This window comes from Stenotrophomonas sp. GW821-FHT02D01 (assembly GCF_059421765.1).
Window position 1 is genome coordinate 1 of the sequence record NZ_JBWKVP010000003.1, and the last position, 111265, is coordinate 111265.

At 67.1% G+C, this 111265-nt stretch carries 106 protein-coding genes and 1 pseudogene (1 of these 107 cut by a window edge); 59 read left to right on the forward strand and 48 right to left on the reverse strand.

The window, feature by feature from the left end; all coding sequences use genetic code 11:
* Positions 1-455: 455 nt before the first annotated feature.
* Positions 456-1109 (reverse strand): response regulator, encoded by a 654-nt coding sequence (locus AC07UW_RS07485; protein WP_025878524.1) that lies wholly within the window; start codon positions 1107-1109, stop codon positions 456-458.
* Entirely contained in the window at positions 1102-4125 is a 3024-nt protein-coding gene (locus AC07UW_RS07490; protein WP_495211752.1) for a sensor histidine kinase, read from the reverse strand. Before AC07UW_RS07490 ends, AC07UW_RS07485 begins: the two co-directional genes overlap by 8 nt.
* Positions 4126-4229: 104 nt before the next feature.
* Between AC07UW_RS07490 and AC07UW_RS07495 the strand changes: the two genes are divergently transcribed.
* The 7 genes from AC07UW_RS07495 to AC07UW_RS07525 all read left to right on the forward strand — a co-directional run bounded on the left by AC07UW_RS07495 (position 4230) and on the right by AC07UW_RS07525 (position 11007).
* Complete coding sequence (locus AC07UW_RS07495) at positions 4230-4562, forward strand: hypothetical protein (RefSeq protein ID WP_495211753.1); 333 nt, start codon at positions 4230-4232, stop codon at positions 4560-4562.
* Between the two features lie 78 nt (positions 4563-4640).
* Positions 4641-5057 carry a helix-turn-helix domain-containing protein gene (locus tag AC07UW_RS07500; RefSeq protein WP_222389166.1) on the forward strand — a complete coding sequence of 139 codons (417 nt, stop codon included), beginning with the start codon at positions 4641-4643 and terminating at the stop codon, positions 5055-5057.
* Entirely contained in the window at positions 5054-5710 is a 657-nt protein-coding gene (locus AC07UW_RS07505; protein WP_428704973.1) for a hydrolase, read from the forward strand. The genes AC07UW_RS07500 and AC07UW_RS07505 overlap by 4 nt, the downstream gene beginning before the upstream one ends.
* Positions 5711-5712: 2 nt before the next feature.
* The gene (locus AC07UW_RS07510) at positions 5713-6138 is read left to right on the forward strand and encodes a DoxX family protein (RefSeq protein WP_495211754.1); all 426 of its coding nucleotides are present in this window, start codon (positions 5713-5715) and stop codon (positions 6136-6138) included.
* Positions 6139-6257: 119 nt separating this feature from the next.
* Positions 6258-8105 (forward strand): amidohydrolase, encoded by a 1848-nt coding sequence (locus AC07UW_RS07515; protein WP_495211930.1) that lies wholly within the window; start codon positions 6258-6260, stop codon positions 8103-8105.
* Positions 8084-9367 (forward strand): alginate export family protein, encoded by a 1284-nt coding sequence (locus AC07UW_RS07520; protein ID WP_495211755.1) that lies wholly within the window; start codon positions 8084-8086, stop codon positions 9365-9367. The genes AC07UW_RS07515 and AC07UW_RS07520 overlap by 22 nt, the downstream gene beginning before the upstream one ends.
* On the forward strand, positions 9361-11007 hold the full coding sequence (locus tag AC07UW_RS07525) for an MFS transporter (protein ID WP_223495346.1): 1647 nt from the start codon (positions 9361-9363) through the stop codon (positions 11005-11007). Before AC07UW_RS07520 ends, AC07UW_RS07525 begins: the two co-directional genes overlap by 7 nt.
* Before the next feature lie 74 nt (positions 11008-11081).
* Here the strand turns inward: AC07UW_RS07525 and AC07UW_RS07530 are convergent, their stop codons facing one another.
* Positions 11082-11906 carry an alpha/beta fold hydrolase gene (locus AC07UW_RS07530; RefSeq protein WP_223495343.1) on the reverse strand — a complete coding sequence of 275 codons (825 nt, stop codon included), beginning with the start codon at positions 11904-11906 and terminating at the stop codon, positions 11082-11084.
* Between the two features lie 192 nt (positions 11907-12098).
* Here AC07UW_RS07530 and AC07UW_RS07535 point away from each other — a divergent pair, with 192 nt between their 5' ends.
* The gene (locus AC07UW_RS07535; protein ID WP_223495341.1) at positions 12099-12488 is read left to right on the forward strand and encodes a DUF4124 domain-containing protein; all 390 of its coding nucleotides are present in this window, start codon (positions 12099-12101) and stop codon (positions 12486-12488) included.
* Between the two features lie 56 nt (positions 12489-12544).
* Here AC07UW_RS07535 and AC07UW_RS07540 read toward each other — a convergent pair whose 3' ends face one another.
* From AC07UW_RS07540 to AC07UW_RS07600, 13 genes are all read right to left on the reverse strand, one after another.
* Entirely contained in the window at positions 12545-13249 is a 705-nt protein-coding gene (locus AC07UW_RS07540) for a DUF2968 domain-containing protein (RefSeq protein ID WP_025878535.1), read from the reverse strand.
* Positions 13250-13349: 100 nt separating this feature from the next.
* Positions 13350-15500: a TadG family pilus assembly protein gene (locus tag AC07UW_RS07545; protein WP_223495339.1), complete on the reverse strand. Its 2151-nt coding sequence runs from the start codon at positions 15498-15500 to the stop codon at positions 13350-13352.
* Positions 15501-15508: 8 nt separating this feature from the next.
* Positions 15509-15973: a DUF3613 domain-containing protein gene (locus AC07UW_RS07550; RefSeq protein WP_495211756.1), complete on the reverse strand. Its 465-nt coding sequence runs from the start codon at positions 15971-15973 to the stop codon at positions 15509-15511.
* A complete protein-coding gene (locus tag AC07UW_RS07555; RefSeq protein WP_223495335.1) occupies positions 15970-16845 on the reverse strand; it encodes a tetratricopeptide repeat protein in 876 nt (291 codons plus the stop codon). Before AC07UW_RS07555 ends, AC07UW_RS07550 begins: the two co-directional genes overlap by 4 nt.
* A gap of 5 nt (positions 16846-16850) precedes the next feature.
* The gene (locus tag AC07UW_RS07560) at positions 16851-17780 is read right to left on the reverse strand and encodes a type II secretion system F family protein (RefSeq protein WP_363733568.1); all 930 of its coding nucleotides are present in this window, start codon (positions 17778-17780) and stop codon (positions 16851-16853) included.
* Between the two features lie 28 nt (positions 17781-17808).
* Positions 17809-18750 (reverse strand): type II secretion system F family protein, encoded by a 942-nt coding sequence (locus AC07UW_RS07565; RefSeq protein ID WP_442244835.1) that lies wholly within the window; start codon positions 18748-18750, stop codon positions 17809-17811.
* 2 nt (positions 18751-18752) lie between these two features.
* Positions 18753-20102 carry a TadA family conjugal transfer-associated ATPase gene (locus AC07UW_RS07570; RefSeq protein ID WP_025878541.1) on the reverse strand — a complete coding sequence of 450 codons (1350 nt, stop codon included), beginning with the start codon at positions 20100-20102 and terminating at the stop codon, positions 18753-18755.
* Positions 20087-21343: a CpaE/TadZ family protein gene (locus AC07UW_RS07575; protein ID WP_059064412.1), complete on the reverse strand. Its 1257-nt coding sequence runs from the start codon at positions 21341-21343 to the stop codon at positions 20087-20089. Before AC07UW_RS07575 ends, AC07UW_RS07570 begins: the two co-directional genes overlap by 16 nt.
* A gap of 28 nt (positions 21344-21371) precedes the next feature.
* Positions 21372-22730, reverse strand: coding sequence for a type II and III secretion system protein family protein (locus AC07UW_RS07580; protein WP_025878543.1), 1359 nt, complete (start codon positions 22728-22730; stop codon positions 21372-21374).
* 18 nt (positions 22731-22748) lie between these two features.
* Complete coding sequence (cpaB, locus tag AC07UW_RS07585; RefSeq protein WP_495211757.1) at positions 22749-23798, reverse strand: Flp pilus assembly protein CpaB; 1050 nt, start codon at positions 23796-23798, stop codon at positions 22749-22751.
* A gap of 24 nt (positions 23799-23822) precedes the next feature.
* Entirely contained in the window at positions 23823-24296 is a 474-nt protein-coding gene (locus AC07UW_RS07590) for a TadE/TadG family type IV pilus assembly protein (protein ID WP_025878545.1), read from the reverse strand.
* Positions 24293-24838, reverse strand: a complete 546-nt coding sequence (locus AC07UW_RS07595) for an A24 family peptidase (protein ID WP_495211758.1) — start codon at positions 24836-24838, stop codon at positions 24293-24295. Before AC07UW_RS07595 ends, AC07UW_RS07590 begins: the two co-directional genes overlap by 4 nt.
* 100 nt (positions 24839-24938) lie before the next feature.
* Positions 24939-25121 carry a Flp family type IVb pilin gene (locus AC07UW_RS07600; protein ID WP_025878547.1) on the reverse strand — a complete coding sequence of 61 codons (183 nt, stop codon included), beginning with the start codon at positions 25119-25121 and terminating at the stop codon, positions 24939-24941.
* Positions 25122-25812: 691 nt separating this feature from the next.
* Here AC07UW_RS07600 and AC07UW_RS07605 point away from each other — a divergent pair.
* The 4 genes from AC07UW_RS07605 to AC07UW_RS07620 all read left to right on the forward strand — a co-directional run bounded on the left by AC07UW_RS07605 (position 25813) and on the right by AC07UW_RS07620 (position 33401).
* The gene (locus AC07UW_RS07605) at positions 25813-26793 is read left to right on the forward strand and encodes an AraC family transcriptional regulator (protein WP_223495325.1); all 981 of its coding nucleotides are present in this window, start codon (positions 25813-25815) and stop codon (positions 26791-26793) included.
* Positions 26794-27518: 725 nt separating this feature from the next.
* On the forward strand, positions 27519-32090 hold the full coding sequence (locus AC07UW_RS07610; protein WP_495211759.1) for a YadA-like family protein: 4572 nt from the start codon (positions 27519-27521) through the stop codon (positions 32088-32090).
* Between the two features lie 62 nt (positions 32091-32152).
* Positions 32153-32989, forward strand: a complete 837-nt coding sequence (locus AC07UW_RS07615) for an outer membrane protein assembly factor BamE (protein WP_495211760.1) — start codon at positions 32153-32155, stop codon at positions 32987-32989.
* Positions 32990-33110: 121 nt separating this feature from the next.
* Positions 33111-33401: a DUF6959 family protein gene (locus AC07UW_RS07620; protein ID WP_313251423.1), complete on the forward strand. Its 291-nt coding sequence runs from the start codon at positions 33111-33113 to the stop codon at positions 33399-33401.
* Positions 33402-33486: 85 nt separating this feature from the next.
* Here AC07UW_RS07620 and AC07UW_RS07625 read toward each other — a convergent pair whose 3' ends face one another.
* Positions 33487-34314, reverse strand: a complete 828-nt coding sequence (locus AC07UW_RS07625; protein ID WP_495211761.1) for a class I SAM-dependent methyltransferase — start codon at positions 34312-34314, stop codon at positions 33487-33489.
* Between the two features lie 64 nt (positions 34315-34378).
* Between AC07UW_RS07625 and AC07UW_RS07630 the strand changes: the two genes are divergently transcribed.
* Positions 34379-34783 carry a MerR family transcriptional regulator gene (locus AC07UW_RS07630; protein WP_312787580.1) on the forward strand — a complete coding sequence of 135 codons (405 nt, stop codon included), beginning with the start codon at positions 34379-34381 and terminating at the stop codon, positions 34781-34783.
* A gap of 15 nt (positions 34784-34798) precedes the next feature.
* Here the strand turns inward: AC07UW_RS07630 and AC07UW_RS07635 are convergent, their stop codons facing one another.
* From AC07UW_RS07635 to AC07UW_RS07645, 3 genes are all read right to left on the reverse strand, one after another.
* Complete coding sequence (locus tag AC07UW_RS07635; protein ID WP_495211762.1) at positions 34799-35515, reverse strand: MgtC/SapB family protein; 717 nt, start codon at positions 35513-35515, stop codon at positions 34799-34801.
* An 84-nt stretch (positions 35516-35599) separates the two neighbouring features.
* A complete protein-coding gene (locus AC07UW_RS07640; RefSeq protein ID WP_354275233.1) occupies positions 35600-37366 on the reverse strand; it encodes a chloride channel protein in 1767 nt (588 codons plus the stop codon).
* 63 nt (positions 37367-37429) lie between these two features.
* Positions 37430-39511, reverse strand: coding sequence for a TonB-dependent receptor family protein (locus AC07UW_RS07645; protein ID WP_495211763.1), 2082 nt, complete (start codon positions 39509-39511; stop codon positions 37430-37432).
* Positions 39512-39642: 131 nt separating this feature from the next.
* Here AC07UW_RS07645 and AC07UW_RS07650 point away from each other — a divergent pair, with 131 nt between their 5' ends.
* Positions 39643-40563 (forward strand): M14 family metallopeptidase, encoded by a 921-nt coding sequence (locus AC07UW_RS07650; RefSeq protein ID WP_495211764.1) that lies wholly within the window; start codon positions 39643-39645, stop codon positions 40561-40563.
* A 67-nt stretch (positions 40564-40630) separates the two neighbouring features.
* Here AC07UW_RS07650 and AC07UW_RS07655 read toward each other — a convergent pair whose 3' ends face one another.
* Positions 40631-41482 (reverse strand): LysR family transcriptional regulator, encoded by an 852-nt coding sequence (locus AC07UW_RS07655; RefSeq protein ID WP_394197579.1) that lies wholly within the window; start codon positions 41480-41482, stop codon positions 40631-40633.
* Positions 41483-41642: 160 nt separating this feature from the next.
* Between AC07UW_RS07655 and AC07UW_RS07660 the strand changes: the two genes are divergently transcribed.
* From AC07UW_RS07660 to betT, 4 genes are all read left to right on the forward strand, one after another.
* Complete coding sequence (locus AC07UW_RS07660) at positions 41643-41996, forward strand: SMR family transporter (protein ID WP_059064403.1); 354 nt, start codon at positions 41643-41645, stop codon at positions 41994-41996.
* Positions 41996-42316: a DMT family transporter gene (locus AC07UW_RS07665; protein ID WP_336029015.1), complete on the forward strand. Its 321-nt coding sequence runs from the start codon at positions 41996-41998 to the stop codon at positions 42314-42316. Before AC07UW_RS07660 ends, AC07UW_RS07665 begins: the two co-directional genes overlap by 1 nt.
* A 67-nt stretch (positions 42317-42383) precedes the next feature.
* Positions 42384-42764: a VOC family protein gene (locus tag AC07UW_RS07670; protein ID WP_025878561.1), complete on the forward strand. Its 381-nt coding sequence runs from the start codon at positions 42384-42386 to the stop codon at positions 42762-42764.
* A 201-nt stretch (positions 42765-42965) separates the two neighbouring features.
* The gene (gene betT / locus AC07UW_RS07675) at positions 42966-44945 is read left to right on the forward strand and encodes a choline BCCT transporter BetT (RefSeq protein WP_495211765.1); all 1980 of its coding nucleotides are present in this window, start codon (positions 42966-42968) and stop codon (positions 44943-44945) included.
* 70 nt (positions 44946-45015) lie between these two features.
* On the opposite strand, the gene AC07UW_RS07680 is transcribed toward betT, so the two are convergent.
* From AC07UW_RS07680 to AC07UW_RS07690, 3 genes are all read right to left on the reverse strand, one after another.
* Positions 45016-47637, reverse strand: coding sequence for a TonB-dependent receptor (locus AC07UW_RS07680; protein WP_495211766.1), 2622 nt, complete (start codon positions 47635-47637; stop codon positions 45016-45018).
* 167 nt (positions 47638-47804) lie between these two features.
* The gene (locus AC07UW_RS07685) at positions 47805-48089 is read right to left on the reverse strand and encodes a hypothetical protein (protein WP_495211767.1); all 285 of its coding nucleotides are present in this window, start codon (positions 48087-48089) and stop codon (positions 47805-47807) included.
* An 87-nt stretch (positions 48090-48176) separates the two neighbouring features.
* Positions 48177-49154, reverse strand: coding sequence for a zinc-binding dehydrogenase (locus AC07UW_RS07690; protein WP_336029000.1), 978 nt, complete (start codon positions 49152-49154; stop codon positions 48177-48179).
* A 482-nt stretch (positions 49155-49636) separates the two neighbouring features.
* On the opposite strand from AC07UW_RS07690, the gene AC07UW_RS07695 reads away from it, so the two are divergent.
* From AC07UW_RS07695 to AC07UW_RS07710, 4 genes are all read left to right on the forward strand, one after another.
* On the forward strand, positions 49637-51964 hold the full coding sequence (locus AC07UW_RS07695) for a ribonucleoside-diphosphate reductase subunit alpha (protein ID WP_495211931.1): 2328 nt from the start codon (positions 49637-49639) through the stop codon (positions 51962-51964).
* A gap of 74 nt (positions 51965-52038) precedes the next feature.
* A complete protein-coding gene (locus AC07UW_RS07700) occupies positions 52039-53079 on the forward strand; it encodes a ribonucleotide-diphosphate reductase subunit beta (RefSeq protein ID WP_025878567.1) in 1041 nt (346 codons plus the stop codon).
* Positions 53080-53092: 13 nt separating this feature from the next.
* Positions 53093-53572 (forward strand): flavodoxin, encoded by a 480-nt coding sequence (locus AC07UW_RS07705; protein WP_046987068.1) that lies wholly within the window; start codon positions 53093-53095, stop codon positions 53570-53572.
* Complete coding sequence (locus tag AC07UW_RS07710) at positions 53544-53870, forward strand: thioredoxin family protein (RefSeq protein ID WP_336028996.1); 327 nt, start codon at positions 53544-53546, stop codon at positions 53868-53870. Before AC07UW_RS07705 ends, AC07UW_RS07710 begins: the two co-directional genes overlap by 29 nt.
* Before the next feature lie 93 nt (positions 53871-53963).
* Here the strand turns inward: AC07UW_RS07710 and AC07UW_RS07715 are convergent, their stop codons facing one another.
* Positions 53964-55295, reverse strand: coding sequence for an Nramp family divalent metal transporter (locus tag AC07UW_RS07715; RefSeq protein ID WP_495211768.1), 1332 nt, complete (start codon positions 55293-55295; stop codon positions 53964-53966).
* Positions 55296-55412: 117 nt separating this feature from the next.
* Between AC07UW_RS07715 and mntR the strand changes: the two genes are divergently transcribed.
* Entirely contained in the window at positions 55413-55889 is a 477-nt protein-coding gene (gene mntR / locus AC07UW_RS07720) for a manganese-binding transcriptional regulator MntR (protein WP_025878571.1), read from the forward strand.
* Positions 55890-56171: 282 nt separating this feature from the next.
* On the opposite strand, the gene fabR is transcribed toward mntR, so the two are convergent.
* Positions 56172-56828, reverse strand: coding sequence for an HTH-type transcriptional repressor FabR (gene fabR, locus AC07UW_RS07725; RefSeq protein ID WP_025878574.1), 657 nt, complete (start codon positions 56826-56828; stop codon positions 56172-56174).
* 92 nt (positions 56829-56920) lie between these two features.
* Here fabR and AC07UW_RS07730 point away from each other — a divergent pair, with 92 nt between their 5' ends.
* Entirely contained in the window at positions 56921-57991 is a 1071-nt protein-coding gene (locus tag AC07UW_RS07730) for a ferredoxin reductase (protein WP_051584920.1), read from the forward strand.
* A 13-nt stretch (positions 57992-58004) separates the two neighbouring features.
* A complete protein-coding gene (locus AC07UW_RS07735) occupies positions 58005-59153 on the forward strand; it encodes a fatty acid desaturase family protein (protein ID WP_025878576.1) in 1149 nt (382 codons plus the stop codon).
* A 4-nt stretch (positions 59154-59157) separates the two neighbouring features.
* On the opposite strand, the gene AC07UW_RS07740 is transcribed toward AC07UW_RS07735, so the two are convergent.
* The 5 genes from AC07UW_RS07740 to AC07UW_RS07760 form a co-directional block, all read right to left on the reverse strand.
* On the reverse strand, positions 59158-59496 hold the full coding sequence (locus AC07UW_RS07740; protein ID WP_495211769.1) for a tetratricopeptide repeat protein: 339 nt from the start codon (positions 59494-59496) through the stop codon (positions 59158-59160).
* Positions 59496-60071 (reverse strand): flavin reductase family protein, encoded by a 576-nt coding sequence (locus AC07UW_RS07745; protein WP_093818533.1) that lies wholly within the window; start codon positions 60069-60071, stop codon positions 59496-59498. The genes AC07UW_RS07740 and AC07UW_RS07745 overlap by 1 nt, the downstream gene beginning before the upstream one ends.
* Positions 60068-60697 (reverse strand): superoxide dismutase, encoded by a 630-nt coding sequence (locus tag AC07UW_RS07750; protein WP_495211770.1) that lies wholly within the window; start codon positions 60695-60697, stop codon positions 60068-60070. The genes AC07UW_RS07745 and AC07UW_RS07750 overlap by 4 nt, the downstream gene beginning before the upstream one ends.
* Positions 60698-60919: 222 nt before the next feature.
* Positions 60920-62443, reverse strand: a complete 1524-nt coding sequence (locus AC07UW_RS07755) for a thioredoxin fold domain-containing protein (protein ID WP_495211771.1) — start codon at positions 62441-62443, stop codon at positions 60920-60922.
* Between the two features lie 100 nt (positions 62444-62543).
* Complete coding sequence (locus tag AC07UW_RS07760) at positions 62544-63023, reverse strand: GNAT family N-acetyltransferase (protein WP_495211772.1); 480 nt, start codon at positions 63021-63023, stop codon at positions 62544-62546.
* 54 nt (positions 63024-63077) lie between these two features.
* On the opposite strand from AC07UW_RS07760, the gene AC07UW_RS07765 reads away from it, so the two are divergent.
* The 10 genes and pseudogenes from AC07UW_RS07765 to AC07UW_RS07810 all read left to right on the forward strand — a co-directional run bounded on the left by AC07UW_RS07765 (position 63078) and on the right by AC07UW_RS07810 (position 74779).
* Positions 63078-64013 (forward strand): TIGR03571 family LLM class oxidoreductase, encoded by a 936-nt coding sequence (locus AC07UW_RS07765; protein ID WP_495211773.1) that lies wholly within the window; start codon positions 63078-63080, stop codon positions 64011-64013.
* 88 nt (positions 64014-64101) lie between these two features.
* A complete protein-coding gene (locus tag AC07UW_RS07770; RefSeq protein WP_495211774.1) occupies positions 64102-64431 on the forward strand; it encodes a DUF3817 domain-containing protein in 330 nt (109 codons plus the stop codon).
* Positions 64432-64583: 152 nt separating this feature from the next.
* A complete protein-coding gene (locus tag AC07UW_RS07775; protein WP_140226851.1) occupies positions 64584-65780 on the forward strand; it encodes an MFS transporter in 1197 nt (398 codons plus the stop codon).
* Positions 65777-66970 (forward strand): isochorismate synthase, encoded by a 1194-nt coding sequence (locus AC07UW_RS07780; RefSeq protein WP_032975325.1) that lies wholly within the window; start codon positions 65777-65779, stop codon positions 66968-66970. The genes AC07UW_RS07775 and AC07UW_RS07780 overlap by 4 nt, the downstream gene beginning before the upstream one ends.
* The gene (locus tag AC07UW_RS07785; RefSeq protein WP_495211775.1) at positions 66967-68619 is read left to right on the forward strand and encodes a (2,3-dihydroxybenzoyl)adenylate synthase; all 1653 of its coding nucleotides are present in this window, start codon (positions 66967-66969) and stop codon (positions 68617-68619) included. The genes AC07UW_RS07780 and AC07UW_RS07785 overlap by 4 nt, the downstream gene beginning before the upstream one ends.
* Positions 68619-69251, forward strand: a complete 633-nt coding sequence (locus tag AC07UW_RS07790; RefSeq protein ID WP_025878587.1) for an isochorismatase family protein — start codon at positions 68619-68621, stop codon at positions 69249-69251. The genes AC07UW_RS07785 and AC07UW_RS07790 overlap by 1 nt, the downstream gene beginning before the upstream one ends.
* Positions 69251-69508, forward strand: coding sequence for a phosphopantetheine-binding protein (locus tag AC07UW_RS07795; protein ID WP_336028965.1), 258 nt, complete (start codon positions 69251-69253; stop codon positions 69506-69508). Before AC07UW_RS07790 ends, AC07UW_RS07795 begins: the two co-directional genes overlap by 1 nt.
* Positions 69505-73383, forward strand: coding sequence for an amino acid adenylation domain-containing protein (locus AC07UW_RS07800; protein WP_495211776.1), 3879 nt, complete (start codon positions 69505-69507; stop codon positions 73381-73383). The genes AC07UW_RS07795 and AC07UW_RS07800 overlap by 4 nt, the downstream gene beginning before the upstream one ends.
* The gene (locus tag AC07UW_RS07805; RefSeq protein WP_223495293.1) at positions 73374-74138 is read left to right on the forward strand and encodes a 2,3-dihydro-2,3-dihydroxybenzoate dehydrogenase; all 765 of its coding nucleotides are present in this window, start codon (positions 73374-73376) and stop codon (positions 74136-74138) included. Before AC07UW_RS07800 ends, AC07UW_RS07805 begins: the two co-directional genes overlap by 10 nt.
* A gap of 198 nt (positions 74139-74336) precedes the next feature.
* Positions 74337-74779 (forward strand): annotated as a pseudogene (locus AC07UW_RS07810) (REP-associated tyrosine transposase).
* Between the two features lie 114 nt (positions 74780-74893).
* Here AC07UW_RS07810 and AC07UW_RS07815 read toward each other — a convergent pair.
* From AC07UW_RS07815 to AC07UW_RS07840, 6 genes are all read right to left on the reverse strand, one after another.
* A complete protein-coding gene (locus tag AC07UW_RS07815; protein WP_495211777.1) occupies positions 74894-76354 on the reverse strand; it encodes an esterase-like activity of phytase family protein in 1461 nt (486 codons plus the stop codon).
* Between the two features lie 22 nt (positions 76355-76376).
* Positions 76377-78677 carry a TonB-dependent receptor gene (locus tag AC07UW_RS07820; protein WP_495211778.1) on the reverse strand — a complete coding sequence of 767 codons (2301 nt, stop codon included), beginning with the start codon at positions 78675-78677 and terminating at the stop codon, positions 76377-76379.
* A gap of 261 nt (positions 78678-78938) precedes the next feature.
* Entirely contained in the window at positions 78939-79316 is a 378-nt protein-coding gene (locus tag AC07UW_RS07825) for a DUF2894 domain-containing protein (protein ID WP_033831301.1), read from the reverse strand.
* The gene (locus AC07UW_RS07830; protein ID WP_025874313.1) at positions 79306-79965 is read right to left on the reverse strand and encodes an OmpA family protein; all 660 of its coding nucleotides are present in this window, start codon (positions 79963-79965) and stop codon (positions 79306-79308) included. Before AC07UW_RS07830 ends, AC07UW_RS07825 begins: the two co-directional genes overlap by 11 nt.
* Positions 79962-82226, reverse strand: coding sequence for a DUF802 domain-containing protein (locus AC07UW_RS07835; RefSeq protein ID WP_312308982.1), 2265 nt, complete (start codon positions 82224-82226; stop codon positions 79962-79964). Before AC07UW_RS07835 ends, AC07UW_RS07830 begins: the two co-directional genes overlap by 4 nt.
* Positions 82227-82236: 10 nt before the next feature.
* Positions 82237-82890: a DUF3348 family protein gene (locus tag AC07UW_RS07840; protein ID WP_032975341.1), complete on the reverse strand. Its 654-nt coding sequence runs from the start codon at positions 82888-82890 to the stop codon at positions 82237-82239.
* 144 nt (positions 82891-83034) lie between these two features.
* On the opposite strand from AC07UW_RS07840, the gene AC07UW_RS07845 reads away from it, so the two are divergent.
* From AC07UW_RS07845 to AC07UW_RS07855, 3 genes are all read left to right on the forward strand, one after another.
* A complete protein-coding gene (locus tag AC07UW_RS07845; RefSeq protein WP_025874316.1) occupies positions 83035-83952 on the forward strand; it encodes a M14 family metallopeptidase in 918 nt (305 codons plus the stop codon).
* Positions 83953-84043: 91 nt separating this feature from the next.
* Positions 84044-84838, forward strand: coding sequence for a hypothetical protein (locus AC07UW_RS07850; protein ID WP_157804391.1), 795 nt, complete (start codon positions 84044-84046; stop codon positions 84836-84838).
* A 292-nt stretch (positions 84839-85130) separates the two neighbouring features.
* Complete coding sequence (locus tag AC07UW_RS07855) at positions 85131-85694, forward strand: fasciclin domain-containing protein (protein WP_025874323.1); 564 nt, start codon at positions 85131-85133, stop codon at positions 85692-85694.
* 75 nt (positions 85695-85769) lie between these two features.
* Here the strand turns inward: AC07UW_RS07855 and AC07UW_RS07860 are convergent, their stop codons facing one another.
* Genes AC07UW_RS07860 through AC07UW_RS07875 form a run of 4 tightly spaced genes read right to left on the reverse strand, consistent with a single transcriptional unit; the run spans position 85770 to position 90262 of the window.
* On the reverse strand, positions 85770-87206 hold the full coding sequence (locus tag AC07UW_RS07860) for an efflux transporter outer membrane subunit (RefSeq protein ID WP_495211779.1): 1437 nt from the start codon (positions 87204-87206) through the stop codon (positions 85770-85772).
* A complete protein-coding gene (locus AC07UW_RS07865) occupies positions 87203-88087 on the reverse strand; it encodes an HlyD family secretion protein (RefSeq protein ID WP_495211780.1) in 885 nt (294 codons plus the stop codon). Before AC07UW_RS07865 ends, AC07UW_RS07860 begins: the two co-directional genes overlap by 4 nt.
* The gene (locus tag AC07UW_RS07870) at positions 88084-88299 is read right to left on the reverse strand and encodes a DUF1656 domain-containing protein (RefSeq protein WP_025874327.1); all 216 of its coding nucleotides are present in this window, start codon (positions 88297-88299) and stop codon (positions 88084-88086) included. The genes AC07UW_RS07865 and AC07UW_RS07870 overlap by 4 nt, the downstream gene beginning before the upstream one ends.
* A 4-nt stretch (positions 88300-88303) precedes the next feature.
* Positions 88304-90262 (reverse strand): FUSC family protein, encoded by a 1959-nt coding sequence (locus AC07UW_RS07875; protein ID WP_495211781.1) that lies wholly within the window; start codon positions 90260-90262, stop codon positions 88304-88306.
* 77 nt (positions 90263-90339) lie between these two features.
* Between AC07UW_RS07875 and AC07UW_RS07880 the strand changes: the two genes are divergently transcribed.
* On the forward strand, positions 90340-91155 hold the full coding sequence (locus AC07UW_RS07880) for an AraC family transcriptional regulator (protein ID WP_336028929.1): 816 nt from the start codon (positions 90340-90342) through the stop codon (positions 91153-91155).
* Between the two features lie 102 nt (positions 91156-91257).
* Here the strand turns inward: AC07UW_RS07880 and AC07UW_RS07885 are convergent, their stop codons facing one another.
* The 3 genes from AC07UW_RS07885 to AC07UW_RS07895 form a co-directional block, all read right to left on the reverse strand.
* On the reverse strand, positions 91258-92067 hold the full coding sequence (locus tag AC07UW_RS07885; RefSeq protein WP_495211782.1) for a hypothetical protein: 810 nt from the start codon (positions 92065-92067) through the stop codon (positions 91258-91260).
* The gene (locus tag AC07UW_RS07890; RefSeq protein WP_495211783.1) at positions 92046-92546 is read right to left on the reverse strand and encodes a hypothetical protein; all 501 of its coding nucleotides are present in this window, start codon (positions 92544-92546) and stop codon (positions 92046-92048) included. The genes AC07UW_RS07885 and AC07UW_RS07890 overlap by 22 nt, the downstream gene beginning before the upstream one ends.
* A 214-nt stretch (positions 92547-92760) precedes the next feature.
* Positions 92761-93135 (reverse strand): hypothetical protein, encoded by a 375-nt coding sequence (locus AC07UW_RS07895; RefSeq protein ID WP_495211784.1) that lies wholly within the window; start codon positions 93133-93135, stop codon positions 92761-92763.
* A gap of 582 nt (positions 93136-93717) precedes the next feature.
* Here AC07UW_RS07895 and moaA point away from each other — a divergent pair.
* The 11 genes from moaA (at position 93718) to AC07UW_RS07950 (ending at position 101650) form a co-directional block, all read left to right on the forward strand.
* The gene (gene moaA / locus AC07UW_RS07900; protein WP_495211785.1) at positions 93718-94698 is read left to right on the forward strand and encodes a GTP 3',8-cyclase MoaA; all 981 of its coding nucleotides are present in this window, start codon (positions 93718-93720) and stop codon (positions 94696-94698) included.
* Positions 94699-94706: 8 nt separating this feature from the next.
* Positions 94707-95705, forward strand: a complete 999-nt coding sequence (gene moaCB, locus AC07UW_RS07905) for a bifunctional molybdenum cofactor biosynthesis protein MoaC/MoaB (RefSeq protein WP_495211786.1) — start codon at positions 94707-94709, stop codon at positions 95703-95705.
* Positions 95702-96955 (forward strand): molybdopterin molybdotransferase MoeA, encoded by a 1254-nt coding sequence (locus AC07UW_RS07910; RefSeq protein ID WP_495211787.1) that lies wholly within the window; start codon positions 95702-95704, stop codon positions 96953-96955. The genes moaCB and AC07UW_RS07910 overlap by 4 nt, the downstream gene beginning before the upstream one ends.
* Positions 96955-97215 (forward strand): MoaD/ThiS family protein, encoded by a 261-nt coding sequence (locus AC07UW_RS07915; protein WP_049463966.1) that lies wholly within the window; start codon positions 96955-96957, stop codon positions 97213-97215. The genes AC07UW_RS07910 and AC07UW_RS07915 overlap by 1 nt, the downstream gene beginning before the upstream one ends.
* 3 nt (positions 97216-97218) lie before the next feature.
* Complete coding sequence (locus AC07UW_RS07920; protein WP_313250919.1) at positions 97219-97698, forward strand: molybdenum cofactor biosynthesis protein MoaE; 480 nt, start codon at positions 97219-97221, stop codon at positions 97696-97698.
* 138 nt (positions 97699-97836) lie between these two features.
* The gene (mobA, locus tag AC07UW_RS07925; protein WP_495211932.1) at positions 97837-98334 is read left to right on the forward strand and encodes a molybdenum cofactor guanylyltransferase; all 498 of its coding nucleotides are present in this window, start codon (positions 97837-97839) and stop codon (positions 98332-98334) included.
* Positions 98331-98696 (forward strand): hypothetical protein, encoded by a 366-nt coding sequence (locus AC07UW_RS07930; RefSeq protein WP_495211788.1) that lies wholly within the window; start codon positions 98331-98333, stop codon positions 98694-98696. The genes mobA and AC07UW_RS07930 overlap by 4 nt, the downstream gene beginning before the upstream one ends.
* A 69-nt stretch (positions 98697-98765) precedes the next feature.
* Positions 98766-99542, forward strand: a complete 777-nt coding sequence (locus AC07UW_RS07935) for a helix-turn-helix domain-containing protein (RefSeq protein WP_495211789.1) — start codon at positions 98766-98768, stop codon at positions 99540-99542.
* 19 nt (positions 99543-99561) lie between these two features.
* Positions 99562-100305, forward strand: coding sequence for a molybdate ABC transporter substrate-binding protein (gene modA / locus AC07UW_RS07940; RefSeq protein ID WP_495211790.1), 744 nt, complete (start codon positions 99562-99564; stop codon positions 100303-100305).
* Between the two features lie 3 nt (positions 100306-100308).
* Positions 100309-100992, forward strand: coding sequence for a molybdate ABC transporter permease subunit (modB, locus tag AC07UW_RS07945; protein ID WP_025874355.1), 684 nt, complete (start codon positions 100309-100311; stop codon positions 100990-100992).
* The gene (locus AC07UW_RS07950; RefSeq protein WP_263934907.1) at positions 100982-101650 is read left to right on the forward strand and encodes an ATP-binding cassette domain-containing protein; all 669 of its coding nucleotides are present in this window, start codon (positions 100982-100984) and stop codon (positions 101648-101650) included. The genes modB and AC07UW_RS07950 overlap by 11 nt, the downstream gene beginning before the upstream one ends.
* 128 nt (positions 101651-101778) lie before the next feature.
* Here AC07UW_RS07950 and AC07UW_RS07955 read toward each other — a convergent pair whose 3' ends face one another.
* The 4 genes from AC07UW_RS07955 to AC07UW_RS07970 form a co-directional block, all read right to left on the reverse strand.
* Positions 101779-103314: a diflavin oxidoreductase gene (locus tag AC07UW_RS07955; RefSeq protein ID WP_495211791.1), complete on the reverse strand. Its 1536-nt coding sequence runs from the start codon at positions 103312-103314 to the stop codon at positions 101779-101781.
* Positions 103311-103739, reverse strand: a complete 429-nt coding sequence (locus AC07UW_RS07960) for a PAS domain-containing protein (protein WP_495211792.1) — start codon at positions 103737-103739, stop codon at positions 103311-103313. The genes AC07UW_RS07955 and AC07UW_RS07960 overlap by 4 nt, the downstream gene beginning before the upstream one ends.
* Before the next feature lie 151 nt (positions 103740-103890).
* Entirely contained in the window at positions 103891-104205 is a 315-nt protein-coding gene (locus AC07UW_RS07965) for an AzlD family protein (RefSeq protein ID WP_033831264.1), read from the reverse strand.
* On the reverse strand, positions 104202-104936 hold the full coding sequence (locus AC07UW_RS07970; protein WP_033831262.1) for an AzlC family ABC transporter permease: 735 nt from the start codon (positions 104934-104936) through the stop codon (positions 104202-104204). The genes AC07UW_RS07965 and AC07UW_RS07970 overlap by 4 nt, the downstream gene beginning before the upstream one ends.
* 124 nt (positions 104937-105060) lie before the next feature.
* Between AC07UW_RS07970 and AC07UW_RS07975 the strand changes: the two genes are divergently transcribed.
* The 9 genes from AC07UW_RS07975 to gspL form a co-directional block, all read left to right on the forward strand.
* The gene (locus AC07UW_RS07975; protein ID WP_025874361.1) at positions 105061-105525 is read left to right on the forward strand and encodes an Lrp/AsnC family transcriptional regulator; all 465 of its coding nucleotides are present in this window, start codon (positions 105061-105063) and stop codon (positions 105523-105525) included.
* Positions 105526-105673: 148 nt separating this feature from the next.
* A complete protein-coding gene (locus AC07UW_RS07980) occupies positions 105674-106354 on the forward strand; it encodes a TonB-dependent receptor (RefSeq protein WP_495211933.1) in 681 nt (226 codons plus the stop codon).
* Between the two features lie 16 nt (positions 106355-106370).
* Entirely contained in the window at positions 106371-106901 is a 531-nt protein-coding gene (locus tag AC07UW_RS07985) for an RNA polymerase sigma factor (RefSeq protein ID WP_025874363.1), read from the forward strand.
* A gap of 69 nt (positions 106902-106970) precedes the next feature.
* The gene (locus AC07UW_RS07990; protein WP_025874364.1) at positions 106971-107951 is read left to right on the forward strand and encodes a FecR family protein; all 981 of its coding nucleotides are present in this window, start codon (positions 106971-106973) and stop codon (positions 107949-107951) included.
* A gap of 53 nt (positions 107952-108004) precedes the next feature.
* Entirely contained in the window at positions 108005-108556 is a 552-nt protein-coding gene (locus tag AC07UW_RS07995) for a hypothetical protein (RefSeq protein WP_495211793.1), read from the forward strand.
* A gap of 119 nt (positions 108557-108675) precedes the next feature.
* Positions 108676-109260 (forward strand): hypothetical protein, encoded by a 585-nt coding sequence (locus AC07UW_RS08000; RefSeq protein ID WP_495211794.1) that lies wholly within the window; start codon positions 108676-108678, stop codon positions 109258-109260.
* Between the two features lie 57 nt (positions 109261-109317).
* On the forward strand, positions 109318-109755 hold the full coding sequence (gene gspG / locus AC07UW_RS08005; protein ID WP_313248187.1) for a type II secretion system major pseudopilin GspG: 438 nt from the start codon (positions 109318-109320) through the stop codon (positions 109753-109755).
* A 9-nt stretch (positions 109756-109764) separates the two neighbouring features.
* The gene (gene gspK / locus AC07UW_RS08010) at positions 109765-110670 is read left to right on the forward strand and encodes a type II secretion system minor pseudopilin GspK (RefSeq protein ID WP_495211795.1); all 906 of its coding nucleotides are present in this window, start codon (positions 109765-109767) and stop codon (positions 110668-110670) included.
* Positions 110667-111265, forward strand: partial view of a type II secretion system protein GspL gene (gspL, locus tag AC07UW_RS08015; protein WP_495211796.1) — the 5' portion only. It continues 568 nt past the right edge of the window; 599 of the gene's 1167 nt are visible here — the first part of the coding sequence; the start codon lies at positions 110667-110669; its stop codon lies off the right edge, out of view. The genes gspK and gspL overlap by 4 nt, the downstream gene beginning before the upstream one ends.

The following is a 111265-nucleotide window of genomic DNA, read 5'->3' on the forward strand; positions in this document are numbered from 1 at the left end:
CGCCGCAAGTACGTCCTTGTAGGCTTGGCAGCCGCATCCATGCGGCTGACACCCCGCAATCCGACACCGCCCCACCTTCGACAGTTTTCCGGTGTCTGATGGATCCATCCCAAGCTGGATGAATCTCCATCAAAATCCAATATTTCGATAATTGAACGAAGAGCATCCACGCATGGCGTGGATCTACGTGTCGACCAAGGTCGACACCTACCAAAAGCAGGCCATGTCATCCAGACAGATTGCGGAGATCTGTCGAAGGCGGGGTGGTCCGGTGGCAGGGGCGTGAGCCGCATGGATGCGGCGACCGAGCTTACATGGACGTACTTGTAGCGGCCCCTGCCACCGGACCCACCCCGCCATCCCGCAGAAAACCCGCTGTTGCTGTTGCTGTTGCAGTTGCCGTTGCTTCGGCCGTTGATTCGGCAGGTGCCGGGCGCAGCCCGGCCGAAACACCTTCACTCCTGACCGGTGTCATCCAGGCTGATGATTCCGCGACGCAGTGCTTGCGTTACCGCGTGCGTCCGGTCGCCAACGCCCAGTTTTTCCATCAGGCTCTTCATGTGTGCCTTCACAGTCTGCTCGGAAATCTGCATGCGTTCGCCGATGCGCTTGTTCGACAGGCCGCCGGCCACGTGGCGCAGCACTTCGGTTTCGCGTGGCGACAGCCGGTCTTCCACCACGTGCGCGGCGATGCTGGCCGCCACTTCCGCCGGTATCGGTGCGCGGCGGCCACTGGCCACGGTGCGGATGGTGGCCACCAGTTCGTGGCGCAGCATGTCCTTCAGCAGGTAGGCGCTGGCACCGGCCTGCAGCGCACGCACGGCGCGCACGTCGCCGCGGTAGGTTGTCAGCACGATGATGCGTGCGCGGGGATCGATCGCACGGATCCGCACGATCGCTTCCACGCCATCCATGCGTGGCATCTGCAGGTCCATCAGCACCACATCCGGGCGCAGCTGCTGGTAGCAGGCAAGAGCCTCCTCGCCGTCGGCTGCTTCGCCGAGCAGGCGCAGGTCGGCATGTGCGCCGAGCAGTGCGGCCAGGCCATCGCGCAACAGCGGATGGTCATCAACCACCAGCACGCCGATGGGAGGAAGGGATTCAGTCATGGGAGGTTCTGCTCCAGGGCCAACGCCAGCGCGATGGATGTCGGTGATACAAGCGGCGGGCCGGCACGGACAGCGCGACTTCAGTACCCAGGCCGGGGCGTGTCCACAACTGCAGCTCCGCACCCAGCCGTTGTGCGCGCTCGCGCATGCCCTGCATGCCCCAGTGTCCGCCGCCGGCGTTGTCATTGGCGATGCCGACGCCATCGTCGCGCACATGCAGCAGGAAGCAGCGGGCGCCGTAGGACAGTTCCACTTCGATGGCACTGGCCTGCGCATGCCGCAGCGCGTTGCGGATGGCCTCGCGCCCGATCAGGAACACTTCCTCGGCGGCTTCGGCCTGCAGCGGCGGCGGTGTGCCTTCCATGGTCAAACGCAGTGGATTGGTGCCTTGGCCTGCATATTCCGCATGCACGTCGGCCAGCGCAGAGGCGAGATCGCGGCCGGCAAACGGTGCGTCGCGCAGCGCGTTGACCCGTTCCCGGCCTTCGGCCAGATTGCGCTCGGCCAGCAGCATCGCCGACTCCAGCTGGGTGCGTACCGGCTCTGGTGTCTGTGCCGACTGGCTGATGGCGTGCAGGCGCAGGATGAGTCCCTGGCTGCCCTGCAGCAGGGTGTCGTGCAGATCGCGCGCAATGCGCTCGCGCTCGCCGTTGCGTTCCTGCAGGCGGGCGCGGAACAATGCCGCCAGCTGCCGGCTGCGGACCCGCACGGCCAGCGCCAGCGCAGCCATCACCACGCAGACGCACAACAGTTTGAACCAGGCGGTCTGCAGGAACGTCGGTGCGATGTGGAAGCTGCGGCTGGCTGGCGTGCTGCTCCAGATGCCATCTTCGTTGGCTGCTTCCACCTCGAAGCGGTAATGGCCCGGTGCGAGGTTGGTGTAATAGGAGCGCGTGCTCGCGCCGGCCTCCTGCCAAGCGTCGTCCACGCCGGACAGTCGATAGCGGTAGCGGTTGCGCTCCGGCCGCGCCAGCGACAGCGCGACATAGTCGATCTGCAGCTGGGTAGTGCCGGCCGGAAGGCGCAGTCCCTCCTGCAACGGGGCCTGGCTACTGCCATAAAGCACGTCACCGATGCGCACGCCAGGCGCCATGGTGTTGATGTGCGACTGCCGCGTGTCCAGCCACGCCAGGCCTTGATTGGTGGCAAGCCACAGCAGGCCATCAGCCGCCAGTACCGCAGTGGGGATGGGGCCGCTCTGCAGGGCGATGCCCGGCATGCCGTCAACCGCGTCGAACAGGCGGGGGGCTATCGCCTGGTCGTTGCGCAGTGCGCTGCGCAGGGTGGCAACCTGCAATCGCACCAGGCCGCGGCTGCCGTTGAGCCAGAGCAGCCCGTTCGCATCGGCGACCATGCCGGTGATGCCTTCCAGCACGCCGGCCATGTCGGTGCGCACCGGCAGGAAGCGGCCGTTGCCGAAACGCGCGGCCAGGCCGGCCTCGCCAGCGACCAGCAGCAGATCCTTGTGCTGCAGCAACGCGGTTACCGGGCCTACCGACAGTCCTTCGGTGGCGCCGTAGGAGTTGACCGTAGCGCCGTGCAGGCGGCGCAGGGTGCCATCGGCGTAGCCCAGCAGCAGCGCACCGTCATCGGTACGCGCCAGCGACGAACAGGCCTGCTCGGGAAGCCGGGTTTCGCGACGCCAGCGGTTGTCCGTGTAGTGCAGCACCGCGCGCTCGCCGGCGCAGGCCCAGGCCTGGTCCGCATCGGCAAACAGCAGGGCGTGCAGTGGCTGCCCGGTGAACGGTGCCGGCAGCGGTATGAGGGTGGTGTGGCCGCTGACGGTGCGCGCCAGATTGATCCAGTCGAACTGCCACACCGGAGTGGGTGCCTGTCGTGCCGCGGCCTGCAGCTGCGCAGCACTGCCGCCCAGCAGCGGACGCCGCAGGTCGAACAGCTTCAGGTCTTCGCCATAGCCATACACTCGGCCATCACTGGCGCGTACCAATGACCGGTAGGGATCGGTAGGGCCCACGGACAAGGTCTGCACGCTGTGCGCACGGAAGCGGTTGAGGCCGAGGTTGGTGCCTACCCAGATGTTGCCTTCGCGATCGGCAAGGACCGGCACTGCCGACGTCGCGGTAAGGCCCTGCGCGGCATCGAAGCGCTCCATGCGCACAGCCTCTTGGCCGTCGAAGGTGACCCGGGCCACGCCACCGTGCGGGCTGAGCGTGGCCCACAGGGCCCCGTCGGCCGTGAACTGCAGGCGCGAGGCGACCAGCCCGGGCAGCCGCCGTGCTTCACGTTCCTCGGCGGGCAAGAGGCCATGCGCGTTGGCCAGCGGCGACGTGCCGCGCACGCGGTCGGCCAGCCAGATTTCGCCGCGCGGGCTCTCAACCAGCGAGGCCATCTGCGAGACCGCGATGCCGGTGGCTTCGAAGCGGGCCGCGCCAGGAGGGCGACGCCATATCTGCAGGTCCGCCAGCACCCAGAATGTGCCGTGGCGGTCCTGCAGCACCCATTGCACGCGTCTCTGCGGCAGGCCGAAGGAAGCCGGCGGCTCCTGCCAGCGACGTCCATCGAACCAGCGCAGGCCGCCATTGACGGCAGCCCACAGGCGGCCGTTGCGGTCATGCGCGAAGCGGGGGACCACACCCACCGGCACGCCCTGCGGGCGGCCGAAGCTGCGCAGGCGTTCCTGCGTGAACTGGCTGATGCCTGCCTGGAAGTAGCCGATCCACAGGCCACCATCGCCGCCATCGAGGCCGAGGGTAACCATGTTGGTGGAGGGAAAACGGGTGCCTGTCGGTGCGGCCTGCCGCTCGAAACGGCGGCCGTCGAAGCGGTACAGGCCCGAACCCGTCGCCAGCCACAACATGCCCTGGCGGTCCTGGACGATATCCCAGATATCCCCCGGGGCGCCCTGGCCGACGCGCCAGGCGGTGTGCTGATAGCCGGGCATGCCATCGCTCACTGCGGGTTGCTGCACGGCGAAGACGGGCAGGGCAGTCAGCAACAGCAGGCACGACAGCAGCGCCGGCAGGCGACGCAGGAAGGGGAAGGGGCGGCCACGCATGCGGTCATTCTGGCAGGTGCGGGGCAGGCGGGGGTGACCCGTTCGGGGTAGGCGTAACGCTTCGGTGTCCGCTATCACGCCGTGATGGATGACGGAGCCCGGCGATGCAGCGCTTGTATGTGATGTTCCCTGACCGCGGCCCCGGACTGGGATTGCTGTGGCTGCGCCTGTGCGTGGCGGGGGGGCTGTTGGCGGGCGGAAGCCCGGCCGGTGCGCCGGGACTGGTGTGCCTGGCGGCGATCGGCCTGCTGCTGCCCGGGCTGCTGACCCCGCTGGCGGTGCTGCTGGCGGTGCCGGGGTTGTACGGGCAGGGCGCGGCGCTGCCCTGGCTGCTGCTGCCGTTGGCCCTGCTCATGCTGGGGCCGGGCGCGTATTCGCTGGATGCGCGGTTGTTCGGCCGCCGCCTGCTGCAGCGCCGGCCTCCCCCGAATGGGTGAGTGCCGGCCTCGACCGACGGGGGTAGGGCGATCGCAGCCGGCGGCACACCATGGGTATTCCCGTCGAGGCGCTCCTTCATGGCTACCGTCCAGCCTCCTGCCCTGTCCGCAACCACGTTGGCACCGCACCAGTCGGCTGCCCTGCAGCGTGCGCTGCGCTACATCGACGAGCACCTGTCGCAGCCGCTGCGGGTGACCGAGCTGGCTGCCGTTGCCTGCGTAAGCCGATTCCATCTGGTGCGGTTGTTCCGCATGGGTACCGGCGCCAGTCCGCTGCGCTACGTGCGCCGTCGGCGCATCGAACGCGCCACGCAGCTGCTGCCGATGGCCGCGCAGTCGATGACCTGCCTGGCCCAGCATCTTGGCTTCTTCGACCAGAGCCACTTCGTCCGCAGCTTCCGCGCCGAGACCGGCTGCAGTCCCGGCCAGTATCTGGCCGATGGCGCGGCCCGTTCCCAGCCCCCTGTTGTTTCCTCCACCGGAGTCCACCCATGAGCCTCGCCACCGCCACCCCCGCCAAAGCACTGCTGTCACCGGGCGACCACGCCCTGATACTGATCGACTACCAGTCGCAGATGGCATTCGCCACCCACACCATCGACATCTCCGCGCTGCGCAACAACGTGTCGTTGATCAGCAAGGGCGCCAAGGGATTCAACGTGCCGGTGCTGCTGACCACGGTGGCCGAGAAGTCGTTCTCCGGCCCGATGTTCCCGGAGCTGCCGGCGATCTTCCCCGGCCAGGCGGTGTTCGATCGCACGTCGATGAACACTTGGGAAGACCAGCCGGTGATCGATGAGGTGAACCGCATCGGCAAGCGTCGGCTGGTGCTCGCCGGCTTGTGGACCAGTGTATGCATCGTCGGCCCGGCGCTGTCGGCGCTGGAGCAGGGGTTTGAGGTCTACGTGATCACCGATGCCTGCGGCGATGTGAGCGAAGAGGCGCACGAACGTGCGATCGCCCGCATGGTGCAGGCCGGTGCCGTGCCAATCACCAGCGTGCAGTACCTGCTGGAACTGCAGCGCGACTGGGCGCGTGCTGAAACCTACGACCTGACCACCGGCATCGCCCGTGACCATGCGGGTGGCTATGGCGTCGGCATCCAGTACGCCAAGACCATGTTCGGCGCGCAGGAAGGCGGGCACTGAGCGTGCGCGATGGCCATGGCCTCGACCTGGCCTTGTTGATCCTGCGGGTGGCGGCGGGAGGATTCCTGCTGCCGCATGCGCTGGGCAAGTTGTTCGGCTGGTTCAACGGACCGGGCCTGGCAGGTTTTGCCGGCGAACTGCGTGGCTTCGGTCTGCCGTCGTCGGCGCCGCTGCCACTGCTGCTGGCGCTGCTGCAGGTGGTGGCCGGGAGCGCTGTGATGCTGGGCTGGCAGGCCCGGATCGCCGCGCTTGTCGCTGCCGCCTTCATCGCCTTCACCGCCCTGCTGGCGCTGCGCAACGGGTGGTTCTGGATGCGCGGCGGGGCCGAGTATCCGTTGTTGTGGACGCTGGCACTGCTGGCCACCGCCCTGGCCGGGCCGGGTGCATGGGCGGTGGATGGTCTGCTTCTTTCTGGAGACATCGCGTGAACAACGAACCTCTCGATCCTGGCCGCCGCGATGTGGTGCTGGCCACCAGTGCCGCGCTGGCGCTGGGCCTGGCTGGCGGTACTGCCGCGGCCATCCAATCCCCTTCCAAGGAGCGTCGCATGAGCACACTGGTCATCCGCAACGCACGCATCACCACGCTTGATCCGCAACAGCCGCATGCGCAGGCACTGGCCGTGCAGAACGGCCGCATCGTTGCCGTGGGAAGCGATGAGGACATCATGCGCGGTTGGGGCGGCGAAGCCACGATCGTCGATGCGCAGGGGCGGCGCATCGTGCCCGGCCTCAATGACAGCCACACCCACCTGATCCGCGGTGGCCTGAACTACAACCTGGAGCTGCGCTGGGATGGCCTGCGTTCACTGGCCGATGCGATGGCCATGCTGAAGGCGCAGGTTGACCGCACGCCCGCGCCGCAGTGGGTGCGCGTGGTCGGTGGATTCACCGCGACCCAGTTCACCGAAAAGCGCCTGCCGAGCCTGCAGGAGCTGAACGACATCGCTCCGGATACGCCGGTGTTCCTGCTGCACCTGTACGACCGCGCGCTGCTCAATCGCGCCGCGTTGCGTGCCTGCGGCTATACCAAGGAAACGCCGGACCCGCCCGGTGGACAGATCGTGCGCGATTCGCTGGGCAACCCGACCGGCCTGCTGCTGGCCAAGCCGAATGCACTGATCCTGTATGCGACCCTGGCCAAGGGGCCGAAGCTGCCGGTCGAGTACCAGGCCAATTCAACCCGCCATTTCATGCGCGAGCTGAACCGCCTGGGCATCACCTCGGTGATCGACGCCGGAGGCGGTTTCCAGAATTACCCCGAGGACTACCAGGTCATCGAGCAGCTGCATCGCGATGATCAGCTGACCGTGCGCATCGCCTACAACCTGTTCACCCAGAACAAGGGCAGCGAGGTCAGCGATTTCCGTGGCTGGAGCGAGATGCTGCAACCGCGCCAGGGCGATGACCTGCTGCGCCACAATGGTGCCGGCGAGATGCTGGTGTTCTCTGCAGCCGACTTTGAACTGTTCAACGAGCCGCGCCCGGAACTGCCACCGGAACTTGAGCCGGAGCTGCACGATGTGGTGAAGCTGCTGGTGGAGAAGCGCTGGCCGTTCCGCATCCATGCGACCTACGACGAAAGCATCAGCCGCATCCTCGACGTCTACGAGCAGGTCAACCGTGAGGTGCCGTTCGATGGCCTGCACTGGTTCATCGACCATGCCGAGACCATCACCCCGCGCAACATCGAGCGTATCCGCGCACTCAACGGCGGCATCGCCGTGCAGCACCGCATGGCCTACCAGGGCGAGGCATTCGTGCAGCGCTATGGCGTGCAGGCGGCGCGGCACACGCCACCGGTGAAGCGGATGCTGGCCGAGGGCGTGCCGGTCGGCGCCGGCACCGATGCTACCCGCGTGGCCAGCTACAACCCATGGGTGGCGCTGTCGTGGCTGGTGACGGGACGCACCGTCGGCGGCCTGGCCCTGTACGGTGATGAGAACCTGCTGGAGCGCGAGCAGGCCCTGCGCCTGTGGACACAGGGCAGCGCCTGGTTCTCCGGCGACGAAGCGGTGAAGGGCACGCTGAAGGTGGGCCAGCTGGCCGACTTCATCCTGCTGTCGGCCGACTTCTTCCGCGTCGATGAGCAGCAGATCGCCGACATCACCAGCCTGCTGACCGTGGTGGGTGGCCGCATCGTGCATGGCGACGGCGACTACGCCGGGTTGGCGCCGCAGCTGCCTCCGGCGATGCCGGACTGGTCGCCGGTGAACCGCTTCGGTGGCTACCACGTCGGTGGCGGGGCGACCGGGTTGGCTGCGGCGCACCGTCATCACCATGGTGTGGCCTGCGGCACCCACGGTGCGCATGGCCACGCGGTTCGTCATCCGGCGCCAACCAACGACCTGACCGCGTTCTGGGGCGCGATGGGGTGTTCGTGCTTCGCGTTCTGACCTTGGCATCGCTGGTGTTGCCGTCGTTGGCGCTGGCCTGCGAAGGTGGCGCCTGTACCACGGTGGGCGACGGCCAGTTGCAGTGGGATGCATCGCTGCGCCTGCGTGGCATGTACTACGCCCCGACCCGGTTTGGCGTCGGTGCTGGCGACGATGGCTACGGCCTGCTGCGTGCGCTGGCTTCTGCCTCCTTCGCGCAGGGTGATTGGCAGGCGAAGCTGCAGCTGGGTACGCATGCCGAGCGCGGCAAGGCCGGTGGCCCAGTTCGTACCGATCGCGGCGCGCTGGACGTGCAGCAGGCGTACTGGCGCTGGTCCGGCGCTGGCATGCACGTGCAGCTGGGCCGGCAGGAAGCGGGCTATGGCAGCTCGCGCCTGTTGTCGGTGCGCGACGGGCCGAACATCCGCCTGGCCTTCGATGGTGCGCGGGTGGGGTGGCAGGGCAGGCTGGGCGCACTGGACCTGATGGCGCTGCGCCCGGTCGAGAACCGCCCGGGTGCTTTCGATGACCGCGGTGAGGGCGGTGCACACCTGCTCGGTGCGTATGCGACCACGGCCAAGGGCGCTGGCATCAGCCAGTGGGACCTTTACCTGCTCGACTATCGTCGCGAGGGCGCGCGCTTCGCCCCGGGCAGCGGTACCGAGCGCCGGCAGACCCTGGGCGCGCGCTGGTTCGGACAGTCGGGTGCGCTGGACTGGAATACCGAACTGGTGGCGCAGGGCGGTGAACTGCGGGCGGTGACCGGCGATCTGGACATCCGCGCCTGGACCCTCGCCACCGATACCGGTTGGCGCTGGAGTGCGCTGCCGCTGCAACCGCGGCTTGGCCTGAAGGCCGACATTGCCAGCGGCGACGCAGACCCGGGTGATGGTCGGCTGGGTACGTTCAATGCGTTGTTTCCCAAGTCCGCCTATTTCAGCGAAGCCAGCCTGTTGGCACCGGCCAATCTGATGGATCTGCAACCGACGCTGGCACTGCGCCTGCATGAGGCGGTGACCACCGAGCTGGGTGTGCAACTGGCGTGGAAGCATCGGCGCGCCGATGCGGTCTATACCACGCCGGCACCGTTGGCAGCGTTGCCCGGCAGTGCCGGAGGCGCACGCCGCATCGGTACCCAGTACAAATCCGAAACCCGCTGGCAGGTCAATGACCGCTGGCAATGGCAGCTGCAGCTGGCCTGGGTCGACGCGGGCCCTGCACTGACGCAGGCCGGTGGCCGGGACACGCTGTTCGCCTCAATCGTTGGAGCTTGGCAATGGTGAACGCATCGGCGTCACAACACTCCCCGCAGGTCGATGGCGCATGGTCGCCGTTGAAGATCCGCATGTTCCGCTCGATCTGGCTGGCGATCCTGGCCAGCAACATCGGTACCTGGGTCAACGACGTGGCTGCGGCCTGGGTGATGGCCGAACGCACCGGTTCGGCGCTGATGGTCGCGCTGGTGCAGTCGGCCACCACCGTGCCAATCGTGCTGTTGGCGCTGGCGGCCGGGACCCTGGCCGACATCGTCGACCGCCGCAAGTACCTGCTGTTCACCCAGGGCTGGATGCTGCTGGTGGCGGCAGCGACCGCCGTGCTCACGGCATTGGACCTGCTGACGCCGCAGCTGCTGGTACTGCTGACCTTCTGCATGGGCTGCGGTGCGGCGATGGCCATGCCGGCACAGGCCGCGATCGTCTCCGAGCTGGTTCCGCAGCCGATGCTGGCCTCGGCCGTGGCACTCAACTCCATCGGCATCAACATCGCCCGTTCCATCGGGCCGGCCATCGGCGGGGTGATCGTGGCCCAGCTGGGTGCGGTGTGGGCCTTCGGGTTCAACGCCATCACCTTTGCCGCCATGCTGTTCGTGGTGTGGGGCTGGAAGCGTGATCCGAAGGCGTCCAGCCTGCCGCCTGAAGGGTTTGGCGCTGGCCTGAAGGCGGGCCTGCGCTATGCCAGCCGTGCCGGTCGCCTGCAGGCGGTACTGATCAAATCGGCCGGCTTCTTCTTCTTTGCCGCGGCGATGAACGCGATGCTGCCGGTGGTGGTGCGCGGGCAGATGCAGGGCGGAGCGGGGCAGTACGGCGTGCTGCTGGGTTGCATCGGTATCGGTGCGGTGGGCGGTGCATTGCTGCTCCCGAAGCTGCGGGCCAGGCTTGACCGCGACCTGCTGGTGCTGCTGGCCACCTTGTCGCTGGCAGCAAGCCTGGCCGGCCTGGCGCTGACCCGCAACTGGTACGTGTTGCCGCTGGTGATGCTGGTCAATGGCTTTGCCTGGATCACCGTACTGTCTTCGTTGCAGATCGCAGCACAGACGGCGGTGCCGGCCTGGGTGAGGGCGCGTGCGCTTGCCCTGTACATCATGGTGTTCTCGGCCGGCATGGCGGCCGGTGGCCTGAGCTGGGGCGCACTGGCGCAGCGCACATCGCCCGAGCTGGCACTGCTGGTGGCTGCTGCAGGTGCGGTCATCGGCGGCCTGCTGGTGTGGCGGGTACGCATTGCAGGCGCCGAAGATCTGAACCTGAGCCCGGCCGGGCACTGGCCAGCTCCGGAACTGTCGGTGCCGGTGTCGAATGATCGGGGACCGGTGCTGGTGACCATCGAATATCGCGTCGATGCCGCCGACCGCGCCGCGTTCCAGGCGCAGATGCGCACGCTGGGAACGATCCGTCGGCGCGATGGCGCCGTGGTCTGGGGCGTGGTCGAGGATGTGGCGACCCCGGGCATCCATCTGGAGTATTTCGTCGCAGCGTCGTGGTTGGAGCACCTGCGCCAGCATGAACGCATCACCGCCGACGACAAGGCGATCCAGGAGGCGCTGCGCGCGCTGCATCGCGGCGAGCGCGCGCCGGTGGTGCGTCACTTCGTTGGCGGCCATGATCCATTGCCGGCGGCGGCGCCGCATCTCCACAGCGATATCTGATGGACCCGTGATGGAGCTGGCCGCTGGCCGGCTCCAGGGCAGGAGCGGCGGCGCACGGGCGCCGCCGCGATACGTCATCTGCGTGCGAATGCCAGCAGGTCGGCGTTGAACTGATCGGCATGGGTCAGGGTGAGGCCGTGCGGTGCACCGGCGTACACCTTCAGTTCTGCGTTGCGGATGATCTGCGAGGAAAGCTTGGCCGAAGCATCGAAGGGCACGATCTGGTCGTCATCGCCATGCACCACCAGAGCCGGTACGTCGATCTTCTTCAGGTCGTCGGTGTAGTCCACCTCCGAGAATTCGTGGATGCAGTCGTACTGGCCTTTCACACCGCCCAGCATGCCCTGCAGCCAGAACGAATCACGCATGCCTTCGGTGACGCTGTTGCCATCACGATTGGCGCCGAAGAACGGCGTGGCCAGATCCTTGAAGAACTGCGAACGATCGCCACCGGTGCCCTTGCGGATGCCGTCGAACACTTCCAGCGGGGTACCGGCCGGATTGCTGGCGGTCTTCAGCATCAACGGCGGCACCGCACCTACCAGCACCACCTTGGCCACGCGCGTGCTGCCGTGGCGGCCGATGTAGTGAGCCACTTCGCCACCGCCGGTGGAATGGCCGACCAAGATCGCGTCCTTCACGTCCAGCGCATCCAGAACGGCAGCGAGGTCATCGGCGTAGGTGTCCATGTTGTTGCCGTCCCAGGTCTGGCTGGAGCGGCCATGGCCGCGGCGATCGTGGGCGATCACGCGATAGCCGTTCTGGCCCATGAACAGCATCTGCGGATCCCAGGCATCGGACGACAGCGGCCAGCCATGGGCGAATACGACAGGCTGGCCGGTGCCCCAGTCCTTGTAGAAGATGCGGGCGCCATCGTTGACGGTCACGAAATTGCTCATTGCAGGTTCCTTGGCGGAAGGGAGGAAAGACGCCTGCGGGTTCGCCGGCGCCTGCGGCAGTACAGCGCAGGATTGGCGGCGTGCATTGCACGGCTGTGGCGGATTGACGTGTTTGCTGTGATGACGCGACTCGCTCTGGCGGCAGGTCGGTGCTGATGGCAACCATGGCCATCTGACGCGCGAGGGCCAGCCATGAAGATGCCGATGTGGGGAGTGTTGCCTGGACTGCTGTGGGCGGCTGTCGCGGCGGCGCAGACCAACGTCTACAAGTGCACCGATGCTGAGCATCCGGTCTATCAGCAGACGCCCTGCCAGGGGCGGGCGGAGTGGCGCTGGGAAGTGCCCAGTGCCGAGTCGAAGGCGCGTGGGCCGCTACCTTCGGCCGTGCCGCCTGCCCGCAGCGGTAGCAGGCGGACGCCACGGCGCGGCCGCGCGCAGGGCGCGCTGATATCGATCACGGCCGACCCGCAAGCCTGCGATCGGGCGCGCCAGCAGCAGGTGAAGACGCTGGCGAAGCCGCGCAGGCTCGACTACCTGCAGCGCAGGCAGCTGGATGATGCGGTACGCGAGGCCTGTCGTTGAGCACAACGAAAAACGGCACCCGAAGGTGCCGTTCTGGTCTACAGGCCCGGAAGACCTCAGCGGCCATCGCTGGCGGCGGCCGGTGCCGTCGCCGCATCCGGCTTGGGCAGGCTCAGCTCCGGGTTGCCCTGTTCGGCCTGCAGGATCTGGATCCGGCGCTGCAGCGCATCGAGCTGGCTGTTGGTGCTCTGCACGTCGGTGCTCAGGCTGACCGCCTGCTGCTGGGCCTGCTGCAGTGCTGCGCTGACCTGCGCCGACTGCGCCTGCTGCTGTTCCATTTCCTGCTGCAGGGTGCGCAGGCGTTCTTCGTTGTAGGCCACCAGGCGCTCGGTGTAGCGCTTGCCGGCTTCCAGCCGGGTGGTGTCGATATAGACCTGCGCCAGCTGTTCGGACTGCTGCGCGAAGGTGCGGTAGACACGCTCGGCGTTGTCGACGGCATCGGTCTTGATCACCCGCCAGAAATTCTTCTCCTGGAACAGGGCCACGTAGTAGGTCAGGGTATTGGCGTTGAACAGCAGGCTGGCGCCGTAGTTGCCGTTGTAGGTGGTACGCAGCTCGGTGAGCTGCTGCGCATCCATCAACTGCTTGAGTTCGTCGACGGTGTTGCGTACCACCGGTGCGGCCTTGGCCGGCTCCACCGTGGCAGTGCGATCGCCACGTGCGGCCAGCGCCGACGGCGCCACCACCATCATGGCCACGGCCAGCAGTGCTGCGCCGCGCCGATACCGGGCGAAGACGGTGCCCCCTGAAGTTTCTCGCATGTCTAGACCATCCACGGATGTAGTGTGGGTTGAGTTGAATGTGGTTCCCCGCCGCGAGTCTAGCATGGGCGCGGACGCCGCCAACCGGTGCCCGCGCGGGTCAGAAGACCAGCTGCGCCGAGCTGCACTGGATCGACTGCATGCTGACATCGGTGCGGCCCAGTTCCAGCCCGAGCAGGCTGGCCAGGGTGTTGGTCAGCAGGGTGCCGACGCTGTTGAGCACGGGCTTGAGCGCCGCCAGTACCGGCCTCAGTAGCGCACACAGCAATCCGCTGCAGGTGACGTTGTTGCCTGGGGTGGTTACCCCACCTCCGTTCTGACCGTCGAGGAATCCAGCGGGTGCGGTCTGGATGTAGGACGCCAGGTTGGTGCGCACGCAGCCGTTGTAGTCGATCAGGTTGCCCAGCAGGCTGTCGCAGCGGTTGATCAGCAGGCCGCCGACCAGCGAGCCGAGCAGGCCATCGAGCAGGCCCAGGCCCTGGCCGGTCACGGTGGTGCGATAGCCCGTCCACACCGAGCCATCTTCCCAGCAGGTGGTCAGGCCAAGCAGGCAGGGCTTGGGTACACCTTTGGTGACTGTCCAGTTGCCCAGCGGTGCGAGGTTGCGTGACGGATCGCCATCGCGCAGCAATGGAATCACCTGGTCCACGTTGTAACGCCCGCCGCTGGGGAAGGCCGCCTGCAGGTAACGGTCGGCCAATGCCTTGGCCGTGTCATTGGCGCTCATGCCCTGCTTGGGTGAACTGAGCATGCCTGACAGCACCCGCAGCAGTTCGTTGACCAGGTCTGACACGGCGGTGCCGACGGCCAATGGATTGATCCGGGTCGAGCCGGTCTCGCCTGCGGCTAGGGTCAGGCTCTGCGTGCTGGTCAGCGCCGGCAGGGTGACCTTGTCGTTGATCAGGGGCTGCCCCAGCAGCTTCAACAGCTGCTCGTTCTGCAGGGTCGCGTCACAGACGTTGCTCTTGGAGAAGCGATCGGCCGCGTTGACCTTGCCGACGCAGGCGCGCAGTACCGAGGAATCGACCTGGACGGTGGCCGTCGGCGGCGCCGCACCGCACTGGATGCTGGTCAGTGTCCCCATCGCATTGGCCACATCCACGTGCAGTGGCAGATGCAGGCGGGTGCCGAGCAGGTTCAGCAGCGGACCAATCGCGAACAGGCGGTCGCTGTCGACGTCCACCATCAGCCGCACCTGCGCGTTGTACGCGCGTGCGCCGACGCCACCGATGGCGATCGACGGCGGCTCCACCACGCCGGCCTTGACGTCGATGCCCAGCAGGTTCAGGCCCTGCACCTGCACGCCATTGCCATCGTTGGCGATGGAGATCGCGGCGGTGACCAGATCCAGCACGTTGACCCTCGATTCCAGTGCGCTGCCGATGGTGCCGTCCGGTGAGATCACCTGCGCGAACAGGCCGCCGCCGCCGTTCTGGCTGCCCAGCAGAATGTTCAGCTGGTTGATGTCCAGCCGCGTGCCGACCAGGTTGGACAGCGCCTGCAGCTGTACGCCGACGGCGGTCTCGCGGCCCACCACCGTGGCAGTGGCATTGACCAGCTGTGCCAGTGATATGCGGTTGACCGACAGCAGCCGGTTGAAGTCGGCCACGCTGAGGTCGGCGGTGACCGGGATGCCCAGTGCAGCCAGCAGCCCCGACGGGGTGACGGTGGCCTGTGCCAGGCCGTCGTAGGACAGAATTGTTGCGTTGGTGACGTCCAGGCCGACCAGCCGAAGGGTCGCCATCAAGGGGGAGTTGCCATTGGTGCGCAGCAGCTGCGAACCCACTGCAAACACGGCGGTGGGTTCCGAACGCTTGGCCACCGCCTGCACGCGCAACGTGGGCAGCGTGCTGTTCTGGCCGAAGAACGGCAGCACGCCGCGTTCGGCAATGACCCGCACCGCGTTGCGTGGATTGCCTGCGTCCACGCTTGGGCTGAAGTGGTCAGCCGTTCCGCGGGTGGCATTCCAGTTGCCACACTGGATCTGCACCTGCCCAGGGAAGGTGTTCTGTGCGAGCGCATTCTGCCGGGCCGCGCTGTTGTCGGCGTTGTCGGGCCGGCACAGGTCCAGCCGTTGTGCGCCTGCCAGCGCAGCCAGATCGACCACCTTCTGCGCATCGCGCTTGGCCCAGAACAGGAAGCCGATCTCGATCAGGCCGAGCATGGCCAGCAGCGCGATCATCACCAGCATCATGGTGACCGACATACCGCCGCGCGGGCGACTGAAGCTGATGTGGCGTGCTCGGTTCATGGCGGGCCTCAGCGTCCGGATCGGGAGGATCCTGCGGACTTGGCGACGTCGGTTTCGAAGAATTGCGGAATGTCGTACTGGAAGCTCTTCAGGTAACGCGCGTAGCTGGATGTGGCCTGGTCGCCGAGGATCGGCAGGCGGGCACCGGCCACCTCGCCGGAGGCCTGCAGGCGGAACAGGCTGCGGGTGGTGTCACCGATCCGCGAGGTGTTTGGCGGTAACCGCGTGCCGCCGAAATCAGGCCTGGGTTCATGGGCTGCGGGGGCTGCGATGGGCGCTGCGGCTGGTGGCGGCGATGCGTCCACGGTAGCCAACGGCTCGCTGTGCAGGGGAGCGGCTGCCGGCGCGGGCGCGGCACCACCCAGCATCTGCCCGGTCAACGGTTGCTGCGGCGTCTGCGCCTGCACAACCGCAGCGAAAGAGAAGCCGGCAAGCATCGGCAGCAGGCAGCGGATCAGCGGCGTCGAGGTCATGGCGTGTTCCCGGTGGGATGATCGGTGGAGCCGAAGCGTTCCAGCATCGAGGGCGGCAGTCGTGGTGGGTCGCGTTCGTCGCGGCGCGGTTCGGCGGCCAGCCGTGTGCTTGCGTTGGCGGGGGTGGCAGCTACCGAAGCAACTGGCCGTGCCGCTGGCGCCGCTGCAGCAGTGGCAGCGGCCTGGCGTTGCTGCAGCCGCGCGCGGATCTGCTGCGCCTGCTGCTCGACGCTGCTGCGGGTCTCCTCGCTGAAGCTGGCCTGTTGGGCCAGCCGTTCGACGGTGGCAGTGTCGCCACGCAGTAGCGCCCACAGGGCAAGATTGGCGGTGGCCTTGGCATTGCCTGGCGACAGTTCAAGCGCCTTGGCCAGTGGCTCGCGTGCCTGTTCGAAGCGGCCGGCACGAAGCCGTGCATAGCCCAGGTCGCCGAGGTAATCGGTGTTCAGCGGGCTCAGCTGGGTGGCACGTGCCAGCGCCTGTTCGCCACCCTGGTCGTCGTCGCGGAGGGCAGCGATCAGGCCCATGCCGTGTGCAGCGGCGGCGGCCTGCGGGCCGTTGCCGAGTTCGCGGTACAGCGCCAGCGCCGCATCGATCTGGCCGGTCTGGCGCAGTGCATCGGCCTGCAGCAGGCGCAGTGCTGGGGTATCGCCGTAACGCTGGCGGAACGCATCCACGTGCGCCAGCGAGGCGTACCAGGCGCCCTGCTGCTGCATCCGCTGGATCAGTTCCAGATAGGCGTTGCGGCTGTCCTGCGGGGCCGGGGTCGGCTCGGCCAGGCTCGGCGCACGCAGGTACTTCGGCGTGGTGGAGCTGCAGCCGGCAACGGCGGCAACCAGGGCAAGCAACAGGCAGGCAGGGCGCAGGACAGGCATGAAGGTCATCCCATTTTCGACAAGGTAGTGGCCAGCGCGACCAGCGCCGGTCCGGCCAGCACCAGCATCAGTGCCGGCAGCAGGGTCAGCATCATCACCACGGTCATCTTCACCGAGAGCTTGCCGACCTTTTCCTTCAGCGCGTTGCGGCGCTGCTCGCGCAGGCGGACGCTGAACTGGCGCAGCGGTTCCTGCACGGCACCACCGTGGGCGTGCACCTGCAGGATCAGCTGCACAAGGCTGGACAGATCGTCATCGCCGTACACATCGCTCAGCCGCCGCAGCGACTGCGCGCGCGTGCGCCCATGGGTGTAGGACACATTCGCTTCCTGGATTTCCCCACCCAGCACCGGCAGTGCGTCACGCAGCTTGTCGCCCAGTGTCTGCAGGCTCTGATCCATGCTGTAGCCCACGCCCTGCAGCAGGCGCAGCAGGTCGATCAACAGCGGCAGTTCATTGTTCACGGCACGCCGCCGCCGCTTGACCCACGCACTGAGCGCGAACTTCGGCAGCAGCAGGCCAGCAGCGAGCGCACCGATCACCACCATGATCCTCGACAACCCCGTGGCGTCACTCATCGTCAGCGCAATACCCAGTACCAGCACCGCCAGCAGCAGCCGCAGGCCGAGGTAGATGGCGGTGCCGCGGCGGGTGTTCCAGCCGGCCAGGTCCAGCAGCAGGCGATCCTCACCGGCCAGCAGCGCCGCTTCCAGGCGTCCGCCGCTCAGCCCGCGGCCGAACTGCTCCAGCCAGCCGAGTGAATCCTTGCGTGCGTCGGCCGCTGCGTCTTCGCTTTCGCGCGGACGCAACGCTGTTTTCAACGTTGCCTCGCTGCGGTCCTCGCGATGGCTGCGCACCCAGCTGCCAAGCCCCAGCAGGGCCACGCCGGCGGCCAACACCAGCAGGGCCGCCACGAACCAGGTGCTGGCGCTCATTGGATGCCTCCTGCGTGGACGGGGATGTTCATAGTGATTTGGCCAGGCGGTACAGCAGGAAGGCGCCGGTCAACTCCAGCGCCAGCGCGATCAGCAGGATCTTGTGGCCCAGTGGGTCATGCAGCACCGGCTGGAAGAATTCGGGGCTGGAGATCGCCATCAGCACCGCGCTGGCCGGCGGCAGAAGGCCCAGTACCCACGCCGACATGCGGGTTTCAGAAGTGGTTGCGGCCAGTTCCTGCTGCGCCTGTTCCAAGTCACGCATGAAGTCGCCCATGCGCTGCAGGATCTGGTCGGCACGGCCGCCGATGCGCACGCTCACGCCCATCACCACCGCCAGCACCTTCAGTACGTCCATGCGGTAGGGCTGTGCGGCCAGGTTGAGCGCACGGTCAAGGTCCATGCCGCCACGTGCATAGCGCACCGTGGTGTCGAGCAGGCCGCGCAGCGGCGCGTTGGTCTGCATCGACGCGACCTGGAAGGCAGCCTGCAGGCTGTTGCCGAGCGCGGTAAGGCGCACCAGGTTGTCGAGGAAGTCCGGCAGCTGGTGCAGCAGCTGCGCCTGCAGCTTGCCGATACGGCGCATCAGCCACAGCCAGCAGCCCAGCACGTACAGCAGCAGGGTCAACGGGAACATCCAGAAGGTGCCCAGGCGCAACACCGCGAACGCGGACAGGGCGATGCCCGGCAGCAGCATCAGCAGCGGCAGCTTCCAGCCCGGTGCCAGGCCGGCACGCTGCAGCAGCCCGTTCCAGGGCAGGGCGCGGCGACCCGGCGCAGGCAGCGACGCCTGCCGTGTTGCATCTGCCGGCGCGGCGGCAGCGCCGGTGCCGCGCGCCAGCTGCTGCTCGGCATGCTGCAGCGAGGCCTGGCGCTGCTCGCGGCTGCTGGCCGTCCCCCACAGCCACACCGCCAGCGCCAGCAGCACCGACACGATGCTCAGCACACCCAGCAGCAGGCCGGTACCCATGCTCAGAAGTCTCCGTAAAGGGATTCGCGCAGCAACTGCCGGAACGGCTCCAGCTTGTGCGAATGTGGCTGGAACCCGAGGCCGATCCAACGGTCGATTTCCTTGCCGCTGCCATCGATCTGCACTTCGTGGCGGAACATCTCCTGGGTGGTGATCAGGTTGTCGCTGACGCCGGTGATTTCAGTGATGGACACCAGCACCCGGCGGCCGCTGCCCAGGCGCGAGATCTGCACGATGAAGTCGATGGCACTGGCGATCTGCCGGCGCAGGCTGTCTTCGCTGCCCTGGAAACCGGCGAAGCCGGCCAGCATCTCGATGCGGTACAGGCAGTCGCGCGGCGAATTGGCGTGGATGGTGGCCATCGATCCGTCATGGCCGGTGTTCATCGCCTGCAGCATCTCCAGCACCTCGGCGCCACGCACCTCGCCGACCACGATGCGGTCCGGGCGCATGCGCAGGCTGTTGCGCACCAGGTCGCGGATGCTGACCGCGCCCTGGCCTTCGGCGCCACCGATGCGGCTCTCCAGGCGCACCACATGCGGGTGGTTGAGCGAGAGCTCGGCGGTGTCTTCCACGGTGATGACGCGTTCGTTGGCCGGCACATAGCTGGCCAGCGCATTGAGCAGCGAGGTCTTGCCCGAGCTGGTGCCACCTGACACCAGGATGTTGCAGCGGCCCAGCACCATCGCCTTCAGCAGCGCCTGCATCGGCGCATCGAAGGTGCCCTTGGCCAGCAGCTCGTCGGGGGTGAACGGATCCTTGCGGAACTTGCGGATGGACACCATCGGCCCGTCCACCGCCAATGGCGAGATGATCGCGTTGAGGCGGCCACCATTGGGCAGGCGTGCATCGACCATCGGATTGGAATCATCCAGGCGGCGGCCGAGCGGGGCGATGATGCGGCGCAGGATGCGTAGCAGGTGGGTGTCATCGGTGAAGCGCTGAGGTGCGCGTTTGAGCTGCCCACCCTGGGAGACATGCACATCCTTGAAGCCATTGATCAGGATGTCTTCGATGGTGGGGTCATGCAGCAGGTCATCGAGCGGGCCGAACCCGGTCAGCTCCTTGACCAGGCCTTCGGCCACCACCTGCATTTCTTCTTCGTTGATGGGGATGCGCCATTCCTGGATGAAACTGACCGTCTGCACTTCCACCCAGCGGGCGATGGTGTCGGGGGCCCAGGAATCGATGTCGATGCGCTCGTCTTCGATGCTGTTGAGCAGATGCTCGTGCGCGGCCGACAGCACCTTCTGGTACTGCTCGGTCTGTGCGAACGGCAGGCTGCCCGGTGCATGCTCCGGCACCGTGCTGCGGGCGACAACGTGCGGGAACGGGGTCACTTTGTCTTCCATTGCGATCCACCCAGGGCAAGGGCAAGTCTTTCCCGCAGGCCGTGCGCCTGGACCGGGCAGGCAGCCGGATCCAGGCGTTGCACCAGCGGGGCGAGGGCACGCAGGTACGGGTCGCGCGGCGCATCCTGCAGCAGAAGATGGCCATGGCTGGCGGAGGCGCGTACCCGCGACCGCTCGGGCAGGGTGGCCAGCAGCGGCAGCTCGAAGCGGCGCGCGATCTGTTCGGGGCTCATGCCACTGTTGTCGTCGTGGCGGTTGATCACCAGCTGCAGTCGCTTCTCGCGGTCGCGCTGGCCGGAAAGGTGCTTCAGGGCGTGGTCCAGCGACACCAGGGTGGCGATCGATGCGTCGGCCACCAGCCAGATTTCATCGGCCTGGTCCAGCAGCAGCGGCGGCAGCTGCCGCAGCGGGCAGCCGCCGGCATCGCACAGTACGCTGGAGAACACGCCGCGCAGTCGTTGCAGCAGCGCACCAGGATCGGACGGCGGCAGTGCGTCGCTGCCACTGGCACGGTCGAGCAGGACCAGTCCGCTGGTGTGCCGGGCCATCGCCGTGCGGGCCAGGGTGGCATCGATGCGGCTGGCATTGCGCAGCGCGTCTTCGTAGTGGAAGCGGCTGTCCAGGTTGAGGTACAGGGCGAGGTCGCCGGCCGGCTGCGCCAGCTCCATCAGCAGCCCGTCCTGCACGGCGGCATCGCCCTGGGCCAGGGTGCGGGTCTGCTGTGCGAGCACCGACAGGTGTGCGGCCAACGTGCTGGTGCCGACGCCGGCGCGCACGCCCAGCAGCACGATCAGGCGCGCCTTGTGCGCCTGCTGTGCGCTTGCGGCGGGGCGCGGTGACAAAGCGCGACGCAGGGCGGCTTCGATGCCGGTGTTGTCACTGTCCAGGTCCAGTACATCGCGCAGGCCCGCGCGCAGCGCCATCACCACGCCTTCCACCTGGCCGGCGCTGGTAGCGCCCACCGCCACCAGGGTCAATTCGGGTTGGGTCTGCTGCAGCTGCTGCGCCAGTACCGTCGATGCCGAGGCATGCTCCGGGCGGAAGTCCAGCAGTACCAGGTTCTGCGGGCCACGCTGCAGGTCCTGGGCCGAGGTCGGCTCGCTGCTGTCCTGCCAGTGCAGTGCCGTGGTCGGCGGCAGCTTGGCAGCCAGGCGTGGCAGCAGTTCACGGTCGATCCCGTACAGGACCAGGTTCATCGGTGGTCCTTGCGGGTGCAGCGGCAGGGCAGTGGCGTAGGGCATGGGCGTAGTACCGGAGACGTCATGCAGGTCAGCGCGAGAAACCGGGAACCGGATCGCGGCTGATCGGGCCAAGCAGCCACGCGCCCCATTCGGGCATGTTCGGCTTGGCTTCGCGATCGCCGGGCAGCGGCAGTTCGGTATTGCGGGCAATCGGCTGTACCAACCGCGGGGTGACGATGATCACCAGTTCCTTGTCCTGGCGCTTGTAGTCGAAGTTGCGGAAGAACGTACCGATGATCGGCAGGTCGCCGAGCAGCGGAATCTTGTTGACCGTCGAGGCCACGGTGGAGCTGACCAGACCGCCGATGACGAAACTCTCACCATCGCCTAGCTCGACGGTGGTGTCGGCGCGGCGGGTGGTGATCGAAGGGATCTGCACGCCGTTGAGCGCGATCGCATTGGTGTAGTCCAGGTCGCTGGCTTCCGGGGCAACCTTCAACGCAATGCGGTTCGGTGAGAGCACCGTGGGAGTAACGGTGAGGCCGATGCCGAAGGGCTTGTAGGTAACCGTGGTCGTGCCGAGCCCCTGCGGCTCCAGGATCGGCAGTTCGCCACCGGCCAGGAAGCTGGCGCTCTGCCCGGACAGCGCGACGAGAGTGGGCTCGGCCAGCACGCGCGCCATGCCGTTGGCCTGCAGCAGGTCGACATCGGCGTTCCACAGGCCCTTGGTCGAACCGAACACCAGCCTGAACGCCGAGGAGATCGGTGACTCGCTTTCGTTGCTCGACTCACCTTCCTTCATGCCAGGCAGGATGCCGGTGTTGCCTGGCAGCTGCCCGCCCGGCCGCGCGAATCCATAGGCGAAGCCACCGTTGCGGTTCTGGAAGTTGATGCCGATCTGCTTCAGCGCGGTCTTGTTGAACTCGACCACCTTCACCTCGACCTGCACTACGCCGCCGCTGCTGATGGTGGAGGCATCGGCCAGGCTGCCGTCCTTGCCGAGCGCCATCACCGCGGTCTTCTGCTCCTGCATGTGCGCCAGCACGCTGTCGCTGCTTCCCTGCAGCAGCCCCTGCTGGTCCTGCTGGGTGAACACCAGTCCGCTGGAGCCGGCATCGGCGGCCCCCTGCACGGCACTCTGCACCCGCACCTGCACGCGCTGCGGTTCGCTCTGCTTGCGATGCCAGAGCAGCAGGGTGGTGGTGCCGGGGGCCTTGCCTACCAGCAGCGCCTGGCGTGCGCCGCGCAGCATCACGATGTCAGCTACGCCGGGGTCGGCGATGGCAACCCGTTCCAGGTCGGCCGGCAGCGTCCATGGCCGCTGTTCGCGGGTCTGCAGCAACAGATCGTCGGCAGCCACGCTCGCACCCGGTGCCAGCAGCACCAGCAGCAGGGCCAGCCAGCGCTGGCGGACAGTGGGGCGTAGGCGGTGGCGACGTTCAGTCATGTGCGCTCTCGGCAAGGGTCAAAGGGAGCCACGGGGGGCAGCAGTGTCGCCGCGGATGATTTCGATGCCCGCCGGTCGCGGCGTCGAGCGACGCTGCACCGGTGCACGCGCCGGCGTTTCGTGGACGCTGCGCTGCACGCTGCTGCCGCGGCCAGCCAGCGCATCGCCATCCAGGCCGGCGTAGGCGTTGTTCTCCGGTCGCTGCAGGGCCTGCTGCTGCTCGTTGTCCAGGCCGCGCACCGGGTCCAGCACGCCGCGCGCCTGTGGGAACAGCGCCACATCCGGCAGGCCGGTATCGGCGGGATTGCGCAGGGCGAGGAACAGCTTGCCCTGCTGTGCGCCGAGCAGCAGGCGGTTGGCGTCGGCCACCGGCACCGCCAGCACCGCGGTGCGCGCCGGCTGCGTGGCATCGCTACCGTTTGCGTTGCTGGGGGCGCTGCTGGAACCGCTGGTGATATCGGCTGCACGTGAGTCGTTGCCTGCCGTGGCCGGGGCCTGGCCGTGGCTGCTCGTCGGGGCTGCCGCGATGTCCTGCTGTCCGTAGCTGAGCACGCGCAGGCGTGACAGCAGCAACCGCGTCTGTGCGATGTCCTGCTGGCCGTTGTAGCTGGTAGCGGCGCTGCGCAGGTTGAGGAAGACGTCGACGAAATCACCGGGCAGGATGCGGTTGCCTGCCGCGACCAGCTCATCGACCGGCACCGCCAATGCCCGTTCACCCGGCCGCAGCTGCAGCGAGAAGCCCTGTGCGAGCAGGCTGGCAGCAATCGCGCTGCCTTCGCTGATGTCCTGCACCGGCACCTTGCCGACCACCGCTGCCAGGTCGGCAACGGCCCCCGGCACTTCTGCGGTGCGTTGTGTCAGCCGCACGCCATTGGCGCTGATCGGCTCGCCGGCGGGTAGCCGCGCGGTGGCTTCAACGACACTGAAGGTCTGCGCATCGGCCTTCACGATCGTGCTCGGGTTGTCCGCCGAGGCCGCAGGCTTGCGCCCGATCACGAAGGCGACCACGGCCAGCAGCACGGCGAGCGCGATCAGTGCGATGGCGGCGATGCGGGTCAACTTGAGCATGAAAATCGTCTCCTGTACCGATCGTCAGTTGCTGCCGAGGTCCAGCTGGGCGACCGCGACGCTGCGGATGGGGGCCTGCATCACCCAGCCATAGAGCGTGGCGGTGCCGGGCAGGAAGGGGTGGGACGCATAGTCGTAGCTCACCGTCACGGTCATGCATTGCACCGTCGCCAGGCCGGCGCAGGGCGCCTGCGGCGAGACCACGATGGCGCCGGTGCCGCCGCCGCTGCAGTCCGGGTTCTGCCCGGAAAACTGCAACAGCCATTGCATGGAGCGGCGGGCCGCCAGGCAGGCGGCGGTGCGCCGCTCGCCGGCGTTGCCAAAGCGCAGCGAAGCACGCGCGCCCTCGGCCGAGGCCGTCGCCAGCGTCTGCTGCGCGGCCATGATCAGCACGCCGGAAAAGGTGAGCAGCAGCAGCGGCACCAGGCCGAGCAGCAGCATCAACGCGAATTCGATGCTGGCCACGCCGCGTTGGCGTTGGCGCGCGAACGCTTTCATGCGACGCCTCCATAGGTGGTTGCCAACACCCAGCCAATCGCCGCGAAGGCCAGGTAGGCCGCATAGGGGATGCCCTGCCGACCCTGCCGCGCGGCATGCAGTTCGCGCAGGGCAGGGTGGCCATTCCAGTGCGTGCTGGCGCGGTTTACCTGCATCTGCAGGCGCAGCGGCAGGTGACCGGCCAACTGCCGACCGGCCAGCACCAGCACGGCGTGGGCGCCTGCGGCCAGGCTGGCCAGCACCCACACCGGCAGCAATGCCTTCCAGCCCAGCAGCAGGCCGAGCACGGCGAAGAACTTCACATCGCCGGCGCCCATCCAGCGCACCGCATAGAACGGCAGCAACGCCAGCAGGCCAACGACTGCGCCCAGCAGGTGTGGCGCCCAGGCCGTGCGCGTGGCATTGAACTGGCCGGCGATGATCAGGGGCACGGCGATCGCGCACGCGGCCAGCAGCCAGGTGTTGGGCACGCGGCGGGCGTACAGATCGCTGATCGCAATCCGCAGGCACACTCCCATGGCCAGCAATCCCAGCAGTGTCATCGCACACCCTCGTTGTCCGTCACTGGACAGTTGCAGAACCCTTCATCGGCCACCGCGGCCGCCATCGAAGCGACCGCAGGTGCTGCACCCTGCGCGCTGGCTAGGTGGTGGTGGCGTCGGTGGCAATGGCCTGCAGGCGGGTGAACAACGTGGTGAAGAACGCGGTGATCTGGGTTCTGCCCACCACGATCAGGATGCCGGCGATCACGGCGGCCAGCAGCCCGTATTCGAGCGCGGTCACGCCATCTTCTTCTTTCAGGAACTTGCGGATCGATGCGTTCATGACGGTTGTCTCCCTCTACCTGTCAGTTGCTGCAGGACACCTGCATGGGCGGTGGCCCGGCTCCGCCGGGACCGTCCGTAGGCCTCTGCCATCCTGGCGGAGGAGGCACGGCGGGCAATCCCGCTGTGCTCAAGCAGGGTGATCATTCCCGGGCAGGGCAGCGGCCGCGCAACCACGACCACCCAGCTCCAGGCCGGTGGTCGAAACGGTATCTCGTACGTGCATGGTCATGCTGTCCCCCTGGGTGTGGCCGCTGTCTGCGTGCCCGATCACCGTGTATTCGACTTTGCCTGAATGGCGGTTCCCTGCAACCGGAACCTATATGCAAATTCGGCAGATTCGCTGGATGCCTGAATATTGCGGCGCGGATCTGTGACGTAAATCCGTTCCTGCGCAAAACGATTCATGGTCGTGCAGATAATGTGATGCCCATCCGCGCGCATGCGAAAACCATGCCATCGGCGCGCACATTTTCTTCACGCAGTTGATAATTCCGCAGCGTCGAAACATCCTGTTTACGACTGCCGATTATCGGGCATACTCGCATTCAAGGTTTTGCATTTTCAGGGAGGGACGCGCGTGCATCGCAGCGTCCATCTCGGCAACGGACGATGCTCTTGGAAACGGCGTGCGCCCTGTCAGGCAGTGGGGGCGGGGTCGTGCGGCAGACCAAACGGGGGACGACACTGTCATGGTCGATGGTGGGGTGGAAGACAACGACGACGGCGATCTCAGGTCAATCGACCTGGCCACGCTGAGCGGCGTGCTCCGCGTGTGCGATGTGGAACTGTTGCTGCTGGATGGCAATGGTCCGCGCGCGGCATTCGTTTCGCGCGTTCACGAGGAAGCCCTGTTCTGCAGCATCACCTGTGGCTTCCACTGCCGCGGCCGTTTCATGCTGCCGCCGGATTGGGCAATGCTCGGCTACCTGCACACCACCGATGATGCATTGAGCTGGTGCCATGGCGTGCCGCTGACGCCGGGCATGGCCTTGACCGTGATGCCCGAAGGCATCAGTGAATTCACTCTCAGCCCTGGTACCCAGATGACGCTGATGCTGGTGCCGGTCGCGCGCGTGCAGCGCAAGTTGACCGAGCTGAGCCTGCGCAGCACGCCACCGGCGGGGCAGGCGCTTTCACTGTTCAACCTTGGCGATGATGCGATGCCGCTGGTACGCCATTACCAGCAACTGCACGCGCAGCTGGGGCAGGGCGGTGGGCTGCAGCCGGAAGAAACCGAGCGCCTGCTGCACGAGCATGTCCAGGCGCTGCTCGGTGCCGGCCCAGCCGATCGGCCCAGTTGCAGCCGCGCCCGCCGCACGCATTACCTGATCGCGCAGCGGGCGGAGAACTTCATGCGCCTCAATCTTCGCCGCAATATCTACATGAATGAAATCTGCGACGCCGCCGGCGTCAGCGAGCGTGGCCTGCGCTATGCGTTCGAGGATCTGTTCGGCACCTCGCCCAATCGCTACCTGTCGATGCTGCGGCTGTGCGCGGCCTGCCGCAGCCTGTCGATGGCCGATTCCAACCGGCGCTCGGTCAAGGCCATCGCCCTCAGTTGCGGGCTGTGGGATCTTTCCCGCTTTGCCGACAACTACCGGAAAGTGTTCGGCGAACTGCCGCGTGACACGCTGATGCGCGCGCCGGCACAGCTCGGTCAGCCAGCCTGAGGGGTATCGGCCGGGCTGCCGCCCGGCACCCGCAGAGGCAAGGGCAACGGCAACTGCTGAAAGCAAAAGCAGGTTTCCTGTGGAATGGCGGGGTGGGTCCGGTTGCGGGGGACGCCGTAAACCCATCCATGGGGGCTTGGCCGCGGCATCCATGCCGCGGACACCCCCGCAACCGGACCCACCCCGCCTTCGACAGTTTCCCGCGCGCTTTGGATTTAGCGCCGGGCCATGCCCGGCCGAGGGAAAGTCGGATCATCAATTTCGATTTAGATCGAAATAATCACTGAAAATCAAAGATCGATCATGTCGACAGTGAATGCACGACGGCAGATCCAACCGTCGTGGGGAAACTGTCACAGGTGGGGCGGTGTGGGCTTGCAGGACCGTTGGCGCCATGGATGGCGCCATCGAGCCCCCATGGACGGGTTTACGGCGTGTCCTGCAAGCCCACACCGCCCCGCCAACCCGCAGAAAACCCAGAGCCGGCTGTTGCTTTGGCTTTGGCTTTGGTTTTCGCCTCTGCGGGTGCCGGGCGGCAGCCCGGCCAGCCCTCCCTGCCGGATTTGCATATGTGGCTGCCGAATCCGGCCGTGGATTTGCCGGAATGCGCGATTGCCCTGCCGGAATGAAGTGCTCAGCCCTCGCTGAAAGGCGCGAAATGTCAGTCACCTGCCTAACGGCAAGTCCACTGACATTCAAGTTGTCCGCCTACGGGGGAAATGCTCATGAACCGCATCTACCGGCGTGTATGGAACCGCCAGCTCAATGCTCTGGTTGTGGCCTCGGAACTGGCCACCGGCGATAGCGGTGGTACTGCACCGCGCGACCGTCGTGCCAGCCTTCTGGTGCCCAGCACCCTGGCCATGGCACTGCTGTGCGTGCTGGCCAGCGGACCTGCGGCGGCGACAGAGGCCAATCAATCGTTGCGCGACCTGCAGGCGCTGGCGGCCAAGTACACCCAGCCGATGCCGGTGAAGGTCGATGCCGAAGTGGCGCTGGCCGCGGCTGCACGACAGGCCCAGGCCAACCCGGCGATCAGTGCCAACGCGCGCGTCGGCCTGCAGCTGAGCACAACGTCATTGCCGATCGTGCGCGACGTCCTGCCGGCCACCGTGCAGGTCAAGCTGGGTGCCGGCGCCACGCCGAATCACGTGCCGGCACCGGCCCTGGCTGCCGACGTACGCGCCAACATCGGTGTCGGCACTGTTGCCGCCACCCGAGTCGATGCCGCGCTTGCCGCGAACGTCGCACCGGCCGCACAGGCGCCGTTGGGTCTGGCCGCCAACGCGGCAGCAAAGGCCGATGTCGGCATCGCCGGCAAGCCGGTTGCCAGCATTGACGCCGGCACCCAGGTTGCCGCGGCAGCGGGTGTAACGCCGTCCGGCCTGAAGGCGGCCGTGGATGGCAAGGTCGATTCGCAGTTGGTCGTGGCCGGCAATCACATCGAAGGCCAAGGCCAGATCGGTGCCACCGCAGCGGTCACGCTGCCTGCCAAGGAAGAGCTGCCGGGTGACACCGATGACCGCGCGATCACCGCAGCGTTCGATACCGGCGTGGCAGGCAAGGTACGGGTGCAGGGCAAGGACGGCGAGGAAATCGTCGCCGATCGCAATCTCAAGCTGGCCGGCACTGCAACCGTCGCCGCGCAGAACAGCGCGCTGGGCCTGGGCGGCCTGCTCAACGGCGTCGGCACTGCGCTGAACGGCGTTGGCAGCGCGGTCGGCAGCCTGCTCAATGGTGACCTCAACGGCACCGTCGGCAACCTGACCGGCGCCGTCGGCGGCCTGGTCGGCAACACCTTGGGCAGCCTCGGCCTGACCTCGCCGTCGGCCATCCCGCCGACCAGCCCGAAGGCGCCGGCCGCTGCCGACCCGAACGCGGGCCTGGTGATCGGCACCGGTGGCCTGGTGGGCGGTGTCACCGAACTGCTCGGCCCGACCACCGCCAGCCTGTTCGGCGGCACCGGCTATCTGTCCAACGGCAATCTCAAGCTCAGCACCGCCAACGTCATGCAGACCTATTCCACGGTCAGCGTGCTCGGCCTGCCAGTGGTCAACGCCACGCCGGTCGGCACCACGCTCAACGGACTGGGTGGCGCGGTCACCGGTGGCAGCTCGCACCTGACCCTGATCGGTGGCGTCACCTCCGACAGCTACATCTACAACATCAACAACGGCAATCCCGGTGGCCTGCTCGGCCTGCTGCTGCCGACGGACTCGCCGGCCTGGGCGGCCAAGTGCCTGGACATCGCGCTGGCGGACATCTCCTGCTGGGCGGTCAACGCAGCTCAGGACTACCAGGTGCTGATGGGCGATGGCGCCTATGCCAACGGCTCCAAGGAAGTGGTGATCGGTGCCAACGCCCGCCATGAGCTGCCCAAGGTCGATGCCAACGTCGCCTTCCCCGGCGCGGGCGCCAATGATCCGAGCGATCCGACCGGCGTTCCCACCGCCGACTATGCAGCACGCATGGGGCACTCAGTGGTGGTCGGCGACAGTGCCAGCGGCACTGCCAACGGGCAGACCCTGCTCGGCGCAGAGAGTACCTCCAACCAGGCCAACTCGGTGGCGCTGGGCTACCGCTCGGCCGCACTGCGCGGCGCGCAGGCCAGCTACAGCGCTTACGGCCTGACCACCGCACAGGTGTCGGCGGGCGAAGTGTCGGTGGGCACCGCCGGCGGTGGCGAGCGGCAGATCACCAACCTGGCGGCCGGCAGCGCCAACACCGATGCAGTGAACGTGGCCCAGCTGAAGGGTGCGATCAGCCAGATCGATGCGGTTGGCGCGGCAGCGGTCACCTACGACCTGGATGGTGCAGGCGACCCCGACTACCGCCGTGTCACCCTCGGTAATGGCACCGGCACCACCACCATCGGCAACCTGGCCGCCGGCGCGGTCAACGCCACCAGCAGCGAGGCGGTCAATGGTGCGCAGCTGTTCGCCAGCAACGACACGATGGCAAAGTTCTTCGGCGGACGCGCAGCGTTCGATCCGCTCACCAGCACTTTCACCGCACCGCTGTTCGAGATCAGCACCATCTCCACCGGTGGCGCCGTGGCCCCGGGGCTGTATGACAACGTCACCGACGCCTTCGATGCGGTGGATGGTTCGCTGGTCAACCTCAACACGCAGATCAACGACATCCGCAACACCGGCACCCGGTACCTGCGGGTGAATTCGACCGGTGCCGACGCCGTGGCCAGCGGCGCCGAAGCGATCGCCGTCGGTGCCGGTGCCAGCGCAACCGCCGCCAACAGCATCGCGGTCGGTGCCGGCAGCCTGGCCGACCGTGCCAACAGCGTGTCGATCGGTGCCGCGGGCGCCGAACGCCAGGTCACCAACGTCGCCGCCGGCACCGCCAGCACCGATGCGGTCAACCTGGGTCAGTTGCAGGCTTCCGAAGAGGGCGCGCTGCGCTACGACCTCAACGGCGACGGCAGCGTCAACTACGCAAGTGCGACGCTCGGCCAGTCCGGCACCGCCACCACGCTGCGCAACCTCGGCCCAGGCCAGATCAGCGCAGCCAGCAGCGAAGCGATCAACGGTGCGCAGTTGTTCGCGGCCAACCAGACGGTGGCCACCCACCTCGGCGGCGGCGCTGCAGTGGATGCCAATGGCGTGGTCACCGCGCCGACCTACACGCTCAACAACGTCGCCGCCAATGGCACGGTCAGCCAGGGCAGCTACAACGACGTCGGCACGGCCTTCGACGCGGTCAGCAATTCGCTGGCCAATGTGGCCGAGCAGACCGATGACCTGGACGCGCGCGCCGTGAAGTACGACGTGGACGGGAGTGGCAACGTGGTCGACACCGTGACCCTCAGCGGTACCGGCGGTGCACCGGTGAAAGTCACCAACGTGGCCGCCGGCAGCATCCTGGCGGGGAGCAGCGATGCCATCACCGGCGACCAGCTGTTCAGCACGCACCAGACGGTGGCCAGCTACTTCGGTGGCAGCACCGTGTACAACGGCAGCACCGGGCTGTGGACCGCGCCGACCTTCAACATCTCCACCATCGCCACCGATGGCACCATCACCGGCAACGACTACAGCAACGTCACCGCTGCGTTCTCTGCAGTGGACGGCTCGCTGCGGGTGCTCAACCAGCGCATCAGCAGCGGCGGCGGCAGCCCGTATCTGGCGGTCAACTCCACGGCTGCCGCAGCCACGGCCACCGGTGCCGAAGCACTGGCGGTCGGCCCGCAGGCCAGCGCAGCCGGTGCGGGCAGCGTAGCAGTCGGCAACGGTGCCAATGCCAGCGCGGGCAACAGTGTTGCGCTGGGTGCCGGTTCGGTGGCCAGCGTCGGTGCGCAGACCGGCTATACCGGTGCCTATGGCCAGGCCGGCGCCAGCAACTCGTCCGGTGAGGTGGCGGTGGGCGCCAGTGGCAGCGAGCGCAAGATCACCCACGTGGCCGATGGCTCCGACGACCATGATGCGACCAACGTCGGCCAGCTGAAGAACGGCGTGAACTACGCCATCGACCAGTCCAAGGCCTACACCGACCAGAAGATCCAGAACATCACCAACGTTGCCGGCAGCTTCCGCGCCAACAACAGCAACAACCTGGCCGATCCGGCCGCCACCGGCGCCAACTCCGCCGCGGGCGGTGCCGGCTCCACTGCGGCCGGGGCCAACTCGACCGCATTGGGCAACGGCTCGCAGGCGCAGGCAGACAACTCGGTGGCGCTGGGTGCGGGCTCGGTCGCCAACCGCGCCAATACGGTGTCGGTGGGTGCAGCCGGTGCCGAACGCCAGGTGGTCAACGTGGCCGATGGTTCGCAGGCGACCGATGCGGTCAACGTGCGCCAGCTGCAGGCTTCGCAGCAGGGCACGATCCGCTATGACACCACCACCAACGGCACCACCAACTACAACAGCGTGACCCTAGGCAGCACCAGCAGCGGCCCGACCACGGTGCGCAACGTCGCTGCCGGCACCGCCGGTACCGACGCGGTCAACGTCGACCAGCTGAAGTCGGGCATGGCGCAGACCCTGGACTGGTCCAAGGCCTACACCGATGAGCGCATGGGCGGCTTCGAACGCGACCTGCGCAAGACCGACAACCGCGCCTCGGCCGGTATCGCCTCGGCGATGGCAACCGCATCGCTGCCGCAGCCCAGCGAAGCCGGCCGCAACATGGCCTCGATCGCCGCCGGCAGCTACAACGGCGAATCCGGCGTGGCCCTGGGCATCTCCGGTGTCTCCGAGGGCGGTCGCTGGATCTACAAGTTCAGTGGTTCCACCAACAGCCGCGGCGAGGCCGGTGTGGCCGTCGGTGCCGGCATCCAGTGGTGATCGCCTGCGCCGGGTCACATTCGCGGCCCGGCGCAGCGGGCAACGTCTACAGGGGGAATGACATGAAACCGCATCGCATCGCTCGCAGTGGCCGCGTCGCCGCCACGCTGGGCCTGATCCTGACCGCGGGGCTGCTGGTTGCCTGCCGCAGCCACGCACCGGCCGCCGACGGCCCCGCCGACAGCACCGCCGTCACCTTCCCGGAGGCCAGCAAGGCATCGCTGAAGGAAGGCATCTATCCGGATATCGCCGACCTGCGCCGGTTCGCACCGGGCATGAGCAAGCGCCAGCTGTACACGCTGCTCGGTACCCCGCACTTCAACGAAGGCATGTGGGGCGTGCGCGAGTGGAACTACCTGTTCAACTTCCGCACCGCACAGGGCGCGGAGTACTTCACCTGCCAGTTCCAGGTGCGCTTCGACAACAAGGGCATCGCCCAGGGCGGTTACTGGAAGCCTGAATCGTGCGCAGCGGTCCTCGACCCGCCGCGTCCGCCGCCACCGCCGGCGCCGGCGCCCTTGCCGGAGCAGCCGCTGCGACTGGCCGCCGATGCGCTGTTCGGCTTTGACAGTGCTGTGCTCAGTGCCAGCGGCCAGCAGGCAGTGCAGGGCGTGTTGGCGCAGGTGCGTGAGGCCAGCCAGGTGCAGTCGATCCAGGTGGTCGGCTACACCGACCGCATCGGCAGCGCTGCCTACAACCAGACGCTGTCGCAGCGACGTGCCGAGGCGGTGCGCATGGCGCTGGTACAGGGCGGCGTATCCGCGGCGAGCATCAGCGCTGAAGGGCGGGGCGCGGCCGAACCGCTGGTGCAGTGCGACCAGCGCAACCGGCGCGAGCTGATCGCCTGCCTGGCGCCCAATCGCCGGGTGCAGATCGCGGGCGTGGCCCGATCGCACTGAATCCCCGCGCCGGGGCGTGCCCCGGCATCCCGAGTCCCCCCTGTTCTGCCGGCAGGACGTGGAAACGTCTCCCCCGTTTTCCACGCCTGCCGGTGGGCAGGTTTCTTCCCTGGTGCACCTGATGAATGCCCAATTCCTGCCCTTGTCCATGAAGACGGAAGCCACTCTCAGCGTGTACGGCCAGCTCGGCAACCATGCGGTCGTGCGCATTCCCGGGCGCCGGCTGCCGGGCCTCATCCTGCAGGCCGACACCGTTGCCGGCTTCCTCGCCCAGCTGCAGGAAGCACAGGCGTGCCTGCGCAGCGGCCGCGCGCAGCGTGCCGACGCCGAGCTAGACATGCTGGTCGACATGCTCGAGCAGTGGTACGCGCTGATCGAATCGCGCCTGGCCGATGCCGGCGAGGCCTTGTAGAGAAACAGGGGAAGGAGGGGATCAAGTCGTTTCCCGCACAACCGGGGCATGAACGACTTGATCCCCTCAGTCCCCTTTTCTGTTGCTATGCGCGGGCGCGGATCATCCAGCAGGCGGTTTCCACCCGCACACGGTCACCGTCGATGAACGGTGCGAACGCGGTCAGTGCCTGTTGCAGCAGTGCATCGGCGCGTTCGGCCGGCAGCGCACGCAGGGCCAGACCCACAGGTCCGAGCTGGCCGACGTAGCTGGCCAGCGCATCAGGGCTGAGGAAACAGGTCAGGTCCAGCGGCGCGATGTCCACGTCCTGCCATCCGGCACGCTGCAGCAGCTGGCGCACCCGTTCGCCATCGGCGAAAGCGAACTGCCCCGGTGCACCCGGTACCCGCGCCGGCAGCACCAGCTGGTCTGCAAGGGCGCGCTCGGCGGTGGTCATGAACGGATTTTCCTGCGCGCTGCGCCAGGCGATGCAGCGCAGGCCCGCGCCTGTTCGGGCGGCATGGTGCAGGTTGGCGAAGGCGGCCTGCGTGTCCTCGAAGAACATCACCCCGAAGCGCGACTGGATCCAATCGTAGCGCGCCGTTGCGAAGGGATGGCGCTGGGCATCGGCAACGATGAAGTCGATCCCGCGCCCGATCGCGGCGGCGCGCTGGCGGGCCAGGTCAAGCATCGGTGCGGAGATGTCCACGCCCGTGCAATGGGCGTCAGGGCGTGCTGCGGCGGCGCTGAGCGTACTGGCGCCGGTGCCGCAGCCCACGTCCAGCAGTTCCGTGACGGTAACCGGCAGCTCGTCGCGCAGGGCATCGGCCATCGGTTGGAACAGGTCGTCCAGCAGGGTCTGCTGCGCGACCCAGTTCTCGCCGGCGGCGCCGTTCCAGAGCGTGTTCTGATCGAGCGGGAGTGAATCGTCCATGGGCTTGCCTTGCGCGGGGAGTGCGACCATGGTGGCGCTTGAAGCCCACTTGAGGTCAAGCACGATGCAGGAACTGGATATCGGTGAGGTGGTCCGCCGCAGTGGCGTGCCGGCCTCGACGCTGCGCTACTACGAGCAGCTCGGCCTGTTGCAGGTGCTGGGGCGTCGCGGCCTGCGCCGGCAGTACCACGAACAGGTGCTGGATCGGCTGGCACTGATCGGCCTGGGGCAATCGGCAGGCCTGTCGCTGCAGCAGATCGGCGCAGCGATGCCGCAGGGGGCAGGGCTTGCACTGGATCGCACGGCATTGCTGGCCCGGGCCGATGCGCTGCAGCTGCAGATCCGCAGATTGCAGCGGGCGCAGGATCGGCTGCGGCGGGCCGCCGCCTGTCCACACGCCGAGGATGCTCGGCGCTGCGCCTCGTTCCGCAGGTTGCTGCGAGCGCAGCAGCGCGTAGCGCGCGGATGAACTGCCGACACCCGCTCAATCGCGGGTGCTGACTTCCCAGGTGGCATGCAGCACGCCCGGCACCTGTTCCATCCGCGCCAGCACCACGTCCAGTTCGTCGGCGCTGACCGCGGTGCTGACCAGCACTGCGATCACATCAGTGGGCGCATCGGCGTGCTCCACCAGTTGCACGTCGCCAACGGGGTACTGCGCGGCTTCCAGCGCATCGACCAGGCGCTCGCGCACGCGCGGCACCGCGTCGGCATCCACGCTCAGGCGCACTTCGTAGGTCGCTTCGCTGGCGGCTTCGTTGATCGGGATGCGGTTGATCGCGTTCACCAGTGGCCGCAGCAGGGTATTGCCGGCGATGATCAGTACGGTCAGCAGCACGCCTTCGGCCAGCATGTCCGCGCCGGTGCAGCTGCCCACGGCAGCCGAGCACCACAGCGTCGCGGCGGTGTTCAGGCCGCGCACATTCATGCCTTCCTTCATGATCACGCCGGCGCCGAGGAAGCCGACGCCCGAGACGACGTAGGAGATGACCCGCACGGCCTCGGCGCTGCCGGCGATGCGCATGCCCAGGTCAACGAAGGCGGCAGCGCCGACAGCCACCAGCACGTTGGTGCGCAGGCCAGCGGTGCGTTGCCGGTACTGGCGTTCGGCGCCGATCAGGGTGCCAAGCACGAACGCCGCCAGCAGGCTGACCAAGGTGTCGGCGAACGGGCCGGGCTGGAAGGTTTCAATGAAGCGCATGGCCGCAGTCTACCTCCCGCAGGTGACAGTAGAACCACGCCACGCGTGGAGGGGCAGGGGGCATCATCCACGCATGGCGTGGATCTACTCGTCGACGCGCTCGCCCATCATTTCGCGCTGGCGCTTGTCCAGTTCCTCCGCATAGCGCTTGCGCACGAATGCTTCAGACACCACGCCCAGCACCTGGCCATCGTCGGCCACCACCGCCAGCTCGTCGGCCTGGGTCTGGTCGAACCGCTGCATCACGGTCACCACGTCGGCGCTGGTGGCAAGGGCCACGTCGCGGTTCTCGGCGAACGTACCTACGACGTCCTCGGGCTTCACGCCGTCGCCGAACAGGCGCGGAATCTGCACGATGCCAGCGTAGTGGCCTTCACTGTCGATCAGGATCACCCGGCTGCCCGAGCCCAGCGGGAAGCGCTGGCGGAAGGCGGCGGCATCGAGGTCGGCCGGGGCGGTGGCCACACCCTTGCGCATCATCCGCCCGGCATTGAGGTTGTGCACCCAGCCGATGTCACGCGCGCTCTTGATGGTTTCCCCGCGCAGGTGCATGCGCCAGGTCGAGAAGGAATAGCCGAACCACTGCCGCACCAGGGTGCTGGACACCAGCACGGCGCTCATCACCACGCTGGTCAGCAGGAAGTCGTGGGTGCCTTCCAGCACCAGCATGGCCATGGTCATCGGCGCGCCAACCACCGCCGCGGCCAGTGCAGCCATGCCTGCCAGCGCTGCCGACGTGGCGTCGACCACCGGGACGCCGGTGGCCATCGCCAGCAGCCCGGCAAACAGCGTGCCGACCAGGGTGCCCATGAACAGCGAGGCGAAGAACAGGCCGCCGCGGAAACCGAAGCCCAGCGAAATGCCGGAGGCCAGGCATTTCAGCGTCAGCAGTCCGCCGATCCAGATCAGCGGCAGATGGGTGGTCAGGTCCAGGTGCAGCGCTCCGTGGCCGGACGACAGTACCTGCGGGCTGGCCAGGGCCAGCGGAATCAGCAGCAGGCCGCCCACCACCGGGCGCCCCCACAACGGCAACGGGCTGCGCTTGACCGTGCCCTCGATGGAGGCGATCAGGCGCATCACCACGATGCCGACCATCGCACAGCAGCAGCCGAGCAGGCCGTAGATCGCATAGTCGGCTGCGCGCACGTCGATGGTCGATGCCGCCGGCAGCAGATAGGCGTCCACGCCGGCCTGGTCGGCAACGAAGGCACCGGCCAGCGCGGCCACCGCAACCGGCGCCAGTGCCGCCGGCGTATAGGCACCGATGACGATCTCGAAGGCGTAGAAGGCCCCGGCCAGCGGTGCACCGAAGGCCGCGGCGATCGCACCGGCCGCGCCAGCACCGACCAGGATGCGCACGTCGTTGCGGCGCAGGCGCATCACCCGCCCCAGTTGCGAACCGCTGCCGGCGCCCATCTGCGTATACGACGCCTCCAGGCCGACCGAAGCACCGCAGCCATTGGAGACCAGGGTCTGGGTCAACACGATCAGGTTGTCGCGCATCGACATGCGGCCGCCATGCAGTGCATTGGCTTCCACGGCATCCAGCAGGGGGCGTTTCAGGCGCGTGGCAGCCAGGCTGACCAGGCCCACCACCAGGCCACCCAGCGGCAGCACCAGCAGGGCAGTCCAGGTCAAAGCGGGCAACGAGCTCAGGCGCATGCCCTCGTCCAGCCCATACAACGCCGTCTGCAGGGTGCGTGCCAGCCCAGCCTGCAACAGGGTCAGGCCGCCGGCGATCAGCCCGACCACCAGCGCCAGGGCGATGAACCACAGGTCGCTGCCGCGCAGGCGCAGGCGCAGGCCCTGGAAGGCCAGATGCAGGCGCGATGGCGAAGCGGTGGAGGACATGGTGGCGGCATGATACGCCGCCACCGTGAGCGCTACCGTCACCGCATCAGGCGGTTGCCATGCTCAGAAGCGGTAGCGGCCCTGCACGTAGAATGTGCGCGGCGCGGCCACCATGCGCCCGGCGTTGCCATCCACGTTGCGGGTGTACCAGCGCTTGTCGGCCAGGTTGTTCACGCCCACCGCGACCTCGCTGTCGGCCAGCCAGGGCAGCTGCCAGGCGGCCTGCGCATTCCACAGGCGTACGCCGGGTACACGGCCGACGCGCGCGTCGGCGGCTTCTTCCCAGGTGTTGGCGGCATCGGAGAACTGGCCGCTCTGGTGGGTGCTGGACACGTTGAAGGTCCAGCCGGCCAGCGCATAACGGGCACCGACGCTGTCGGTATCGCGCGCGTAGAACGGCACATCCAGGCCGCGGTTGTCGCCGGATTGCTGGATGGCCTTGGTCCAGGTGTAGTTCGCGTACAGTTCCAGCCCGGCCAGCGCGCTGCTTTCGGCAAAGCGGTACTCGATCGCGCTTTCCACGCCCTTGTGGTCGGTGGCGCCGATGTTCTGGAAGGTGGGCGGGGTGATGCCCGGCACCTGCAGGATCTGGTTGTCGAAGCGCATCTTGAACACGGTCACTTCCGCACGCAGCGCGCCATCCTGCCAACGCGCGCCCAGCTCGGTGGTCCTGGCGATTTCCGGGTTCAGCGGGTTGGTCGCGCTCTGCGAGTTCAACTGGATGTTCTGAACCGGCCCGAACGAGGTGGTGTAGTTGCCGAACACGGTCAGCTGCGGGGTCAGCAGGTAGGCGACGTTGAGCGAGGGCAGGGCCTTGTCGTTGCGGCTGCTGAAGGTCGCGCCGCCGCCGGCCTGGCGGCGGTCCATGTCGATCCACTCCATGCGCACGCCGGGCGTGATCCGCCACTGGCCGATGGCGATGCGGTCATCAACGTAGAGCGAGTGCGCATCGGTGGCGTTATCGAAGCGGGTGGTCGCGCCGGTCGCGCCGGTACGGCGGGTAACGGTGTAGCTGCGGTCGTTGCCGCGCTCGCGCAGGAAGCGGTAGCCGGCGGTGATGTCGTGCACGCTGCTGCCCCAGTGCAGGCGCTGGGTGTAGCGCGGCTCGATGCCGAGCACACGGTAGTCGCGCGGCTGCACCGTGATCTTTGTGTTGGCCGCGTTGATCAGCGAACTGGCCCGGTTGCTTTCGTTGTAATACGCCAGCACCTCGAACTCGCTGTTCTCCGACAGCGTGTTGGTGTAGCCCAGGTCGATGCCGGTGCGATGGCCCTTCCAGAAGTCGGACGGGCGGGTGTTCTGGAACGGATCGGCCTGGTACTGGGCGCGGGTCAGGCCGCCCGGAGTCAGAGAGCGCACGTCGTAGTACGACAGCTTGGCGCGCAGCTCCTGCTGTGCGTCGATGGCATAGGCGAACTTCAGCGCCAGATCATCGAAGCGGTCATCGCTGCCCTGGCGCCAGCCGCGGCCGTCCTGCCCCGAATACAGCAGGGCCATGCCCAGGCCGTTGTCGGCGGTGCCGCCGAGGAACGCGTTGTACTGGGGGCTGTCGCCGCCGCCGTGGTCGTAAGCGCTGTAGCGCACGCCGGCCTCGCCGTGCAGGCCGGCCGCAGTCGGAATCGCGCGGGTGCTGAAGTTGATGATGCCGCCGACATTCTGCGGCCCGTAGCGCACCGCACCGCCGCCGCGTACCACGTCGATCGATTCGATGTTGGCCAGGCTGGCCGGGGCGAAGGAGAGCTGTGGCTGGCCGTACGGCGCAACCGCCAGTGGCACGCCGTCCAGCAGGACGGTCGAGCGCGGCGAGTAACGGCCGGTCAGGCCGCGCACGCCGATGTTGAGCGAGACCGAGCTGCCAGCGGTGCCGGAGTTGTCGGTGACCTGCACGCCGGGAATGCGGCGCATGGCATCGCCCAGGCTGGCGGCGCCGCTGGCCTCGATGCGCTGGCGATCGACCACGGTACGCGCGCCAGCGAAGCTCTTGACGCTGTCGTGCAGGCCGGTGCCCAACCAACTGCCCGACACCTGGATGCTGTCGAGCGTGGTGGCGCTGTCCTGCGCGAGCGCGCTGGCGGCCGGAAACACGCACAGGGCGAGGGCGGCAGCCAGGGGCAGGCGGGCCGGTTGCGGGGCGGGGATAGGCATCGGTGCGGGGCGTGGAAGGTCGTAAATGAGAATTATTGCTGATTCCATTCGCCATTGGAATCGGTCCGCCGTTCAGCGCTTTGGCCCGGTGGTAAAGTGGCCGATTGCCTCCTGACCCGCTGAGAACTGCCATGTCCACTGCTGCTTTCTACCCCGTCGGTACCCCTGGCCAGCCGTGGGGCGTTGCGGAAAGGGAGCAGTGGCGTGCGCGCCAGCAGCGTCTGCGCCGTTACGACGAGGAGGTGCTGCCGCGCATCGATGCACTGGCCGGGCACTTCGACAAGGTGGCCTACGGCCAGCTCGACTATGCAGGCGAGACCTACACCCTGTTCGCCCTGCGCAGCCGCGACTGGAACCCGGCGTTGCCGGCCGCGCTGGTGACCGGCGGCGTGCATGGCTACGAGACCAGTGGCGTAATGGGCGCGCTGGAGTTCCTCGAAAAACATGCCGCCCACTACGCCGGCAAGGCCAACCTGCTGGTCGCGCCGTGCGTGAATCCGTGGGGCTTCGAGCGCATCAACCGTTGGAACTTCGATGCGATCGACCCGAACCGCAATTTCCGCGCGGACGGCCCGGCCCGTGAATCGACGGCGCTGATCGAACTGATCGCACCGTTGAAGGGCCAGTTCGTGCTGCACATCGACCTGCACGAAACCACCGACAGCGACGAGAGCGAGTTCCGTCCCGCACTCGCCGCGCGCGATGGCAAGCCGTTCGAACCGGGCCTGATTCCCGATGGCTTCTACCTGGTGGACGACAGCGAGAATCCGCAGCCGGCCTTCCAGCAGGCCGTGGTCGCCGAAGTGGAGAAGGTGACCCATATCGCACCGGCCGATGACAAGGGCGAAATCATCGGTTCGCCGGTGGTCGCGCATGGCGTGATCGAGTACGCGCTGGTGCCGCTGGGCCTGTGCGCCGGCATCACCGGGGCGAAGTACACCACCACCACCGAGGTCTACCCGGACAGCCCCCGCGCGACGCCGCAGCAGTGCAACGACGCGCAGGTCGCGGCGGTGTGCTCGGCGCTGGATTACGCGCTCGCCCATCGTTGACGGTGGTGCCGGCCGCTGGCCGGCAACCACGATGCAAGGGGATTGCCGGCCAGCGGCCGGCACCACCTCACCCCAACGCCTCGGCCCACCACAACGCCGCCGGCCCAGGCGGCGTATCGCGGCGCCACACCAGGTCGCTGTGGATGCGGCGCGGCCAGCCCGGCACGCGCAGTTCCAGCAGGCGGCCCCGGTCGTAGCGCTGCACCAGCGCACGCGGTAGTTCGGCCCAGCCGATGCCGTCCTCGGCCATCTCCATCACCATCAGGTAGTCCGACGCGGTCCATGCCGGCCCGCTGATCGGCGGCGCGTGGTCGGCCTGCGCGCTCAGCCGCACCTGCCGATGCCGAGCCAGTTGCGCCGCTGCGCGCACGCCTGCCTGCGCCAGCGGATGTTCGCTGGCCACGTACACCGCCAGTTCGCTGTGGTGGGCCAGGGGCTGGGCCACCAGCGCATCGGGGTACTGCGCCTGGCGCGGCAGCAGGCCCAGCCCGGCGCGGCCAGCATCAACCAGTTCCAGCACGTCCCGACCCTCGGCATCCAGCCATTCCAGCTCGATCTCGGGAAATGCCTCAGCAAACCGCTGCAGCACACGTTGCGCCGGATCGAGCTGGTAGACATCGGAGAACACCACGGTCAGGCGTGGCTCCACGGGAGCGGACAGGCGCACGCTCAGTTGCTGCAGGCGCGCGTCGGCGGCAAGGATTTCCTGCGCGTGGCCCAGCACCTGCCGGCCGGCGTCGGTCAGCTGCGGATAGCGGCCGCTGCGGTCGAACAGAACCATGCCCAGGTCCGCTTCCAGATGGGCAATGGCAGTGCTGACCGTGGACTGGGTCTTGCGTAGCCGGCGGGCGGCCGCCGAGAACGAGCCCAGCGCGGCAGCCTCGACGAAGGCCTGCAGGGATTCGGGAGAATAGGGCATTGATCCATCGCTCCTGTCGATGGAATCCATTTTGATACCACCGTAAAAGACGATGATACTGGCCGCCGTCGCCCCTGTCTGCGGGGGCGTTCCGGATCATCCACGCACGGCGTGGATCTAGTGATGACGGGCGCGGTCCCCGTCCCGCAAGGAGCTTCACATGTCCCGTACTGTTCCCGCCCGTGGCGCCTTCGTCGCCTGGGCCTGCCTGACCGTGGCGATCGTCGCCGAAGTGGTCGGCACGTCCTTCATGGCCCATGCCGCCCGCGATGGCGGCTGGACCGGCTATGTGGTGATGGCCGCCGCTTTGGCGCTGTCCTATTACTTCCTGGCGCTGTCGGTGCGCCGCATCGCCGTCGGCGTGGCCTATGCGGTGTGGGAAGGCCTCGGCCTGACCCTGCTGACCGTAGTCGGCATCAGCGTGTTCGGTGAGAGCCTGTCGCTGCAGCAGCTGGCCGGTCTGGTGCTGGCGGTGGTCGGCATCGTCTGTGTCACCCTCGGGGAGGCGCACTGATGAACATGATGGCCCTGTTTTTCGTGATCTGCTCGGCGCTGATCGATGTGGCCGCCAACATGATGGTGGCCAGGTCCGATGGCTTCCGTCGCTGGCGTTGGGGTGTCGGCGCCATCGTGCTGGTCTGGATCGCCTTCGCCCTGCTGGGCCAGGCCGTGCGCTACATGGACCTGGCGACCGCCTATGCGATGTGGGGCGCGATCGGCGTGATCGGCACGGCCACGTGTGGCCGCCTGTTGTTCGGCAACCGCCTGCGCCCGATTGGTTGGATCGGCATCGGCCTGGTCACTGCGGCCGTGCTGCTGCTCAGTACGGCGTGATCCCGGCTTGATTGCGGCGATCAGTGAGGTGGCCGACACTTGGGCTTTCCCGCAACGGAGTGCCCGCATGTTCAGTCACGTCACCGTCGGAACCAACGACATGGCGGCTTCCCGCCGTTTCTACGATGCCTTGTTCACTGCCATCGGCGGTCGCGCAGGCGTGTTCGATGACGAGGGCAAGCTGGTCTATATCAAGGATGGACGGATGTTCATGGTCATCCCGCCCATCGATGGCGAGGCGGCGTGCCATGCCAACGGCGGCACCATCGGCTTTGCGCTGGCAGACCCGCAGGCGGTGCATGCCTGGCAGGAAGCGGGGGTCGCCCACGGCGGTACCGCGGTGGAAGACCCGGCCGGCGTGCGGCACAAGGCCGGGCGCCAGTTGTACCTGGCCTACCTGCGTGATCCCGACGGCAACAAGCTGTGCGCCGTGCATGTGATGGGGTGAATCGTCGGTGCCGGACGCGGCGTGTCGTAATCGGACCAAAGTGACAACGCCGCCCGGCACGCCCGCCGGTCTGCAGGCGCGCGCGTAGCACGGAAATCCAGCCGATCGTGCCTGCGCGATGCCACGACTTCATCCTGTGTCCACTGCGATTCAGCCAGAATCCGGCGGCTTACTCTTTGATCGATCCGGAGATGGCTGCCCATGGAAGCACTGGAGCCTCAACATCAGCCGGTGCGAACCCTGCGGCCCGTCTTCGCCTTCGCGGCGATCGTTGTCGTTGCCTTCGCATTGTTCGTCAGCCTGTATCCGATCGGCGCCGGTCGCCTGCTGGTCAAGGCGCAGGACTGGGCCGCGCTCAACGTCGGCTGGTACTACCTGCTGGCGATGACCCTGTACCTGGTGTTCGTGGTCGGCGTGGCGCTGTCCAAGTACGGCGGCATCAAGCTCGGTGCCGACCATGACGAACCGGAGTTCAGCTACCTCTCCTGGGCCGGCATGCTGTTCGCAGCAGGCATCAGCATCACCCTGTTCTTCTTCTGCGTTTCCGAGCCGCTGACCCACTACCTGCAGCCGCCGCAGGGTGATCCGGCCGCCGGGGAGGCCGGTGCGCGCCAGGCCATGCAGCTGCTGTTCCTGCACTGGGGCCTGCATGGCTGGGGCGTGTTCGCGCTGGCGGCGATGGCGATGGCCTATTTCGCCTACCGGCACAACCTGCCTTTGGCATTGCGCTCGGCGCTGTATCCATTGATCGGCAAGCGCATCAACGGCCCCATCGGCTATACCGTCGACGCCCTGGGCATCGTTGCCACCGTGTTCGGCATCGGTGCGGACATGGGCTTCGGCGTGCTGCATCTCAACGCTGGGCTGTCGCACCTGTTCAACGTGCCGCACTCGAACACGGTGCAGATCCTGCTGGTGGTGGCGATGATGGGCGCGGCGGTCGCGGTTGCCGTATCCGGCGTGGAGAAGGGCGTGCGCTGGATGGCCAACATCAACATGCTGCTGGCGATTGCGCTGGTGCTGTTCATGCTGTGCGCCGGCCCCACCCAGTACCTGCTCAGCACGCTGATGCAGAACCTGGGCGACTACCTGGGCAGCGTGGTGGGCAAGAGTTTCGACGTATACGCCTATGGTGGCCGGCCGGAATGGCTGGGCGGCTGGACGGTGTTCTACTGGGCCTGGTGGATCGGCTGGGCGCCGTTCGTCGGCCTGTTCATCGCACGCATCTCGCGCGGCCGCACCATCCGCGAGTTCGTGTTCGGCGTATTGCTGATCCCGCTCGGCTTCACCCTGGCGTGGCTGTCGATCTTCGGCAACAGCGCGCTGGACCAGTTGCTGCACCATGGCCAGCAGCAGTTGGCGCAGCTGGCGGTGGATGACCCACCGACGGTGCTGTATGCGTTGCTGGATGGCTACCCGTGGAGCAAGGCGGTGATCGGGGTGACCGTGCTGGTCAGCTTCATCTTCTTCGTGACGTCGGCCGATTCCGGGGCGGTGGTGCTGTCTACGCTGTCCTCGCATGGCGGTGCGCCGGAGGACGATGGCCCGCGCTGGCTGCGCGTGTTCTGGGGCACGGTGATCGCGGTGCTGACCGCCGGCCTGCTGCTGGCCGGCAGCATCGATGCGCTGAAATCAGCAGTGGTGCTGGCCTCGTTGCCGTTCTCGGCGGTGCTGCTGTTGATGATGTGGGGCCTGACCCGCGCCTTCAGTGACGAGTCGCACCGCAAGCGCGCGCAGCAGTTCAGGCCATCGCCGCTGATCGGCGATGACCGCCACCACCAGGGCTGGCGCCAGCGCCTGACCCAGGCCATGCACTTCCCGGTACGCGACCAGGTGTACCGCTTCATGGATGACACGGTGAAGCCGGCGATGGAGGCGGTGGCCGAGCAGCTGCGCGAGCAGGGCTGGGACGTGCAGACGCGGTTCGAAGCGGGCGACATGGAGTTGTCGGTCAACCACGGCGAGCAGCAGGACTTCCAGTACCGGGTGATCCTCAGTGGCTACCTGACCCCATCCTTCGCCGCGCAGCAGCTGCGCAACCAGCGCTACTACCGCGCCGAAGTGCATCTGTACGAGGGTAGCCAGGACTACGACCTGGTCGGCTACAGCCGCAAGCAGATCATCAACGACATCATCAGCCAGTACGAACGGCACCTGCAGTTCCTGCACCTGAGCCGTTGATGCAGCCACGCCGGGGCATGGCCCTTGCCTTTGGAGGGTGCGGACCGTTGGTCCGCACCCTCCTGTTCAATCAGAACCGGTAGCGCGCGCCCAGCGAAACGAACTGCCCGCGCAGGTTGTACTGGCTGATGTCGAAGCCGTTGGAACCGCCGGCGGGATCGAACGGCGGGTCCTTGTCGGTCAGGTTCAGCACCGACAGCGACAGCGTGGTCTTCGGAATGCCTTCATAGGCCACGTACAGGTCGAGCTGGTGGTATGGCTTGACCCGGTCGCGCAGGCCCGGATTGCTGGTGGCCGTGGCTACGCGCTGGTCATAGCCGCTCACGTACTGCAGGCTCAGCGTGCTGCTCCAGTCGCCCACCGCCCAGTTCAACGAAGTGGTGCCGCGGGTGCGTGGCAGCGCGCCATGGCGGTTGTTGCCGGCGCCGTCATAGGGCGCCTGGCCGGCCACCAGCGGCTGCTTGAAGCTGAGCAGGTGGGTCCAGCTGCCGGCCACGGTGAAGTTGCCCCAGCCGTCGGTGCGGAAGGTACGGTTGGCTTCCAGGTCGATGCCCGAGGTGGTCAGCTCGCCCTGGTTGGCGTACTGGTTGGTGATGATCTGGATGCGGCCCTGCGCATCGCGCTGCACGCGACCGGGGAACAAGCCCGGGTTGTCGACGATGAACTGCGCGCTGTCCGGCTTGACCAGGTTGTCCTGTTCGATGCGGTACCAATCCAGGCCGATGCTGGAATCGGCATCGGGTGACCACACGGCGCCGACGTTGACGTTGCGCGAGCGTTCGGCCTTCAGGTCCGGATTGCCGGTGCGCAGGTTGGTCACGCCGCGGCTGCCGCCCGGCTGCAGCGGATCGAACGGATCGACCACCGAGCCGTAGCTGATGGTCTGCCCCGGTGCGATCTCCGGCAGCGACGGTGCACGGAAACCACGCGAGAACGAGCCACGCAGCAGCAGGCTGTCCAGCGGTTGCCAGCGCAGCGCGAACTTCGGCGAGAATGCCTTGCCGAAGTCATCGTAGTGGTCACCGCGGCCGGCCACCTGCAGCTCCAGGGTGCGATGCAGCGGCACGCTGAACTCGGCATAGGCGGCACTGACCTGGCGCTCGCCGTCGACGATGTTGATCGCCGGGCGCAGTTCAGTACCGGACAGCACCTGCGCACTGGTGCGCGCGTCCAGTGATTCCTTGCGGAATTCCGCGCCCCAGGCGAAGCCGATCGCACCCGCCGGCAGTTCCCACAACGAGGTCGATGCCTTGACGTTGAGCGAGTGCAGCTTGTACCAGCCCGGGCGCTTGGTCTGCAGGCGCAGGTCGTCCAGTGCGCCTGGCGTGCTGGACGGATCGAGGAAGTTGTAGCTGCCATCGCGCAGGATCTGCTGGAAGGCGTAGCGGTCCACGAAGTTGTCCACGTACTCGCGCTGCGCGCTCTGCGAGGTCAGTGCGGCCACTTCCCAGTCCCAGCGTTCGCCGTTGCCACGTACGCCGGCCAGGGCGCGGTAGAACACCTGGGTGTTGTCCTTCAGGCGCGGGCCGAGATCGAAGAAGGTGTACTCGAACGGCAGTGGCGTGCTGCCCGGATTGTTCGGATGGCCGACCGGCAGGACAGCGGCGATATCGGTCAGCGTACCGGTGGCGGGATTGTAGGCACGCAGGCCCGGGCCGACCGTCAGCGGGGCGCTGAAGATCTGGTCGGCCTTGTTGTGGCTGTACAGCACGTCGGCGAAGGCTTCGACGCTGTCATTGAAGCGATAGGTCGCGCTCAACGATGCCTGCAGGCGCTCGGCGCCAGGCTGCAGGGTCTTGAACGGCTGCGCGTTGAAGGCGCAGGCCTGGCCAGGCAGGGTGCTGCCGAAGTCGCTGTAGGGACGCAGCTCGCTGCCCTTGGGGCAGGGCGAGAACGGCTGCGGTGCGCGCGGATTGGACAGCCAGTTGCCACCGGCGGTGGACCAGCCGGCCAGGCGACCACCGGGCTTGTCGCGGAAATCGCCGTCGCGGGTGTACGCGCGCTGGTCGGCGTCGAGGCGGTCGCGCTTGAGCAGGTCCAGCCCGAACAGCACGTTCCAGCCTTGCTGCTCGAGGTCACCGAAGCCGGCCAGCAGGTTGGCCTTGCGCTCGTTCAGGCCGCCCTGGGTGGCGGTGCCGAAACCACCACCGACTTCCACGCCCTGGAAGTCACGACGCAGGATGATGTTGATGACGCCGGCGATGGCGTCCGAGCCGTACACCGCCGAGGCGCCATCCTTCAGCACTTCGATGCGCTCGACCGCGCTGATCGGCAGCGCATTGAGGTCGACGAAGGTGTCCTGGGTGTTGAGCGCAAAACCGAAGTTGGCCACGCGGTAGCCGTTGACCAGGACAAGCGTGTTCTTCGGTGACAGGCCGCGCAGGCCGATCGAGGCCGAGCCCGCAGCGAAGCTGCCGGTGTACTGCTCGTCGAAACTGTTGCCGGCGTTGGCCGACAGGTTGCGCAGCACGTCGGTGAGGGTGGAGCGGCCGGTCTGCAGGATCTGCTCGCGGGTGACGATCTGCACCGGATTGGGGCCGGCGGTGTCGCTGCGCTTGATGTTCGAGCCGGTCACCAGCACGGTGCCGAGGGTGGTGCTGTCCTTGCCGGTGTCGGCGGTTTCAGCGGCGCTGGCGGTGCCAGCGACGAGGGCCAGCGCGACCGCGCTGGAAAGCAGGGTGGTGCGATACATGGAAACGACTACGCCAAACGGTGGAGGAGCCGTCAGTACCGCACGCGGGTGAGTGCACCTTCCAATGACGAAAGCGCATTCAGTTATACATCACAGGTTCTTAACGATCGGAATAAGCGGTGGCGGGCTGCTTCCGCGCGCCGTTACGGCATTCAACCCCGACCCATTTAATCGACCGGGTGCATTGCCAGGTCGGAGACGAAAATCCAGAGGCTGTCCGGTATGTCGTTGTGGCACGCAAGCCCCATATCCCTGATGCTTTCAGGAAACTGGACCAGCACCCGCAAGCCGCGTAGATGCTTGGCCATGGAAGCTTGGGATTCCTCAAGAACAATGGTCCCGTTTGTACCGATCAACCTCCAGTAGTCTTCGGAGGGCCGAACGTCGTCAGGCGGGTGTTTGCTCCCGAGAAAGGTCGCCAGCAGCACCTTCCGACCATTCATTCCGCTCAACGTGATTCCTTCTTCAGCAAAAACGATGCAGACATTATCCATTGGGATGGGGGCGGCGCGCAGCGCCGCCGGATCCAGCGCCTTGCATCAAGGCCGCAGCAGCACCTTGCCATTGCGGCCCGAACCGGCGCCGGCTTTTGCCGCCTGGGCGATGTCGTCCAATGCGAAGATCTGCTCCACCGGCAGGGTCAGTTCACCCCCGGCCGCACGCTTCAGCAGTTCACCCACCAACCGCCGCTTGTCTTCCACCGCCATTGCCTGGCTGACCTTGCTGCCCCAGAAGCCCTTCACCGTGGCTTCCTTGTAGATCAGGCCGCCGGCGGGAATGCGCATCGGCTCGCCGCTCATCACGCCGAAAGAGACCAGGGTGCCGTGGTGGCCGAGCAGGTCGACCAGGTCGCCGCTGGCATCGCCGCCGACGGAGTCAACCGCGGCCGCGGCCTGCGATTCGCCGGTGGCTTCGCGCACACGGTCCTTCCAGCCGTCCACCGAGGTATCGAACACGTGATCGATGCCCAGTGCCTGCAGTTGCGACACGGCCTCGGCATTGCGCACCAGGTTGGCCACGTGTACGCCGCGCGCCTTTGCGAGCATCGCCAGCGATTTGCCGACGGCACCGTTGGCGGTGTTCTGCACGATCCACTGGCCCTGCTCGACGTGCAGGAATTCCAACAACATCAGCGCGCTCAGTGGCATGGCGATCAGCTGTGCGGCCATTTCATCGGCGATCGCCTCCGGCATCGGGATCACCATCCGTGCCGGTGCGATGAACGCCTCGGCCCAGGTGCCGTGCACCGAGGCGGCGGCAACACGCTGGCCGATCTGCAGGCCGTCGACGCCTTCGCCGAGCGCATCGACCACGCCCAGTGCTTCGCTGCCGCCGATCGCCGGCAGCGTCGGCTTGTAGCCATACAGGCCACGCACGGTCAGCAGATCGTGGTTGTGGATCGAGGCCAGCACGGTGCGGATGCGTACTTCGCCGGGACCGGGTTCGGGCAGGGGGGCATCGGCAACGGCGAGGACCTGGGTTGGATCGCCGAAGGAGGAGTACAGGGCAGCGCGCATGGGCGGTGTTCCAATGAAAGTTGAAGTTGTACCGAACTGGGGATGCGCCCGGCGTCGACAAGGCCGCGCACGTGCAACACGGCATCCTGCGACCGATGGTCGCGACGGTGCGCAATTACCGCATCTTGTGTTGACGGTTCGGAATATCCCCACTATGTTGTGGCCGTCACTCCCGGTCAGCCGCCGCCGCCGGACATGCAGCAAACGTCCCGCGGCCCGCCCCTGAAGGCTTGCCGTGTCGACGCGGCCGCCACCGTGCGGACGCAGGTCGCCCCCACGGCCCGGATACCGGCCGCAGGCGCAGGCAGATGCCGACGACCTGTGTTCCCGCCCCTTGGCACTTCACCCGTTCGCCCCGTGCGCCGGTATCGCGTGCAGGGCCGCCATGGCATCGGGCGCCGACGCGCGCACGAGCCTGGAGTTCCACCACCATGACCGACAGTACCTTCCGCGTGGCCGACCTGGCCGGCGCCGGCGACGCCATGCGCGCCAGCGGCGAGCGCGTGCCGACCTGGATCACCAAGGAAGCCGGCAATCGTCGCCTGCCGTTCGATGCGGCGCGCCTGCTGCGCAGCATCGATACCATCCACGCCGAGCTGCCGCAGCTGGATGTGGCCGACTATCGCCGCGTGGTGCTGGCGATGGTCGAACGCAAGCCCAGCATCAGCGCCGATGATCTGGTGGATCTGCTGATCCGCGAAGCGGAATCGCGCGTCGACCTTGTCGCGCCGCAGTGGGAACAGTTCGCTGCACGCCTGTACCTGCGCCGTCTGTACAAGCGCGCCAGCCGCAACCGCTTCTACGATGTCAGCCTGAAGTACGGCTCCTTCGTGGGCCTGCAGGAAAGCCTGGCCGACCGCGGCATCTACAGCAACGACATCCTGCGCTGCTATTCGAAGGAAGAGCTGCAGCAGGCCGGCGAGATGATCGACCCCGAGCGCGATCGTCTGTTCGCCTATAACGGGCTGTACCTGCTGGCCACGCGCTACCTGGCTACCGATCGCAGCCGCGAGGTGTATGAGCTGCCGCAGGAACGTTGGCTGACCATTGCCCTGTACCTGATGCAGAACGAGGGCGGGGCTGGTGAGAGCGGCCGCGTGCGCCGCATGCAGCTGGTGGGCGAGGCGTACTGGGCGTTGTCCAACCTGTACATGACCGTGGCCACGCCAACCCTGGCCAATGCAGGCAAGGTCGGCGGCCAGCTGTCGAGCTGCTTCATCGACACGGTGGACGACAGCCTGCAGGGTATCTATGACTCCAACACCGATATCGCCCGCGTGTCCAAGCACGGTGGTGGTGTGGGTGCGTACCTGGGGTACGTGCGCAGCAGTGGCGCGCCGATCCGCGGCGTGCCCAACTCATCCGGTGGCGTGGTGCCGTGGATCAAGCAGCTCAACAACACTGCGGTGTCGGTCGACCAGCTCGGCCAGCGCAAGGGTGCAGTGGCGGTGTACCTGGACATCTGGCACCGCGACATCGAAGCGTTCATGGACCTGCGCCTGAACAACGGCGACCAGCGCCTGCGTGCGCATGATGTGTTCACCGCCATCTGCGTGCCGGACCTGTTCATGGAGGCCGTCGAGCGCCGTGCCGACTGGTACCTGTTCGATCCGCACGAGGTGAAGCAGGCCAAGGGCTGGTACCTGCAGGATTTCTACGACGAGAAGCGAGGGCAGGGCAGCTTCCGTGACCGCTACGCCGAGCTGGTGGCCGACGAGCGCATCAGCCGTCGCACGGTGAAGGCGATCGACCTGTTCAAGCGGATCATGCTCAGCCAGCTGGAAACCGGCAACCCGTTCCTGTTCTACCGCGACGAAGTGAACCGGAAGAACCCGAACAAGCATGCGGGCATGGTCTATTCCAGCAACCTGTGCACCGAGATCCTGCAGAACATGAGCCCGACGCGGATGATCCAGGAGATCGTCAGCGGCGACCAGATCGTCACCACCCGCCGCGCCGGCGACTTCGTGGTCTGCAACCTGTCGTCGATCAACCTCGGCCGTGCCATCACCGCCCCCGAGGATCTGCTGGCCAAGGATGTGCTGGAACGGTTGATTCCGATCCAGGTACGCATGCTCGACAACGTGATCGATCTCAATGCGCTGCCGGTGCCGCAGGCCACCATCACCAACCGCAAGTACCGCGCCATCGGCCTGGGCACGTTCGGCTGGCACCACCTGCTGGCACAGCAGGCGATCCATTGGGAATCGCCCGAGGCCGAAGAACTGTCCGATCGCCTGTTCGAGCGCATCAACTTCCTGACCATCCAGGCCAGCGCGCAGCTGGCCAAGGAGAAGGGCAGCTATCCGATGTTCGCCGGCAGCGACTGGCACAACGGCAACTATTTCCGTGACCGCGATTACAGTGGCGCGGCCTGGGACAGTCTTGCGCGCGAGGTGGCGACCAACGGCCTGCGCAATGGCTGGCTGCTGGCGGTGGCGCCGAACATGAGCACCGCGCAGATCGCCGGCTCCACCGCGTCGATCGATCCGATCTACAGCGCGTTCTACTACGAGGAAAAGAAGGACTTCCGGCGGCCGGTGGCCGCGCCTGGCCTGTCGCTGGAAACCTGGCCGTACTACGAGAAGGGTGCCTACAAGGTCGACCAGTTCGCCAGCGTGCGGCAGAACGCGCGCCGCCAGCGCCATGTGGACCAGTCGATCAGCTTCAACCTGTACGTGCCCAGCACGATCCGCGCCAGCACGCTGCTGGAGCTGCACCTGAGTGCCTGGCGGGAAGGGTTGAAGACCACCTACTACGTGCGCTCCAACGACATCGATATCAGCGAATGCGAGTGGTGCTCGAGCTGACCAGCCCGACCCCTCGGTGGTAGTGCCGGCCGCTGGCCGGCAACCCGTCAGCAACAGAACGAAGGCAGAAGACCATGGCAACACCCCTGGACCGCATCAAGATCCTCGAACCGCGCCACCCCAACCGCAGCACCGGCATCATCAACGGCCGCACCAGCGGCATCCTGAACTGGAACGACATTCCGTACCCGTCGTTCTATCGCGCCTACAAGGAGCTGTCGACCAACTTCTGGATCCCCGACGAAGTGGACATGAAGGTGGATGCACGCCAGTACGGCGAGCTCAACGCGCGCGAGAAGAACGCCTACGATTCCATCATCGGCCTGCTGGCCACGCTGGATTCGCCGCAGACGCGCTTCATCTACAACGTCGCCGAGTACATCACCGATCCGGCCGCGCACGCCAACGCGGCGATCATCGGCCAGCAGGAGGTGATCCACAACGAGAGCTACAGCTACGTGCTTGCCTCGATCACCGACCTGCCCAACCAGAACCGCATCTTCGAGATCGCCCGCACCCATCCCACCATCATCAAGCGCAACGCGCCGATCATGGGGGCCTACGACGACTTCATGCGCGAGAAGACCGCCGAAACCCTGCTGAAGTCGCTGATCCAGTCCTCGATCCTGGAAGGCATCAACTTCTATTCCGGTTTCGCGTACTTCTACAACATGGTGCGGCAGAACCGCATGAACGGCACCGGCAAGATCATCAGCTTCATCAACCGTGATGAGCTGGCCCACACCAAGTTCATCAGCGAGCTGATCCGCGCCATCATCGGCGAGAACCCGGAACTGCAGACCAACGAGCTGACCGCCTACGTGCACCAGTCGTTCGAACACGCCATTGAACTGGAAACCCAGTGGTCGGCGGAGGTGCTCGATGGCATCGATGGCATCGACGTGGACGAGATGGTGCGCTACGTGAAGTACCGCGCCAACAAGATGGCCGGCATGCTCGGCATCGAGCGCCTGTACAGCGACACCACCGACAACGTGATGCCGTGGATCAAGGCCTACGCCGACAACTTCACCGAGACCAAGACCGACTTCTTCGAGATGCGCAATGCAAGCTACAAGAAGACCAACGTCGACAACGGCTTCGACGACCTCTGAGCGCGGCCCGGCGCTGCGCATCCTGATCGTGGTGGCGTCGCTCAGCGGCAACACCCGTGAGCTTGGCCGCCACATCGCCGCGCGTTGCCGGGCCGCAGGCCACGCCGTGCACTGGCAGGAGGCCGACGACCTGCGCCAGGGCCCGCCGTTGCCGGTGGATGAGGCCGACCTGGTGCTGCTGGGCTGCTGGACCGACAACGCCGGGCGCACGCCATCGGAGATGAAGGCCTGGGTGGCAGGCATCGCCGAGCGCGGCCAGCGGCCGCGGCAGGTGGCGGTGTTCGGCACCGGTGAAACGCAGTGGGGGCAGGAGTACTACTGCGGTGCGGTGCACCGGCTGATCCGCTATTTCCACAGTGGCTACCCGCCGCTGGAGATCGAACAGATGCCACATGGCCGGCGGCATGCCGCGGCCATCGATACCTGGACCGATGCGGTCCTGGATCACTACTGGAGTACCACCGATGCAGATCATCGACGCCACCACGCCTGAGCAGTTCCAGCAGTTGCTGGCCGACCATCCACGCGTGCTGGTGGACTTCCACAAGGACCAATGCCCGGGCTGCCGGATGCTGGACATGTCGCTGCAGCGGGTGGCCAGCGGCACTGCAGGGCAGGGCACGACCCTGCTGCGGGTGCAGCTGGAGGTGTTGGGCGAGGCGTTCTTCCGCGAGCTGGGCCTGCGGCAGACCCCTACGTTGTCGCTGTTCCTGGACGGTGACGAGCGCATGCGCATGCCGGGTTTCCAGTCGCCGCAGCAGATCGAAGCGGCCATCGCGGAGTTCCTGTAGCGCCGGTCATGCCATATCCACGCGTGGCGTGGATCTACTGCAGGTCGCCAGCGGTAGCGCCGGGCCATGCCCGGCGGATTCCCACCGCGCGGATCAACCGGCTGCGAACGTATCCACCAGCAGCTTCACGTTCAGCACCACGATGACCAGTGCGATCACCCAGGCGATGCCGCCCAGCCAGCGCGGCGCCACCAGCGCACCCATCGTCATCTTGTCGGTCACGATGCGTACCAGCGGGATGATCGCGAACGGCAGCTGCATCGACAGCACCACCTGGCTCAGCACCAGCAGCTTCACCGCGCCCTGGTCGCCGAACAGCATGATGACCACCACCACCGGAATGATCGCCAGCGCGCGGGTGATCAGCCGCCGCAGCCACGGCGGCAGGCGCAGGCGCAGGAACCCTTCCATCACGATCTGCCCGGCCAGTGTCGCGGTCACGGTGGAGTTCAAGCCGGAAGCAAGCAGTGCCACTGCGAACAATGTCGAGGCCAGGCCGACGCCCAGCATCGGTGCCAGCAACTGGTGCGCCTGCTCGATGTCTTCCACATCGAAGCGGCCATTGGCATGGAACACCGCCGCCGCCAGGATCAGGATGCTGGCGTTGATGAACAGCGCCAGGGTCAGGGCAAAGGTGCTGTCGGTCACCGCCCAGCGCAGCGCGCTGCGACGGCCTTCATCGGTGCGTGGATAGGCACGGGTCTGCACGATGGAAGAATGCAGGTACAGGTTGTGCGGCATCACCGTGGCGCCGATGATGCCGATGGCGATGTACAGCGCATGCGGATCGGTGACCACCTGCGCGCGCGGAATGAAACCGCCCAGCACCTGCATCACCGGCGGCGCGGCCAGCGCGATCTGCACCATGAAGCAGCCGAAGATCACCAGCAGCAGCGCGATCACGAAGGCTTCCAGCGCGCGGAAACCGCGATTCATCAACAGCAGCACCAGCAGCGTGTCCAGCGCGGTGATCACTGCGCCCCACAGCAATGGCAGGTCGAACAACAGTTTCAAGGCGATGGCCGTACCGATCACTTCGGCCAGGTCGCAGGCGATGATCGCCGCTTCGCACAACGCCCACAGCGCCAGGTTCACCGGCTTGGGGTAGCGCGCACGGCAGGCCTGCGCCAGGTCCATGCCGGTGGCGATGCCCAGCCGTGCCGACAGCGCCTGCAGGATCACCGCCATCAGGTTGGAGATCAGGATGACCGACAGCAGCAGATAGCCGAAGCGTGAGCCACCTGCGAGATCGGTCGCCCAGTTGCCCGGATCCATGTAACCGACCGACACCATGTAGCCGGGGCCCAGGAAGGCCAGCAGCCGGAACCACCAATGGCCCTTTTCGGGTACGGCGATCGACGCGTTGAGCGCACCCAGGCTGGCCGCGGTGGAGGCCGGAGAGTCGGTGGGCGCGACAGTGTTCATGGCTGCCAATATAGCCACTGCTATATCGCATAGCAATGTGAAACAATCGTCTTTACTGCGTCACTGGTCCAGAATTCAGGTTCGCACCCGGATGACAACTGCAGGACAGGCACACGCGTGGGCAAGACGGACGATTCGACATCGCTGAAAAGCACCCCCTTGATCGAGGCCGAGCGCCAGGTCGAGAGCTTCCGGCAAGTGCGCGAAGCACACCGGATGGAGCTGGTGGAGGATTATGTCGAGCTGATCTCCGACCTGCTGGCCGACGGCGGCGAGGCCCGCCAGGTCGACATCGCCACCCGCCTCGGTGTGGCCCAGCCGACCGTGGCGAAGATGCTGCGCCGGCTGGCCCGCGATGGCTGGGTGGTGCAGCGCCCGTACCGCGGCGTGTTCCTGACCCCGGAGGGCGAGGCGCTGGCCCATGCCAGCCGCCAGCGCCACCAGACCGTGGAGCGCTTCCTGCTGGCGCTGGGCGTGGACCCGGATACCGCGCGACGTGATGCCGAGGGCATCGAGCACCACGTCAGCGAACAGACGCTGGCGCTGTTCGACGCATTTGTGCGCAAGGCCGAGGGCGGTTCCGCCGAACGGTAGCGCCGGGCCATGCCCGGCGGGCGCGTTGCCGCCTCACGCATTTCGCCGGGCATGGCCCGGCACTACCGGGGTTGAACGCCAGGCGCTGGGCGTGGACCCGGATACCGCGCGACGTGATGCCGAGGGCATCGAGCACCACGTCAGTGAACAGACGCTGGTACTGTTCGACGCATTCGTGCGCAAGGCCGAAGGCGGCTGAACCAGGCTTGCTGGGGAGACCGGCCAGGCGCGGCCTGGCGCAATGCGCACATACGTGTGCCGGTGGTCATGCACCGGAAGCGGTCAGCCGCGGCGGAAGGCGGCGGGAGTGCGCGCGCCGACGATGATCATGCGGATCATCGTGGAGATCTGTTCGACCAGTTCCGGATCGTTCTCAGGGGGCTGGTCCATGGCCGAAGCGCCCATCGCAAACACCAGCCGGGTGATCGCCATCGACACCAGTTCCGGCTTGTACAGCACCGCGCCATCCAGTGCGGCCAGGCGCACCAGGTCATGCTGCAGTTCTTCTTCGAAGTAATGCAGTTCGCGTTCGACCGCGTGCTTGAAATCGTCCGAGCCGACCGCGCCTTCGCGCAGCAGTACGTGCAGCAGCTTGTCGTCGGCACGCAACTGTTCCATGAAGGTTTCCACCGACACGCGTACCACGCTGGTGGCGCTGGACGTAGCGCGCTGGCGGGCTTCGCCGATGATGGTGCGCAGCGAGCGCCCAGCCACGTCGATCAAGGCGACGGCCAGTTCGTCCATGTCGCGGAACTGGCGGTAGAAGCTGTTGGGTGCGATGCCCGCCTCGCGCGCGACTTCGCGCAGGCTGAGGGTGGAGAGGCTGCGATGCGGGCCGATCAGTTTCAACGCGGCGGCCAGCAGATCTTCGCGGCTCACCGTACGGCGGGCCGGGCTGCTGGCATCTTCAGGCGGAGACAGAACGGTGGCGGCGGCCATGGTACTTCCGGAGGGGCAAGGCTGAATCATACCCAATGCGGTGCAATATACACATGTATACACAGATGTGTGTGCGGCCGTATAGTGCATCCATGAGCGCTGTCGTCCGTCCTTCCCTGTTTTCCCCGTACCGCTGGCTGTCGCCGTCGCTGTTCGACTTCTGGGCGGGCCAGCTGAATCCGTTGTGGACCCTGCGTGAGCCGATGGCCCGCCTGGTGCGGCGCGAGCCGGCCGGCGAGGGCGCCGCCACCCTGGTCCTGCGCTGCAACCGGCACTGGGCCGGGATGCGCGCCGGCCAGCACGTCACCCTGGGCGTCGAGCTTGAGGGGCGTGTATTGCGCCGCAGCTACAGCCCGACCCGCCTGGGCCGTCGTGAGCTGGCCATTACCGTCAAGGCGGTGGAAGGCGGCAAGGTCAGCCAGCATCTCGTAGCGCATGCCAAGCCAGGCGACCTGTTCCGGCTGGATGCGGCCTTCGGTGATTTCCACATGCCCGCCGCAGCGCCGGTACTTCTGCTGGCGGCCGGCAGCGGCATCACGCCCATGCGCAGCCTGCTGCGCGACGCCTGCCAGCGCCCGCTGGCGGCGCCGGTCGACCTGTTCTACTGGGAGCGCAGCGCCGCGGCGTTCCAGTTCCGTGATGAGTTGCAGGCGCTGGCCGCAGCGAACCCGAACCTGCGCGTGCATCTGCTGACCACCCGCGAAGGCGAGGTGCCGGCCGCGCGCATCGACAGCCACACGTTGGCCGTTGCCGGTGACGACACCCCGCTGGCGCAGCGCCATGTGCTGGCCTGTGGCCCGGATGGCTTCGTTGCCGCTGCGCGCACGCGGCTGGCGCAGCAGGTGGCCGGTTTCCAGGCTGAAGCCTTTACGCCGCCTGCGGCACTCAGTGATGCCGACAGCCTGGGTGAGGTCGCATTGACCCTGGCCCGCAGCGGCCGGCGGCTGATCGTGCCGCGTGGCCGCTCGCTGCTGGAAAGCCTGGAGGCGCAGGGCATCGCGCCCAAGCACGGCTGCCGCATGGGCATCTGCAACAGCTGTACCTGTGAACGCGTCAGTGGCACCACCCGCCACCTGCGCACCGGCGACACCCAGTCCGAAACGGCCGTGCCGGTGCGGATCTGCGTGAGCGCGCCGACCACCGACCTGACCCTGGATCTCTGAGGACTCCGCTGCCATGACCCGCGCTACCGACCGTGCCCTGAGCCCTGCCGAGATGCAGACGTTTGGTGAGGAACTCGATGCGATCCGCGACCGTGTGATCGGCAGCCTCGGCGCCTCCGACACCCGTTACATCCGCCGCGTCGCAGCGGCTGTGCGCTGGTCCGGCGTGCTCGGCCGCAGCCTGCTGTTCCTGGGCGCGTTCTCTCCGTTGTTCTGGGCGCCGCTGCTGTGGCCGGCCTGCATCGCCGGCACGCTGCTGCTGGCGCTGGCCAAGATCCTGGAAAACATGGAGCTGGGCCACAACGTGATGCACGGCCAGTACGACTGGACCGGCGATCCCAAGCTCAACGGCAACACCTACGAATGGGACATCGTTGCCACCGCCGACAACTGGCGCAAGACCCATAATTTCCGCCACCACACCTACACCAACGTGCGTGGCATGGACGATGACATCGGCTATGGCCTGCTGCGCATCTTCCCGGAACAGCGCTGGAAGCCGTTCTACCTGCTGCAGCCGATCATCGCACCGATCTTCGCGCTGCTGTTCCAGTGGGGCGTGGCGGCGCAGGACCTGCGCCTGGGGCGCTGGTTCAAGGGCCGCATCAGCAGCCGTGCGATGTGGCTGCAGACCCGTCCGGTGGCCCGCAAGATGATCCGCCAGGTGCTGAAGGACTACGTGTTCTTCCCGCTGCTGGCCGGTCCGTTCTTCCTGCCGGTGATGCTGGGCAACATGGTGGCCAACGGCCTGCGCAACATCTGGACCTACGTGATCATCTTCTGCGGCCACTTCACCGCTGAATCGGAAACCTTCCCGAAGGAATGCCTGCGCAATGAATCGCGTGGCCACTGGTACCTGCGCCAGCTGCGCGGTTCGTCCAACATCAGCGGCGGTTTCGTGATCAACGTGCTGTCGGGCAACCTCAGCCACCAGATCGAGCACCACTTCTACCCGGACCTGCCGGCCAATCGCTATGCGGCCATCGCCAAGGAAGTGAAGGAAATCTGCCGGCGCTACGGCCAGCACTACAACAACGGCTCGCTGCCGCGGCAGTTCACCCAGGTGGTCTGGCGCATCCTGCGCCACGCGTTCCCGAGCAAGCCGCGCCGCCTGCCGATGCCGGACATCATGCCGGCACCGGCGTCGGCCAACGCCGGCTGAGTCTTCAGCCGGCCTTCGCCAACAGCGCAGGTGAATCGTGATCGAGCCTGCGCAGGAACACCTGCATTTCCTTGCGGGCCTGCTGGTCGCCCTTGCTGCCGGCCACGCTGAGCCCGCGCTGCCACGCTTCGCGCGCCGCCTGCGGCTGGCCACCGGCCAGCCAGGCCTTGCCCAGCAGCTTCCACGCCGCCGAATAGTCCGGGTCCAGCACCACGCAGCGGCCCAGATGGGTGGCTGCGCGCACCGGGTCGCCGGCATCCAGCCAGCTCTTGCCCAAGCCGAAGCGCAGCAGTGCGCTGTCCTTGCCGGCGGCAAGCATCCTCTCCAGCGTTTCGATGTCCATCAGCGCACCTCCAGCAGGGTTTCCACCGGTCCCGCCTGGAAGCGGCCGCGATGGAACAGCAGCGGTGCACCGCCTGCTTCCTGCACATCGACAATGCGCCCGGCCAGCAACAGGTGATCGCCGACCGGCCACTGCGCGTGGCGGGTGCAGGTGAGATGGATCACGGCACCGGCGATACGCGGTGGCGTGTCTTCGCCGTCGTCCAGCAAGGGCACATCGGTGAATCGATGGCGCACCTGCGGATCGGCGAACCGGCGCGCCAGGGCTTCCTGGCCAGCGCCGAGCACGCTGATCGCAAAGCGGGTGGCGCGCTGGAACGTGGACAGGCTCTGTGCATGCAGGGCGAGGTTCCACAGCACCAGTGGCGGCTGCAGCGAGATCGGCACAAACGAGTTGATGGTCAGCCCCTGCGGTTTTCCCTGTGCGTCGCGGGCGCAGACGATCGCCACGCCGGTAGGGAAATGGCCGAGCAACCGCCGCAGCGCACGCGGCGGCAGGCTGACCGATGGCACCGGTGCCGGAGCGGGGAACACCCCCGCCCACGGCCCGGCGTATGCACCGGAGTCCGCGTTCATGCGGTCCTGGCCTGGCGGTAGCGCCGGCCGACCTCGGCCCAGTTGATGAGGTTGAAGAACGCGCCGATGTAGTCCGGGCGACGGTTCTGGTAATACAGGTAGTAGGCGTGCTCCCAGACATCCAGGGCAAGGATCGGGGTGTTGCCGGAGGCGCCCACCGCCGCGCCCATCAGCGGGCTGTCCTGGTTGGCGCTGCTCTCGACCTGCAGGCGGCCATCGCGATCGACGGTCAGCCACGCCCAGCCACTGCCGAAGCGGGTCTGCGCGGCCTTGCTGAAGGTTTCCTTGAAGGCGTCGTAGCCACCGAGGTCGCGATCGATGGCCGCGGCAAGTTCGTCATCGGCGGTGCCGCCATTGGCGCTGAGCACGGTCCAGAACAGGCTGTGGTTGGCGTGGCCGCCGCCGTTGTTGCGCACTGCACCGCGGATCGATTCGGGCAGGGCGTCGAGGTCGGCGATCAGGGTTTCCACCGGCTGTGCCGGCAGGCCCGCCTGTTCCAGCGCGGCATTGAGGTTGTTGACGTAGGTCTGGTGGTGCTTGCTGTGATGGATTTCCATCGTGCGCGCATCGAAGTGCGGCTCGAGGGCGTCGTAGGCATAGGGGAGGGCGGGAAGCGAGTACGGCATCGAGACAGTCTCCGTGGGGAAGGCCAGGGGTATGGCCGTGGGGAGACTGTTATCGCACCTCAACATTGGTTGAGGTCAAGCGGGCAACGCAGCTTCAGTAGTGCCAGCCCATGGCTGGCAGCTTCATGTACTTCGAGCTGCCAGCCATGGGCTGGCACTACTGAACCCGCTTTTAGAACCCTCGCCGGCACTACCTGTATCCGTCGAATCCTGCGTCTGGCGTCAGCTCAGCCATTCCTTGCAGCCGCTATCAACCTGATCACCACAGGCCGCCTGCATCCGCTGCTGCAGCCGCGCCAGCGTCTCCGCACCCTTGTGCTTGGCGCTCCACGCCTGCAGCTGTCCCGCCAGCCGTTCGAAGCGCTGACGCGTGCGCTGGTGGTAGCCCGACGGCTGCTTGTCCAGCTCGGCGATCAACGCCTCGGTGGCCTGCTCGATACGCGGTGCATCATCCGGCGCCAGCCGCAGCAGGCCTTCCACGTACAGCACGCCCCACTGCACGCGCGTGGCAGGCCCCTGCGCGCCTTCATAGGCACGCTTCAGCCATTCCAGGGCGCCGGCGGTATCACCACGCTGCTCGGCCAGTTCGGCCAGCTCCGGCATGTAGTAGTAAGGCTGCTCGCTGCGCTTCAGCTCTGCCAGCAGCAAGGCCTCGGCGCCCGCATCGTCATCGACCTGACGCAGCGCGTAGACGGCGCTACTGATGGTGGCCTGGCGCGCGTGTGCATCGGTGGCCGCGGCATCGGCGGCGGCCACGCGCTGCTTCACGCGCTGCACCAGTGCTGCCGGCAGCGCGCCTTCGGGCTGCTGCTGGCGGGCCAGCGCCAACTCGGTCAACGCGCGTGACAAGGCATCGTCTGCGCGATCACCACGCGCGGCATCGGCACGTTCCAGCGCGACCAGCAACTGCTGGCCGAGGGCATTGCTGCTGGCCGGACCGGCGCTGGCCTGCTTGACCAGCCCGGCGCCGGCATACCCCAGCAGCTCGCGGTTGCGACGTACCTCCGCCGGCTGTGCCAGCACCGCCTGCAACAGTTCGCGTACCTGGGTGGGCGCTGCCGTCGGTTTCTCGGCGGTAGCCAACGCGAGCAGCGCGAAGCGACGCTGCAGCGCAGGCTCGGGTGCGGCCTTGGCCAGCTGCTGCAGCACGTCCTGCGCGCTGCGCTTGCCAGCCAGGCGGTTGGCATCCACCTCCCAGCCGTAATCGCCCAGCACCTGCCAGTCTTCGGCGCCAAGCGTGGCCGGCGTCGCCAGCGCGGTCGCAAGTGTTTCGGCGACAGCGCTGCGGCGGCTGGCGGCGACGGTCAGGGCCCGGGTCAGTTCGGCCGCGTCGTTGCCGCCGGCCACGCGGGTGATTTCGTTGCGCTGCGGGTCGAGCACGATCAGGGTCGGATAGCCGCGCACGCCGAAGCGTTCGCCCCATGCCTGCGCGCCTTCTTCGTCGCCGTCCAGGTAGACCGGCACGAATTTGCCGGTCAGTGCGATGAAGGCCGGATCCTTGAACAGCCCCGCCTTGAGCTGGTTGCACGGCGGGCACCACACCGCGCCCCAGTACAGCAGCACCGGCTTGCCACTCTCGGCGGCTTCGTTGAACGCATCATCCACATCGCCCTGGCGCCAGGCGATGGCGGAGGCCGGGGCGGTCGATGCCGCCTTCGCCGTCGGTACCGGCGCGGACGCGGGGGAGCAGGCGCTCAGGGCCGAGGCCAACAGCAGCAGGGAAAGCGCGACGCGCATCGGCAGCATCTCGAAGGGCAGGGGTGGTGGGCCATTGTAGGAACGGTCGGGGTGCTGGCTGATGCAGTTTGCTTATGTCGCACGCGCAGCACGGCATGTGGGCTGGGTATCAGTGCGGACCAGGGGGCGCAGCCACCGGAGCGGGCACCGCCAACACCAGCGGTTGGTAGATCAGGCCGTGGTACTCGCCGACGTCGCCATCCAGCACGAACCCATAGTGTTCGTAGGCCGGCACCGCGTTGAGCGAGGCGCGCACGGTCATCTGCGGGCCGCGTACCTGCGGCAGCACCGCCTGCAGCAGGGCACGACCGATGCCTTGCCCCTGCAGCTCCGGCGCGACGAACAGCATCGCCAGGTGCTGGCCCGCCTTCAGTTCCACCACGCCGACCACACGGCCCTCCTGTTCGGCCACCAGGATGTGGTTGTCGCCCTGCAGGCGCTGGGCGAACGCGCTGGCTGCGGCCACGTTGCCGAACGTGGCGATGCCCTCGGCGGTGAGCATGGGCGCAACGGCTGCGGTGAAGGCCGCCATGCACACCGCGCTGATCGCGGGCACGTCATCGACGTGGGCGGGACGGATCCTGGGCATGCGCTGTACTTCCTGTTGTGGGACGGCATCAATGCCCCACGCTAAGCTGGCGGCATGACTGATTTCAATCCTGCCCATGCACGTCTGTTTCCAGAGCAGGGCTTGAGCCTTGGCCTGATGACGCCGGTGGCCGCACACGGCCTGGCCGATCCACTGGAGGCGCGCCGCGTCGCGCGGCTGGCCGACGATCTGGGTTTTGCCGCGTTGTGGACCCGCGATGTGCCGTTGATGGTGCCGCAGGGGCCGGATGCGACCGCCAGTGCGCTGGATGATCCGTTCCTGTGGCTGGGCATGCTGGCCGCGGCGACCGAACGCATCGTGATCGGCACTGCGGCCATCGTGCTGCCGTTGCGGCAACCGCTGCAGGTGGCGAAATCGGCGCTGACGCTTGACCGGATCAGCGGTGGACGCTTCGTGCTGGGGCTGGGTTCGGGCGATCGACCAGAAGAGTTCGCGGCCTTCGGCGAAGATCTACAGGGCAGGGCGGGCACCTTCCGCGAGCGCTGGTCGCTGCTGCGTGCGGCGCTGTCCCCCGAACCCTCCGAGCGCGCGCCGGTGTTGCAGGCAACTGGTGGATACGACGTACTTCCTACGCCAGCAAGGCGCATTCCGATGCTGGTGGTCGGTACTGCGCGGCAGAGCCTGCAATGGATCGCACGCGAGGCCGAAGGCTGGGCGACCTATCACCGCGAAGAGACCGCGCAGGAAGGGCGCATCGGTCTGTGGCAGCAGGCGCTGGCCCAGAGCGGCGGCGCGCCCAAGCCATTCGTGCAGTCGATGCTGCTGGACCTGCAGGCCGATCCAACTGCGCCGGCGGAGCCGCTGCCGCTGGGCCTGAAGGTGGGCCGCGATGGCCTGCGGGGGTACCTGCGACGCGTACACGCGCAGGGCGTGGCGCATGTGATGTTCAACCTGGTGGACAACGGCCGGCCGGTGGACGACGTACTGGGCGAGATAGGCGAGCACGTCCTGCCCGATACGCATCGGTAGGTGTCCACCTTGGTGGACGCACGGCAGGTATCCGGCATGTTCGCATCTGCGTATCATTCGCATTTGATATCCAGCGCTGGAGCCCTGCGTGACCCACCGTAACCCGCTGCACCCGACCGGGCGCCTTTTCGCCGTCGTCGCCTTCATCGAGGCCATCACCTGGGCCGGTCTGCTGGCCGGCATGTGGCTCAAGTACGGCCCGCAGGCCAACGTCGCGCTGGTGAAGCTGTTCGGGCCGCTGCATGGCGTGGCGTTCCTGGTCTACGTGGCGGTGACGCTGTTTGCGGCGCTGCGCCTGCGCTGGCCATGGTGGGCAACGGGGCTGGCGTTGCTGGCTGCGATTCCGCCGCTGGTGACCCTGCCGCTGGAGTGGTGGTTCACGCGTCGCGGCCTGCTGTCGGTACGCGCAGGGCAGTGATGCACCCGCAGGTGCGTGCCCGTTAAGCGAATGGGTATCAAATGCAAATGCGAGCCGTTATCATTTAAGGATGGCGTCGCCGCCTGACAGGGCGACGTCGCGCGGGGTGCGGATGCGCCCGGCGTTCCCTCCCTGGTTACGGTTGGTGTTCCATGCATGCACGTCCCGTGGTTCCCGGCTTGCCGGCGCTGGTGTTGGCTGCCCTGATCGGCACCATGGCGATGATGTCCTTCGTCGCCGTCATCGGCCCGGTGGTCCGCCTGCTGGGCCTGTCCGAATGGCATGCCGGTCTATCGGTCACGGCCGCGGGCGTGTTGTGGATGCTGGCCGCGCGCCCGTGGGGCCAGCTCAGCGACCGCATCGGCCGCAAGCGCGTGCTGATGCTGGCGATGAGTGCCTACACCGTGGTCTACATCGCGCTGGCGGTGTTCATCGATGTCGCGCTGCAGACAATACCGCCGGTGCTGGTCTCGGTGCTGGTGCTGGTCGGTGCGCGTGGCCTGATCGGCCTGTTCTACGCGGCTGTGCCGCCGACCGCTGCCGCGCTGATCGCCGACAAGGCACCCACCGGCCAACGTGCGAAATTCCTCGCCCGCCTGGGCAGCGCCAACGCGCTGGGGATGGTGCTGGGTCCGGCTGCTGCCGGATGGCTTGCCTACAAGAACCTGCCGCTGGCGCTGTACGTGGCTGCGCTGTTGCCGCTGCTCGCGCTGGGCCTGCTGGCCTGGCGCCTGCCGGCCACGCCGCCGGTGGCAGCCGCACACAGCCGCAACCGCGTACCGCTGTCGCGCCTCGACCGGCGGCTGCGCCTGCCGCAGATGGCCGCGTTCGTGGCGATGGTGTCGGTGACCATCGCCCAGGTCACGGTCGGCTTCTTCGCCATTGATCGTTTCGGCCTGGATGCAGCCGAAGGTGCACGCATGGCCGGCATCGCACTGACTGCAGTCGGCGTGGGCCTGATCCTCGCGCAGGGGCTGGTGATGAAACTTGACGTTCATCCCCGGCGCTGGATCATCCTCGGCGCACTGATCGCAGGCATCGGCTTTGCGTCGGTGGCGGCGGTGCAGCAGACCTGGCAGTTGCCGGCGGCCTACGCGCTTGCAGCGTTCGGCATGGGCTTCGTGTTCCCCTCGTTCCAGGCGTTGGCCGCCGACGCGGTGCAGGCGCACGAACAGGGGGCGGCGGCCGGCACCGTCGCGGCGGCGCAGGGGCTGGGCATGGTGGCCGGGCCGATGCTCGGCACCCTGTTGTATCGCGGCGGCGCCAGCCTGCCTTACCTGCTGGTCGGCGTGCTGCTGCTGGTGCTGTGCGTGCTGGCCGCAGCGTATCGGATGAAGGAGACCCCATGAACGATTCCCTGATGCAGGGCGCGTGGCCGGAGGCTGCGTCGATGCTGCCCGAGCCCACCGCCGAAGCGTCGCTGTTCCTGCTGCGGCAGGCCGATCAGCAGATGCACGCGCGCGGCTGCCGCGCACCCTTGCCGACCGGTGCGCTGGCCACGCTGGCCGAGCGCGTGGCGACGTTCTTCGCGCAGCAGCGCGGTGGGCCGGGCCTGCTGGTCGGCGCGGTGCCGTTCGAGCCGCGCGCCGATGATGCGTTGTACCAGCCCGAGCGCCTGCTGCCGGCGTTGCCCGTGCAGTCGCAGGCGGCGCCGGCGCTGTCCGGAGCGCTGACTGCCGAGCCCTCGGCGCAGGCGTATGCAGCGGCCGTGGCCGACGCAGTCAGCGCGATGCGCGCGCCGGACCCGGAGCTGCACAAGGTGGTACTGGCGCGCAGCCTGTTGGCGCACACGCAGCAGGCGCTGTCACCGGAAATGCTGCTCGCCCGCCTCGGCACCGATCCTTCGGTGGCGACCTACGCCGTGCCGCTGCCGGTGGACGTTGGCCAGGCGCCGGCATGGCTGGTGGGGGCGACGCCGGAGCTGCTGCTGCGCAAACGCGGTGCGCAGGTGCTGTCACATCCGCTGGCCGGTTCGGCCCGGCGCAGCGCCGATCCGGTTGCGGACGAGCGCGCCGCGCAGGCGTTGCTGGCATCGGCGAAGGATCATGACGAACACCGGCATGTGGTCGACGCCATTGTCGATGGCCTGTCGCCCTGGTGCAGCCATATCGAAGCGCAGCCGCGCCCGGTGCTGCACGCCACCGCCAGCATGTGGCATCTGGGTACGCGCATCCACGCCACGCTGAAGGACGCTGCTACGTCGGCGGCGACCCTGCTGGCCGAGCTGCATCCCACCCCGGCCGTCTGCGGTACCCCGCGGCTGCAGGCACTGCAGCGCATCCGTGCGCTGGAGCCGGTGCCGCGCGGCTTCTATGCCGGTGCGGTGGGCTGGCTGGATGCACAGGGGGACGGCGACTGGTATGTGGCGATCCGCTGCGCGCGCCTGCAGGGCACCCAACTGCGCCTGTATGCCGGCGCCGGCATCGTGGCCGACTCGCAACCCGAGGCCGAAGTGGCCGAAACCGCCGCCAAGTTTGCTGCCCTGCTGAACGCATTGGGCGTGCAGGACCCGCTGTCCCTGATCGAGGTATCCGCATGACGCCGTCCACCGTTGATTCGCGCCTGCCGCTGCAACAGCAATGGCCTGAAGCGCTGGTCGCGCGCTATCGGGCCGCAGGTCATTGGCGTGGCGAAACCTTCCCGGGTTTCCTGCGCGAACGCGCCGAGCGCCATGCCGATGACATCGCGGTGGTGGCTGGCGATGTGCGCCTGAGCTATGCGCAGCTCTGGCATGAGGCCGGGCGCATCGGCGCCGGGCTGCTGGCGCGGGGCCTGCAACCCGGTGAGCGCGTGCTGGTGCAGCTGGGCAATACGGCCGGTTTCATCGCGACGGTCTGTGGCCTGTTCCGCGCCGGGCTGGTGCCGGTGTACGCGCTGCCGGCACATCGCATCACCGAGCTGGCCCACTTTGCGCGCAAGGCCGAGGCCAGTGCCTACATCAGTACCGATGTCCATGAAGGCTTCGATCATCGTGGCCTGGCGCGCGCGCTGCAGGCGGAAGTGCCGGCGGTACGCCACGTGCTGATCGACGGCGATGCGGCCGAGTTCGTCGCGCTGGAATCGCTGCAGGGCGATCGCAGCCAGCTGCCGGCCGATCCTGATCCGCAGTCGGTGGCGTTCCTGCAGATCTCCGGTGGCAGCACCGGGCTGTCAAAGCTCATTCCGCGCACGCACGACGATTACATCTACTCGTTCCGCGCCAGCAACGAAATCTGTGGCATCGACCGCGACAGCGTGTACCTGGTTGCGCTGCCGGCAGCACACAACTTCCCGATGAGCTCGCCGGGTTTCTTCGGTGCGCTGTACGCCGGCGCCCGCGTGGTGCTCAGCCCGGGCCCTGGCCCGGATGCGGCATTTCCGTTGATCGCGCGCGAGAAGGTGACCTGCTGTGGTCTGGTGCCGCCCCTGGCGCTGCTGTGGGCGCAGGCGGCGGCGACCAGCCGGCTCGATCTGTCCAGCCTGCGGGTGCTGCAGGTCGGGGGAGCGAAGCTGGTGCCGGAAGCCGCACGGCGGGTCATCGATGGCCTCGGTTGCACGTTGCAGCAGGTGTTCGGCATGGCCGAAGGCCTGGTCAACTACACCCGGCTGGATGACCCGCAGGACCTGGTCGTCGCCTGCCAGGGTCGGCCGATCAGCGAGGATGATGAAGTGCGCGTGGTCGACGACCACGACCAGCCCGTTGCCGAAGGCGAGGTCGGGCATCTGCTCACGCGCGGTCCGTACACCATCCGCAGTTACCACAATGACGGGGCGGCCAACGCGCGCTCGTTCACCGACGACGGCTTCTACCGCACCGGCGACCGCGTGCAGCAGCTGCCCGGCGGCTATCTGGTGGTGCAGGGCCGTGCCGGCGACCACATCAACCGGGCGGGCGAGAAGATCTCCGCCGAGGAGATCGAAGACCATCTGCTGGCCCATCCCGGCGTATTCGACGCCGCCGTGGTCTCCATTCCTGACGACTACCTGGGCGAGCGCAGCTGTGCCTTCGTGATCCAACAGGGCGAGGCCATCAAGGCGCCGGCGCTGAAGGCGTGGATGCGCGGGCGTGGCCTGGCCGCCTTCAAGGTGCCCGATCAGATTGTTTTCGTGGACAGTTTCGACACCACGGCGGTTGGCAAGATCAGCCGCCGCGAACTGCGCGCGCAGCTGCGCGCGCGTCATCTGCAACAGACAGGAGGAACGCGCTGATGGCGCTGCCCCGCATTACCCCGTATTCCCTGCCGACCGCTGCGGAACTGCCGCAGGCGCGAGGCGCTTGGCGCCCCCAGCGTGATCGTGTTGCCTTGCTGGTACACGACATGCAGCGCTATTTCCTCGCCGCATTCGACGCCGGCAACGCGCCGCTGCAGCCGGCGGTGGACAACATCGCGCGCCTGCTGGGACATTGCCGTACGCACGGCATTCCGGTGTTCTACACCGCCCAACACGGCGACCAGGACCGCCGCGACCGCGGCCTGCAGGCAGACCTGTGGGGCCCGGGCATGGGCCGGCGTGCCGACCACGAGCCGATCATAGACGCACTCGCGCCGCAGCCGGGCGAGCATGTGCTGGTCAAGCACCGCTACAGCGCGTTCCAGCGCAGCAATCTGGAAACGCTGATGCGCGTGCGTGGCCGCGACCAGCTGCTGATCACCGGCGTCTACGCGCATATCGGATGCACCGCGACGGCGGTGGAGGCATTCCAGCGTGACATCGAGACGTTCATCGCTGCCGATGCCGTGGCCGATTTCTCGCGTGCCGACCATGACCAAGCGCTGCACTGGATCGCCCGCACCTGCGGCGTACCGATGACCACCGACCAGTTGCTGGAGGCAATGTGATGAACGCGACGACCGAAACCCTGACCCTGGAGCGCATGCGCGCCGACGTCGCCCGCGTGCTGGACTGCCACGCGGCCGACATCGGCGATGATGACAACCTGATCGATCTGGATCTGGATTCGATGCGCATGCTGGGGCTGGTGCTCGCCTGGGGCAACACCGGGCTGCCACTGGAGTTCTCGCAGCTGGCCGAACACACCACGCTGCGCCAGTGGTGGGCGGTGGTGCAGCAGCTGCAGGCCGCGCAGACGGCATGAACGGATCGCCGCTGCCGCTGACCGAGGCGCAGGCCGGGCTGTGGTTTGCCCAGCGGCTGGCACCGCAGAATCCTGCATTCAATACCGCGCACGCGGTGTGGATCGAGGGTCCGCTGGATGTGCCGGCGTTCACCGCTGCCGCCAACCAGGCCGCCGTCGAGGCCGAGGCGCTGGCGTTGCGTTTCGCCGAGGCCGAGGACGGCCAGCCCGTGCAGTGGCACGAGCCCGCGCGGGTGCCATTGCTGCAGCTGCGCGATGTCGCCGCGGCCGATGATCCGCAGCAGACGGCGCGTGCGGCGATGCTGGCTGACCGCTGCAGCGCGGTCGACCCGACCCGCGACCGGCTGAGCCAGCAAGTGCTGTTCAACCTGGGTGGCCAGCGCTGGGCCTGGTACCTGCGCGTGCATCACCTGGCCACCGATGGCTATGGCATGGCGCTGTTCACTGACCGCGTCTGCGCCCTGTATGCGGGGCGCACCGGTAGTGCGCTGCCAGGGTTGGCGGGCGTGCTGGCCGATGATGCCAGCTACCGCAGTGATGCGCGCCGCGACGTCGACCGGCAGTGGTGGTTGCAGGCGCTGCAGGGCGCCCCGGCCTCCACCGGCCTGGCCGGCACCGCCGCGGCCAGTGACGATGCACTGCGCTGGGTGCAGCCGGTGGACCCCGCGTTGCGCGAGCGCCTGCTGCAGGTCTCGGCATCGTGGCTGCAGCCGTGGCCGGATGTGCTTGCCGCGTTGGCCGCCGAGTATGTGCGTCGCATGAGCGCGTCCGAGGAAGTCGTGCTCGGGGTGCCGTACATGGCGCGGCTTGGCAACGCGGCGGCGCGGGTGCCGGCGATGGTGATGAACGTGCTGCCGCTGCGGGTAGCGGGCGGCGAGGGCGGCGTCGAGGAATTCTGCCGGCGCATCGGGCGCCAGCTCAGCCAGAGCCGCAAGCATGGGCGCTACCGTGGCGAACAGCTGCGTCGTGACCTCGGCCTGGTCGGTGCACAGCACCGTCTGCATGGGCCGTTGATCAATGTACAGCCGTTCTACAAGCCGCTGGCGCTGCCGGCTGTGCAGGCCTCACTGGAAGTGCTGAGCACCGGCCCGGTTGACGACCTGACACTGGGCTTCCGTGGCGATGGACAGACCCTGCTGGATCTGGAGATTGAAGCAAACCCGGCCCTGTATGGGCTGGATGACATGAAGGCGCATGCCCGGCGGCTACTGCATTTCGTGTCGGCCGCGCTGCTGGCCGAAGACATCGCGACGGTGCCACTGGCCACGCCGGAAGAATCCAGGCAGGTCGTGCATGGCTTCAATGCCACCACGCATGCGCTGCCTGACACGACCCTGGTCGAACTGCTGCAGCAGGGCATGGACCGCGATCCGTCGGCAGCGGCGCTGGTGTTCGGCGATACGACGCTGGAACATGCTGCGCTGGAGGCGCGCAGCTTCGCCCTGGCCGCGCAGCTTCGCTCGCTGGGCGTGGGCCCGGGCACGGTCGTTGCCGTAGCGCTGCCGCGTTCGCTGGAACTGGTGATTGCGTTGCTGGCGGTGCTGCGCGCAGGCGGCGCGTACCTGCCACTGGACATTGCCCATCCCGCGGAGCGTCTGGCGCGCATCTTGGCGTCGGCGCAACCGGTCTGCGTATTGGCAGAGGCCGGCGTGCAATCCCGTCTTTCAGATGTGCTGGTGCTGCCGCCGGAGCAGTGGACCGATGTGAGCTTTACCGCACCCTGGCCGGGCCCGACGGGCGACGATGCGGCCTATGTGATCTATACCTCCGGTTCGACCGGCGAGCCCAAGGGCGTGGTGATCGAACACCGCGCCATCGTCAATCGCCTGCTGTGGATGCGCGAGCACTATGGCATGGGCGCCGACGACCGGATTCTGCAGAAGACCCCGGCAACGTTCGACGTATCGGTCTGGGAATTCTTCCTGCCACTGCTGTGCGGCGCGACGCTGGTGTTGGCGGGGCCGGACGCACACCGCGACCCGACCGAGCTGGCGCGATTGATCCGCGTGCATGGTGTCACCACCGCACATTTCGTACCGTCGATGCTGGATGCGTTCCTGGCTGCACCGGCCTCACAGGACCTGCGGCTGCGGCGCGTGTTCACCAGTGGCGAGGCGCTGGATGCCGCGCTGCGCGACCGCTTCCATGCGCGGGTGCATGCCGAACTACACAATCTGTATGGGCCGACCGAAGCGGCAGTGGATGTGAGCTGGTGGCCAGCCTCGGCTGATGACCGCTCGCGACCGGTGCCGATCGGTTTCCCGGTCTGGAACACCCGCCTGTATGTGCTGGACGCACGGATGCAGCCCGTGCCGGTGGGCGTGGCCGGTGACCTGTACCTCGGCGGTGTGCAGTTGGCGCGCGGCTATCTCGGCCGCGACGATCTGACTGCCGAGCGCTTCCTGGCGGATCCGTTCCTGCCGGGTGAGCGCATCTACCGCACCGGCGACGTGGCACGCTGGCGGAACGACGGTGCGGTCGAGTACCTGGGGCGCAGCGACCATCAGGTAAAACTGCGCGGCCTGCGCATCGAACTTGGCGAGATTGAAGCAGCGTTGCGCGAGCTGCCTGGAATGGACCGGGTGGAAGTGCTGTTGCGCGATGATCTACCCGGCGAGGCGCGGCTGGTCGCCTATGTGCCGACGGCGCTGCTCGATGCAGCGGCGCTGCGCAGCCATCTGCTGGCGCGGGTGCCGGACTACATGGTGCCGTCTGCGTTCGTGGGCGTGGATCATTGGCCGGTGACCGCCAATGGCAAGCTGGACCGGTCTGCGCTGCCGAAACCGCCGCAGCAGGACGTTGCGGGGCAGGCGCCGCGTACGCCGCTGGAGCAGGAACTGGCCGGGCTGTTCGCACAGGCGCTGGGGCGTGAACTGCCGGTGGCGGTTGATGTGGATTTCTTCAGCATCGGAGGCGACTCCCTGTCGGCCGTGCACCTGCTGCTGGCCATCGAGCAGCGCTGGCGTTGCGAGCTGGGGCTGGGCGCGCTGTTCGCGCAACCGACCGTAGCCGCGCTGGCGGCACGCATTGCCGAGCCGCCCGCACGCGCCGATCACGCGCTGGGGCCGGTGATTGCGCTGTCTGCATCCGACGAGGCAACTGCAGCCCCCCTGTTCGTGCTGCACCCGGCAGGCGGCATTGCCTGGAACTATCGCGCACTGGCCCGGGCGCTGCAGCCAACGCGCGCGGTGTACGGGCTTCAGTCGCCCGCGCTCGACCCCACGCAGCCGCTGCCAGGCAGCATCGAGGCCATGGCCAATGACTATGTGCAGCGGGTGATCACGCTGCAGCCACAGGGGCCGATCCATCTGCTCGGCTGGTCGGTGGGGGGCATCCTCGCGCAGGCGATGGCCGTGCGCCTGCACGACATCGGTCGCGAGGTCGGCGAACTGGTGCTGCTCGATGCCTATCCCAGCGAATGCTGGCGTGCCGAACCGGAGCCCGACCCGATCGCGGCGCTGCGGGCGCTGTTGGCCATCGCCGGGCATGACCCGGACGCGCATCCGGAACTGGACGATCGCGCGCGCATCCTCGCCTTCCTGCGGCGCGGCGGCAGCGCGCTGGGCAGCCTGCCCGAGGTGGTGCTCGACGGCGTGGTACGGGCGGTGACCGGAACCAATCGACTGATCCGCGAACACCAGCACCGACCCTTCGTCGGAACGCTGGCGCATGTGCGGGCCGGACGCGATCATCAGGCACGGCCGCAGTTGCAGTCCGCGCTGTGGAAGGCACATGCGCTGCAGGTGGATGCCATCGAGCTGCCGTTCCTGCACGCCGAATTGACCGGGCGTGATGCGGTGGCGCAGCTGGCACCGTGGTTGTCGGCGCGGCTGCAGCAGTGGGACAGGCAACAGGAGAGCGCAACATGCAGCTGACGGGTTTTGAAGGAAATGTGGCGCTGGTGACCGGCGCAGCCGGCGGTATCGGTGCGGCGCTGGTGGGACAACTGCTGGACGCAGGGTGCCGGGTCGTGGCAACCGATCGCGAGCGACCCGCGCTGGTGACCGACGATGGGCGAGTGCAGGCTTTCGCACTGGACGTCACCGACGGTGCGGCCGTGGACGCCCTGGTAAACCAGGTGGAAGCCACGGTGGGACCGATCATGTTGGCGGCCAGCGTGGCGGGCGTGCTGCATGTCGGCGAGGTCGTGGACACCCGTGACGCGGATTGGCGCAGGGTGTTCGCGGTCAATGCCGATGGTGTGTTCCATGTCGGCCGCGCACTGGCACGGGTGATGTCGCCGCGACGGCAAGGTGCCATCGTGACCGTCAGTTCCAACGCGGCGGGCGTGCCACGGCATGGCATGGCCGCCTATGCTGCCTCGAAGGCGGCGGCGACGATGTTCACCCGCTGCCTGGGCCTGGAGCTGGCGCCGCTGGGCATCCGCTGCAACATCGTTGCGCCGGGCTCCACGCTGACCCCGATGCAGACCGGCATGTGGGAAGACGAGCAGGGCGCGGCACGGGTGATCGCTGGCAATCCCGTGACCTACAAAGCGGGCATTCCCTTGCGCAAGCTGGCCACGCCGGAGGACATCGCGCAGGCGGTGATGTTCCTGCTGTCCGAGCAGGCCGGGCACGTGGCGATGAGTGACCTGTATGTGGATGGTGGCGCCACGCTGCGCGGGTGACGGGGCCGGGCGCCGCCGGGCAGGGTTCATGAGTTGCCGGCCAGCGGCCGGCACTACCAAGGGTTAGCGGCGCGGGATTTTCCTGTCGGGTAGTGCAGGCCGCTGGCCGGCAACCTCAGCCAATCGGCAGGAGGATCCTCATGGAATCTCGCGCTGTTCCCCGACAGCCAATGATGGCCGCTTGATCCACGATGGGCCATGAGCAGCGATCTCCTGCGCCATGGGCGGCGCTCCATCATCGGTCAGGTCTATGTGCTGACCACGACTACATGCCAGCGCCGCCGACGCTTTGAATGCGGCGCTACGGCAGGTTGCGTCTCCAGCCAGTTTGAGGAACTGGAGCGACAAGGCCTGGTCCAGTCACTGGCATGGGTGGTGATGCCGGATCATGTGCATTGGATGTTGCAACTGCGTGCGTCGGGGCTGTCGGGCATCGCCCGTCGGTTCAAGTCATCCAGCGCGTTGGCGTTGAATCGGCTGACCGGTCATCGTGGGTGGTCTGGCAGCCCGGGTACTTCGATCATGCGGTCAGGGCAGAGGAATCGTTGCATCGCCAGGCTCTGTATATCCTGGGCAATCCCATTCGGGCGGGCCTGGCCAGGGAGATTGGCGAGTATCCCTACGCGTGGTCGATCTGGTAGTGCCGGCCGCTGGCCGGCAACCAGGTGGTGCGTCCGGAGGTTCATGAAGTTGCCGGCCAGCGGCCGGCACTACCAAGTGTCGGGGTTTGTGAGATTGCCGGCCAGCGGCCGGCACTACGGCAGGGTGAGCCGATACACCAGCACCCGGTTGTCGTTGTCGTACGCACTGTCGCAGTGCTCGCCCTGCATGCGGCAGTTGCGGGCGGTGAAGTCGTTGTCGTTGCCGATCAGCAGCAGTACGTCGTTCGGGTGCTCTGGATCAAGCGCCGGCAACACATCCATCGCCTCCCATTTCTCCGACAGCAATCCCGGGTGAGGGCCACGCCCTGTGTCCAGGTCCAGCCCGGCCCGGGCCAGCTGCGGCCGGTCGAGCAGGTTCAGCACCTCTTTGACGTTGGCGGGCACGATGCCGGTCTTCAACATGGCGTCAGCGGGATTGGCCAGCACCGATGCCGTGCCGGTCTCATAGGCCGTGTCCACCAGATTGGAGGCCTGCCCCACGTTCACCAGCAGCACCGATTTATAGACGATCGGGTCGTTGCCCTCCTTGCCCAGTCCATTGCCATCGCGCGCCAGCATCAGGAAACGCTCGTTGTCCAGCGCACGCAGTTCGCTCTGTGCAGCGGTACGGTCGAGCTTGCCTTTGCCGTCGTGGGCGTAGGCGGGCAGGATCATCACATGGTGGCCCACCGGTTGCGTCGGCGTCGGGTTGGCAGACACGTCGTAGACCAGCACGCGGGTGTTGATGCGGCCGGCGGCATTGCCCGCCGCGCTGTCCTGCATCAGCGCGCTCTGCAGGGCAACGAACAGCCGTGTGCCGTCGGGCGACAGGCCCATGCCTTCCACGCCCTGGTTGTTGCGGCGCCCGGTCTGTGGCGGGGCCAACGATCCAAAGGCAGGCTTGCCATCACGTTGTGGCTGGATCGCCTGCGGCGGCACGATCACGCCCTGCAGCTGGCCCTGTGCGTTGAAGTAATAGACGTTGGCGGTGTACTCGTCGCCGATGTAGAAGTGGCCGTCCGCAGTGAACTGCAACGATTCGGCATCAAGTGCGACTTTGCCGGCCCCCGCGCCCACGGCCGGCGAGGGCAGCACAACGCCACGCTGGATGATGGTGTGATCACCCGGGTCGGCACCGGTGAATGGCTGGCCGTTGTAGTCCTTCAGCACCAGCCCCTTTTCCGGCTTCATCGTCAGCCTGCCGAAGCTCTCTGGCGTGTCCGCAGGCCAGTCGATGCGCAGCTGCATGCGCTCCAGGCGGCCGGCGTAGTCGTAGAACAGGCCGGCTTCCGGATCGTTGCGACCGCGGTCGGGCAGCGTCCACAGCACTCCTTCATAGCCACGCGCGGTGCGCCGCCACGTGCCCGGCTGTACCGCCAACGACGAGAACGAGCCCAGCGTATCGCCGAGGAAGTCCACGGTGCCGGCCGGCAATCGTCCGGCGGCGACCAATCCCTTGTCCACGTAAGTGAAGCTGGCCACGTCCACCGCGCGTGGTGGCACGCCGCGGGCTTCATGCGGTGCGTTGTAGCCGCTGACCGAGAGCGCGACCAACAGCAGGGCAGTAACGGGCATCAATGGACTCCTCGGCCGGCGATCAGAAACGGATGTCGATGGTACCGAACACCTGGCGAGGTGCCGACGCATGGAACACATACAGCTTGCCGGCCGGGTCGCTGGGGGCGAACACGCTCGAGTCCAGGTTGCTGGCGTAGCGCTTGTCACCCACGTTGGTCACGTTCAGCGACAGGCGCACGCCCTTGGCGAAGCCAACCTGACCGAAATCGTAGCCACCGGCCAGGTCGAACACGGTGAAGCCACCAAAGCCCTGGTCGTTGGTATAGGTGTAGAAGCGTTCGCCGGTGTACTTGCCGCGCAGGCTGGCGAACCAGCCGTTGTCGCGCCAGGTGATTTCGGTGGCCAGCAGCTGCTTGGGCGTGTCGGTCTGGATCTTGCCCTTGATCTGCTGCTCGACGCCGGTCTGGGTGTAGTTGGAGGCATATGTCGAGCGGTTCAGCGATGCCGAGGTGTACCAGCTGAAGTGCTCGTTCGGTGTCCACAGCACGGTCAGTTCAGCACCGCGACTGTCGACGCCGCCGACATTGTAGAAACGGTTGCCGCAGGTGGGGCCGACCGGCTGCCGCGAATCGCAGGGGTTGTACTGCAGCAGGCGATTGTCGAAGCGCACGCTGTAGGCAGCGACCGATGCCTGCAACGTATCGGTGACGAAGCGATAGCCCGCTTCCAGCGAGCGTGATTCTTCCGGCTTCAGGTTGCCCTGCGCGTTCCAGGTGGCTTGGCTGACCGCTTGTGGGCCAAGTTTGAAGCCGCCCTGGAACATGGCGATGTTCTCGGCGTAGCTGGCGAACACTTCGTGATGCTCGCTGAGGCGGAAGTTGGCACCCACGCTGGGCAGGAAATTCCTGCTGGCCTTCAGCGAACCGGTGGCGAACTGGTTGTTCGAGCTCGGCAGGATCGGTGTCTTCGCATCGCCCGGCAGCGCCTGCGCATCGGAGGTGGCGTGCGGGCTCTTGGCGCCGAATTCCAAGGTCAGGCGGTCATCGAGCAGGCGCCAGGTGTCCTTCAGGAAGAACTGGTGGGTCTTCCAGCGCGTACGCTGGGCGAACACGCCCACATCCGAGGGCAGGGTGTTCATGCCGCTGAGGTCGCGTGGACCGTCTACCGCCGTCTGGTAGCGTTCGGCGCTGCTGGTATTGCGTTCGTACCAGACGCCACCTTCGAGGCGGTGTGCGCCCAGCTCCCAATCGAAGGACAGCGTGCCGCCATCGCGGTCGATGGTGTAGATGGTGTTGCGGAAGATGATCGGGATTTCCTGCGCGGTGCCTTTGTTCGACCACGCACCGCTGTTCCAGTTGTGGCCTTCGCCGCGGTCATCGTGGTGGTAAGCCAGTGCCCGCAGGCTGAAGCCATCGGCCAGGAAGAAATCACCGGCCAGGTAGTACAGGTTGTCATCGCGCAGGATCTGCCCGGCGGTGAATGCGCCGTCGGCGTCCTTGTCCGGACCGCTGTTGTCGCACTTCTTCGCGTTGAGGCTGGCGGTGTTGCAGTAGGCCTTGGCCACGGCCTTGTTCCAGTCCGGCGCGTAGCCGCCCCAGTCCCAGCCCAGGCCGCGGGACATCTCGTCCTTGGACAGGTAGAAGTAGTCCGCCTGGCTGGTGCGCGAGGTGTCGACGAAGCCGGTGATCTGGCCGCTGCCGAAGTTCCACACACCCTTCGCGTTGAACTGCTTGGTAGTGGATTTGTTGTACGCGGTCTGGTCGTTCCACAGGTCGGAGACGGCGTTCATGCCCGACACGTAGCCGGAGAATCCGTTGTATTCGCCGCTGTCCACGCGCACGAAGGTGCGGCGGTTGGCATCGCTGCCGAAGGTCTGCACCACGCGGCCGCCCAGTTCCTGCGCCGGTCGGTCGGAGGTATAGGAAATGGTGCCGCCGAGGTTGCTGGTGGACGGCGTGCCGAGGCTGCCGATGCCCACCGCCAGTTCGGCGCCCGCCATGTTCTCGCTGATCAGCGCACGGTTGATGGTCAGGCCGTTGTAGTTGTTGTACGCACCATCGCCCAGAGGAACGCCGTCCAGCGTGTAGCCCAGGCGGGTGGAGTTGAAACCGCGCAGGCTCAGGGTCATCGACTGTTCGTTGGTGCCCAGCGCGTCGGCCGACTGCGCGTTGACGCCGGGCAGCAGGTTGAGTGTCTTCTGCAGGCTGGTACCCGGCGGCAGGATGTCCAGGTTCTCGCGGGTGATGCGCTGCACCTGGCGCGCCTCGCCACTGCCGATGACTGAAACCGCATCGAGTTCGGTGGCCGACGGCGCCTGCTGCGCCCACGCGGTCGGTGCAAGGGCCAGGGACAACGCAGCAGCCAACAGGGTCTTGGTCATGGAACAGGCACTCAGGCAAGCGCGAGCCGCCGCATGGAAGCGGAGCTCAGGCAGATGAAAGGGGAAACACGCGATGCGATCACGGGCGCCTTGGGCGCCGCGCGATCATCGTGAAAATGGTGCGCTAGACAGATGACTGTCTGGTGACATGGTCAACTGCGGACATCACGCGCGGGTAGTGCCGGCCGCTGGCCGGCAGCTGCAGGATGCTGCGGAGGGTTCATGAGGCTGCCGGCCAGCGGCCGGCACTACCGGTATCGGTCAACCCGCGTTGCGCGGCTTGCGTGTGCGTTTGGGTTTTGCTGCATCACCGCCGCTGGCGGCACCATCCTGCAACGCCTGCAGCCACGACAGCGTATCGACATAGTCGATGAAGTGGCGCAGATACCCGGGGCTGGTCGCCTGCATCGTGTCCAGCATGCGCTGCACCAGCACCGCCGAGTTCAGCGGGCCACCATCCGCCGGGGCTTCGGTGCGCAGCGAGCGGCGCACCTGCAGTTCGCTGCGCAGCTCGGACCACTCGCGGCGCACGTCGTCCAGCATCGGCACCTGCGGGTAGTGCAGCAGCGATCGCGACCCGGTGTCGAGGTCGCGCACCAGGGCACGCAATCCCTCCAAAGGCGAGGACTCAGCTGCCATTGCCGTTCTTCTCGCCCGGCGCAGCAGCCTTGGGCTTGGGAATCGGCGCGATCTCCACACGGCGGTTGCGCGCGCGGCCATCTTCGTTGGCATTGGAGCTGACCGGCTGCTCGCTGCCGAACGCGGCGGCGAACACCGCATCGGCCGGTACGCCGTCGGCGATCAGGGTACGGGTCACCGTCAGCGAGCGCTGCGCGGACAGCTCCCAGTTGTCGGCAAAACGGCGGTTGCCTTCCCGCACCGGTGCGTCATCGGTGAAACCGCTGACCATCAGGATCTCTTCGCGCGTGCCGAGATAGGCCGCCAGCGGCGCGGCCAGGCTGCGCAGCAGTTCCTGGCCTTCCGGCTGCAACTGGTCCGAGTTCAGCGCGAACAGCACGCTGCCGCTGATGCCGATGCGGCCATTCACCAGCGTCACCCGGCCGGCGGCGAGCGGGCCGGCCAGCGCCTGTTCCAGCGTCTGCAGGCGCTTGGCTTCGGCCTGGCGCTGCTTGACCTCCTGGTCCAGGCGCTGCGACAACTCCAGCTGCACGGCGACCACGCCGACCAGGATCAGCACGAACGCGCCCAGCAGCACCGACATCAGATCGCCGAATGCCGCCCAGATCGGGGCGTGTGAGCCGCCGTCGACCTCCAGCTCGTCGCTCATGCGCTGCCGGCCTTGCCGCGGCGCGCGGCCAGCTGCTGCAGTTCTTCCATCACCTGCTTCTGCGACAGCAGGCTGAGGTCGACCACCTCGCGCGCCTGTGCCACGTAGTACGCCAACTGCTCATCGCTGCGCGCCAGCGAGGCGTCCAGCGCACCGCCAATCTGCTCCAGGCGCCCGGAGAGCTCTGCCGAAGCGGTGCCGAACTGCTCGACGGCAGCCCCGAAGGTGCCGGCCAGCTGGCCCACTTCACCGGCACTGCCATTGAGCAACGTGGCGATGCCATCGAGCTTGCCGGTCTCGGCCGCGATATGGTCGCTGAAACGGCTACCGACGCGTTCCAGCAGTTCGGCCGAGCCTCCGACCAGTGCATCCACAGCGGTGCGCTGCTCGTGCGAGGCGTGGTTGATCGCGTCCAGCAGGGTCTGCACGGTGGCCAGCAGGTGGCCGCGTTCTTCCAGCATCTTGTTGTCGCGCACCAGGCTTTCGGACAGGGTGCTGCGCAGTTCGTTGATGACCTCGGCGGCTGCCTTCGGTGCCGCGGCCGCAGTCTGCAGCAGGGTGGACACTTCGGCCAGCGTGGCGCTGGCCTGGGCACGGCCGTTCTCGCCGATCTGCTGCGCGGTCTGTGCCAACGTGTCGCAGACCTGCTGCTGCTGTTCGGCAAGGCGCTGGCCATTGGCCTGCAGGCGCTCGGCCAGATCGGCCGAAACGCTCTGCAACGCATCGCTCCAGCGCTGCAGGCGCTGTTCGTCGCCTGCCAGCAGCTGGGCCTGCAACGCCGCGTGCGCCTGCTGCAGCTCGGTACTTACCGCGTCCCAACGCAGCTGGCGCTGCTGTTCGCGTGCATCCAGGCCCGCCTGCAGTTCGGCATGCGCCGTGGCGGTGGCGGCCTGTGCGGCCTGCCAATCCTGCAGGCGCTGTTGTTCGTGTTCCTGCAGCAGCGACTGGCCGGCGGCGTGGCGCTCATCCAGTGCCTGCAGCAGCGCCTGCGCACGGTCATCCAGGTGGCTGCTGGCATGCTGCAGCGCCTGCTGCTGGCGCTCGACCAGTTCACTGTTCAATGCATGCTGCTGTTCGGCAGCAGCGCGCCAGGCCTCGGCGTTGCTGCTGGCATCGGCCTGCAGGCGCTCGCCGATGCGTGCCACCAGGGCTTCACCCTGCGTGCTCTGGCCTTCGCTGAAGGACTGCAGATGCTGGCGCAGTTCGGCAACCAGCGCCTGCTGCGCGCCGGTCTGCTCGGCCACTACCTTGGCCCAGCTCGCTTCGGTCGCCACGCGGCTGCGCTCGAAGCCCTCGGCCAGACCATTCAACTGCTGCTGCACGGCCTGTTCGACACGCGAATGCAGCGCCTGGCCGTGGCTGGCCAGACCGGCCAAGGTGGTTTCGGCCATCGGTTGCAGCGCGCCACCAATGGCCGCAGCACTGGCTTCGGCCCCCTCGCGCAGCGACTGCTGCAGCGAGGTCGCCAGGCGTTCCTGCAACGCCTGGCTCTGCGTCAGGAACTCGGCCTGACCGGCCAGCAGGCGCTCATTGGCGGCCGCGCTGTGCTGTTCGAAGGTGCTGGTCATCGCCTGCAGGCGATCGATCAGCGTAGGCAGCGCCGCAGACTGCGACTGCAGCAGGCGCAGCGACTCGGCACGCTGCCAGGCTTGTGAATACGGATGCAGGTCAGTGGCGATGGCGCGGTCCAGCTGCTGCACCACCTGCAGGCGGTCACGGCGCAGCAGTGCCGACAGCAGGCCCAGCATGGCCGAGCTGGCCACGCCGGCGATGGACGTGCCGAAGGCCACCGCCAGGCCCTGCACCGGCGAGGCCAGCGAGCCGCGGATGGCCGCCATGTCGGTGGCGCTCTGCAGCGCCAGGCCGGTGCCGCGCAGGGTGTCCATCATGCCCAGCAGCGTGCCGAGCATGCCCAGCAGCACCAGCAGGCCTACCAGATAGGGCGTCAGCACCGGCGAGGGCAGGGCGGTGCGTTCGCCTTCCACGCGCAGGCGCACGGCATTGCGCAGGCCCAGCGGCACACGCTCCAGCCACGGTGCCAGGCTTTCCTTGGCCAGCGAAAGGTCAGCGAGTGCGGCGCGCAGGCCATTGCTGGCCTGCCGGTAGCGGTACAGCTCCACGCCACCGGCGATGTAGCAGGCTGCGATGATCGCTGCCACGGCTGCACCCAGCGGGTGCACCGAGACATAGCCGACGCCGATCCAGCACACGGCCAGCAGGCCAGCAAGGAAGACAAGGACGTGGAAAACAGTTCTGGACATGGTGTTCCGGTCAGTGTGAGCGCAGGGCGGCAAGCAGCCCCTGGATCGGGTGGAAGCGCAGTTGCAGCTCGGCGAGCAGCAGCGTGCGCATGTCGTGGCGGAAGGACGCGCGCCAGCCGGGCTGGCCGTGCACGCGTTCGAATCGGGCACCCAGCACCGCCGGGGCGGTGGCAAGCAGGCTGTGCTCGCGCGGGCTCAAGGTCTGTTCCATCACCGCATCGACCTCGGCCAGCCGCGCCAGCTCCGGTGACGCCTGCACCAGCTGGTCGCGCAGGCGGCCGCGCAGGCGGCCGGTAGCGGTCTGGATGGCCTGCTGCAGCACCCGGTAGCGCTGCCGCAACGAAGCGAAGTTCGGCGCGGCGGCGGCCTCGGCCAGGTCCAGCAGCCGCTCGGCCTCGGCATCCTCGCTCAGCGAGGCCAACAGGCTCGCTTCGGCCTGGGCGCAATCGGCCAGCAGGTCATCCAGCGCTTCGGCGGCCTCGGCCGGTTCAGCCAGGCGGCCATCCAGCGCCCCGGCAAGGGCCACGGCACGGCTCCAGTCCACCCACTGGCCGAGGCGATCGGTCAGGGCGGGACTGGAGGCCGGCATCGCGCCGTCGCTGAGACGGGCGAGCAGACGGAGGAAGTCCGGTCCATCCACGACCGGCTGCGCTGCGTTCGCCATCAAGGGGGTGGGGGCCAAAAACCGTTGATTTTACAACCAGATGAGGCCGGCCGTATGAAGGCGGGGGCGAGGGGCAGCACCGATCGGGCCACAAGGCTTAAAATGGTCGGCTGTACCACCGCACCCCGACTTCTGGAGCTTGAGATGACCGTTGCGCAGTTCTACCCGATCGGCACCCCCGGACAGCCCTGGGGCGACGCCGAACGCGCGCAGTGGCGGGCCCGCCAGCAGCGGCAGCGCAGCTACCACGAAGACGTGGTGACCGCGCTGGAGCGGCTGGACGAGCGCTTCGACGTGGTGCAGTACGGCCAGCTGGACTACGCCCCGGACCACTACCCGCTGTTTGCGGTGGTGAACCACGACTGGAACCCGGCCCTGCCGACCGCGCTGGTCACCGGCGGCGTGCATGGCTACGAAACCAGCGGCGTGCATGGCGCCCTGCAGTTCCTGGAGCAGCACGCCGAGCGATACCTGGGCCGCTTCAACCTGATCGTGGCCCCGTGCGTCAGCCCGTGGGGCTATGAGCGCATCCAGCGCTGGAACCCCAACGCCATCGATCCCAACCGCAGCTTCCGTGACGGCGGCCTGATCGAGGAAGCCGCCTCGCTGATGCGCTGGGTGGCCGAACGCAAGGCCAACATCCGGGTCCACCTGGACCTGCACGAGACCACCGACAGCGATCTGCACGAGTTCGACCCGGCCCGCTGCGCCCGCGACGGCAAGCCGTTCGAGCGCGACACCATTCCCGATGGCTTCTATGTGATTGGCAACAGCGAAGACCCGCAGCACGAATTCCAGAAGGCGCTGATCGCCGCCGTGGCTCCGATCACCCACATTGCCCCGGCCGACGCCGAAGGCAATCTGGTGGGCATGCCGCTGCAGTCGCTGGGCGTGGTGTGGGGCGAGTCGCGTTCCATTGGTGCATGTGCCGGCTTCACCGATGCGCTGTATGCCACCACCACCGAGGTGTACCCGGACAGCCCGCGCACCAACCCGCAGGAATGCAACGACGCCCAGGTGGCGGCGGTGTGCGCGGGGTTGGATTTCGCCCTGGCCAACTGATCGAGTACCGCATTGCGGCGCCGAGCCTTTGCTCGGCCGTTGCAGTGCGCAGCCGGGCCAGTCAGCTCCTTCTGCCCGCTGACGACGACTGTTGGACGCGTCGACCAAGCCGGGCACCGACGCCAGCGGGCAACCGCGCAGAGGTGCCGTCTTCGCCACGAGCATGGCTTCACGGCCCGCGAGCGATGCAATCGCGATGATGTTCTCTCCAGCGAAGCTGCGTGAGACACCATCGGGAATGCTCCAGAATCTGCTTCACCTTGCACCTCTGATCACCGCCGCCATGACCTGCGTAACGGCGCTGATCTGGGTGGTCTATCTGAGCGTGTTCCTGCGCAGCTACCGCCGCCAGCAGCGGCCATCCATTCTGATCACCTCCGGTGCGGGCAAGCATCTGGATGCGCACTGTTTTGTGACCAACCTTGGGTTGGAGCCGGTGTATCTGCTGGATGTGGTCATCGATCTGATCGAGCCGGGCGGCAAGGTCGTCCGCGCAGTCATTCCCGAGCGCACTGAACATTGGAACAACGCTGTCCCCGGAGAGGAGGAGGACATCCGGCGCGCCACCAACGTGGGGCCGCTCAGCAGCGGCGGAGAACGCGACCTGGGCCGCTTCCGCACGCTCATTGACCGTGCCGGCACTGAGAACCCGGACATCAAGGCGGATATCGCCTTCACCAGCCTGGAGGTGACCGTGGTCATCGTGACCGCCAGCCAGGCCGAGCTCTGTGGCGCCTCGCGCTGCTACCACATCGACCACACCGTGGAAGGCGCGCCCTGCCTCATGGCCAAGACCATCAAGGCCAAGCAACTGCAGGGCTGGTTGGCACGCAGGACCCTGACACGTCTGTTGAGTGCCCAGCTCAGGGCCAGCGGCGAAAGCTGAAGCAGCGCCCCTCTGCTTGGACAGCCGATCACGGCAACTCTCCGCTCTTCAGCGCATCACGATCCCGTGAACATCCTCACGACGTGGCACGCACCTTGTTGAACCGTTCACTGCCCCAGCGCCAGACGATGCATCCGGCCATCGGCTTGCGGCGTATGCCCTCATGCACGCAACGCTGTTGCCCTGCTGCTACGGATGCCCTGCATTCCCGCATGGCTGCAAGGCGGTGCAGTGATGGCAGCGAACGCTGCGCATTTCCCAGCCCGGTTGGGCTATCAACGAGGACACGAACATGCGTACCCAGATCCAGCGCCTGACCCTTGCCGCCACCGTCGCGGTTGCCTGCGCAACTGCCCCGGCCGCCTTTGCCGCCGACAACCCGATGGTGGGTGGCGTGCCGATGTACGCGAACAAGACCATTGTCGAAAACGCCTCCACCGCCCAGAACCTGAGCACCTTGGTGACTGCGGTGAAGGCGGCCGGGCTCGTTGACACGCTCAGCGGCAAGGGTCCGTTCACCGTATTTGCTCCGGACAACCAGGCGTTCGCCAAGCTGCCCGCAGGCACCGTGGAAACGCTGCTGAAGCCGGAAAACAAGGCCAAGCTGACCCAGGTCCTGACTTATCACGTGGTGCCGGGCACCTACACCTCCACCCAGCTGACCGCAGCAGCGCGCAGCCACGGTGGCAGCAGCACGCTGAAAACGGTGCAGGGTGAAGCGCTGACGGTGAAGCTGCAGGATGGCAAGGTCTGGGTGGTCGACGCCAAAGGTGGCAAGTCTGCGGTGACCACGGCCGACGTAAGGCAGTCCAACGGCGTGGTGCATGTGGTCGATTCGGTGCTGATGCCGAAGTAGGCCCAGGGCCGCAACATCGATGGCAGTGCGGGAGCGGCTGGTTTCACAGGCCAGCCGCTCACGATTGAGCGCGGTTCAGCGATCAAGCGCGTCGGGCGTTGTGCCTGCCGCCCAGCCCCCACCCAGCGCCAGGAACAGATCCACCTGACGATCCCCCAGCTGCGCGCGCGATGCTGCCAGCGCGGACTCTGCATCGGCCAGCGCGGCCTCGGCAGACAGCACGTCGATGAAGTCGATCCTGCCGAACCGGTACAACTGCCCAGCCTGATCGCTGGCATGTGCCGCGTCGTCGCGGGCGAGGGCAAGGCTGTGCTCGCGATCGATCTCCTGCGCGTAGGCCGACAGCGCGGTTTCGGTCTGCCGCAGCGCGTCCAGCACCACGCCATCGAACGATGCCAGCGCAGCATCGGCGTTGGCCCCGGCAGCGTCGATCCGTGCGTGGGTTGCGCGGCGGTTCGGCCAGCGCCACGACAGCAGCGGTCCGAAGGACGCGCCGACGCTGTCGCTGTTCAGCAGCTGCTTGAATGAACCTGCCGTGCCGGCGGACGCGCCGATGCTTACCTGCGGGTACAGGGCTGCAGTTTCCACGCCGATCATCGCGGTGGCGGCCGCCAGGCTGCGCTCGGCCGCGCGGACTTCTGGGCGGCGCTGGATCAGCTGGCCACCATCGCCGACCGGAACCGGCTGCTGCAGGCGCGGCGGTTGCTGGCAGTTGGCGACGTCCTGCGGATAGTCGGCTGGTACGCGTCCCATCAGCGCCGCCAGCGCGAACAGGGCCGCCTGCCGCTCGGCAACCAGATGCGGCACCGCCGCCGCGCTGCGGTTGACCGCCGCGCGCGCCCGGCTTACGTCGAACTCGGTTCCGCGTCCGCCGGCCGCCAAGCGGGTGGTGGCGTCCAGCGTAGCGCGCTGCGTAGCGAGCACCCGCTGCGTCGCCGCCAGGGTGAGGTTGGTCGAACAGATGCCGACATAGGCGCGGGTGACAGCGGCGGCGACCACCACCCGCACCTGGTCACTTGCTGCAGCGACAGCCTCTGCATCGGCGCTGGCAGCCTCGATACCGCGGCGGATGCCACCTGCCAGATCCAGTGGGTAGGACAGGTGGATGCCGAGCGCATACACCTGCGGTGGCGAGGTGGGCGAGGTATATCCCCCGGCATGGGCCAGTGTGGCCGATGCATCTGCGTCGGTGCTTGCCGAGCGCTCGGCCCGGTACTGCAGCACCACCGCTGTGGCGCGGCGCAGGTTGGCATCGGCCGCGCGCAGATCGGTGTTGGCCCGCAGTGCTTCGCTGACATAGGCATCGAGCCCTGGATCGTCATACAGCTGCCACCATCGGTCCGGCAGCTCGGTCTGTGCGTAGGCCGCTTGGTGGCTGGATACGAATGCGCGGCGAGCTGCCGGCGCGGCGGCAACCGCGTTGGCCGGCAGCGTGTAGTCCGGGCCGGACACACAGCCGGCCAGCGACAGCGCACAGGCGAGCACGCCCACGCGTGATGCGGTACCGATCACTTGCAGGCTCCCTGCGCGCGCGGAGTGATGGTCACGCTGGCGGTTCTGCCGACGATCAGGCGTGTATCCGGTGCCACGTCGTCCAAGTGGATGCGCACCGGTATCCGCTGCGCCAGCCGCACCCAGGTATACGTTGACGCAACTGATGGCAGCAGGTTGTGGGTGCTCGCGCGCTGATCGTCGGCAATGCCGGCGGCGATGCTCTCCACATGCCCATGCACGTCGCGGCCATCGCCCATCAGGCGGGCGACAGCGGCATCGCCTTCATTGATGCAGTTGAGCTTGGTTTCTTCGAAATAGCCTTCGACCCGGAGGCTGGCGCCGTCGATCAGCGCCAGCGCCTGGGCACCCGGCTGCAGGAAGTCGCCCGGGTGCAGGTCGAGGTTGGTGACGATGCCATCGGCACTGGCGCGCACTTCGGTGCGCTGCACGTTCAGCAGCGCCACCCGCCGCTCCGCACGGGCCTGTGCAAGACCGGCCACTTCGGTATCGACCTTGGCGGCATTGCGTTCCCGCGTTTCCGAAGCCACCAGGTTGCCCAGCGCGATGTCCCGCTTCGATTCACGGCGGGCAAGGGCAAGCGTGGCCTGCGCGCTGCTCACTGCGGCATCGGCCTTGTCCAGCGCGGCGGCGTAGCGCGGCTGGTCCAGCACCAGCAGCAGCTGCCCGGCTTTCACCCGCTGGTTGTCCTGCACCAGCACCTGGGTGACCAGCCCGCCCATGTCCGACGCCACGCGGATCACGTCCGCGCGCACGCGGCCGTCGCGCGTCCACGGCTGCGTTTCGTAACGGTTCCACAGGGACAGGGCCGCGATGACGGCAACGACGAACAGGCAGAGCGTTGCGCTCCAGCGTCCAATGACACTCAACAGGTGCTTCATTTCAGTTTCTCAAGCAGGGGCGCGAGCTGGATCAGCAGCTCCGCCAGGATCACGAACAGCGAAAGGCCCACCAGCGGGCGATAGGCGAACAGCCGGTAAAGGCCGAGGCTTGCCAGCAGCCGCGAGGCCATCATCGACAGCGCCAGTGCGATGAGTGCCACCGCCAGCAGGCCGGGAACGAAGACGCCGTCAATGGAGATATCGGAGAACATCGACTCAGTCCCCATGTACGATCAACGGAGCGATCAGGTCGCGGCGCAGGCCGCAGAGCAGCGGAAGAACACGTTCGGATGCGCCGTTGTTGCCAGCGATGATCACCTCGCGTGTGCGCTCGAGTGATTCCAGCAGCCGCGTATCCACTGTGCGGCATGTGGAGGTACGGATACGGAAGTGGGCCGACGCGCTGTGCAGCAACTGCGCCAGGCAGTCGTGGCTGCGGCGATCACTCAACGCCCCGCCAATTACGCGAAGTTCGGCCACGGCACTGGCCGCGCGCATGTCCGCAAACAGCGTCCGCAACGTGGGGGCTGCATCCGGATGGCCGCGCAGGCGAGGGGCAAGCAGCGCAAGCCGATCCACCATGCGGCTTGTCCAGTCGCTGGCATTTCGCACCTGCCCGGCGGCGCGGCGTGCGATGTCCCGCCGGATCACATCCTGCAGGCGCGCGCGGCTGCGATTGCTGTCCAGCGTCTGCAACAGCGACATGCTGCACAGCGCCGCCGCCGTACCCACGAACAGCGCGACGCTGCTGTTGAGCGCGCCCGCGATGTGGGTGGCATTGGTGGCGCCCAACCCGGCGATGAGGGGGAAGGTGAGCACTACCCCCAATGCGCCCATGATGAACGGCGGGCGGGCGAGGAACGAGCCACACACCAGCAGTGCCGGCGCCAGTGCCATGGCCAGGCCGACGAAATCGGACAGGCCCGGAAAGATAACCAGCGCGTAGAACAGCCCGATGACCACGCCGATGGTCGACCCGATCAGATAGCGCATGACATGCCCGGCAGGTGCCTCGGTGGTCCCGAACAACACGCAGGCCGTACCGATGATGGAGACGGCGGTTGCACCATCGGACCACGCGGTAATGATCCACAGCGCGCAGGCCAGTACGATGCCAACGAAGGCACCCAAGGCGCTGCGCAGGGCGATCCGGTGGTCACGATGCAGCACATGACCGCTCGCCTTCCTGGCAAGGTGCGCGGGCACATGCCGGCGCCAGTCCGGGCGGGCAGCGTGCAGCTGCTCTTCCAGCAGCCGGCAGTCGTGATGCGCAGCATCGAGTTCGGCCTGACGTGCGCAGAGATCTGCACGCATCAATTCCTGCCAAGTGGTGTGCGCCGTGCCAGCGGGCTGCGCGCGCAGCTGGGCCAGTGATTCGTCCACGGCGCTGGACAGCATCAGCACATCGAGCATCCGGTCATGCAGTGCGCGCAGGATCTGCACCTGGGCGACGCCGTGCACACTGTCGAACGGCAGGTGGATGGACAGCGTGTGCAGGTCGAGGAGGTCCGCGGCTACCTTGGAGCGATCCGCAGCCAGTACCGTTTCGTTTGCGCCAGCGCGCATGTCCCGCGTCCAGCGCTCCGCATCGGCGAGGATCGATGCCACGCGCGCGTGCACACGCGGCGAGACCCGGCGTGGCCACAGCAGGCCATGGACCAGCGTCGCCGCAAGAATGCCGATGGAGATTTCCTGCACGCGGGTGATGGCGATGGTGAAGACGTCATCGGGCACCATCACCGCCGGGAAACCAATCAGGCTGGTGGTGTACCCGGCCAGCAGGAAGGCGTACGCACGCGGTGTGCGGTCAAGCATGGCCAAATACAGGCACAGGCCCATCCAGGCGGCCAGTACCACGCTCAACACCATCGGCGCGTTGGCGAACCGCGGCACCAGCAGCACCGTAGCAACCGCACCGCCGACCGTTCCCAGCAGCCGGAACAGGCCACGGCTGAGTGTCGCGCCGGACATCGGCTGCGACACCAGGTACACAGTGCCGATCACCCAGAACGGGCGGGTCAGGCCGATGCGCAGCGAGACATACAGCCCGAGGATCGCGGCGAGCAGGCATTTGAGCGAGAACAGCACCGCTTCGCCGTCGCCCTTCAATGCGGGCGACGTCAACAGCGCGATGGGGCGCGAAAGCCAAGGGCGGGTAGGGGCGGGGATGTGCATGGCGCCATCGTATTCAGCGAGCCCCGCCGCCGAATTTCGCTAGAATGTCACTCTATCGCTGAATCCGGTCATCGAGAATGACTCGCATTTCACTGCCTGGCTTTGATCTGGACCCGGACGCGACGGATCGGCCGGCAGTGGCCAGCCGCCTGCAGGTGGCCGACCACGATGCCGAGATTCCAGTGCATAACCACCGCAAGGGACAGCTGATCCTGGCACTTCATGGCGCGGTGACCTGCGAGGTGGCCAATGCGTTGTGGATCGTGCCGCCACAGTGCGGCGTGTGGATTCCGGGCAGCATGCCGCACAGCAACCGGGCCACCGCCAACGCCCGCCTGTGCTATCTGTTCGTCGAGCCGGGCGTTGTCGACCTGCCACTGCACTGCGTGACGCTGTCGATCTCGCCGATGGTGCGCGAGATGATCCTGCACCTGGCCGATGCGCCGCAGGACTACCCGCGCGGCGGGCACACCGATCGCCTGGCGCGAGTGCTGCTGGACGAACTGGTGCAGATGCCGGCCGAGCGGTTGTACCTGCCGGTGAGCGACCACCCCAAGATCCGTGCGCTGGCTGCGGCGCTGTCGGCCAATCCGGCCGATCGCAGCACCATCAGCGAGTGGGCCAAGCGCCTGGCGTTGGGTGAGCGCACGTTGACGCGGCTGATTGATCGGGAAACCGGACTGTCGTTCGGGCGCTGGCGGCAGCAGCTGCATCTGCTGGTTGCGATTCGCGAGCTTGCCGGCGGCGCGGCTGTGCAGCGGGTGTCTGAAACCCTGGGCTATGAATCGGTGACGGCGTTCATCACGATGTTCAAGAAGGCGCTGGGGCAATCGCCTACGCGGTATTTTGCGGCGCGGTTGCGGAATCAGGATTCTGCTGCTCGTGGTGGTTGATGGTGACTGGCATGAGCGCGGTGAAACAGTGTGGTCGTGGTGATGGCTTTGCCGACAGGGATTAGTGTTGTCGGCTCCCGCGCCAACTTCAGCGAGGCCAGCCTAGAGCCTCGCCTCAGCAGCCTGCCGCATGGCTTCAAGTTTCTTGAAACTAGGCTCGGTCCGGGACTCCGTCGAATGACTGCCGTCTGGGTAAAGGAACACTGTGCTTTCGCCTTTTCGCTTCACCTTGGGACCAATGGATCGGACGAGGAACTGGGGATGGAAGATAGGTTCAAAGTGGACTGCACGTGCGTTCGGTGCTCGGAACCTGATGAATATGTCTGCGTCCGTCGTCAGGCTGATGCTCTTTCTATCTCCGCCAAGAAAGCGTTCGTGCAACCAAGGGTAATAGTTCTGCTTCACTGAGGCGACGCCTTCAGCGCTGATGCTGGCTTTGAAGTTGGGGCCGCCGTGTGCGGAGGCAGATTCATCAAACATTACGATGAGGCCGCCTCCCGCGCCCAATTTCACGTCGCTGCCAAACTTGGATGGATCTCTGTAACTGACGCCAAAAATCGCGTTGCTGAGTCTCCAGCGGCACGCTCCGCCTCCATTCACTGCCAGCGTGGCCTCGTAAAGGTCTGTTCCGGGCCGACGTACAGGTTGAAGATGAAGTCCCGCATAATTGTCTCGCGTGCGCTTCTCCCAATCCAGCATGGAACGGTACGTCGTGGTGCATTTCGTCGAGCGGTAGATCACCTGCATGTCTCTCGCTACAAGCTCCTCTGGCACCTTGATCGTCACCTGGATCGTGCCAGCCTCTGGCTTGGGTGAAAGAGTGCTGTTGCGAGCGAGTTGACAGCCGCTGAGAAACAGGAGTGCAAGAACTGTTGTTGCGATGGAAGATCTCATCTGCTGGAGTCTTGGCATGCTGACTCCTTATGAATGCTGAGGACGCCATTGGCATCCTCCTTGAAGCAGAATGTCGCTTCGTATATTGCAGTAGGCATGTACCAGAGAATTGGAATGTCTCGCCCCATTTGGAAATAGTAGAGCGTGTTCAATCTGAAATGGAAATTCTCCGCATCGTCTTCGTCTGGGTCGTGCTGGTACCCGTCAGGCATTGAACTATATGAAATGCACTTGCCAGGCCTGAGTTTCATCGGCTTGGCATCGTCCTTAAGACTGATGGCCCACCTTCCTGTATGGAGTGTATGGGGCTCCATCAGCAGGAGGCTTGAAACCGGAAACGACCGCCATGCTTTTTGCGGAATGCAGATGGCAGGGATGCCGTCTACCAGCCTGACATCTGCCTCTTCTTTCGCCAGCTGATACGCGTGCACTGCGTAGGGCGCGGAACAGCAACCGGCTGCGACGAGCAACGCCAAAGTGCTCTTGATGATTTTCATTGACCTTCTGATGTCTCCATCTGCCCAAGACTGAGGGGTTGAGCGATTTCGCTACCCTTATCTGCCCTGTCAGCATTGTCGTGCCCGCAAAAGGCAAAGAAGATGCGTGGCGGCGTGGAGCGGTCACAGGACCGAGGATAGTGGGAAGAGCGTCATAATTGCGCGGGCGAGAGGAAGGGGGAGTCCGGGGCAATTACGACATCGGCAGAAGCGACTACTCGCTCACCTGCAACCGCCCCACAGCCTGCGCACTCAACGCCAGGCACGCCAGCATCAGCCCCTCCATCACCCGGTCGCCCACGTAGTCCTCGGGCTCGCCGTTCTGCCGGGTCCGCTCTGCCGCCAGCAGCACTTCCTGTACCACCCGCAACCCGGCCAACGCGCAATCCGAATCGGCAAGCGCCATGCAGCGCCCGGGCAGCTGGTGTCGCTCCGGCCAGGGCTGCCCCCCGGCGGCGGCGCCTTTGCCGATGCGTCTCAGGTTGGCACTCAGGGTGTTCGCATCCGCACAGGGCACAGCCTCTGCCAGGTCATCGGCGTTGGCCGGGTCGCTGTAGGCGTGCAGGTGAGGCAGGTCAGATCCGTTCATGGCGAGGCTCCGTGCAAGGCAATCGGTAGCCGCCACACAGAAAGGTGGCGGACGGTACGTGGTTCGAATCCCGGAGCTCTACGCATACACCGGCGGGCATCAAGCCCCCACGCACCGCCCGCCATAGCCGGCAGACGGATTGCCAGCCGGCGCCACGCAAGGTGACGCCGGCTGGCAAGCGTAAACAACGCATAGAGCATCACGGGGATTCGAAGCCCGGCCACCCGTTTTCGGTGGCACGCCATCTGAGCCCGCGTCGCTGTGCAATGCCAATCAGAAGAGTTGCAAATAGCTCACGATTGGAGACGCTTTCGGCATTGAACCACGCTGTTAAGTACCGGCACTGCTGGCTGCCGCGATGACCCACCGCGACCAGGCAATCTGCGACAGGTGTCGTGATTGAGTGAAGAAGCGAGACGTAGCAGCCGGTTCGAAAACGACAGGGTTGAAGGCCGTACCCTCCAGCGCCACCGCAGTCGAGCTCCGGGTTGACGCTTCCAGCGCTCCGGCGCACTCTGAGGGCTCGGGTCGACAACCTGTTCAGGCGCCCAGCGGCATGGTGGGCTCAGGAGTGAAACAGCCATGAGCCAACTCACCGACGGGTTCGGACGCCGCTTCCCGTATCTGCGCCTGTCATTGACCGAGGCCTGCAACTTCCGTTGCAGTTATTGCCTGCCCGATGGCTACCAGGCCGACGGCCGCCCGCGCTTCCTGGCGGTGGACGAGATCGCGCGCCTGGTGCGTGCCTTTGCCATGCTGGGGATGACCAAGATCCGCCTGACCGGGGGCGAGCCCAGCCTGCGCAGGGATCTGGACGAAATCATCGCTGCGGTGGCGGCCGTGCCGGGCATCCGCAAGGTGGCCATCACCACCAATGGCACGCTGCTGCCGCGGCGCCTGCCGGGCTGGCACCGGTCCGGCCTGACCGCGCTGAACGTGAGCATGGACAGCCTGCAGCGCGAGCGCTTCAGCACCATCACTGGCCATGACCGCCTGCCGGAAATCCAGCAGGGGCTGGAGATGGCACAGGCATTGGGCCTGCCAGCCATCAAGCTCAATGCGGTGCTGCTGCGCGGCCTGAACGACGACGAGCTGCCGCAGTGGATGGCGTTCCTGCGCGACCGCCCTTTCAGCGTGCGCTTCATCGAACTGATGCGCACCGGCGACAACGAAGCCTATTTCCAGCGCCACCATCTGCGCGCCGATGTGGTGATCGAACAGCTGCTGGCCGCTGGCTGGCACGAGCGCCCGCGCGCGGACGATGCCGGCCCGGCGCGCGAGTTCAGCCACCCGCAGCATCGCGGCACGGTGGGCATCATCGCCCCGTACTCGCGTGACTTCTGCAAGGGCTGCAACCGCCTGCGGGTGACCGCCAAGGGTGACCTGCGGCTGTGCCTGTTCGGCGAATTCGGCGTGCCGCTGCGCCCGCTGTTGCAGAGCGACGACGACCAGGACGCGCTGCTGGCACGCATCACCACACAGCTTGGCCTGAAAGCGGCCGGGCACGGATTGCACCAGGGACAGACCGGGTTGACCCCGCATCTGGCTTCGATTGGAGGATGAGGAACACGATGAGTGGTGAATTGACTGCGGCCTTCCACATGGCCGATGTGCGTGACAAGCGCGTTACCCGCCGCCGCGCGGTAGCGGTGGGCGAGCTGCATGCCGGGCCAGTGGCCTACCCGCTGATTGTCGAGCGCCGGTTGCCCAAGGGCGATGCGCTGGTGATGGCCGAGATCGCCGGGCTGCAGGGCGCCAAGATGGCCTCGATGCTGATGCCGCTGTGCCACCCGTTGCCGCTGGAACTGGTGCAGGTGTACTGCGCGCCGGTGCCGGAGCGGCAGGCGATACGCGTGTGGTGCGAGTGCGCCAGCGAGGCCCGCACCGGTGTGGAGATGGAGGCGCTTGCCGGCGTCAACGCGGCACTGCTGACCCTGTACGACCTGAGCAAGCCGGTGGAGCCGGCACTGCGCATCGAGGGCATCCGCCTGCTGTTCAAGGAAGGCGGCAAGCGCGGCCTGTGGCTGCACCCTGAAGGCATGGACGAGAGTGAGCGCGAGCGCTTCAGACCGCGCCCGCCGAAGGGCCTGAGCGGTGCGGCCTGCGCGGTGATCACCCTGAGTGATCGTGCCAGCGAGGGTAGCTATGCCGACGAGTCCGGCCCGAAGCTGGTGAGCGGGCTGCAGGCGCTCGGTGGCGAGGTGGTGGCTGTCGAGGTACTGCCCGATGGTGTCGAACCGCTTGCGGGCCGGCTGCGTGCGCTGGCGGGCGAGGGCGTACGCCTGTGCCTGTGTACCGGCGGCACCGGGCTAGGCCCGCGCGACTTGACCCCGGAGGCGCTGCGTTCGTTGAATGCGCGACCGGTGCACGGCTTGGCGCAGATGGTGCGCGCGTTGAGTGCGCAGCACACGCCGATGGCCTGGCTCAGCCGGGCCGAGGTGGTGCAGCTGGATGACATGCTGGTGTTTGCGCTGCCGGGCAGCCCGCGTGCGGCCGCGCAGTGCCTGGACATTCTGGCGCCGGTGCTGGGCCACGCATTGGCGATGGTCGATGGCGGTGGCCACGCATGATTGCCTACAGCGAAGCACTGCAGCATCTGATGGAAGCGGCTGCACCGCTGCCGGCCGAGCGGCTGGCATTGCATGAGGCTGCGGGTCGCATCCTGGCCACGGACATCATCAGCGGGCAGTCGTTGCCGCCGTTCGACAACTCGGCGATGGACGGCTTCGCGCTGCGCGCCAATGGCACGCCGTTCGAAAGCGATACCGAATTTGTGGTGCAGGGCTGGCAGGCGGCGGGCGACGTCGGTGCCGAGGGCGGCGACGGCGCCTGGGAAATCATGACTGGCGCGCGCATGCCGGTTGGGCTGGATACGGTGGTGCCGATCGAGAACGTGGAGATCCTTGCCAGCGAGCAGGGTCGCCCGACCCGCATTGCGTTGAAGAGCGGGGTGAAACCTGGCCAGAACGTGCGCCTGCGCGGACAGGACGTGGAAGAAGGCGAGCGCGTGCTGCAGGCCGGGCAGGCGCTGGACATCAATGCACGCACCCTGCTGCACGCCATCGGCGTGGCCGAGGTGGCGGTGGTGGCACGGCCGAAGGTCGCGGTCATTGCCACCGGCAAGGAGCTGGTGACCGAAGCGGCGCAGGCGCTGGAGTCCGGACAGATCCGTGACAGCAACCGGCCCTATCTGATCAGCCGCCTGCAGGCCGCCGGTGCCGAGGTGGTGTGGCAGGGCACGGTGGGCGATGACGTGGCTGCCTTCGATGCGGTGCTGGACGACGCGCTGGCTGCGGGTGCGAAGGTGCTGATCAGCACCGGCGCGGTGTCGGCCGGCCGCTACGACTTCATTCCCGATGCGCTGCGCGCCCGCGGCGCCCGCATCGTGTTCCACAAGGTGGCGATCCGCCCGGGCAAGCCGCTGCTGTTTGCAGTGCTGCCCGATGGCGCGCTGTATTTCGGCCTGCCGGGCAACCCGGTGTCGGCGGCGGTGGGGCAGCGTTTCTTCGTTGAACCGGTGTTGCGTCGCCTGCTGGGCCTGGTCGCAGAGCCGCTGCTGCAGCTGCCGTTGCAGGCCGATGTGCGCAAACCGCCGGGCCTGCGCTTCCACGCGCGTGCGCGGGTGGACGTGGACGCGCAGGGGCGCTTGAGCGCGCGCGTGCTGTCTGGGCAGGAATCGTTCCGTTTGAAATCGATGCTGCAGGCCAACGCCTGGGTGGTGCTGGAGGGCGAGGGTGACCTCGTCGCGGCCGGCACACCGGTGCGCGTGCAGGGCTGGGGCCATCAGGACCCGCTGCAGCTGGCAACCCAGGAGTCATGATGAAACAGGTGAATCTGCAGTTGTTCGGTGCATTTTCCGATCTGGATGCCAGCCGCGAGATCGCGCTGGAGGTGGCCGGTGGCACGGTGGCCGATCTGCGCCAGGCGCTGCGTGAGCTGTTGCCGGTGCGCTTTCCCGGTTTCCGCGCCGGGTTGCTGGACTATTCGGCCTTTGCCGACCAGCAGCGCGTGCTGCGTGACCACGAGGCGCTGCCTGCCGATGGCAAGGTGGCGATCCTGCCGCCGGTGAGCGGGGGCTGAGCCATGAGCAGCAACGTGACTGCCAAGGTGGTGGACCGCGCGCAGCGCGCCATCGACCCGGCCGAAGGCATCGCGGCGGTGTCCGACCCGGCATTCGGCGGCATCGATGTGTTCATCGGCAAGGTGCGCGACTTCAATGTGGGGCGGCCGGTGACCGGCATCACCTATGACCTGTTCGAACCGCTGGTGCTGAACGAGATCCAGCGCTTTGCGGCGGAGATCGAAGCGACGTTCGGGCCGAAGCTGAAGCTGTATGTGGCGCATGCCAAGGGCCGCCTGGGCATTGGCGATGTTGCGGTGGTGGTGGCTGCGGGCAGCCCGCACCGTGATGAAGCGTTCCGCGCGTGCCGGCAGTTGATCGAGGCGGTGAAACACCAGTGCCCGATCTGGAAGCAGGAACATTACGAGGACGGCGACAGCGAGTGGAGCGAAGGCTGCACGCTGTGCCACGCCGACGGTGAACCGGCGCATGATCATCATTGACTCGGGTAGATCCACGCCATGCGTGGATGGAGCCTTCCCCTCGCGCCCGACAGGAGCGGTCACGCATGGCGTGGTCGGGTTTCCCGCGTGAAAACGCCCATCGCCGGCATCGTGCTGGCCGGTGGCCTGTCCAGCCGGATGGGCCGTGACAAGGCGCTGCTGCCCTGGCAGGGGCGCACGCTGCTGGAGCACATGCGCGGCACGTTGCGGCTGGCCGGGGCAGATCGGGTCTGGGTCAGCGGACGCTATCCGGCGTTCGGCGGCGTGCCGGACCAGATCACGCGCTGCGGGCCACTGGGTGGCCTGTACAGCGTGGCGGTGCAGATGCCCGATGGCCCTGCCTGGGTGGTGCCGGTGGATACACCCCGGTTGACCTCGGAGCTATTGCAGCAGTTGCGTGAGCGACATCGCGGCGCTTGCACGATCTTTGACGGGCATCCGCTTCCGATGCTGTTTAATGTAGGCAATGAAAGCCGCACGATCCTCGAAACCATGATCCACGATCCCCTCGGCCCGCGCTCCCTGCAGGCCCTGCAACACCGGCTGGACGCACAGGCACTGCGCCTGGCCCACGCCGATGAAAGCGCCCTGATCAACTGCAATACCCCCACCCAATGGGAGGACGTTGCCTCATGAAGGTGCAGTTGCAGGAACAGACAATGCGCTTGCGCCTGGACGAGGCCGAGCTGGCCACGCTGCTGGCCGGTGAAACGGTGGAGAACCTGACCCGATTCGGTGGCAGCGGCGGTTGGGGCACGGCCGTTTCGTTGCACGGCGGTGAAAGCGCTGTGCTGCTCGACAGCGGCACCGATTGCCGCCTGGTATTGCCCCGGTCTTCCGTGGAGGACCTGGCTGGACGCCTGCCATGCCGCGATGGCCTGGCCTTTGCGCTGTATCTGGACGACGGCACCACGCTGCAACTGCAGTTCGATGTGGATGTGCGCGACAGCGTGCGCCAGCGCGGCGCAGGCCGGCGCAGCACGTCACCTGCGGCGTGACCCGTGCAGTGCACGGAAGGCGATGGGGCCGTGCCGTATGATGGAGGCTTCCGTTCGAGCGTTGCCGTGATGTCTTCGATTCCGTCCCCTCAGCCGCGCCCCGGCCGGGCCACGCCGAATCCTGCCGCCGCCGATGATGGCGACGCGCTGCATTTCTGCAGCACCTGTGCCTTCTCCGATGCCTGCATGTCGCAGGGCTATGACAAGACGGCGCTGGGCGAACTGCATGTGCTGGTCGACCACGTCGGGCCGTTCCATGCGGGGGAATACATCTTCCGTGCGGGTGAGGCCTTCGATTCCATCGCCGCTGTGCGCGCAGGCATGGTCAAGACCTTCGTCGACGACAGCCAGGGCAACGAGCAGGTGCTGGGTTTTGCTCTGCCGGGCGAGGTGATCGGGCTCAACGCGATTCACGGTTCGCGCTTCCCCTGCAATGCGGTGGCACTGGATACGGTGCACCTGTGCCGCATTTCGTTCCCCAAGCTGAGCCTGCTGGCCACCCGCATGCCGGGGCTGCAGGCCAAGCTGTTCAGCCTGCTCAGTGCGGAGATCGGCAAGGTCGCCACGCTGGCGGCCAACCACCGTACCGACGAGCGCATGGCCGCCTTTCTGATGGACATGTCCGAGCGCTATGCACGGCGCGGGTTCTCCGCGACCCGCTTCAACCTGACCATGGCCCGCACCGAGATCGCCAACTACCTGCGGATGGCGCCGGAGACGGTCAGCCGGGTGCTGCGGCGGCTGAGCGAGGAGGGTGTCATCGCAGTCAACCAACGTGAGATGCTGCTGCTGCAACCCGAGCGGCTGGCGGCGCTGGCCGTGGCCAGGGATTCCGAACCGGATTGAACACGGCCAAGGAGCCGATATGAAGACGCTGGGCGTGTTGTTGCTGGGGATGGTGGCTGCGCTGCCAGCGTGGTCGGCCGAACTTACGGTGTCGGCGGCATCCAGCCTTACCGAGGGCTTCCGCGAGCTGGGCGCAGCCTATGAGAAGGCGAACCCGGGCAGCAGGGTCGACTTCAACTTTGCTGCCTCCGGGGTGTTGCTGCAGCAGATCGCGCGCGGCGCGCCGGTGGATGTGTTCGCCTCCGCCGATGAAAAAACGATGGACCAGGCCGCGCAGCAGAAGCTGCTGGCAGCGGGTACGCGCGAGGTCTTCGCAGTGAACGCGCTGTGGGTGGTCGTGCCGCCGCAGGCGAAAGCGCCGCCGCGCGCACTGGCCGATCTGGCGGGTGCCGCTGTGCAGCGCATCGCACTGGGCAACCCGGAAAGCGTGCCGGTGGGTCGCTACGCGCAGGGGGCGTTGCAGGCCGCCAAGCTGTGGCCGGCCGTGCAGGGCAAGGTGATCAGTACGCAGAACGTGCGGCAGTCGCTGGATTACGTGGCGCGGGGCGAGGTGGATGCGGGGTTTGTCTACGCCACCGACGCGCAGGCAATGCCTGATCGCGTGCGGCGCGCGTTCCAGGTTCCGGTTGCCGGACGCATCGCCTATCCGCTGGCGGTGGTGCAGGCCAGCACGCAGCCGGTGGAAGCCAGGCGCTTCGCGGCGTTCGTGCGCTCGGCGCAGGGCCAGGCGATCCTGCACAAGCACGGGTTCGGCAAGCCCTGACGGATGGACCTGGACTGGAGCGCACTGGGATTGTCGTTGAAGGTGGCCGGCTGGGCCACGGCGATCAATCTTGTTGCCGGCGTGGCACTTGGCGCGCTGCTGGCCCGACGGCGCTTTCCCGGTCGGGAACTGCTGGATTCGATACTGACCCTGCCGATGGTGCTGCCGCCGACGGTGCTGGGCTATTACCTGCTGGTGCTGATCGGGCGCAATGGCCCGATCGGCGCCTGGTTGCAGTCGTGGTTCGGCATCAACCTGGTATTTACCTGGCAGGCGGCGGTGATCGCTGCTGCGGTGGCGTCGTTTCCGCTGGTGTTCAAGCCAGCACGCGCTGCATTCGAGGAAGTGGACGGTCAGTTGGAGCAGGCCGCGCGCACGCTGGGCGTGTCCGAAGCGGCGGTGTTCTTCCGCATCACCCTGCCGCTGGCATGGCGCGGGATTCTGGCGGGCCTGCTGCTGGCGTTCGCACGGGCGATGGGTGAGTTCGGCGCCACGCTGATGGTGGCCGGCAGCATTCCGGGCCGCACGCAGACCTTGTCGATCGCCATCTATGAAGCGGTGCAGGCGGGGCAGGATGGCAAGGCCAATGCGCTGGTGATCCTGACGTCGGTGGTGTGCATCGTGATCCTGCTGCTGGCCGCGCGCCTGGTGGGTGGGCGCCGCCGGGAGCTGCGCGATGTGGCTTGACCTGCAGGTGCAGCGGCGATTGCAGGCGTCCGGCCAGACGTTCGAGCTGGACGTTGCACTGCAGTGCACGCAGCGGCAGGTGGTGCTGTTCGGGCCTTCCGGCGCTGGCAAGAGCCTGACGCTGAAAGCGGTGGCCGGCCTGCTACGACCGGAGCAAGGGCATGTGCGCCTGCACGGGCAGGCACTGTTCGATGCGGGAGCGGGGGTCGATCTGCCACCGCAGCGTCGTCGCCTGGGATATGTGTTCCAGGACTACGCGCTGTTTCCGCACCTGAGCGTGCGTCAGAACGTGGCGTTCGGGCTGCAGCGGGGCTGGTTGAATCCACCACGTGGCACCCGTATCGAGGCAGTGGAGCAGTGGCTGCAGGCATTCCGGATCGAGCACGTGGCGGATCTGCTGCCGTCGCAGGTATCGGGCGGACAGCGCCAGCGCACGGCGTTGGCGCGTGCACTGGTGACCCGGCCGCAGGCGCTGCTGCTGGACGAACCGTTCGCAGCGCTCGACCACGACCTGCGCCAGCACCTGCGGCAGGAGCTGGAAACCGTGCTGGATGAAACCGGTATTCCGCTGCTGCTGATCAGCCACGACCCGCAGGATGTGGCGGTGTTCGGCCAGCAGGTGGCGCGGGTGGTGGACGGGCGCGTCGTCGGCGGATGACGCGCGGCGTTTGTGACGGGCCATATCCTGGCGCGCCATGTATCCACGCAGGTAGTGCCGGCCGCTGGCCGGCAGCGTCGTAGCGCCAACAGCAGCCGGCCAGCGCCCGGCTCTACCCGAGGGACGGTTCAATACAGCTCGCAGTGGGTGCGACCCTCACTGCGCAGGGCATCCCAATGGCCTTCGCCGCCGATCGCGTCGATGGCTTCGCGCATCGCACCTTCCAGGTGGCTCTTGTTGCCACACAGGTAGATGTGGCCGCCACGGGCCAGCACATCCCGCATCTGCGTGGCCTGCTGCTGCAGCACATGCTGCACATAGACCTTCTGCGCAGCATCGCGCGAGAACGCTGTGTGCAGGCTGGCCAGTACGCCACGCGCCTGCCAGTCCTGCAACTGCTCGCGGTACAGGAAGTCATGCTCGCGGTGCTTCTCGCCGAACACCAGATGGACCTCCCGCGCATCGCCGGTGGCCTGCAGTTCCTGCATCAGACCCATCAGCGGCGCGATGCCGGTACCGGTGCCCACCAGCAGCAGGGGCGCGTCGCCGCCTTCGGGCAGGTGGAAGCCCGGATTGGAGCGGCAGTACACACGCGCCGTGTCGCCGCCGTGCAGCAGGCTGCCCGTGGCGGTGCCGAAGCGTTCGCGGCCACGCAGGGCGTAGCGCACTTCGCGTACACACAGGCTCAGCTGGTCATCGCGCGGATGCGAGGCAATCGAGTAGGCGCGCGGCAGGCAGGGTGAGAGTAGCTCGCGCAATCGCGCCAGCGGAACCGACTGCGGGGTGGCGTGGTCCTGCAGCACGTCCAGCAGGTCCAGGCCATGCAGGTAGGCGTCCAGTTCGCGTTTCTGGCTGATCTTCAGCAGGCTTTTCAGTACGTCGCTACCCCCCAGCCTGGCCAGTTCGCGCAGTACGCCCTTGCTGAGCAGGCGCAGTTCGCGGTCGCGCAGCGCGTCGACGGCGCTGGAATCGCCATACCAGCTGGCCAGGGCCTGCAGCAGCGCAGGATCGTTTTCTGCAACCAGATGCAGGGTGTCGCCGGCCCGGTAGGCCATGCCGCTGCCCGCGATGTCCAGCTGCAGGTGCCAGGCGGCGGGGGTGCTGTGATTCAGTCGGCGCCGTTCGACAATGCCGGCGGCGAACGCGTTGTCTTCGCCGTAGGCCGTCACCTGCAGGCGCAGATCCTGGCCGGCGGTCGCATCACCGTCCAGTACTTGGCCCAGCACCGGCCGCCACTGCTGGAAGAACTGTTCGTAGCCGAGGTCGGCGTCGACACGGTGCAGTAGTGGCTGCGCCTGACGATCACTCAACGCTGCATCCAGCGCCTTGGTGAAACCGCAGAAGCTGGGGTAGCCGGTATCCCCCAGGCCGAACACCGCGTAGCGCAGTCCGGGCAGGGCGGGCGCCTGTCGCAGCGACTCGAAGAAGCGCTCGCCATTGGCCGGTGGCTCGCCGTCGCCGAACGAGCTGGAGATGGCCAGCAGCACATCGCCGTGGCCGAGGCCGGCCACATCGATGTCATTGAACGGCAGGACCTGCGGTCCATGCGGCTGCAGTTCCGGGTCCGCACCCAGGCGTTGGGCCAGGGCGCGGGCGTTGCCCGACTCGGAGGCGAAACCCAGCAGCAGCCGGCTGATGGGCCTGCGTGTGGGGATGGCGTTCACGCAGCCTCGTAGAAGTCGTCGAACGTTTCCTTGCTGAACTCGACCAGGTCGTAGTTCTGCATCAGGTCGTTCACCACGCGGCGGATGCTGATGTACGAGGTGATGTTGCCATCGGCGTCGAACAGCGGCTGCACGGTGGTGTCGACCACGTAGAGCACGCCGCCCTTGCCAAGGTTGGGCACGATGCCGGTCCAGGTCTTGCCGACCTTGATGGTGTCCCACATGTCCTTGTAGACGGCCTTGGGTACGTCCGGATGGCGGACGATGCTGTGCGGCTGGCCGATCAGTTCCTCGCGCGCGAACCCGGTGAGCGTGCAGAACAGGTCGTTGGCATAGGTGATGTTGCCCTGCAGGTCGGTGGTGGAAATCACCATCACGTTCTGCATGGCGTTGAGCAGCTGGGCGGTGTCGGGGGTGTAGCTCATCGCAGGTCCTTTGGATGCCGGTGACGCCGGCGTATTGGGTTCCTGCATAGAGATACGCGCCCGTGGCGTGGGGCGGATTGATATAGGTCAAGCGTGTGCCCGGAGGGGGCTGCGACCGGCTGTCGCAGGGAGGGGCGGCGCTAGCGGGGGCTCACCCCATCACATACCGCAGCACACCCGCCGATACCACGCCGATCAGCACCGTCGGCAGCATCGACAGCCGCGTGGCCGCAAGCAACGTGATCGCCAGTGCAGCCAGGTCGGCCGGCTTGTCGGCCACGAAGTCCGGGGCGATCACCGAGATCAGCACGCAGCCCGGGGCGGCTTCCATCACCGTCACCGCGCGCTTGCTCAGGGTGCGGTTGCGCAGCGCGAGGAAACCGATGATGCGGGTGAGATAGGTGGCGGCGGCCATCAGGATGATGGTCAGCACCGAGGTCCAGTGGATCAGGCCGTTGAAGATCATGCGGCGTCCTCGGCCAGCAGCCACGCAGCGGCCAGACCGGCCAGCGCGCCGCTGGCGACGTACCAAGCGCCGGGCACCAGCAGGTAGGTGCCCGCTGCCACCACCAGGCTGACCAGCCATGGCCGGGCGGCGCGCATGCCTTGCCACATGCCGCGCAGCAACACCAGGAACACGGCGGGGAAGGCCATGTCGAAGCCATAGGCGTGGATGTCACCGAGCAGTGGGCCGACGATCGCGCCCAGCGCGGTGCACAGTACCCACACGGTGTACAGGCCGGCCGACACGCCGAGGTAGTAGGACAGGCTGAAGCCCAGTGCCCGACGGCGCGCATCGGCCACGCCCAGTGCCCAGCTTTCATCGCACATGAAGAACAGCGCCGGCAGCACGCGACGGCGCGGCAGGTGCTGCAGCAGCGGCGCCAGGCTGGCGCCCATCAACAGGTGGCGGCTGTTGACCAGTGCGGTGATCGCTACGATCAGCGCGATGTGTGGCGGCGAAGTCCACAGTTCGACCGCGGCGAATTCAGAGCCACCGGCAAAGTTGAGGCCGGTCATCAGCGGCACTTCCAGCGCCGACAGGCCCTTCTGGGCGGCTTGGGCACCGAGCACCAGGGCGAAAGGAATGAAGCCGATCATCACCGGCACGGCGGCGCGCAGGCCGCGCAGGAATTCGGCGCGCGGTGCTGTGTCGCACGCGGGATCAGGCAGGGGCAGGGTGGTTCGGGCGTCCATGGATCAACAACGGGTGGGGGTGGCCCATGCTAACGGTCCGATCACGAAATCGGGTTGCGTTGATGCCATTGAGCCGACGGAATGTGGAATATCATGCGGCCATCAGCCTGATGGGTGAAATTTCATGCAGTACCAGCTCGACAACCTGGACCGCCGCATCCTCGACGCCCTGCAGCGCGATGGTCGCCTGCAGAACCTGGAGCTTTCGCGACAGGTGGGGCTGTCGCCGTCCGCCTGCCTGCGCCGGGTCCGCCTGCTGGAAGAGGGCGGCTACATCGATCGCTACGTGGCCCTGCTCAACGCGGCGAGGATCGGGCGTGGGTTCACGGTGTTCGTCCGCGTGTGGCTGCGTGGCCAGGACGAAGACACCACCAACCACTTCATCAACAGCATCAAGTCCTTCCCGGAAGTGCTTGAATGCCATCTGATGGCGGGCGACTGCGACTTCCTGCTGCGGGTGGCCGTGGCCGACCTTGATGCGTACCGGCAGTTCCAGATACAGCACCTCAACCGGATCGCCGGGGTGCAGAACACCAAGACCGAAATCCCCATGCAGCGGATCAAGCAGACCACTGAACTGCCGGTCTGAACGGCCCGGCGCGTCCCCTGCGCGCCGCCGTCATCGCAATGACACGTGACGCCGCTACGGTTTGACCCGCTTGCCGGCCGTGCGCAGGTCGACCCGCCTGGTCGCACCGCGCTTCGCCGCTGCAGCTGATGTCGCTGCCGAGGGTCATGTGTTCTACGTCAGGGGGCTGAATGGACAGCATGCGATCAGACGTTGGAGGGTGGCGGCCGCCGCCGGGTTGCTGTTCGCCTTCGCTGCCGCCGCACAGGACGACATCCGCGCCTATGACATTCCCGCGCAGCCGCTGGAACAGGCGGTCGAGCGCTTCAGTGTCGTCAGCGGGTGGTCGGTGATGTATCCCGGCGACCTCGGCACGGGCCGCAGCAGCCATCCGCTGCAGGCCAGCCTGCCGCCACTGCAGGCGCTGCAGGTGGTGCTGCAGGATACGGGTGTCGAGGCCGAGCTGATCGGTGCGCAGCGCGTGGTACTGCGCCGCGGCGCACACGCGGGCACCGATGCCTCCCCGACCGATGTGACCACCGACCTCGGGCAGCGTCGCCGCTTCGGCGACCTGCAGCAGCGGCTGCGCACTGCATTCTGTGGCGACCCTGACCTTGCACCGGGCGCCTATGCGGCGACGCTGCGCTTCCGCATTGCCAACGACGGCCAGGTGCAGGAACCCGAACTGCTTGCCGGCAGCGGCAGCCCCCGCCGCGATGCGCGTCTTCTGCAGGCGATGCAGGTGCTGCGGCTGGACGCCGATGCTGCCGCGCTGCCGCAGCCGGTGACACTGCAGATCCGTCCTTCCAGCGCGAGCCACGACTGTGGCCGGCGCCCGCCCCAACCATGACGTCAAGGAATCGAACATGAGCAACAGCACGGCTGGGGCGGTAGACCTGATGGACCATCTACTGGGCGCGTACGACGAACTGAAGCGCCGCTTGGTGCGCAAGCTGGGCTCGGAAGAGCTGGCGGGCGACGCGCTGCAGGACACCTGGATGCGCCTGAGCACGCGTCGTGATCGCCTGGACCCGGTACAGAACCCCGCCGCGTACCTGCTGCGCATGGCGATGAACACCGTGATCGACCGCCAGCGCGCCGACCATCGCCTGCTGAGCCTGGAAGAAGTGGATACGTTGATGGACATGGCCGATCCCGGCCCCGGGCCCGCACAGGCGGCCGAGCAGGAGATGGCGCTGGAAGACATGGTCGGCCTGCTGCAGCGGATGCCCGAGCGCCGCCGTCGGATACTGCTGGCGATCCGTGTGGACGGCCTGCAGCAGCGCGATGTGGCCGAGCACCTGGGCGTCTCGTTGCGGCTGGTGCAGCGTGAGCTGAAAGCCGCACAGGATTACCTGGCCGAACGCAGCGGGCAGGGACGGCAGGTGCGGTTCTGAGGCACGGCATCCGTCTACACTTTGACGCCGAGCAGAACCCCGCAGCGTGCGGGGACGGCAAGAGCCCTCATGGACGCTGACGATCAACCGCACCGCCCGCTCGACGCCGTGGAGCGCCAGGCCCACGCGTGGGTGGTACGGTTGACCTCGGGCGAAGCCACTGCGGCCGATGCCAGGAAATTCCGCCAATGGTGCGAGGCCGATCCCGGCCATCGGCACGCCTTTGCGCGCGCGAAACGGCAATGGGAACAGGTACGCCTGGCCGGTGAGCAGCTGCCTGCCGCTGCGCGCCAGCCGCAGCCTGCAACCCCGGCACAACGCTGGAGCCGGCGCGCATTCCTGGGTGCGGCCGTGGCGGCACCTGCGAGCCTGGCCGTGGTGGCTGCGCTGCACCCGCCACTGGGCCTGTGGCCTTCGGTGACGGCGATGACCGCCGATTTCCATACCGGTACCGGCGAGCGGCTGCAGATTGCGCCGACGCCGCACCTAAAGATCGAACTGGATACGCAGAGCAGCCTGCGCCGGCGCAGTGATGCCCAGGGTGAAGGCTTCGAGCTGGTGCAGGGACAGGCGGCGATCGAGGCCGCTGCGGGAGCGCGCCTGGCGCTGTTCGCCGGGCCGGGTTGCCTGGTGGCCGACGAGGGCGCAGCACGCCTGGATGTGCGCAATACCGATGGCCAGGTGCGCGTGACCTGCCTGCGCGGCAGCGTGCGCATTGAGCATCCGCAAGGTCGCCTGCAGCTGCAGGCCGGCCAGCAGACGGTGTATGACGAGCGCCTCAGTGGTGTGGTGGCCGAAGCCGTGGCGGCCGAAGTCAGCGCCTGGACCGAAGGCATGCTGGTGTTCCGCCGCGCGCCACTGCGTGAGGTGGTGGCCGAGATCAACCGCTACCGGCGCGGCAAGGTGCTGCTGGGCGAATCCGCATTGGCGCGGGCGCCGGTCAGTGGTCGCTTCCGCATTGATGATCCGGATGCCGCACTGGAGCAGCTCGGGCAGACGCTGTCACTCGGCCTGCGTCGCTTTCCCGGTGGAATTGCCGTCTTGGGGTAAGACCCTGGCTGCGCGCGACGCGCACGCCCGCTGCATGCATGGAGAGGCCAAGGATGCGCAACGAGACCATCGGTGTGTTGGATCTGCGCCGCAATCTGTCGGCGCTGCTGGAAACCACCCAGCGGCGGCCGCTGATGGTGCACCGCTATGGCGCGCCGTGGGTATGCGTGGTGTCCGACCCGCAGTGGCGGCAGCAGGCGGTGCTGCTGGAGTTCGAGCCACAGGACCATCCGTTGGCGATGCTGCTGCGGTTGCAGCGGCAGGCGCTGCCACTTTCGGAATCGGGAACGCTGCCTGCCGCTGCACTGGCACGTGCCTTGTTGCTGATGGCCATGCACGGCATCGAGGGTCTGGCGGCACTTCACGATCACGTGCGCTACCACCGGTTGTGGCACTGGTTCGTGGCCGCCAGCGATGCACAGATGGAGGGATGGCAGCTGCCACTGCTGCAGGCGATGACGGCGGCGCTGCTGGATGACCCGGACGCGATGCACGCGCTGGCGGCATTCGCGCAGCGCAGCGACGTTGCCGTGCTGGCCCGGCGGTGTGGCGGACAGGCGCCCCGCCTGGACCTGCAAGCCTGCAGGCGGATGACGTTGCGGTGACATTCCCGCGATGCTGCCACGCACTGCTCAACATCGCATTCGTGCTGTCGCTTCGGTTGCCTTGCTGACGTCTTCTGCAGAGTACGACGCTCCCGCGTCGCGGAGCGCAGGCGACGCCGATGAACGACAGTCGCAGGATCAGCATGCTGGAGCTGGACCGCCACCTGAGCCAGTCGCTGGAGCAGGCACGGCATGCGCCAGTGAATGTGCAGCGCTATGGGCAGCCGTGGGTGTGGATGCTGTCCAGCGATGCCTGGGCCGATGCGGCAAGGTGGTCAGCGCTGGATGTCAGCGGCCATCCGCTGATGCTGCTGCGGCAGGCGCTGGACGCATGCCTGCAGCCGTGGCCTGAAGCGGCCTTGGCCACGCTTGCGCAGGAGAGCGCGGAAGTGCGCATGGTGCAGCGTGCGGTGCTGCTGATCGCGCTGTGCGCCCCTGGCAGCGTGCAGCGCCTGCACGACGATCTGCGCTATCACCAAGTGTACCGGCAATTCATCGGCTTCGACCATGGCATGGCCTGGTCGCCCCCGCAGTGCATGCGCCTCCTGCAGGCGTGTGCCGCGCCACTGCTGCAGCACTGCGTGGAGGAAACGCTTGCGCGCGTTCCGTCTTCGCTGCTGGACGCTGCCTGCGTAGCGAACGCGTGCCGTGTGGGTGATCGGCTGCAGGAACGGCCGATTTCCGCAGGATGTTTATCGTACTGACACATGTGCCGCTGACCATGGGGCGGCGGTCTCTTCCAGGATGATGAGGGCGGAACAATGGCAACGCAGATGGGTGGTCGCAGGGCTCGGCAGCAGGGCTTCAGCCTGATCGAGATCATGGTGGTGGTGGTCATCATCGGCATTCTGGCTGCACTGATCGTGCCGCGGCTGATGGATCGCCCCGACCAGGCCCGCGTGGTGGCGGCACGCCAGGACATCGCCGCGCTGATGCAGGCCATGAAGCTGTACCGGTTGGACAATGGCCGTTATCCCAGCGCCGAGCAGGGCTTGCAGGGGTTGGTGAAGCCGCCGCAGGGCAGCGGCGCGATGCCGGTCACACCATACCTCGACCGCCTGCCGGATGACCCGTGGGGGCATCCCTACCAGTACCAGAATCCCGGCACGCACGGTGATATCGACGTGTTCTCGCTGGGGGCCGACAGCAAGCCCGGCGGTGAGGCTGGCAATGCGGACATCGGCTCCTGGCAGTTGTGAGGCCGAACAATGGCACGCCGGAAAATTCCAGGTACGTTTGCCCGCCAGCAGGGCATGGCGGTGATCGTGGCGATGCTGGTGGTGGCACTGGTGGCGGTGATCGCCACTGCACTGCTGACCCGTCAGGCAGCACAGTTGCGTGCGGTACGCAGCGATCAGCTGCGCATGCAGGTGCGCATGGCGGTAGATGCAACGCTGGAGCGCGCAGCGCAGCAGTTGCGTGACGACGCACGCGAGCAGTTGACCACCGTCGGCAACGGGCGCTGGGCACGGCCACTGCAGCTGCAGGCGCCACTGCCGGTGCACCTGCAGCTGGTGGACGCGCAGTCGAGGTTCAACCTGCGCACGCTGCTGGCTGACGGCCAACCTGCCGCAGAGGCACTGCGTGCGTTCACTTCGCTGTGTGTGGGGCAGGGGCTGCCCCACGCGGCCTGTGCCAGCGCCGCAACCCATATCCAGTCGCGCCTGCGCGATGGTGATCGGCAGGCGCGTGCACCGTTGCCGCGTGAGTCGCTGATCGAACAGGTGCTGGCAGGTGCCGATCCGGTGGCGGTACAGGCACTGGCGCGGCGTACGGTGGTGCTGCCAGCGCAGACCCTGGTCAACGCCAATACAAGTGATATCGCCGTACTGCAGGCGATTGCACCCGGGGTGGATGCAGGGCGCCTGCAGGCGCTGCTGGGCGAGCGCGATCGTGGCCACTGGCTGCTCAATCGCGGCGACATCGCCAACCGGCTGCAACTGAGCAATGAACAGATGGCGCTGATGCCGCTGGGTATCCACAGCGAGTGGTTCCTGGCGGTAGGCCAGGTACAGGCAGACGGCGCATCCGTGGATTTCCGCGCATTGATCTGGCGCGAGTACCGTGACGACAGCGTGCGTGTGCAACGGGTATGGACAAGGATCGGTGCATGAGCCTGCAGCTGAGAGTGCGCCTGCCGGCGCTGGAACGATTGGATGGGGACAGCGCGGTTGAGTGGGCGCAGCTGCACAAGGACCGCGTGCTGGCCACGGGCAGCGACCCTCTGTCGACGCTGGGCCAGCGCTTTCCGCAGGCGAGGGTGCATGCGAGCCTTGATCCGCAGGACCTAATCCTGCTTGAGCTGCAGCTGCCGCCGCTGCCCGGACGACGCCTGCAGGCGGCCCTGCAGGGTGAAGTGGAAGCGATGCTGCTGGATGATCTGCAGGAGGTGGCGCTGGGCCATGGCACCCAGGCGGTCGATGGCACGGTGGCGGTGGCGTGGCTTGGCCTGCAGGCGATTGCGCGCGTACAGCAGCAGCTGCAGGAGTGCGGGCTGCAGTTGCAGGCGCTGCACCCAACGCCCTTGCTGCTGCCGTGGACGGTGGGGCAGGCCACCCTGCAGCTGTGTGGTGAGCAGGTACTGGTCCGCTGTGGCCGTGATCGTGGCTTCGTGCAGTGGTGCGGTGGGCGTGACCTGGCCTCGGTGATGCAGGTGCTGGCCGTGCGCTTGCAGCAGGCCGGGGTGCAGGCAGTGCAGTGGATCGATGC

Excerpts from the sequence above, each read along its gene's own strand:
- AC07UW_RS07485 (WP_025878524.1), bottom strand. The coding sequence starts at position 1,109 with ATGACTGAATCCCTTCCTCCCATCGGCGTGCTGGTGGTTGATGACCAT.
- AC07UW_RS07490 (WP_495211752.1), bottom strand. The coding sequence starts at position 4,125 with ATGCGTGGCCGCCCCTTCCCCTTCCTGCGTCGCCTGCCGGCGCTGCTG.
- AC07UW_RS07495 (WP_495211753.1), top strand. The coding sequence starts at position 4,230 with ATGCAGCGCTTGTATGTGATGTTCCCTGACCGCGGCCCCGGACTGGGA.
- AC07UW_RS07500 (WP_222389166.1), top strand. The coding sequence starts at position 4,641 with ATGGCTACCGTCCAGCCTCCTGCCCTGTCCGCAACCACGTTGGCACCG.
- AC07UW_RS07505 (WP_428704973.1), top strand. The coding sequence starts at position 5,054 with ATGAGCCTCGCCACCGCCACCCCCGCCAAAGCACTGCTGTCACCGGGC.
- AC07UW_RS07515 (WP_495211930.1), top strand. The coding sequence starts at position 6,258 with ATGAGCACACTGGTCATCCGCAACGCACGCATCACCACGCTTGATCCG.
- AC07UW_RS07525 (WP_223495346.1), top strand. The coding sequence starts at position 9,361 with ATGGTGAACGCATCGGCGTCACAACACTCCCCGCAGGTCGATGGCGCA.
- AC07UW_RS07530 (WP_223495343.1), bottom strand. The coding sequence starts at position 11,906 with ATGAGCAATTTCGTGACCGTCAACGATGGCGCCCGCATCTTCTACAAG.
- AC07UW_RS07535 (WP_223495341.1), top strand. The coding sequence starts at position 12,099 with ATGAAGATGCCGATGTGGGGAGTGTTGCCTGGACTGCTGTGGGCGGCT.
- AC07UW_RS07540 (WP_025878535.1), bottom strand. The coding sequence starts at position 13,249 with ATGCGAGAAACTTCAGGGGGCACCGTCTTCGCCCGGTATCGGCGCGGC.
- AC07UW_RS07545 (WP_223495339.1), bottom strand. The coding sequence starts at position 15,500 with ATGAACCGAGCACGCCACATCAGCTTCAGTCGCCCGCGCGGCGGTATG.
- AC07UW_RS07550 (WP_495211756.1), bottom strand. The coding sequence starts at position 15,973 with ATGACCTCGACGCCGCTGATCCGCTGCCTGCTGCCGATGCTTGCCGGC.
- AC07UW_RS07555 (WP_223495335.1), bottom strand. The coding sequence starts at position 16,845 with ATGCCTGTCCTGCGCCCTGCCTGCCTGTTGCTTGCCCTGGTTGCCGCC.
- AC07UW_RS07560 (WP_363733568.1), bottom strand. The coding sequence starts at position 17,780 with ATGAGCGCCAGCACCTGGTTCGTGGCGGCCCTGCTGGTGTTGGCCGCC.
- AC07UW_RS07565 (WP_442244835.1), bottom strand. The coding sequence starts at position 18,750 with ATGGGTACCGGCCTGCTGCTGGGTGTGCTGAGCATCGTGTCGGTGCTG.
- AC07UW_RS07570 (WP_025878541.1), bottom strand. The coding sequence starts at position 20,102 with ATGGAAGACAAAGTGACCCCGTTCCCGCACGTTGTCGCCCGCAGCACG.
- AC07UW_RS07575 (WP_059064412.1), bottom strand. The coding sequence starts at position 21,343 with ATGCCCTACGCCACTGCCCTGCCGCTGCACCCGCAAGGACCACCGATG.
- AC07UW_RS07580 (WP_025878543.1), bottom strand. The coding sequence starts at position 22,730 with ATGACTGAACGTCGCCACCGCCTACGCCCCACTGTCCGCCAGCGCTGG.
- cpaB (WP_495211757.1), bottom strand. The coding sequence starts at position 23,798 with ATGCTCAAGTTGACCCGCATCGCCGCCATCGCACTGATCGCGCTCGCC.
- AC07UW_RS07590 (WP_025878545.1), bottom strand. The coding sequence starts at position 24,296 with ATGAAAGCGTTCGCGCGCCAACGCCAACGCGGCGTGGCCAGCATCGAA.
- AC07UW_RS07595 (WP_495211758.1), bottom strand. The coding sequence starts at position 24,838 with ATGACACTGCTGGGATTGCTGGCCATGGGAGTGTGCCTGCGGATTGCG.
- AC07UW_RS07600 (WP_025878547.1), bottom strand. The coding sequence starts at position 25,121 with ATGAACGCATCGATCCGCAAGTTCCTGAAAGAAGAAGATGGCGTGACC.
- AC07UW_RS07605 (WP_223495325.1), top strand. The coding sequence starts at position 25,813 with ATGGTCGATGGTGGGGTGGAAGACAACGACGACGGCGATCTCAGGTCA.
- AC07UW_RS07610 (WP_495211759.1), top strand. The coding sequence starts at position 27,519 with ATGAACCGCATCTACCGGCGTGTATGGAACCGCCAGCTCAATGCTCTG.
- AC07UW_RS07615 (WP_495211760.1), top strand. The coding sequence starts at position 32,153 with ATGAAACCGCATCGCATCGCTCGCAGTGGCCGCGTCGCCGCCACGCTG.
- AC07UW_RS07620 (WP_313251423.1), top strand. The coding sequence starts at position 33,111 with ATGAATGCCCAATTCCTGCCCTTGTCCATGAAGACGGAAGCCACTCTC.
- AC07UW_RS07625 (WP_495211761.1), bottom strand. The coding sequence starts at position 34,314 with ATGGACGATTCACTCCCGCTCGATCAGAACACGCTCTGGAACGGCGCC.
- AC07UW_RS07630 (WP_312787580.1), top strand. The coding sequence starts at position 34,379 with ATGCAGGAACTGGATATCGGTGAGGTGGTCCGCCGCAGTGGCGTGCCG.
- AC07UW_RS07635 (WP_495211762.1), bottom strand. The coding sequence starts at position 35,515 with ATGCGCTTCATTGAAACCTTCCAGCCCGGCCCGTTCGCCGACACCTTG.
- AC07UW_RS07640 (WP_354275233.1), bottom strand. The coding sequence starts at position 37,366 with ATGTCCTCCACCGCTTCGCCATCGCGCCTGCATCTGGCCTTCCAGGGC.
- AC07UW_RS07645 (WP_495211763.1), bottom strand. The coding sequence starts at position 39,511 with ATGCCTATCCCCGCCCCGCAACCGGCCCGCCTGCCCCTGGCTGCCGCC.
- AC07UW_RS07650 (WP_495211764.1), top strand. The coding sequence starts at position 39,643 with ATGTCCACTGCTGCTTTCTACCCCGTCGGTACCCCTGGCCAGCCGTGG.
- AC07UW_RS07655 (WP_394197579.1), bottom strand. The coding sequence starts at position 41,482 with ATGCCCTATTCTCCCGAATCCCTGCAGGCCTTCGTCGAGGCTGCCGCG.
- AC07UW_RS07660 (WP_059064403.1), top strand. The coding sequence starts at position 41,643 with ATGTCCCGTACTGTTCCCGCCCGTGGCGCCTTCGTCGCCTGGGCCTGC.
- AC07UW_RS07665 (WP_336029015.1), top strand. The coding sequence starts at position 41,996 with ATGAACATGATGGCCCTGTTTTTCGTGATCTGCTCGGCGCTGATCGAT.
- AC07UW_RS07670 (WP_025878561.1), top strand. The coding sequence starts at position 42,384 with ATGTTCAGTCACGTCACCGTCGGAACCAACGACATGGCGGCTTCCCGC.
- betT (WP_495211765.1), top strand. The coding sequence starts at position 42,966 with ATGGAAGCACTGGAGCCTCAACATCAGCCGGTGCGAACCCTGCGGCCC.
- AC07UW_RS07680 (WP_495211766.1), bottom strand. The coding sequence starts at position 47,637 with ATGTATCGCACCACCCTGCTTTCCAGCGCGGTCGCGCTGGCCCTCGTC.
- AC07UW_RS07690 (WP_336029000.1), bottom strand. The coding sequence starts at position 49,154 with ATGCGCGCTGCCCTGTACTCCTCCTTCGGCGATCCAACCCAGGTCCTC.
- AC07UW_RS07695 (WP_495211931.1), top strand. The coding sequence starts at position 49,637 with ATGCGCGCCAGCGGCGAGCGCGTGCCGACCTGGATCACCAAGGAAGCC.
- AC07UW_RS07700 (WP_025878567.1), top strand. The coding sequence starts at position 52,039 with ATGGCAACACCCCTGGACCGCATCAAGATCCTCGAACCGCGCCACCCC.
- AC07UW_RS07710 (WP_336028996.1), top strand. The coding sequence starts at position 53,544 with ATGCAGATCATCGACGCCACCACGCCTGAGCAGTTCCAGCAGTTGCTG.
- AC07UW_RS07715 (WP_495211768.1), bottom strand. The coding sequence starts at position 55,295 with ATGAACACTGTCGCGCCCACCGACTCTCCGGCCTCCACCGCGGCCAGC.
- fabR (WP_025878574.1), bottom strand. The coding sequence starts at position 56,828 with ATGGCCGCCGCCACCGTTCTGTCTCCGCCTGAAGATGCCAGCAGCCCG.
- AC07UW_RS07730 (WP_051584920.1), top strand. The coding sequence starts at position 56,921 with ATGAGCGCTGTCGTCCGTCCTTCCCTGTTTTCCCCGTACCGCTGGCTG.
- AC07UW_RS07735 (WP_025878576.1), top strand. The coding sequence starts at position 58,005 with ATGACCCGCGCTACCGACCGTGCCCTGAGCCCTGCCGAGATGCAGACG.
- AC07UW_RS07740 (WP_495211769.1), bottom strand. The coding sequence starts at position 59,496 with ATGGACATCGAAACGCTGGAGAGGATGCTTGCCGCCGGCAAGGACAGC.
- AC07UW_RS07745 (WP_093818533.1), bottom strand. The coding sequence starts at position 60,071 with ATGAACGCGGACTCCGGTGCATACGCCGGGCCGTGGGCGGGGGTGTTC.
- AC07UW_RS07750 (WP_495211770.1), bottom strand. The coding sequence starts at position 60,697 with ATGCCGTACTCGCTTCCCGCCCTCCCCTATGCCTACGACGCCCTCGAG.
- AC07UW_RS07755 (WP_495211771.1), bottom strand. The coding sequence starts at position 62,443 with ATGCTGCCGATGCGCGTCGCGCTTTCCCTGCTGCTGTTGGCCTCGGCC.
- AC07UW_RS07760 (WP_495211772.1), bottom strand. The coding sequence starts at position 63,023 with ATGCCCAGGATCCGTCCCGCCCACGTCGATGACGTGCCCGCGATCAGC.
- AC07UW_RS07765 (WP_495211773.1), top strand. The coding sequence starts at position 63,078 with ATGACTGATTTCAATCCTGCCCATGCACGTCTGTTTCCAGAGCAGGGC.
- AC07UW_RS07775 (WP_140226851.1), top strand. The coding sequence starts at position 64,584 with ATGCATGCACGTCCCGTGGTTCCCGGCTTGCCGGCGCTGGTGTTGGCT.
- AC07UW_RS07780 (WP_032975325.1), top strand. The coding sequence starts at position 65,777 with ATGAACGATTCCCTGATGCAGGGCGCGTGGCCGGAGGCTGCGTCGATG.
- AC07UW_RS07785 (WP_495211775.1), top strand. The coding sequence starts at position 66,967 with ATGACGCCGTCCACCGTTGATTCGCGCCTGCCGCTGCAACAGCAATGG.
- AC07UW_RS07790 (WP_025878587.1), top strand. The coding sequence starts at position 68,619 with ATGGCGCTGCCCCGCATTACCCCGTATTCCCTGCCGACCGCTGCGGAA.
- AC07UW_RS07795 (WP_336028965.1), top strand. The coding sequence starts at position 69,251 with ATGAACGCGACGACCGAAACCCTGACCCTGGAGCGCATGCGCGCCGAC.
- AC07UW_RS07800 (WP_495211776.1), top strand. The coding sequence starts at position 69,505 with ATGAACGGATCGCCGCTGCCGCTGACCGAGGCGCAGGCCGGGCTGTGG.
- AC07UW_RS07805 (WP_223495293.1), top strand. The coding sequence starts at position 73,374 with ATGCAGCTGACGGGTTTTGAAGGAAATGTGGCGCTGGTGACCGGCGCA.
- AC07UW_RS07815 (WP_495211777.1), bottom strand. The coding sequence starts at position 76,354 with ATGCCCGTTACTGCCCTGCTGTTGGTCGCGCTCTCGGTCAGCGGCTAC.
- AC07UW_RS07820 (WP_495211778.1), bottom strand. The coding sequence starts at position 78,677 with ATGACCAAGACCCTGTTGGCTGCTGCGTTGTCCCTGGCCCTTGCACCG.
- AC07UW_RS07825 (WP_033831301.1), bottom strand. The coding sequence starts at position 79,316 with ATGGCAGCTGAGTCCTCGCCTTTGGAGGGATTGCGTGCCCTGGTGCGC.
- AC07UW_RS07830 (WP_025874313.1), bottom strand. The coding sequence starts at position 79,965 with ATGAGCGACGAGCTGGAGGTCGACGGCGGCTCACACGCCCCGATCTGG.
- AC07UW_RS07835 (WP_312308982.1), bottom strand. The coding sequence starts at position 82,226 with ATGTCCAGAACTGTTTTCCACGTCCTTGTCTTCCTTGCTGGCCTGCTG.
- AC07UW_RS07840 (WP_032975341.1), bottom strand. The coding sequence starts at position 82,890 with ATGGCGAACGCAGCGCAGCCGGTCGTGGATGGACCGGACTTCCTCCGT.
- AC07UW_RS07845 (WP_025874316.1), top strand. The coding sequence starts at position 83,035 with ATGACCGTTGCGCAGTTCTACCCGATCGGCACCCCCGGACAGCCCTGG.
- AC07UW_RS07855 (WP_025874323.1), top strand. The coding sequence starts at position 85,131 with ATGCGTACCCAGATCCAGCGCCTGACCCTTGCCGCCACCGTCGCGGTT.
- AC07UW_RS07865 (WP_495211780.1), bottom strand. The coding sequence starts at position 88,087 with ATGAAGCACCTGTTGAGTGTCATTGGACGCTGGAGCGCAACGCTCTGC.
- AC07UW_RS07870 (WP_025874327.1), bottom strand. The coding sequence starts at position 88,299 with ATGTTCTCCGATATCTCCATTGACGGCGTCTTCGTTCCCGGCCTGCTG.
- AC07UW_RS07875 (WP_495211781.1), bottom strand. The coding sequence starts at position 90,262 with ATGCACATCCCCGCCCCTACCCGCCCTTGGCTTTCGCGCCCCATCGCG.
- AC07UW_RS07880 (WP_336028929.1), top strand. The coding sequence starts at position 90,340 with ATGACTCGCATTTCACTGCCTGGCTTTGATCTGGACCCGGACGCGACG.
- AC07UW_RS07885 (WP_495211782.1), bottom strand. The coding sequence starts at position 92,067 with ATGCCAAGACTCCAGCAGATGAGATCTTCCATCGCAACAACAGTTCTT.
- AC07UW_RS07890 (WP_495211783.1), bottom strand. The coding sequence starts at position 92,546 with ATGAAAATCATCAAGAGCACTTTGGCGTTGCTCGTCGCAGCCGGTTGC.
- AC07UW_RS07895 (WP_495211784.1), bottom strand. The coding sequence starts at position 93,135 with ATGAACGGATCTGACCTGCCTCACCTGCACGCCTACAGCGACCCGGCC.
- moaA (WP_495211785.1), top strand. The coding sequence starts at position 93,718 with ATGAGCCAACTCACCGACGGGTTCGGACGCCGCTTCCCGTATCTGCGC.
- moaCB (WP_495211786.1), top strand. The coding sequence starts at position 94,707 with ATGAGTGGTGAATTGACTGCGGCCTTCCACATGGCCGATGTGCGTGAC.
- AC07UW_RS07910 (WP_495211787.1), top strand. The coding sequence starts at position 95,702 with ATGATTGCCTACAGCGAAGCACTGCAGCATCTGATGGAAGCGGCTGCA.
- AC07UW_RS07915 (WP_049463966.1), top strand. The coding sequence starts at position 96,955 with ATGAAACAGGTGAATCTGCAGTTGTTCGGTGCATTTTCCGATCTGGAT.
- AC07UW_RS07920 (WP_313250919.1), top strand. The coding sequence starts at position 97,219 with ATGAGCAGCAACGTGACTGCCAAGGTGGTGGACCGCGCGCAGCGCGCC.
- mobA (WP_495211932.1), top strand. The coding sequence starts at position 97,837 with ATGGGCCGTGACAAGGCGCTGCTGCCCTGGCAGGGGCGCACGCTGCTG.
- AC07UW_RS07930 (WP_495211788.1), top strand. The coding sequence starts at position 98,331 with ATGAAGGTGCAGTTGCAGGAACAGACAATGCGCTTGCGCCTGGACGAG.
- AC07UW_RS07935 (WP_495211789.1), top strand. The coding sequence starts at position 98,766 with ATGTCTTCGATTCCGTCCCCTCAGCCGCGCCCCGGCCGGGCCACGCCG.
- modA (WP_495211790.1), top strand. The coding sequence starts at position 99,562 with ATGAAGACGCTGGGCGTGTTGTTGCTGGGGATGGTGGCTGCGCTGCCA.
- modB (WP_025874355.1), top strand. The coding sequence starts at position 100,309 with ATGGACCTGGACTGGAGCGCACTGGGATTGTCGTTGAAGGTGGCCGGC.
- AC07UW_RS07950 (WP_263934907.1), top strand. The coding sequence starts at position 100,982 with ATGTGGCTTGACCTGCAGGTGCAGCGGCGATTGCAGGCGTCCGGCCAG.
- AC07UW_RS07960 (WP_495211792.1), bottom strand. The coding sequence starts at position 103,739 with ATGAGCTACACCCCCGACACCGCCCAGCTGCTCAACGCCATGCAGAAC.
- AC07UW_RS07965 (WP_033831264.1), bottom strand. The coding sequence starts at position 104,205 with ATGATCTTCAACGGCCTGATCCACTGGACCTCGGTGCTGACCATCATC.
- AC07UW_RS07970 (WP_033831262.1), bottom strand. The coding sequence starts at position 104,936 with ATGGACGCCCGAACCACCCTGCCCCTGCCTGATCCCGCGTGCGACACA.
- AC07UW_RS07975 (WP_025874361.1), top strand. The coding sequence starts at position 105,061 with ATGCAGTACCAGCTCGACAACCTGGACCGCCGCATCCTCGACGCCCTG.
- AC07UW_RS07985 (WP_025874363.1), top strand. The coding sequence starts at position 106,371 with ATGAGCAACAGCACGGCTGGGGCGGTAGACCTGATGGACCATCTACTG.
- AC07UW_RS07990 (WP_025874364.1), top strand. The coding sequence starts at position 106,971 with ATGGACGCTGACGATCAACCGCACCGCCCGCTCGACGCCGTGGAGCGC.
- AC07UW_RS07995 (WP_495211793.1), top strand. The coding sequence starts at position 108,005 with ATGCGCAACGAGACCATCGGTGTGTTGGATCTGCGCCGCAATCTGTCG.
- AC07UW_RS08000 (WP_495211794.1), top strand. The coding sequence starts at position 108,676 with ATGAACGACAGTCGCAGGATCAGCATGCTGGAGCTGGACCGCCACCTG.
- gspG (WP_313248187.1), top strand. The coding sequence starts at position 109,318 with ATGGCAACGCAGATGGGTGGTCGCAGGGCTCGGCAGCAGGGCTTCAGC.
- gspK (WP_495211795.1), top strand. The coding sequence starts at position 109,765 with ATGGCACGCCGGAAAATTCCAGGTACGTTTGCCCGCCAGCAGGGCATG.